The sequence below is a fragment of the Streptomyces sp. NPDC048473 genome, from assembly GCF_043200155.1.
Classification (GTDB): domain Bacteria; phylum Actinomycetota; class Actinomycetes; order Streptomycetales; family Streptomycetaceae; genus Streptomyces.
The window spans coordinates 55,605-169,370 of record NZ_JBICXE010000017.1 but is presented as its reverse complement, the minus strand read 5'-3'; the positions used below and the strand labels follow the sequence as shown (position 1 = coordinate 169,370).

98 protein-coding genes, 5 pseudogenes and 1 riboswitch (2 of these 104 running past the window's edge) are annotated in these 113,766 nt (G+C 69.7%); of the genes and pseudogenes, 32 read left to right on the top strand and 71 right to left on the bottom strand.

Going from position 1 to position 113,766, the window contains the following annotated elements:
* The 4 genes from ACGFU7_RS26005 to ACGFU7_RS25990 form a co-directional block, all read right to left on the bottom strand.
* Window positions 1–1,162: the 5' portion of an MMPL family transporter gene (locus tag ACGFU7_RS26005; protein ID WP_393698700.1), read on the bottom strand. 1,055 nt of this gene lie to the left of the window's left edge; only the first 1,162 of its 2,217 coding nucleotides appear in the window; it begins with the start codon at window positions 1,160–1,162; the stop codon falls past the left edge of the window.
* Between the two features lie 89 nt (window positions 1,163–1,251).
* Window positions 1,252–1,461, bottom strand: a complete 210-nt coding sequence (locus ACGFU7_RS26000) for a hypothetical protein (RefSeq protein ID WP_393698698.1) — start codon at window positions 1,459–1,461, stop codon at window positions 1,252–1,254.
* 197 nt (window positions 1,462–1,658) lie between these two features.
* Window positions 1,659–2,492 (bottom strand): class A beta-lactamase, encoded by an 834-nt coding sequence (gene bla, locus ACGFU7_RS25995; protein WP_393698696.1) that lies wholly within the window; start codon window positions 2,490–2,492, stop codon window positions 1,659–1,661.
* A 373-nt stretch (window positions 2,493–2,865) separates the two neighbouring features.
* The gene (locus ACGFU7_RS25990; RefSeq protein ID WP_393698695.1) at window positions 2,866–3,627 is read right to left on the bottom strand and encodes an SMI1/KNR4 family protein; all 762 of its coding nucleotides are present in this window, start codon (window positions 3,625–3,627) and stop codon (window positions 2,866–2,868) included.
* 472 nt (window positions 3,628–4,099) lie between these two features.
* Here ACGFU7_RS25990 and ACGFU7_RS25985 point away from each other — a divergent pair, with 472 nt between their 5' ends.
* Window positions 4,100–4,705: a chorismate mutase gene (locus ACGFU7_RS25985; RefSeq protein WP_393698717.1), complete on the top strand. Its 606-nt coding sequence runs from the start codon at window positions 4,100–4,102 to the stop codon at window positions 4,703–4,705.
* 119 nt (window positions 4,706–4,824) lie between these two features.
* Window positions 4,825–5,160, top strand: a pseudogene (locus tag ACGFU7_RS25980) (Tn3 family transposase); the annotation flags it as partial.
* Between the two features lie 59 nt (window positions 5,161–5,219).
* Here the strand turns inward: ACGFU7_RS25980 and ACGFU7_RS25975 are convergent.
* On the bottom strand, window positions 5,220–6,161 hold the full coding sequence (locus ACGFU7_RS25975; protein ID WP_393698694.1) for a LysR family transcriptional regulator: 942 nt from the start codon (window positions 6,159–6,161) through the stop codon (window positions 5,220–5,222).
* A gap of 302 nt (window positions 6,162–6,463) precedes the next feature.
* Between ACGFU7_RS25975 and dnaE the strand changes: the two genes are divergently transcribed.
* From dnaE to ACGFU7_RS25955, 4 genes are all read left to right on the top strand, one after another.
* Window positions 6,464–10,060: a DNA polymerase III subunit alpha gene (dnaE, locus tag ACGFU7_RS25970; RefSeq protein ID WP_393698692.1), complete on the top strand. Its 3,597-nt coding sequence runs from the start codon at window positions 6,464–6,466 to the stop codon at window positions 10,058–10,060.
* Window positions 10,061–10,359: 299 nt separating this feature from the next.
* Window positions 10,360–11,370: a recombinase family protein gene (locus ACGFU7_RS25965; protein ID WP_393698690.1), complete on the top strand. Its 1,011-nt coding sequence runs from the start codon at window positions 10,360–10,362 to the stop codon at window positions 11,368–11,370.
* 75 nt (window positions 11,371–11,445) lie between these two features.
* A complete protein-coding gene (gene mihF, locus ACGFU7_RS25960) occupies window positions 11,446–11,760 on the top strand; it encodes an integration host factor, actinobacterial type (RefSeq protein ID WP_393698688.1) in 315 nt (104 codons plus the stop codon).
* A 121-nt stretch (window positions 11,761–11,881) separates the two neighbouring features.
* Complete coding sequence (locus tag ACGFU7_RS25955) at window positions 11,882–12,229, top strand: substrate-binding domain-containing protein (RefSeq protein WP_393698686.1); 348 nt, start codon at window positions 11,882–11,884, stop codon at window positions 12,227–12,229.
* A gap of 24 nt (window positions 12,230–12,253) precedes the next feature.
* Here ACGFU7_RS25955 and ACGFU7_RS25950 read toward each other — a convergent pair whose 3' ends face one another.
* From ACGFU7_RS25950 to ACGFU7_RS25940, 3 genes are all read right to left on the bottom strand, one after another.
* Window positions 12,254–13,126: a DMT family transporter gene (locus tag ACGFU7_RS25950; RefSeq protein ID WP_393698684.1), complete on the bottom strand. Its 873-nt coding sequence runs from the start codon at window positions 13,124–13,126 to the stop codon at window positions 12,254–12,256.
* Window positions 13,127–13,322: 196 nt separating this feature from the next.
* A complete protein-coding gene (locus ACGFU7_RS25945) occupies window positions 13,323–13,976 on the bottom strand; it encodes an HD domain-containing protein (RefSeq protein ID WP_393698682.1) in 654 nt (217 codons plus the stop codon).
* 73 nt (window positions 13,977–14,049) lie between these two features.
* Window positions 14,050–15,129, bottom strand: coding sequence for an NAD(+)/NADH kinase (locus tag ACGFU7_RS25940; RefSeq protein ID WP_393698681.1), 1,080 nt, complete (start codon window positions 15,127–15,129; stop codon window positions 14,050–14,052).
* Between the two features lie 277 nt (window positions 15,130–15,406).
* Between ACGFU7_RS25940 and ACGFU7_RS25935 the strand changes: the two genes are divergently transcribed.
* The 3 genes from ACGFU7_RS25935 to ACGFU7_RS25925 are packed head-to-tail and all read left to right on the top strand — an operon-like array spanning window position 15,407 to window position 18,629.
* Complete coding sequence (locus ACGFU7_RS25935) at window positions 15,407–16,297, top strand: alkaline phosphatase family protein (protein WP_393698679.1); 891 nt, start codon at window positions 15,407–15,409, stop codon at window positions 16,295–16,297.
* Between the two features lie 5 nt (window positions 16,298–16,302).
* A complete protein-coding gene (locus tag ACGFU7_RS25930) occupies window positions 16,303–17,610 on the top strand; it encodes an MFS transporter (protein WP_393698677.1) in 1,308 nt (435 codons plus the stop codon).
* Complete coding sequence (locus ACGFU7_RS25925; RefSeq protein ID WP_393698676.1) at window positions 17,607–18,629, top strand: TolB family protein; 1,023 nt, start codon at window positions 17,607–17,609, stop codon at window positions 18,627–18,629. Before ACGFU7_RS25930 ends, ACGFU7_RS25925 begins: the two co-directional genes overlap by 4 nt.
* A 59-nt stretch (window positions 18,630–18,688) precedes the next feature.
* Here the strand turns inward: ACGFU7_RS25925 and ACGFU7_RS25920 are convergent, their stop codons facing one another.
* Window positions 18,689–20,086 (bottom strand): APC family permease, encoded by a 1,398-nt coding sequence (locus ACGFU7_RS25920; RefSeq protein WP_393698674.1) that lies wholly within the window; start codon window positions 20,084–20,086, stop codon window positions 18,689–18,691.
* A gap of 348 nt (window positions 20,087–20,434) precedes the next feature.
* On the opposite strand from ACGFU7_RS25920, the gene ACGFU7_RS25915 reads away from it, so the two are divergent.
* Together ACGFU7_RS25915 and ACGFU7_RS25910 are read left to right on the top strand one after the other, a co-directional pair.
* Window positions 20,435–20,752 (top strand): hypothetical protein, encoded by a 318-nt coding sequence (locus tag ACGFU7_RS25915; protein WP_393698672.1) that lies wholly within the window; start codon window positions 20,435–20,437, stop codon window positions 20,750–20,752.
* A 109-nt stretch (window positions 20,753–20,861) separates the two neighbouring features.
* Complete coding sequence (locus ACGFU7_RS25910; RefSeq protein ID WP_393698670.1) at window positions 20,862–21,512, top strand: DUF2461 family protein; 651 nt, start codon at window positions 20,862–20,864, stop codon at window positions 21,510–21,512.
* Window positions 21,513–21,648: 136 nt separating this feature from the next.
* Here ACGFU7_RS25910 and ACGFU7_RS25905 read toward each other — a convergent pair whose 3' ends face one another.
* Window positions 21,649–22,401, bottom strand: coding sequence for a transglycosylase SLT domain-containing protein (locus ACGFU7_RS25905; protein WP_393698668.1), 753 nt, complete (start codon window positions 22,399–22,401; stop codon window positions 21,649–21,651).
* Between the two features lie 4 nt (window positions 22,402–22,405).
* Window positions 22,406–22,591, bottom strand: a riboswitch (cyclic di-AMP (ydaO/yuaA leader).
* Between the two features lie 710 nt (window positions 22,592–23,301).
* Here ACGFU7_RS25905 and ACGFU7_RS25900 point away from each other — a divergent pair.
* Window positions 23,302–23,916: pseudogene (locus ACGFU7_RS25900) on the top strand (ATP-binding cassette domain-containing protein); the annotation flags it as partial.
* 120 nt (window positions 23,917–24,036) lie between these two features.
* Window positions 24,037–24,778 (top strand): annotated as a pseudogene (locus tag ACGFU7_RS25895) (ATP-binding cassette domain-containing protein); the annotation flags it as partial.
* A gap of 268 nt (window positions 24,779–25,046) precedes the next feature.
* Here ACGFU7_RS25895 and ACGFU7_RS25890 read toward each other — a convergent pair.
* Both ACGFU7_RS25890 and ACGFU7_RS25885 read right to left on the bottom strand, forming a co-directional pair.
* The gene (locus ACGFU7_RS25890) at window positions 25,047–25,721 is read right to left on the bottom strand and encodes a DUF305 domain-containing protein (protein WP_393698666.1); all 675 of its coding nucleotides are present in this window, start codon (window positions 25,719–25,721) and stop codon (window positions 25,047–25,049) included.
* A 101-nt stretch (window positions 25,722–25,822) separates the two neighbouring features.
* A complete protein-coding gene (locus tag ACGFU7_RS25885; protein ID WP_393698665.1) occupies window positions 25,823–26,242 on the bottom strand; it encodes a hypothetical protein in 420 nt (139 codons plus the stop codon).
* A gap of 202 nt (window positions 26,243–26,444) precedes the next feature.
* Between ACGFU7_RS25885 and ACGFU7_RS25880 the strand changes: the two genes are divergently transcribed.
* From ACGFU7_RS25880 to glpK, 4 genes are all read left to right on the top strand, one after another.
* Window positions 26,445–27,737, top strand: coding sequence for an APC family permease (locus ACGFU7_RS25880; RefSeq protein ID WP_393698663.1), 1,293 nt, complete (start codon window positions 26,445–26,447; stop codon window positions 27,735–27,737).
* Window positions 27,738–28,033: 296 nt separating this feature from the next.
* Complete coding sequence (locus ACGFU7_RS25875) at window positions 28,034–29,200, top strand: FAD-dependent monooxygenase (protein WP_393698661.1); 1,167 nt, start codon at window positions 28,034–28,036, stop codon at window positions 29,198–29,200.
* A 344-nt stretch (window positions 29,201–29,544) separates the two neighbouring features.
* The gene (locus ACGFU7_RS25870) at window positions 29,545–30,390 is read left to right on the top strand and encodes an MIP/aquaporin family protein (RefSeq protein ID WP_393698660.1); all 846 of its coding nucleotides are present in this window, start codon (window positions 29,545–29,547) and stop codon (window positions 30,388–30,390) included.
* 46 nt (window positions 30,391–30,436) lie between these two features.
* Complete coding sequence (glpK, locus tag ACGFU7_RS25865; RefSeq protein ID WP_393698658.1) at window positions 30,437–31,954, top strand: glycerol kinase GlpK; 1,518 nt, start codon at window positions 30,437–30,439, stop codon at window positions 31,952–31,954.
* 69 nt (window positions 31,955–32,023) lie between these two features.
* Here the strand turns inward: glpK and ACGFU7_RS25860 are convergent, their stop codons facing one another.
* The 22 genes from ACGFU7_RS25860 to ACGFU7_RS25755 form a co-directional block, all read right to left on the bottom strand.
* Window positions 32,024–34,297: a M20/M25/M40 family metallo-hydrolase gene (locus ACGFU7_RS25860; RefSeq protein ID WP_393698656.1), complete on the bottom strand. Its 2,274-nt coding sequence runs from the start codon at window positions 34,295–34,297 to the stop codon at window positions 32,024–32,026.
* A complete protein-coding gene (locus ACGFU7_RS25855) occupies window positions 34,294–36,048 on the bottom strand; it encodes an AMP-binding protein (RefSeq protein WP_393698654.1) in 1,755 nt (584 codons plus the stop codon). Before ACGFU7_RS25855 ends, ACGFU7_RS25860 begins: the two co-directional genes overlap by 4 nt.
* Window positions 36,045–39,341, bottom strand: a complete 3,297-nt coding sequence (locus ACGFU7_RS25850; RefSeq protein ID WP_393698652.1) for an amino acid adenylation domain-containing protein — start codon at window positions 39,339–39,341, stop codon at window positions 36,045–36,047. Before ACGFU7_RS25850 ends, ACGFU7_RS25855 begins: the two co-directional genes overlap by 4 nt.
* The gene (locus ACGFU7_RS25845) at window positions 39,338–40,153 is read right to left on the bottom strand and encodes a class I SAM-dependent methyltransferase (protein WP_393698650.1); all 816 of its coding nucleotides are present in this window, start codon (window positions 40,151–40,153) and stop codon (window positions 39,338–39,340) included. The genes ACGFU7_RS25850 and ACGFU7_RS25845 overlap by 4 nt, the downstream gene beginning before the upstream one ends.
* An 11-nt stretch (window positions 40,154–40,164) precedes the next feature.
* Complete coding sequence (locus ACGFU7_RS25840) at window positions 40,165–41,238, bottom strand: ornithine cyclodeaminase family protein (protein ID WP_393698648.1); 1,074 nt, start codon at window positions 41,236–41,238, stop codon at window positions 40,165–40,167.
* Between the two features lie 61 nt (window positions 41,239–41,299).
* Entirely contained in the window at window positions 41,300–42,526 is a 1,227-nt protein-coding gene (locus ACGFU7_RS25835; RefSeq protein WP_393698646.1) for an MFS transporter, read from the bottom strand.
* A gap of 2 nt (window positions 42,527–42,528) precedes the next feature.
* Entirely contained in the window at window positions 42,529–43,566 is a 1,038-nt protein-coding gene (locus ACGFU7_RS25830) for a pyridoxal-phosphate dependent enzyme (protein WP_393698644.1), read from the bottom strand.
* Between the two features lie 398 nt (window positions 43,567–43,964).
* Entirely contained in the window at window positions 43,965–45,020 is a 1,056-nt protein-coding gene (gene hypE / locus ACGFU7_RS25825; RefSeq protein ID WP_393698715.1) for a hydrogenase expression/formation protein HypE, read from the bottom strand.
* A 58-nt stretch (window positions 45,021–45,078) separates the two neighbouring features.
* The gene (gene hypD / locus ACGFU7_RS25820; protein WP_393698642.1) at window positions 45,079–46,206 is read right to left on the bottom strand and encodes a hydrogenase formation protein HypD; all 1,128 of its coding nucleotides are present in this window, start codon (window positions 46,204–46,206) and stop codon (window positions 45,079–45,081) included.
* The gene (locus ACGFU7_RS25815) at window positions 46,203–46,523 is read right to left on the bottom strand and encodes a HypC/HybG/HupF family hydrogenase formation chaperone (RefSeq protein ID WP_393698640.1); all 321 of its coding nucleotides are present in this window, start codon (window positions 46,521–46,523) and stop codon (window positions 46,203–46,205) included. The genes hypD and ACGFU7_RS25815 overlap by 4 nt, the downstream gene beginning before the upstream one ends.
* Before the next feature lie 52 nt (window positions 46,524–46,575).
* Window positions 46,576–48,999 (bottom strand): carbamoyltransferase HypF, encoded by a 2,424-nt coding sequence (hypF, locus tag ACGFU7_RS25810; protein ID WP_393698638.1) that lies wholly within the window; start codon window positions 48,997–48,999, stop codon window positions 46,576–46,578.
* Window positions 48,996–49,817: a hydrogenase nickel incorporation protein HypB gene (gene hypB, locus ACGFU7_RS25805; protein ID WP_393698636.1), complete on the bottom strand. Its 822-nt coding sequence runs from the start codon at window positions 49,815–49,817 to the stop codon at window positions 48,996–48,998. The genes hypF and hypB overlap by 4 nt, the downstream gene beginning before the upstream one ends.
* A 3-nt stretch (window positions 49,818–49,820) precedes the next feature.
* Window positions 49,821–50,213 (bottom strand): hydrogenase maturation nickel metallochaperone HypA, encoded by a 393-nt coding sequence (hypA, locus tag ACGFU7_RS25800; RefSeq protein ID WP_393698634.1) that lies wholly within the window; start codon window positions 50,211–50,213, stop codon window positions 49,821–49,823.
* 122 nt (window positions 50,214–50,335) lie between these two features.
* Window positions 50,336–50,440 carry a DUF6893 family small protein gene (locus tag ACGFU7_RS25795; RefSeq protein ID WP_393698632.1) on the bottom strand — a complete coding sequence of 35 codons (105 nt, stop codon included), beginning with the start codon at window positions 50,438–50,440 and terminating at the stop codon, window positions 50,336–50,338.
* 16 nt (window positions 50,441–50,456) lie between these two features.
* Complete coding sequence (locus tag ACGFU7_RS25790) at window positions 50,457–50,990, bottom strand: hydrogenase maturation protease (protein WP_393698630.1); 534 nt, start codon at window positions 50,988–50,990, stop codon at window positions 50,457–50,459.
* Window positions 50,987–52,435 carry a hypothetical protein gene (locus ACGFU7_RS25785; RefSeq protein WP_393698628.1) on the bottom strand — a complete coding sequence of 483 codons (1,449 nt, stop codon included), beginning with the start codon at window positions 52,433–52,435 and terminating at the stop codon, window positions 50,987–50,989. The genes ACGFU7_RS25790 and ACGFU7_RS25785 overlap by 4 nt, the downstream gene beginning before the upstream one ends.
* The gene (locus ACGFU7_RS25780) at window positions 52,432–53,133 is read right to left on the bottom strand and encodes a DUF6084 family protein (RefSeq protein ID WP_393698626.1); all 702 of its coding nucleotides are present in this window, start codon (window positions 53,131–53,133) and stop codon (window positions 52,432–52,434) included. The genes ACGFU7_RS25785 and ACGFU7_RS25780 overlap by 4 nt, the downstream gene beginning before the upstream one ends.
* On the bottom strand, window positions 53,130–53,798 hold the full coding sequence (locus tag ACGFU7_RS25775) for a DUF5947 family protein (RefSeq protein WP_393698624.1): 669 nt from the start codon (window positions 53,796–53,798) through the stop codon (window positions 53,130–53,132). The genes ACGFU7_RS25780 and ACGFU7_RS25775 overlap by 4 nt, the downstream gene beginning before the upstream one ends.
* Window positions 53,795–54,370 carry a hypothetical protein gene (locus ACGFU7_RS25770; RefSeq protein ID WP_393698622.1) on the bottom strand — a complete coding sequence of 192 codons (576 nt, stop codon included), beginning with the start codon at window positions 54,368–54,370 and terminating at the stop codon, window positions 53,795–53,797. Before ACGFU7_RS25770 ends, ACGFU7_RS25775 begins: the two co-directional genes overlap by 4 nt.
* Window positions 54,367–56,151, bottom strand: coding sequence for a nickel-dependent hydrogenase large subunit (locus tag ACGFU7_RS25765; protein WP_393698620.1), 1,785 nt, complete (start codon window positions 56,149–56,151; stop codon window positions 54,367–54,369). The genes ACGFU7_RS25770 and ACGFU7_RS25765 overlap by 4 nt, the downstream gene beginning before the upstream one ends.
* A gap of 83 nt (window positions 56,152–56,234) precedes the next feature.
* Window positions 56,235–57,314 (bottom strand): hydrogenase expression protein HypE, encoded by a 1,080-nt coding sequence (locus tag ACGFU7_RS25760; protein ID WP_393698618.1) that lies wholly within the window; start codon window positions 57,312–57,314, stop codon window positions 56,235–56,237.
* Window positions 57,315–57,362: 48 nt separating this feature from the next.
* Window positions 57,363–59,177: an enoyl-CoA hydratase-related protein gene (locus tag ACGFU7_RS25755; RefSeq protein WP_393698616.1), complete on the bottom strand. Its 1,815-nt coding sequence runs from the start codon at window positions 59,175–59,177 to the stop codon at window positions 57,363–57,365.
* A 591-nt stretch (window positions 59,178–59,768) separates the two neighbouring features.
* Between ACGFU7_RS25755 and ACGFU7_RS25750 the strand changes: the two genes are divergently transcribed.
* Both ACGFU7_RS25750 and ACGFU7_RS25745 read left to right on the top strand, forming a co-directional pair.
* Window positions 59,769–61,799 carry a transglycosylase domain-containing protein gene (locus tag ACGFU7_RS25750; RefSeq protein ID WP_393698614.1) on the top strand — a complete coding sequence of 677 codons (2,031 nt, stop codon included), beginning with the start codon at window positions 59,769–59,771 and terminating at the stop codon, window positions 61,797–61,799.
* 44 nt (window positions 61,800–61,843) lie between these two features.
* Entirely contained in the window at window positions 61,844–63,100 is a 1,257-nt protein-coding gene (locus ACGFU7_RS25745; RefSeq protein ID WP_393698612.1) for a hypothetical protein, read from the top strand.
* Between the two features lie 55 nt (window positions 63,101–63,155).
* Here the strand turns inward: ACGFU7_RS25745 and ACGFU7_RS25740 are convergent, their stop codons facing one another.
* Genes ACGFU7_RS25740 through ACGFU7_RS25730 form a run of 3 tightly spaced genes read right to left on the bottom strand, consistent with a single transcriptional unit; the run spans window position 63,156 to window position 65,914 of the window.
* Complete coding sequence (locus ACGFU7_RS25740) at window positions 63,156–64,193, bottom strand: ABC transporter substrate-binding protein (RefSeq protein WP_393698610.1); 1,038 nt, start codon at window positions 64,191–64,193, stop codon at window positions 63,156–63,158.
* A gap of 52 nt (window positions 64,194–64,245) precedes the next feature.
* Window positions 64,246–65,109: an ABC transporter permease gene (locus ACGFU7_RS25735; protein WP_393698608.1), complete on the bottom strand. Its 864-nt coding sequence runs from the start codon at window positions 65,107–65,109 to the stop codon at window positions 64,246–64,248.
* Complete coding sequence (locus ACGFU7_RS25730; protein WP_393698607.1) at window positions 65,099–65,914, bottom strand: ABC transporter ATP-binding protein; 816 nt, start codon at window positions 65,912–65,914, stop codon at window positions 65,099–65,101. Before ACGFU7_RS25730 ends, ACGFU7_RS25735 begins: the two co-directional genes overlap by 11 nt.
* Window positions 65,915–66,133: 219 nt before the next feature.
* Between ACGFU7_RS25730 and ACGFU7_RS25725 the strand changes: the two genes are divergently transcribed.
* The 4 genes from ACGFU7_RS25725 to ACGFU7_RS25710 all read left to right on the top strand — a co-directional run bounded on the left by ACGFU7_RS25725 (window position 66,134) and on the right by ACGFU7_RS25710 (window position 70,136).
* Window positions 66,134–67,732: an ATP-binding protein gene (locus ACGFU7_RS25725; RefSeq protein ID WP_393698605.1), complete on the top strand. Its 1,599-nt coding sequence runs from the start codon at window positions 66,134–66,136 to the stop codon at window positions 67,730–67,732.
* The gene (locus ACGFU7_RS25720; protein WP_393698603.1) at window positions 67,729–68,427 is read left to right on the top strand and encodes a response regulator; all 699 of its coding nucleotides are present in this window, start codon (window positions 67,729–67,731) and stop codon (window positions 68,425–68,427) included. Before ACGFU7_RS25725 ends, ACGFU7_RS25720 begins: the two co-directional genes overlap by 4 nt.
* Before the next feature lie 164 nt (window positions 68,428–68,591).
* The gene (locus ACGFU7_RS25715) at window positions 68,592–68,954 is read left to right on the top strand and encodes a DUF779 domain-containing protein (protein ID WP_393698713.1); all 363 of its coding nucleotides are present in this window, start codon (window positions 68,592–68,594) and stop codon (window positions 68,952–68,954) included.
* 171 nt (window positions 68,955–69,125) lie between these two features.
* Entirely contained in the window at window positions 69,126–70,136 is a 1,011-nt protein-coding gene (locus ACGFU7_RS25710; protein ID WP_393698711.1) for an alpha/beta fold hydrolase, read from the top strand.
* A gap of 21 nt (window positions 70,137–70,157) precedes the next feature.
* Here the strand turns inward: ACGFU7_RS25710 and ACGFU7_RS25705 are convergent, their stop codons facing one another.
* Both ACGFU7_RS25705 and ACGFU7_RS25700 read right to left on the bottom strand, forming a co-directional pair.
* Entirely contained in the window at window positions 70,158–71,747 is a 1,590-nt protein-coding gene (locus ACGFU7_RS25705) for a hypothetical protein (RefSeq protein WP_393698602.1), read from the bottom strand.
* A gap of 141 nt (window positions 71,748–71,888) precedes the next feature.
* Complete coding sequence (locus tag ACGFU7_RS25700) at window positions 71,889–72,650, bottom strand: hypothetical protein (RefSeq protein ID WP_393698600.1); 762 nt, start codon at window positions 72,648–72,650, stop codon at window positions 71,889–71,891.
* A gap of 308 nt (window positions 72,651–72,958) precedes the next feature.
* Between ACGFU7_RS25700 and ACGFU7_RS25695 the strand changes: the two genes are divergently transcribed.
* Both ACGFU7_RS25695 and ACGFU7_RS25690 read left to right on the top strand, forming a co-directional pair.
* Window positions 72,959–73,729, top strand: coding sequence for an SDR family NAD(P)-dependent oxidoreductase (locus ACGFU7_RS25695; RefSeq protein WP_393698598.1), 771 nt, complete (start codon window positions 72,959–72,961; stop codon window positions 73,727–73,729).
* 26 nt (window positions 73,730–73,755) lie between these two features.
* Complete coding sequence (locus ACGFU7_RS25690) at window positions 73,756–74,157, top strand: MerR family transcriptional regulator (RefSeq protein WP_393698709.1); 402 nt, start codon at window positions 73,756–73,758, stop codon at window positions 74,155–74,157.
* Here ACGFU7_RS25690 and ACGFU7_RS25685 read toward each other — a convergent pair.
* Together ACGFU7_RS25685 and ACGFU7_RS25680 are read right to left on the bottom strand one after the other, a co-directional pair.
* Complete coding sequence (locus ACGFU7_RS25685; RefSeq protein ID WP_393698596.1) at window positions 74,147–74,341, bottom strand: hypothetical protein; 195 nt, start codon at window positions 74,339–74,341, stop codon at window positions 74,147–74,149. The two genes, ACGFU7_RS25690 and ACGFU7_RS25685, sit on opposite strands and share 11 nt — an antisense overlap.
* 139 nt (window positions 74,342–74,480) lie before the next feature.
* On the bottom strand, window positions 74,481–75,398 hold the full coding sequence (locus ACGFU7_RS25680) for a phosphatidylinositol-specific phospholipase C/glycerophosphodiester phosphodiesterase family protein (RefSeq protein ID WP_393698594.1): 918 nt from the start codon (window positions 75,396–75,398) through the stop codon (window positions 74,481–74,483).
* A 351-nt stretch (window positions 75,399–75,749) separates the two neighbouring features.
* Here ACGFU7_RS25680 and ACGFU7_RS25675 point away from each other — a divergent pair, with 351 nt between their 5' ends.
* Window positions 75,750–76,181 (top strand): helix-turn-helix domain-containing protein, encoded by a 432-nt coding sequence (locus ACGFU7_RS25675; protein ID WP_393698592.1) that lies wholly within the window; start codon window positions 75,750–75,752, stop codon window positions 76,179–76,181.
* A 32-nt stretch (window positions 76,182–76,213) separates the two neighbouring features.
* Window positions 76,214–76,582, top strand: coding sequence for a DUF4180 domain-containing protein (locus tag ACGFU7_RS25670; protein ID WP_393698591.1), 369 nt, complete (start codon window positions 76,214–76,216; stop codon window positions 76,580–76,582).
* 155 nt (window positions 76,583–76,737) lie between these two features.
* Here ACGFU7_RS25670 and ACGFU7_RS25665 read toward each other — a convergent pair whose 3' ends face one another.
* From ACGFU7_RS25665 to ACGFU7_RS25615, 11 genes are all read right to left on the bottom strand, one after another.
* The gene (locus ACGFU7_RS25665) at window positions 76,738–77,250 is read right to left on the bottom strand and encodes a GNAT family N-acetyltransferase (protein ID WP_393698589.1); all 513 of its coding nucleotides are present in this window, start codon (window positions 77,248–77,250) and stop codon (window positions 76,738–76,740) included.
* Window positions 77,251–77,327: 77 nt separating this feature from the next.
* Window positions 77,328–78,020, bottom strand: coding sequence for an ABC transporter ATP-binding protein (locus ACGFU7_RS25660; protein ID WP_393698587.1), 693 nt, complete (start codon window positions 78,018–78,020; stop codon window positions 77,328–77,330).
* A complete protein-coding gene (locus ACGFU7_RS25655) occupies window positions 78,013–78,930 on the bottom strand; it encodes an ABC transporter ATP-binding protein (protein WP_393698707.1) in 918 nt (305 codons plus the stop codon). Before ACGFU7_RS25655 ends, ACGFU7_RS25660 begins: the two co-directional genes overlap by 8 nt.
* A 77-nt stretch (window positions 78,931–79,007) precedes the next feature.
* Window positions 79,008–79,865, bottom strand: a complete 858-nt coding sequence (locus tag ACGFU7_RS25650) for an ABC transporter permease (protein WP_393698586.1) — start codon at window positions 79,863–79,865, stop codon at window positions 79,008–79,010.
* On the bottom strand, window positions 79,858–80,823 hold the full coding sequence (locus tag ACGFU7_RS25645) for an ABC transporter permease (RefSeq protein WP_393698705.1): 966 nt from the start codon (window positions 80,821–80,823) through the stop codon (window positions 79,858–79,860). Before ACGFU7_RS25645 ends, ACGFU7_RS25650 begins: the two co-directional genes overlap by 8 nt.
* Before the next feature lie 23 nt (window positions 80,824–80,846).
* On the bottom strand, window positions 80,847–82,451 hold the full coding sequence (locus ACGFU7_RS25640; RefSeq protein WP_393698585.1) for an ABC transporter substrate-binding protein: 1,605 nt from the start codon (window positions 82,449–82,451) through the stop codon (window positions 80,847–80,849).
* A gap of 174 nt (window positions 82,452–82,625) precedes the next feature.
* The gene (locus tag ACGFU7_RS25635) at window positions 82,626–83,756 is read right to left on the bottom strand and encodes an acyl-CoA dehydrogenase family protein (RefSeq protein WP_393698583.1); all 1,131 of its coding nucleotides are present in this window, start codon (window positions 83,754–83,756) and stop codon (window positions 82,626–82,628) included.
* Window positions 83,753–84,940 (bottom strand): acyl-CoA dehydrogenase family protein, encoded by a 1,188-nt coding sequence (locus ACGFU7_RS25630; protein WP_393698581.1) that lies wholly within the window; start codon window positions 84,938–84,940, stop codon window positions 83,753–83,755. The genes ACGFU7_RS25635 and ACGFU7_RS25630 overlap by 4 nt, the downstream gene beginning before the upstream one ends.
* Window positions 84,937–85,905, bottom strand: coding sequence for an NADPH:quinone oxidoreductase family protein (locus tag ACGFU7_RS25625; RefSeq protein ID WP_393698579.1), 969 nt, complete (start codon window positions 85,903–85,905; stop codon window positions 84,937–84,939). Before ACGFU7_RS25625 ends, ACGFU7_RS25630 begins: the two co-directional genes overlap by 4 nt.
* Before the next feature lie 207 nt (window positions 85,906–86,112).
* Window positions 86,113–88,794 carry a beta-N-acetylglucosaminidase domain-containing protein gene (locus ACGFU7_RS25620; protein WP_393698577.1) on the bottom strand — a complete coding sequence of 894 codons (2,682 nt, stop codon included), beginning with the start codon at window positions 88,792–88,794 and terminating at the stop codon, window positions 86,113–86,115.
* 388 nt (window positions 88,795–89,182) lie between these two features.
* A complete protein-coding gene (locus ACGFU7_RS25615) occupies window positions 89,183–89,461 on the bottom strand; it encodes a metal-sensitive transcriptional regulator (protein WP_393698575.1) in 279 nt (92 codons plus the stop codon).
* A 100-nt stretch (window positions 89,462–89,561) separates the two neighbouring features.
* Between ACGFU7_RS25615 and ACGFU7_RS25610 the strand changes: the two genes are divergently transcribed.
* On the top strand, window positions 89,562–90,134 hold the full coding sequence (locus ACGFU7_RS25610) for a rhodanese-like domain-containing protein (protein ID WP_393698573.1): 573 nt from the start codon (window positions 89,562–89,564) through the stop codon (window positions 90,132–90,134).
* Between the two features lie 85 nt (window positions 90,135–90,219).
* Here ACGFU7_RS25610 and ACGFU7_RS25605 read toward each other — a convergent pair whose 3' ends face one another.
* Complete coding sequence (locus ACGFU7_RS25605; RefSeq protein WP_393698571.1) at window positions 90,220–91,515, bottom strand: alpha/beta fold hydrolase; 1,296 nt, start codon at window positions 91,513–91,515, stop codon at window positions 90,220–90,222.
* A gap of 106 nt (window positions 91,516–91,621) precedes the next feature.
* Here ACGFU7_RS25605 and ACGFU7_RS25600 point away from each other — a divergent pair, with 106 nt between their 5' ends.
* Window positions 91,622–92,785 carry an ABC transporter ATP-binding protein gene (locus ACGFU7_RS25600; protein ID WP_393698570.1) on the top strand — a complete coding sequence of 388 codons (1,164 nt, stop codon included), beginning with the start codon at window positions 91,622–91,624 and terminating at the stop codon, window positions 92,783–92,785.
* 46 nt (window positions 92,786–92,831) lie between these two features.
* On the opposite strand, the gene ACGFU7_RS25595 is transcribed toward ACGFU7_RS25600, so the two are convergent.
* The 7 genes and pseudogenes from ACGFU7_RS25595 to ACGFU7_RS25565 all read right to left on the bottom strand — a co-directional run bounded on the left by ACGFU7_RS25595 (window position 92,832) and on the right by ACGFU7_RS25565 (window position 101,133).
* Entirely contained in the window at window positions 92,832–93,107 is a 276-nt protein-coding gene (locus ACGFU7_RS25595; protein WP_393698568.1) for a DUF2087 domain-containing protein, read from the bottom strand.
* A gap of 97 nt (window positions 93,108–93,204) precedes the next feature.
* Window positions 93,205–94,230, bottom strand: coding sequence for a hypothetical protein (locus ACGFU7_RS25590; RefSeq protein WP_393698566.1), 1,026 nt, complete (start codon window positions 94,228–94,230; stop codon window positions 93,205–93,207).
* A 32-nt stretch (window positions 94,231–94,262) separates the two neighbouring features.
* Window positions 94,263–95,546 (bottom strand): transporter, encoded by a 1,284-nt coding sequence (locus ACGFU7_RS25585; protein ID WP_393698564.1) that lies wholly within the window; start codon window positions 95,544–95,546, stop codon window positions 94,263–94,265.
* A gap of 4 nt (window positions 95,547–95,550) precedes the next feature.
* The gene (locus ACGFU7_RS25580) at window positions 95,551–96,138 is read right to left on the bottom strand and encodes a hypothetical protein (protein ID WP_393698562.1); all 588 of its coding nucleotides are present in this window, start codon (window positions 96,136–96,138) and stop codon (window positions 95,551–95,553) included.
* Window positions 96,135–98,265 (bottom strand): annotated as a pseudogene (locus tag ACGFU7_RS25575) (hydantoinase/oxoprolinase family protein). The gene ACGFU7_RS25580 and the pseudogene ACGFU7_RS25575 overlap by 4 nt, the downstream one beginning before the upstream one ends.
* Before the next feature lie 109 nt (window positions 98,266–98,374).
* A complete protein-coding gene (locus ACGFU7_RS25570; protein ID WP_393698560.1) occupies window positions 98,375–99,985 on the bottom strand; it encodes an FAD-dependent oxidoreductase in 1,611 nt (536 codons plus the stop codon).
* On the bottom strand, window positions 99,982–101,133 hold the full coding sequence (locus ACGFU7_RS25565) for a LacI family DNA-binding transcriptional regulator (RefSeq protein ID WP_393698558.1): 1,152 nt from the start codon (window positions 101,131–101,133) through the stop codon (window positions 99,982–99,984). Before ACGFU7_RS25565 ends, ACGFU7_RS25570 begins: the two co-directional genes overlap by 4 nt.
* A gap of 200 nt (window positions 101,134–101,333) precedes the next feature.
* On the opposite strand from ACGFU7_RS25565, the gene ACGFU7_RS25560 reads away from it, so the two are divergent.
* Window positions 101,334–102,308 (top strand): acetylxylan esterase, encoded by a 975-nt coding sequence (locus ACGFU7_RS25560; RefSeq protein WP_393698556.1) that lies wholly within the window; start codon window positions 101,334–101,336, stop codon window positions 102,306–102,308.
* A 15-nt stretch (window positions 102,309–102,323) separates the two neighbouring features.
* Here ACGFU7_RS25560 and ACGFU7_RS25555 read toward each other — a convergent pair whose 3' ends face one another.
* The 4 genes from ACGFU7_RS25555 to ACGFU7_RS25540 all read right to left on the bottom strand — a co-directional run bounded on the left by ACGFU7_RS25555 (window position 102,324) and on the right by ACGFU7_RS25540 (window position 105,235).
* On the bottom strand, window positions 102,324–103,277 hold the full coding sequence (locus ACGFU7_RS25555; RefSeq protein ID WP_393698555.1) for an ABC transporter substrate-binding protein: 954 nt from the start codon (window positions 103,275–103,277) through the stop codon (window positions 102,324–102,326).
* Window positions 103,274–103,951 carry an ABC transporter permease gene (locus ACGFU7_RS25550; RefSeq protein ID WP_393698554.1) on the bottom strand — a complete coding sequence of 226 codons (678 nt, stop codon included), beginning with the start codon at window positions 103,949–103,951 and terminating at the stop codon, window positions 103,274–103,276. The genes ACGFU7_RS25555 and ACGFU7_RS25550 overlap by 4 nt, the downstream gene beginning before the upstream one ends.
* Window positions 103,948–104,625, bottom strand: a complete 678-nt coding sequence (locus ACGFU7_RS25545) for an ABC transporter permease (protein WP_393698552.1) — start codon at window positions 104,623–104,625, stop codon at window positions 103,948–103,950. Before ACGFU7_RS25545 ends, ACGFU7_RS25550 begins: the two co-directional genes overlap by 4 nt.
* 133 nt (window positions 104,626–104,758) lie before the next feature.
* The gene (locus tag ACGFU7_RS25540) at window positions 104,759–105,235 is read right to left on the bottom strand and encodes a winged helix-turn-helix transcriptional regulator (RefSeq protein ID WP_393698550.1); all 477 of its coding nucleotides are present in this window, start codon (window positions 105,233–105,235) and stop codon (window positions 104,759–104,761) included.
* Between the two features lie 97 nt (window positions 105,236–105,332).
* On the opposite strand from ACGFU7_RS25540, the gene ACGFU7_RS25535 reads away from it, so the two are divergent.
* Both ACGFU7_RS25535 and ACGFU7_RS25530 read left to right on the top strand, forming a co-directional pair.
* The gene (locus ACGFU7_RS25535; protein WP_393698548.1) at window positions 105,333–106,592 is read left to right on the top strand and encodes an MFS transporter; all 1,260 of its coding nucleotides are present in this window, start codon (window positions 105,333–105,335) and stop codon (window positions 106,590–106,592) included.
* 153 nt (window positions 106,593–106,745) lie between these two features.
* Window positions 106,746–107,475, top strand: a pseudogene (locus tag ACGFU7_RS25530) (flavodoxin family protein); the annotation flags it as partial.
* A 78-nt stretch (window positions 107,476–107,553) separates the two neighbouring features.
* Here the strand turns inward: ACGFU7_RS25530 and ACGFU7_RS25525 are convergent.
* The 7 genes from ACGFU7_RS25525 to ACGFU7_RS25495 all read right to left on the bottom strand — a co-directional run.
* On the bottom strand, window positions 107,554–108,000 hold the full coding sequence (locus ACGFU7_RS25525; protein ID WP_393698547.1) for a nitroreductase family deazaflavin-dependent oxidoreductase: 447 nt from the start codon (window positions 107,998–108,000) through the stop codon (window positions 107,554–107,556).
* Window positions 108,001–108,146: 146 nt separating this feature from the next.
* Window positions 108,147–109,745, bottom strand: a complete 1,599-nt coding sequence (locus ACGFU7_RS25520) for a PucR family transcriptional regulator (protein WP_393698546.1) — start codon at window positions 109,743–109,745, stop codon at window positions 108,147–108,149.
* 2 nt (window positions 109,746–109,747) lie between these two features.
* Complete coding sequence (locus tag ACGFU7_RS25515) at window positions 109,748–110,662, bottom strand: serine hydrolase (RefSeq protein WP_393698544.1); 915 nt, start codon at window positions 110,660–110,662, stop codon at window positions 109,748–109,750.
* Complete coding sequence (menC, locus tag ACGFU7_RS25510; protein WP_393698543.1) at window positions 110,659–111,765, bottom strand: o-succinylbenzoate synthase; 1,107 nt, start codon at window positions 111,763–111,765, stop codon at window positions 110,659–110,661. Before menC ends, ACGFU7_RS25515 begins: the two co-directional genes overlap by 4 nt.
* On the bottom strand, window positions 111,762–112,619 hold the full coding sequence (locus tag ACGFU7_RS25505; protein ID WP_393698541.1) for a GNAT family N-acetyltransferase: 858 nt from the start codon (window positions 112,617–112,619) through the stop codon (window positions 111,762–111,764). The genes menC and ACGFU7_RS25505 overlap by 4 nt, the downstream gene beginning before the upstream one ends.
* Entirely contained in the window at window positions 112,616–113,761 is a 1,146-nt protein-coding gene (locus tag ACGFU7_RS25500; RefSeq protein WP_393698540.1) for a M20 family metallopeptidase, read from the bottom strand. The genes ACGFU7_RS25505 and ACGFU7_RS25500 overlap by 4 nt, the downstream gene beginning before the upstream one ends.
* Window position 113,762: 1 nt before the next feature.
* Window positions 113,763–113,766, bottom strand: the 3' end of a protein-coding gene (locus tag ACGFU7_RS25495; RefSeq protein WP_393698538.1) for a serine hydrolase domain-containing protein. Its footprint extends 1,367 nt past the window's final position; the window shows 4 of its 1,371 coding nt (coding positions 1,368–1,371); its start codon lies beyond the right edge, outside the window — the gene reads right to left on this strand; the stop codon is at window positions 113,763–113,765.

Sequence of the window (113,766 nt, the reverse complement as noted above, 5' to 3'; positions counted from 1 at the left end):
CGGATACGCACAGGGTGATCGCGGGACAGCGCTGTGCGGGCCGCATCAGGGCGCCGAACACCCGCCCGTTCTCGGGCTTCGCCGGCTTCGTGACCACCGGTTTGCCCCGGCGCGCCAGCCGGGCGGCCTTCTTGGCGGCTCGGCGTTCCGTACGATGACCGATCTTCACCAGCAACGCGGGAAGCACGGTGAGAGAACTGACCATGGCGACCGCCACGACCAGGATGGTGCCCGTCGCCAGGGACGAGAAGATGACGTCGGTGGCGAGATAGAGGGTGGCGGTGGAGACGATCACCGCAAGACCGGAAACCACGATGGCGCGGCCCGCCGTTGCCGCCGCGAGCTCCACCAGTGCCTCGGAACCGAGCCGGCCGTCGGCGCGAGCCCGTTCCTCGCGCTCGCGCTTGAGGTAGAAGAGCGTGTAGTCGACGCCCACCGCCAGACCGATGAGCAGGATCATGTTGGTCCCGACCCCGGGGTCCGGGAGGAAGTGGGAGGCCAGCATGGCCAGGCCAAGGGTGGCGGCGATCGAGGAGAGCGCAAGCAGCAGCGGCACACCGGCCATGACCACCGAGCCGAAGACGAGCAGCAGGATGACGAGCGTGACCGGCAGGGTGATGCGTTCCGACAGGGCGAGGTCTTCACCACGCTGGTCGTTGACGCCGTTGCTGATGGCGGGCGATCCGGTCTCCTCCACGACGAGGCCGGGGTGGCCGGCGGCCACCTTCGCCGTCTGGCCGAGGAGCGGAACGACATTCTTCCTGCCGTCCAGCTCAGGGCCCTTCAGGACCACCGTGACGCGCAGAGTCGTGCCGTCCTTGGAACGGACCGGGGCCGCCACGCTGTCCACCTCGGGCAATTCGGCCATCCGGCCTGTGAGGTCACGGACCGCGGAAGCGGCCGCCGCCGTGTCCAGTGGGCCTGACCGGGAGGAGATCATCACGTGTTCGGTGGGACGGCGCTGCAGCCCGCCTTCGGTCGCCATCGATTCGGCGTGCCCCGCCTCCCCCACCCAGAAGTCCTCGGTGGTGGCCGCGTTGCTGCCGGCGGCGATGCCGGCGCCGAGGCACAGAATGACGAAGACGAACCAACCGGTGATCGCGCGCCACGGATGCCGGGCGCTCCAACGAGCCATACGTACTGGGCGATTGAGGTTTCTCATGCCTCACATGCTGGTCCGCGGGACCAATCCCCCGGCAGCCTCTACCGGTTGAACCGGACGTCCACCAGTCGGTGGACACAGGGAGCTCGTCAGACGTCCCTGCGTACGCACGGCAGCAGGCCGGTGGGCTCGTCGAGGACCTTTTCTATCCCTCCGGTGGACGCCAGCGTGTCGTTGCGCCGACTGTGCCCGCCGCTGAGAGCCACGACGCGGGCGTCGCCGCCCGCCTCGTGGACGTTGAGGTGGCCGACGATGTGGTCGACATGGGTGTTCTCGGTGCCAACGATCCCGATACGCATCAGGAGAGGCCACCTTCACGGTGGCAGGCTGGTTGAGCGCTCTCTCCCGGCCACTGGGCGGGCGCCCCTGGTGCTGTCGCTACGGCTGACGACGGCACGGCGGCTGCCGACGGGGGCACCGAACCAGAGCACCCATGCTGCGCCGGCAGAGCGCGGCCACCGGCTCGACGGTCCCGACCGCACAGCCGCGCCGGACGTCAGTCGAGGGCAGTTGCCAGGATGTCAGCGGCCTTGGCGATCAAAGGGTCGTCCGCCTCGGCATCGACGTCGTGCTTGGTAGACAGGACAGCCATCACGATCGGCCCCTGACCGGAGGGCCAGGCGATGCCCACGTCGTTCGCGGTCCCGTAGCTGCCGGTGCCGGTCTTGTCGCCGACCGTCCAGCCCCCAGGAAGGCCGGCGCGCAGGCGTGTGCCGCCAGTCTTGTTGGCCAGCAGCCACCCGGTCAGTCGCCGCCGGTCCCCCGCCTCCAGGGAGCGCCCGAGGGCGAGCCGCGCGTAGGTCCTGCCAATGGCGCGGGGGCTGGTGGTGTCGGTCGCACGCCCTGGTTCCGCCGAGTTCAACTCCGGCTCCCAGCGGTCGAGCCGGGTGACCGAGTCTCCGATGGACCGGCAGAAACGGGTGACGGACGTCGGTCCGCCGAGCTCATCCAGCAGGAGGTTCGCCGCGGTGTTGTCGCTGTGCGAGATGGCCGCGCCGCAAAGACCCTCAACTGTCATCCCATGCGCGAGGTTCTCGGGCAGACCGGTCACGGGCGCGCCTCCCGACCTCTTGGTGTCCTGCTCCGTGTAGTGAATGACCTTCGAAAGGAACGTCCCGTCACGGTCGAGGTCTCTCAGGACGGCCCCGACGGCCAACGTCTTGAACGTCGAACACATGGGGAAGCGCTCATCCCCCCGGTGGAGGACGCTCCTGCCCGTCACTGTGTTCCACCCGAACACCCCCAGCCGAGCGGCATGCTCCCGTTCCAGGTCTTGTAACCTCCGCACCGCCTCGTTCCCCGGGCTGTGGGCGTACGCGGCCGATGTCATGGGAACAGCGCTCAGCGCCGCCCCCAGGCCACCGGCGAGCACTACACGGCGTGACGCACCCCTGCTTGACTTCAAGATCTCCTGCCTCCCTGCCCGTGTGGTCGTACTGCCTGCACACGACGCTTCCGGCAGCCCAGCGGTTGCACCCGGCAGCAAGTTGGCCCCGTCCAGGCCCTGTTCCTGTACGGCTGCGACCACCCGACACATCACTATCCGTAGCGGATCAGAGGTATGCCTGCCCGGTTCCTCTGTGGGTGTCGTTCCGACGTCACGATGTCACCTGCGGGACGGGCGACTCCTGGGAGACGACGGACCCCTGTCTGTGTGGCCCACCGCGCCCGGCTCCGGCGACCCCGCGGAGGCCGGGGCCCCGTCAGGCCCGGTCCGCACTCAGCCAGCCGAGCAGATCGTCCGTCAGCAGGTCGCCGTCCGCTTCGATGTCCTCGTCGATCGCGCCTAGATCCAGGTGGTACACACGGGTGCGGTCGCGGCCGTGGCGGCGCATGAACAGTCCGCCGCCCCCGCTGTCGTCGCCGACCAGCACCCACTCGGGCGCGTACCGGGGCACCTCGAAGGTCTCGTTGCGTTCCTCGATGCAGTGCGGCCCGTAAACCAGAACGCCGTTGTCGAGCAGCACGCCCGGCGTCGACCGCCACAGACGGGCGACCGCGGGATTGGGGCCGTCCCCGAGCCCGCGCAACAGCGACACCTGAACGGCCAGAAACCCGGCGAAGGACTCCGCCACCGGATACTCACCGCCGTCCAGACCGTCACGACGTACGACCGGATGCTCCCCGTCCCCGGCTTCCCCTGTCCGATCGAGGGCGAAGTAGTAGCTGTCACCGCAGTCGGATTCGATACCGAAGCACAGCCTGGTGCCACTCAGCCGCCACCGGGCGGTGACGGCGTCGTATGCGTTGTCGGCGAACCCGGCCGGCGCGACCGTCGCGATGTCCACGTCCCCAACCCGGCCTTGGCCGTATCCGGCCAGCCACCACCGGTACGACGGCGGCAGCGGGCCGACGCGCGCTTCGGCATCGCGGATCATCGCCTCCGACACAGCGACGGCCGGCCTGCGGCCGAACTCCGGTGGTCCTTCGACCAGGTCTCGTAGTTGTGTCAGGTCAGGTCTCACAGCTCAGAGTCTGCCAAAGTATGCCGCCGGGCGACGCCCGGCACGGCGGATCGAGCGTTGAGGCGTGGGGCCCCTGGGAGTGCGCAGGCCGGAGGGACTGCGATGACGTGCTCGATGAGGCGGGGCACCGACCTGTACGGTCCACGGCATGGTTGAGGAACTCGACGCCGGTCAGGTTCCGCGTGGCGGGAAGCCGGACCGGGGACGGGCATGGGCCTTCATCCATGATTTTGCCGCAGCGTGGGTCGGACCCACTTGCCGATGTCAACGGCACAGGGGCCGAGGCGCTGGAGCGTGCCGAGGAGTGTCTTTTCCACGGCCGCACCGCAGGATGCAGTGTTCGTTACCTCGGCCCACGCCCCGGCGTTCTCCCTGTCCATGGCCTGTGCGTGACGCGCCCACTGTGCTCCTCGCACCATCGACCGATCGGCAGGGAACTCCCGTGCAACAGACGTCAAAATCAGGCCACTTGCTGACTGCAGCCGCAGCTGTCGCCGCAACGGTGCTGTTCGCCGGAGTGGCCGCTGCGACCCCGGCGTCCGTGGCCACGACGCACACCGCCACGACCACCGCGAGTGGTGCCGGTCCGCACTCGCCGCTGTTCTCCATCACCGGCCTCTCCGCCCGGCGCCTCGCCACCGGCGACCTGGTCGCCGCAGCCAAGTGGGGTACCGGCAGCCCCATCGACGACCCCGCCAGGGAGCAGCAGGTACTGGACGCCGTGGCCGATCAGGCGCGGCAGTTGGACGCGGATCCTGAGGTGACCCGGCGGATCTTCCGGGACCAGATCGAGGCGAACAAGGTGGTGCAGCGTGGGCTGCACCGGCGGTGGCAGGACGATCCGTCCAAGGCACCCACGGTGCGCCCCGACCTGAGTGAGGTGCGCAAGGAGGTCAACCGCATCAACGAGGCACTCGTTCGAGCCATCGCTGCCTCGGCAGTGCACCGCTCAGCGCCGCTGTGCGGCGTCGCGCTGGCCGCCGCTGCGGTACGCGTGCGCCACGAAAGGCACCTCGATGGACTCCACACGGCGGCGCTGGGCGGCTCCCTGAAGTCCGTCTGTGGTAGCCGCATCTGACGTGGCGGTGCCGGCGGCGCCCCGGCCGCCATCACCCCGAAGGCGCAATGAGATGCTGCCTCGGATCCTGCCGCGTCGAAGACGGTCACCGCTGCCTGCCGGACCGGCGAGCCAGTCACCTCCAGGAGTCCCGCCACAACCTCGCCCGGAACATCTGCCACGGCAAGAAGGGCACCATCCACCAGGCGTACCGGGACGGGATGGAGGATCAGTTGGGCTCGCTGGGTCTCGTCTTGAACGCCGTGGTGCTCTGGACGACCAGGTACATCGACGCCGCTGTCGCCCAGCTCCGCGCGGAGGGGCATGAGATCCGCGACGAGGACGTGGCCCGGCTGTCCCCGCTCAAGCACAAGAATCTGAACGTTCTGGGCCGCTACAGCTTCACCGCCTCCCAGCCGGGCGACGGGCTGCGGCCGCTGCGCGACCCGGACGCCGTCGGCCTGGACGAGGAGTAGGGAAGCGAGGCGCCCAACATCTCCTCCGGCCGTCGGCTCGTGGCGTTGCTGTCGCCAGCCTAACTCGGAGGGTGCTGAGCCCACTTCGGTGTCCAGATATCCCCTTCGGGGCGTCCGGGGTATGCGGAGCTGAGGTGGGTGCGGAGCGCGGTGAGGGCAGGGTGCGGGTTGTCGGTGCGCCAGAGCAGTGAGTGCGGGTAGACCGGGATCGGGCTGTGTAGGGGGATGCGCCTCAGGTCATGGCCGGCGGGCCAGACGAGAGGGGTCTGCTCGCTGACGAAGGTCGCCAGCGTCGAGGAGCTCGCGATCGTGTCGAGGAGGGGCTCAATGCCGAAGTCGGGGCCGATCGAGTCGATGGTGAGCCCGAACGCGGTGGCGAGTTCGTCGTAGTAGGCGGCCCACTCGGTTCCGGGGACGTTGCCGGGCATCCAGATCCGACGCCCGGCGAGCTGGGCGGGAGTGACCTTGCGAGCGGCAGCGAACTCGTGGGCTGGTCCGGTGAACAGATGGAGGGGCTCGTCGAAGACCGGGGTGGCCTCGATGCCGTCGGGGAGTTGGCGCCCGGGCATGGTGACGGCGCGGAAGGTCGCGTCGATCGTTCCGGACCGGATGGCGGCGATGGCCGCCGCGGAGTCCAAGAGGGTCACCACATCGAGGTCGACGTCGGGGTGCGCGCGATGGAAGTCACGCAGCAGTCCTGCCAGAGAGAGCTGTCGGCCGATCACGTCGACGCGTAGCGGGCGGGTGCCTGGCTGTACGGAAGCGGCTGCCCGCTCCTCGGCTTGAAGGAGAGCCCGGGCGTGGGGCAGGAACGCCTGGCCGTCGATCGTCAGCCGGGCCCCGCGAGCTGTGCGGCTGAACAATTGCACGCCGAGGTCCTTCTCCAGCACGGCGATGCGCTTGGAGACGGCCTGCGGGGTGATCGACAGGCTGGTGGCGGCTTCTTGGAACTGTCCCTCGTCTACGGCGGTGACGAAGGTGTACACGGCAGTGAGATCCACGCCGACCATCCTAGGCGATCAACCAATGGTTGAGTTGTAGGGGTGAAATAGTTGTTTGATTCCCTTGCGCACTGGCCGCTTTGATGTCTCTGGTCAACGTGTGGTGTTGCAGGGCGGTGCGACAGGGGAGCGATTGCCCAGGCAGGTTCGATCCTGCTGGTCACCCCGTCCACGCGATCACACCGCGACGGACCGAGCAGCCCGCCCATCTGCCGATGCCGGTGCGGTCGGTCGCTGGCAAGGTCACCATCGCGGCTCTGGTCGGGGTGGGGCTTCCTACTCGCCGCGGAGGCAACAAACCCGTGCCGGATTCTTTCGTTCACCTGCACAATCACACCGAATATTCGATGCTGGACGGTGCGCAGAAGCTGAAGCCGATGTTCGGCGAGGTGGCCCGGCAGCAGATGCCTGCGATTGCCATGAGCGATCACGGCAACATGTTCGGCGCCTATGAATTCGCTCAGGTCGCGAAGGGCTTCGAGGGCATCACGCCGATCATCGGTATCGAGGCGTACGTAGCGCCTTCCTCCCGTTTCGGCCGGAAGCAGGAGTTCTGGGGGCCGGGAGGCCGCCGCGCCGTGAGTGATGACGGTGAGGGATCGAAAGACGTCTCGGGTGGCGGCCGTTTCACCCATATGACCATGTGGGCGCGGAACGTTCAGGGCCTGCGGAACCTGTTCTGGCTCAGCACGCAGGCCAGCTATGAGGGACAGTTCCCGGTCGGTAAGCCGCGCATGGACCGCGAGCTGATCGCTGAGCGGCCGGAGGGCATCATCGCCACCACCGGTTGCCCCTCCGGCGAGATCCAGACCCGGCTGCGGCTGAACCAGTACGGCGAGGCGAAGGCCGCCGCTGCGGCTTACCAGGAGGTCTTCGGCCGCGAGAACTACTTCCTGGAACTGATGGACCACGGCCTGGACATCGAACGCAACGTTCGCGACGGCCTGTTGCGGCTGGCCAAGGAGCTGAGCATCCCTCTCCTGGCCACCAATGACGCGCACTACGTCACCGAGGACCAGGCCGACGCCCACGACAGCCTGCTGTGCATCGGTGTCGGCAAGAACAAAGATGACCCGAAGCGCTTCCGCTTCAACGGCTCCGGCTACTACCTCAAGACCGCCGCCGAGATGCGCAGGCTCTTCTCGGATCTTCCCGAAGCCTGCGACAACACCCTGCTGATCGCCGAGCGCATCGAGTCCTATGACGAGGTCTTCGACTACGTCGACGAGATGCCGCAGTTCCCGGACGTTCCCGAGGGTGAAACTCAGGAGTCGTGGCTGCGGAAGGAAGTCCTCGCGGGCCTGGCGATGCGCTACGGGAACCCGGTTCCCCAGCACGTCCTGGACCGCTTCGAGACCGAGATGACGGTCATCGGCCCCATGGGCTTCAGCTCCTACTTCCTCGTCGTGGCGGACATTTGCCGCCACGCCCGGGAGAACAAGATCCCCCTCGGCCCGGGCCGTGGCTCTGCCACCGGCTCCATCGTGGCCTACGCCACTCGCATCACCGAACTGTGCCCTCTGGAGCACGGCCTCCTGTTCGAACGATTCCTCAACCCCGAGCGCATCAACCCTCCGGATGTGGACCTCGACTTCGACGACCGCCAGCGCGACAGAATGGTCCGCTACGTCACCGAGAAGTACGGCGACGAGTACACCGCCATGGTGAACACGTTCGGCAAGATCAAGGCCAAGAACGCGACCAAGGACTCCTCGCGCATCCTGGGCTACCCCTACTCCCACGGTGAGCGGATCACCAAGGCACTCCCGCCGGACCAGAACGGCAAGTCAGCCCCGCTGGCGGCCGTCTTCGACCCCTCTCACGAGCGGTATGGCGAGGCCGGCGAGCTCCGGCAGATGTACGACAACGAGCCGGACGTGAAGCGGGTCATGGACACGGCGCGCGGGGTGGAGGGCCTGACCCGCGGTACCGGTGTACACGCCGCTGCGGTGATCCTTTCCAAGACGAAGCTGACTGACCGCATCCCGCTGCACATGCGTGCCTCGGACGGCGTGAAGATCACCGGGTTCGACTACCCGTCGTGCGAGGCGATGGGCTTGATCAAGATGGATTTCCTGGGGCTGAGGAACCTGGGCGTCATCGATCAGGCCATCGAGAACATCCGCGAAAACCGTGGCATCAACCTGGCCACCGTGGACCCCCTGGACGGCGACCCCTCCACCGTCGTGATCCCGTTGGACGACGCCAAGACGTACCAGCTGCTGGCCGAAGGCAATACGTTCGGTGTGTTCCAGCTCGACGGCGGCGGCATGCGGGTCCTGCTGAAACAGATGGAACCCACCCGGTTCGAAGACATCGCCGCCGTTAACGCCCTCTACCGCCCCGGCCCCATGGCGGCGAACGCACACACCAACTACGCGCACCGTAAGACCGGCCGCCAGGAGATCACCCCGATCCACCCCGAGCTGCGCGACGCCTTGGAGCCGATCCTCGGCAACACCTTTCATCTGCTCGTCTACCAGGAGCAGATCATGGCCATCGCCCGGGAACTGGCCGGGTACACCCTCGGCGGCGCCGACCTGCTGCGCCGTGCGATGGGTAAGAAGAAACCGGAGGTGCTGGCCGCCGAGTGGGACAAGTTCCACGACGGCATGCAGGGCAACGGATTCAGCGAGGAAGCCATCAAGGCGCTGTGGGACGTCATGCTCCCGTTCTCCGGCTACGCGTTCAACAAGTCCCACACCGCCGGCTACGGCCTCGTCTCCTGCTGGACCGCCTACCTCAAGGCCAACTACCCGGCCGAATACATGGCCGCCCTGCTCACCTCGGTGGGCGACGACAAGGACAAGGCCGCGATCTACCTCGCCGACGCCCGCAAGAACGGCGTCCGAGTCCTCCAGCCCGACGTGAACGAGTCCGTCGCAGAGTTCACCGCCGTCGGCGACGACGTGCGGTTCGGACTGCGGTCCGTACGCAACGTCGGCGACAATGTCATCGAGGCCATCGTCGGTGCCCGCCGCAGTAAGGGGAAGTTCACTTCCTTCCCCGACTTCCTGGACAAGGCCGACCTGCCCGCACTGAACAAGAAGGCCGTCGAATCCCTGATCAAAGCCGGCACCTTCGACTCCCTGGGACATGCGCGTAAGGGCCTGACCGCCATCCACGACGACGCCATCGACGCCATCATTTCCGTGAAGAAAGCGGCAAGCTTCGGACAAGACGACCTCTTCGCCGAGCTCAGCGGAGACGGCAGCGACGGACCGACCTTCGGCCTGGACTTCCCCATCGACGACGCCGAGTGGCCCCGCCGCCAACTCCTGGCAACCGAACGCGAGATGCTGGGCCTGTACGTCTCCGCCCACCCACTGGACGGCGCCGAGCACATCCTCTCCGGAGCCCGGGACTGCTCCATCGCCGAACTTCTCACCTCCGGCCGCACCACCGGAGACATCCAGCTCTCCGGGCTGATCACTAGCATCCAGCTCAAGATGACCAAACAGGGCAACGCGTGGGCCATCGTGAACCTCGCAGACCGCGACGCCAGCATCGAGGTCCTTTTCTTCCCTGCCTCCTACCAGCTCGTGCAGCACGCGCTGGCCGAGGACAACGTCATCTCCGTTAAAGGCAAGATCGAAGACCGCGACGGTACGGTGAACATCTTCGGCAGAGAGATGACGATGCTGGACGTGTCCTCGGCCGAGCACGGCGGGAAACCTCCCGTACGACTTGAACTCCCCGCACACCGTGTCACGGAGCGGTCTGTGAGCGAACTGAAGAGGATCCTCGCGGCTCACCCGGGCGACAGTCCAGTCCATCTCAGCGTCCGTGGCACACGGAAAACCACCGTCTACGCCCTGCAAGCCAGGGTGAACGCCACCACCATCGCCTCCGACGTGAAAGGCACGTTCGGAGCTGAAGCATGGGCAGGCATCGCATGATGCCAAGGACCGCCAGGTGGGATGCCATCGAGCTGCGGACATCCAAGACGACGGGCAAATCTGGCCAGATCGCCAGAAATTATGACCAGGTCCACCGAGACGGGACACCCCGGGGCGGGAGTTCGACGGGCGGAGCATCAAGGCCAGGGAGCCATTCCCAGAAACGGTCCTTTCCCGGAGCAAGATCAAGAACAGGCCGCGAAAGCGGTACGGAGCGCCGATTCACTGTCACAACCCGTTCTCACTCAAAAGTGAGTTGGGGTCCATTCTGGGAAATGTTTGTGACAGCATGCGGGGTCATGACGGACCTTCAAACCGCACTCGTGTCCGACGCCGATGATGTCGAGCGGCACCGCTGCCCCCGCTGTGACGTTCAGTCAGGGTCACCCTGCCGCTCGCGCTCCGGCGCGGTCGCCGGCACCTATCACACCGGTCGGTTCACGAAGGTTCCCCGGCTCGCGAAACTCCTGCGTGTCCCGACGCCCGCCGACCGTGGTCCGGGTCAGCCGTGGAGGCCGGGGATTCCCGTTCCGGCGGCGATCGATCCGGACACCCCGACCGCGGACATCCGGATCGGATACGCACGTTGCTCCAGTCTCACCCAGGAACTCCAGTCGCAGCTCGATGCGCTCGCCGCCAAGAGCATCCCCCGGGACAAGATCTTCGCCGAGAAGATCAGCACCCGGGTGCGGGTCCGCCCGCAGTTCGAGGCCGCCCTTGCCGCCGCACGCGAGATCAAAGCTCACGCCCCGCACTGCCGGGTGATCTTCACGGTGAACGAGATGAAAAGGCTGGGCCGGGACGCAGCCGAGCTGACCGCGCTCGCGGACCATCTCACCGCGCACGGCCTGGTACTGGAGATGCTCGCCGGGCCGCTGGCGGGAATCTACGACCCCACCGGTCCGGGCCGGCTGCTGTTCGGCTTCTTCGCGGCGATGGCGGAGACCGAGCGGGAGAACATCCGCGAGGCCACCCTCGAAGGGCTCGATGCCGCCTCCCGCAAGGGCAGGCACGGCGGCCGGCCGCCGGTCATCACCGACGACATGCTGCACACCGTGCTCCGCCGCCGGGGAAGCGGTGAGACCGTCGAGCAGGTCCAGCCGGACCTGATCATCCCCACGGGTCGGCGCAAGGGGCAGAATCCCAGCCTGTCGAGCATTTACCGGGCGCTGGCCGAGCACGAGAAGGCCCAGGCATACCCCGAGGCCATTGAGGCGGCGCACGCCGACTTCGCCATCCTCCAGGCCGCCGACGACATCCCTGGGCCCCGCCCGGCCCGCGTCGCCGAGGAGACCGCGCAAACCCCGTAAACCTGCTGGTCAATGCCCTCACGGCGGGGACATCATGGTCCTCTTCCGTGTCGTACGACGAGAGGACCACGCCTCATGGCTCTGCCCCCACTCAGTCCTGAACAGCGCCGGGCCGCGCTCAACAAGGCCGCCGCAGCGCGTAAGGAACGAGCCGCGGTGAAAGACGCCCTCAAGCAGGGAAAGCTGCCGCTGCAAGAGGTACTGGCCAGCGACTCCGAGGCCATCCGCAAGATGCCGGTCCTGTCGCTCCTCGCAGCGCTCCCCGGCATCGGCAAGGTCCGGGCCCGGAAGACCCTCACCGAACTGGAGATCTCCGAAAGTCGCCGGGTGCGCGGCCTCGGCAGCAACCAGAGGGAATGCCTCCTCGCGCACTTCGCACCGCAAGGCTGACCTGCGACTACCCCGCCACGACAGAGGACCCCGGCGATGCCGCCGAGGTCCTCTCACTGTTCAAGATCAATCTCACCGATACTGACTGTTCCGTTGGTCCCCAAGGCCGGGAAACGACCAGATGGCGCTCGGCGCGGGGTCCGCCCTGCAGGAGTCCGGCAGGCGCGTTCCGGACGACGTCGCGCTGGTCGGTGTGGACAACTGGGAGACCGTGATCAGCGGTCGGCGCACCCGCCATCTCACCGCCCTCGACACGGGGTTGGCCGCGCTGGCCGCCGCTGCGGCCCAGGTGGCCGACGGACGCGACGCCCCGGGGTGCACGCCCACCCGTGCACGCTGGTGGTCGGCGCGACGACGGCCGGGCGGCAGTCGGGCGGCTGAGCCGCCCCGGGGCGCGGGGGTCCCGGTGGTGGCCGGGTCGGCTGTGCTCACCCGGCCGAAGACCGGGTCGGAACGAATCTGCGGTTGAAGGGTGTTGAGTAGCGCTTCGCGATCACTCAGCAGTGGCGAGCCGACCGTGTGGCTGGACGGTGACGAGGGCGATCCCCGCGCAGCACACCGCGAGGAGCAGCAGTTCGGCGGCCGAAGGTGCGGGCGCGGTGTTCAGCGCCCAGTCGCCGAGGCGCACGGTGAACGGAACGGCCAGCTGCACAGCTGCCGTGAAGACGGGCCCGCGGAGCAGGATGAGCCGGTGTTGTACGAGGTAGGCGGGCGCGTAGACGGCCGCGCCCAGCACCACGATACCGCCGGTCGCGGCGAGTGTCGGCGGGTGGGCGATCAGAGTGGGCAGAGCCATCGGGAGCAGCAGACAGGTGGCGGCCGCGAGCAGCACGGGCAGAACGGCGAGGGGTGGCAGCCCCGACAGCCGATCCCGGTACAGGAACCCGTACACCGCGAACGCCATGGTTGCGGCCGCCACCAGCAGCAGCCCCGCCCCGTCCACGTCCCCCGCGTCCGCGCCGAGCGCCGCGTATCCGGTCGCCGCCGCGCAGGCCAGGACCGCCCCCGCCGCCTTGCGCGGCCCGGACCGCTCGCCGAAGAACACCGCACCCACCGCCACCGAGGCGCATGGCATCAGCGCGACGACGACGTTGGTGAGCGAGGTGCCGATGCGCGGGATGGCGAGGAGGGTGCCGGCCGCGTAACCGGCGAAGCCGAGCAGCCCCAGCAGCCATACGGTACCCGGGCGGGCAGCGGCCCGGCGCAGATCGGCCCGGCCACCCGCGGTGGAGGCAGCGACGGCGGTGAGCACCGCGCAGCACACCGCGGTGCGGCCCACGGCGACGATCAGCGGATCGGTCCCGGTGACCAGGGCCCCGGAGAGCAGCCATGTCCCGGCGAGCAGCAGCACGAGGACGACCGGCACAGCATGGCCTTTCCCTAGGGCGGCGGGAGGACGGGCAGCGGGGCTCGGAGCCGTACGATCTGCCCGGTCACCCATGAACGCCACCCCACCCGGTGGCTGTCACGGCTCTCGTTCATCACGACGAGCCGCAGCTCGGACCGCCCATCATGGTGCGCCCGGACGAAAGCGTCCACCGGCTTGCGTGCCCTGCGGGAGCTCAGTCCGGCCAGGGGGAATCCAGGATGGTGTCCACGAAGTTGCCGCGCTTGAATCCGGGTACGTAACGCTCCAGTACATCGGCTTTCACATTGCCGAACGTGGAGTCCGGCTTGGCTTCGATGCCTTCGGTGAACGCCCGGAGAATGCTCTGCTTGAAGTCGGAGCGGGGATGGAGGGCAACGATCGACGCACGGTCCGCGTCGCTGATGTCGGCGTACCCGATGCCGAGCACGTCGTACTCGACCCCCGCAGTCACCAGCGCGACCTCGGGCTCCATGAACTGTGGAATCCCCGGCGTCGTGTGGAGCGCGATCGCCGTCCAGACACGGCGGATGCTGTCCTCCGGCACGCCGTGGCTCTGCAGAAACCTCCGCGCCTCGTCGGCGCTGTCCACCTCGAACCGGCGCCCGCTGCCGCGGAACTCCTCGTTGAGCCCCAGGTCATGGAACATGGCTCCGACGTAGAGAAGCTCCGGATCGAAGCTCAGCCCCTTGTTGTGCCCCTGCAGGCCGCCGAAGAAGTAGACCCGGCGGGAGTGGTGGTAGATCAGGTCGTCGGTCGCGTCGCGCACCAGCTCGGTGGCCTCGGCGGCCAGCTTGGTGTCGGGCACCGTCACTCCGGTGGCGGCTGGGAGATCGGCGCTGCTGGGCATGTGAACTCCTTTGTCGAACGACATGTCGGTTCTGCCGTTCCGGTTCTTCGGCCTGCGGCTCTCCCCTGCTTGGTCAGCCATCGGCTGCCTCGCCCCTGTCCGCCGGGGACAGATGGAGATGGGCCAGGTCGTGCGGAACCGGGTCGTCGGGGCGGAACAGGGGCGCGCTCTCCCCGTCGGCGGCCGTGGCCGGAGCGTCCGTGAGGCGCAGACGCGTGCGCAGCCGCCCGTAGAAGTTGTGTGGCCCGAGCCTGATGACCCGCAGACGATGCGGGGCCGCGTACACCCCGATCCAGTCTCCGGCATCCAGTACGCCACGCAGTTGGCCGTCGATCGTGACCGCGCCCTGCCCCGAGTGGGGCAGGACCCGCACCGCGATCGGTTCGTCCGGTGCGGCGACCACTGTGCGGTTGAAGGTCATGTGTGCTGCGACGGGGGTGAAGATGACGGCGTCCATGCGTGGTGAGACCACCGGACCGCCTGCGGCGAAACTGTAGGCGGTCGACCCGGTGGGGGTGGCCATGATGACCGCATCGGCCGAATACGAGGCGAGGAGCCGGCCGCCGATATAGACGCCGAGACTCACCTGCCGGTCGCGTGCGAGCTTCTCCACGACGACGTCATTGAGGGCCGTGACATCCAGCGCCACGCCCCAGCCCTCCGCCGCGGCCTCCGCCTCCAGGTCGACATGGGGAGGCGGCAGCATCGGGCGTCGTCCGTAGCCCATCAGGGCATCGATGTCCTTGGGCACTTCGAGTACGCGGGAGGCCCTCATCGTCAGCGTCATGCGCTCCTCGACGTCCGCCCGCCCGCGGTGAACGGCGTCGAGCGCCCGGACGACGTCCTCGGCTGGCACCTCGGTCAGGAAACCGACCCGGCCCAGGTCGATCCCGAGGACGGCAGCGTGGTTCTTGGCCGCGATCCTGGCGCCGCGCAGAAATGTGCCGTCGCCTCCGAGCGTCACGATGAGATCGGGGTTGCCCGCGACATCGGCCTCCTCCCGTCCGCCGCGACGACGCGCGTCGTCGCGCCACACGTCGATGTCCGTGCACGGAACGGCTTCGCCCGCACACCAGTCGCGTACGACTCGCGCCGCGACAGCGGCCTCGGGACGGCCCTGGTGGACAACGACTCCCACCCGCTCGACGCTCATCTCGCTCCGACTCCCGTGTTCCGACGATGTGGCGATGTCCTGATCCCACCTTGAAGGTCCATGGGTGTGCCGGCCCCGTCGCCGGGCCGACAGAGCGTCCCCGGTCAGGCGATCGGGCCCCTGGGAAGCGCAGCATGGTCCGCCCTCTGTGCCGCAGACCGGTGGGCAAAGGTTCGCCTGCTCTTCATGCACGGGACGCGGCCGAGTCCACCCGGTGGCTCCTAGGGTTACCGCGCCCCACACCCGTGTGCTCGTCACTTCTGTCCGGAGGACAGTCATGACCGCAGTCCAGGCGTCCAGCCGCAACCGACGCTCCCTCACCGCGCTGGCCGGGGCCGTGGCTCTCGCCGCCGCCTCGATCGGCCTCTGGGCCACCACCGGCTCCACCGCACAGGCCGCCGGCCTCCCGACCCCCGATCATGTGGTGGTCGTGGTGATGGAGAATCATGCCTACACCCAGGTGATCGGCAGCTCCGGCGCCCCGTACATCAACAACACGCTCAAGGCGGGTGGCGCCGACCTCACCCAGTCCTTCGGGCTCACCCACCCCAGCGAGCCGAACTACTACATGCTGTTCTCGGGCTCCAACCAGGGCCGCACCGACGACAGTTGCGTGGGCGTCGGTTCCCTGTCCGCGCCCAATCTCGCCTCCGAGCTGATCGCCGCCGGAAAGACCTGGGCCAGCTACAACGAGACGCTGCCCAGCCAGGGTTCGACCGTCTGCAGCAGCGGTGACTACGCCCAGAAGCACAACCCCTGGTTCGGTTTCTCCAATGTGCCGACCAGCACAGCGAAGACCATGACGCAGTTCCCGACCGACTTCACCACTCTGCCCAAGGTCTCGTTCGTCGTGCCGAACCTGTGCAGCGACATGCATGACTGCTCGGTCTCCACCGGTGACACCTGGATCAAGAACAAGCTGGGTGCCTATGCCGACTGGGCCAAGACCCACAACAGCGTCCTGGTCGTCACGTTCGACGAGGACAACAAGCTGTCGGGCAACCGCATCCCCACCGTCCTCTACGGTCAGCACGTAACTCCCGGCAGCTCCAGCGGTGCCACCTACAACCACTACAACGTGCTCCGCACCCTGGAGGACCTGGCCGGCCTGACGACACACGCCGGCAACGCCGCCTCGGCGTCCGACATCACCGGCGTCTGGAACTGACACCCGTGTATCTCGCGGACTCCCGCAGCACCGAAGCCGCCGCCCCGGGCACCCGTCCGGGGCGGCGGCCGGCCGCGGTGCCCGGCACCGTCCTGGCTCTCGGCGCGGTCAGCCTGATCACGGACATCTCCTCGGAGATGGTCACCGCGGTCCTGCCGCTGTACGTGGTCACCATTCTCGGCCTGTCGCCGCTCGGCTTCGGTGTGCTGGACGGCATCAACAACGGCGTCGGCGCCCTGGTACGGCTGTCCGGCGGCCACTTCGCCGACCGGGGTGGCCGCCGGTACAAGACGGTGGCAGGGATCGGTTACGGCCTGTCCGCGCTCTGCAAGCCTCTGCTGCTGTTCGCCCACAGCCTTCCCGTGATCAGCGCTGTGCTCGCGGTCGACCGCACCGGCAAGGGGCTGCGCACCGCGCCCCGGGACGCGATGATCTCGCTGGCCAGCCGGCCCGAGCACCGGGGGCGGGCGTTCGGTGTGCACCGCGCCATGGACACCACGGGCGCCCTGCTCGGACCGCTGGCGGCCTTCGCGATTCTCCGGGCCGCCGTCGACGGTTTCGACGCGGTCTTCGCGGTCAGCGGCTGCGTCGCCGCGCTCGGGGTCCTTGTGCTGGTGCTCTTCGTGCCCGGACGGACCGCGCCGGGGGACACCCTGCCGTCCAGGGACCGCCCCGCGTTGCGCGACTCGATCGCCCTGCTGCGCCGCCCCGGACTGCGCAGGCTCACCCTGTGCGCCACCCTGCTCGGCCTCACCACGGTCAGCGACTCGTTCCTCTATCTGCTGCTCCAGCGCGAACTGCGGCTGCCCGCCCAGCTCTTCCCGCTGCTCCCGCTCGGCACGGCCGCCGCCTTCCTGCTGCTCGCCGTACCCATGGGCGCGCTCGCCGACCGCACCGGCCGCCGTCGGCTGTTCCTGGCGGGCCACGGCAGCCTGCTGCTCGGGTACGGCCTGGTGCTGGCCCCGCTGCGGGGTACCCCGGTGCTGATCGCCGTGCTGGTGTTGCACGGCGCCTTCTACGCCGCCACCGACGGGGTGCTCGCCGCCGCCACTGCCGGGGCCGTCCCGGCGGAGCACCAGGGAGCCGGGCAGGCACTGGTGGGCACCGGCCAGGCCCTGGGAAGGTTCGCCTGCTCACTGGCGTTCGGCTCCGCCTGGAGCCTCTGGGGCGGGCGGACGAGTCTCGCAGTCATCGCCGCCGCGCTGGCCGTGAGTGCTTTGACGGCCTCGATCGTCCTCCGCGGCACAGATCGTGACGCGAAATGTGCCGCAGACCGTGATGCAGACCAAGACGCAGACGAGGTGTCCACATGACCCGGACCAGCCGCCTGGTGATCCTGCTCCTCGCCGTCCTGCTGCTCGGGACAGCCGGGACCGCGGCGGTGCTGCATGCCGCGGACCGGTCCGACAGACGCGACCGGGAGCAGGCGGGTGGTCCACCCGTCCGGAGCGGTACCGTCTCGCTCCAAACGGACGGAGAGCGTCAGTTGCTGGTACGCAACCTGGCCTGGGGCCCGCACCGCGACGAGATCGCCACCGTGCCTGCCGACCGGCCGGACGGTGCGCGGACCGTGTCCGGCGTCAAGTGCCTGCGCTTCCACGCGGCCGCCGGTACCGGCATCTGCCTGCAGGCCCGGCACGGCGCGCTTCAGGACACCTACCGGGCCGTCGTACTCGACTCGCACCTCCACGCGCTGCACCGCTTCCCGGCCGCCGGCATTCCCACCCGCGCCCGGGTCGCACCGTCCGGCCATCTGGTCGCCTGGACGGTCTTCGTCAGCGGGGACTCCTACGCGGGCACCGACTTCTCCACCCGCACCGCCATCGTCGACACCCGCACCTGGGCGATCGACGACAACCTGGAGACGTACACCGTCACCAAGGACGGCAGGCCCTACCGCGCCTCGGACATCAACATCTGGGGTGTCACCTTCGCCGACGACACCCGCTTCTACGCCACGCTGGCGACCCACGGCCGGACCTACCTCGTCCGGGGCGACGTCACCGCCCGCACCCTCACCACCCTGCACGGGAACGTCGAATGCCCTTCGCTGTCGCCGGACGGTACCCGCATCGCCTACAAGAAGCGCGTCCCGGGAGCCTCGCCCGACGCCCCGTGGCGGCTGTACGTGCTCGACCTGCGACGCATGTCGCAGACCGCGACCGCCGAGCAGCGCAACATCGACGACCAGGCGGTGTGGGCGGATGACTCCACTCTCGTCTACGCCCTCCCCGGCGACTACGGCTCGGACCTGTGGACCGTCCCGGCCGACGGCACCGGTAAGGCCCGCCGGCTGATGACCTCCGCCGTCGCCCCGGCCTATCCGGGGTGACGGCGGGGCGGTCCGGACAGAGTGCGGGACGCGGGTCGCCGTCCCTGGTCATCCAGCGGTCAGGACTGCACGTCCTCCGGAATGCTGACCAGCCAGCGGGTCTCGCGGCGGGGCCGCAGATACAGCGCCCAGTAGAGCGTGGCGACCGCTGTGATCCCGCCGGTCCACAGCAGGTACTCGGTCTCCTGCTGGGTCAGGATGTACGCGAGCACGGCGATGAGCAGCACGGGGATCGCAGGCCACAGCGGCATGCGCCAGGCCGGTGCCTCGCGGTGCGTGCCGCGGCGGCAGAGCAGGGCGGCGACCGCGACCAGCAGGTACATGCCGGTGACGGAGACGCCGGTGACGCCGTACAGGGTGTCGAGGTTGACGAAGCAGAGCGCCGCGCCGGGGATGCCGACGACCAGGGTCGCCACCCACGGGGAGCCGAACCGGCCGAGTCGGGACAGGGCGTTGTTGATCGGCTCGGGCCACGCCTTGTCACGGGCGGAGGCGAACAGGACCCGTGAGTTCTGGATGACCATGACGATGCCCGCGTTGATGATCGCGAGGGCGACGCAGAGGCTGACGAACGTGCCGACGGCCGAGTTGGACCAGGCGGCGACCATGGTGTTGAGATCGCCCGAGGTCAGGGCCGCGAGGTCCGGGGCGCCCAGCGTGATGGCGATGACCGGGACGAGGATGACCGCCGTGGAGATGGCGAGGGTGGCGAGCACGGTGCGGGCCACGTTGCGCCGCGGGTTCTCCAGCTCCTCCGAGAGGTAGACGGCCGTGGAGAAGCCCTGGGTGATGAAGAGCGCGATCGCCAGCCCGGAGACCACCATCATCGCGGTGACCGTGGAGGTCGTGCCGCCCGACGAGGCGACCGATCCGTGCACCAGCGCGGAGGCCCCGCGCTCGGAGTGCGCGAACCCGAGAACGGCGACGACGCCCGCCGCGATCACTTCGAGGACGAGGAAGATCCCGGTGATCCACGCGTTGGCACGCAGGTCCAGGAGACCGGCGAGGGTGGCGAGGACCATGACACCGGCGCCCGCGACGGGAGCCGGAATGTGCACGACGGGAGCGAGGTAGTCGGCCGTCCCCATGGCGATGACCGGCGGCACGATCATCACGACCAGCAGGGAGAGCACGAAGACGAGCCACCCGGCCAGCCGTCCCGCCATGGTCGACACCATGGCGTACTCACCTCCCGCGCTCGGTATGAGGGTGCCCAGCTCCGAGTAACAGAAGGCGACCCCGATACAGAGCAGCGAGCCGATGGCGATGGTGAGGGCGGTGTACGTGCCGAGGCTGGAGAACAGGTCCGGTACGACGACGAAGAGTGTCGAAGCGGGCGTCACGCAGGAGAGCGTGAGCAGTGTTCCGCCCACGACGCCGATGGAACGCTTGAGCTTCTGTGGAGTGGGGCCGGTCGCTGGGGCGAGCGCCTGGGGAGCGCTGAGCGTTTCGGTCATCGTGCGATTCCGATCAACAGGTGCGGTATCTGAGCGCGGGAGCGGTATCGCCTCCAGACGAGGACGTGGTGAGTGGTTTCGTCGCTCCCAGCGCGACATGCAATCCTGACGAGTTCCGCAGGTCAAGAGCTGTTAACCTTCGGAATTCGTTGTTTCGGCGAGCAGATCTGACGATTTGGCGTTAAGAGTGCGTCATTCTCTGGGGATCGGCGGGTGCGGGAACCGCAGCAGGATCCGATGCAAAGTTTCGCCCATTCCAGATTCCGGAAGGGTGCGGGCGTTTCGAGCGCCGCGATGCGCGGATCGCCGCGGGTCGCGCATCCACGGTCTTGATGCCAGCCTGGAGACATGGCTTGGGCGTCATGGACGACTCGCGGTGTGTTCTCCGGGCACGGTGGCGTGCTCACGGACGAGGTCGGCGTCCTGTCCGGAGACCTGACCGTTCACACGACCTGGGCCGATGACACGGCCCAGATCACTGTGCAGTACACGGGTGCGATCGACTGGTTCACCATGTCGGGCAGTCCTGTGCCGTGCTGCTCGGAGGACGACAGCCGGCGCCTTCACGAGGCGGTGGTGGAGTCCGTCCGGGAGGGAGCAGCGGCCACGGTTCCGAGGCCTCCGCTCCAGAAGCCGGAGCAGCCGACGGAGAGCGCCCAGGAGTAAGGGTTACGTCGACGGGGGCGCGCCGGGCACTGCGGTCCGGCGAGCAGGGAACGGCTTCGGAAACGGTGCGCGCCCGCCCTCAATGTCCCGGATCACTAGGATCCCTTGCGTGAGCAGAGCGTTCAGTGGCTGGACAGAGCAAGCATTCGAGCTGCTTCTGCAGTTGGAGGGCATACCTTCGCAAGAAGCGCGTGAGAAGCGCCGAAGGGACCGGGAGCGCCTCGTCCGGCAGCCCATGATCGCGTTGCTGAACGATGTGGCGGACGCGGACCAGGCGTACGAGGACTTCTCCGTCTGGGGGTTCCGCAAGGACCCGTGGTGGTGGCAGCACCAAGTGGCGGTGATCAGGATCGCGCGCAATGTCGAGATCGGTCTGCGCTTCGACCTCGACGGGCTCCGGATCAAGGGGGGCTGGACGTACCCGGACCCCGGGCAGGTCCCGTTGTTCCGTACGGCCGTCGCCGCGCAGGACAGTGGACCCGAGCTGGTGTGTGCCATCGAGGCGTTGGGGGCGCAGGGGTATGAGATCACCGGGGACACCATGAAGCGCATGCCACGCGGTCATGACGCCGGTCATCCCCGTGCCGACCTGCTCCGGTACCGCTCGGTCTCGGCTGCCCGTCCCCTCGGCGGGGACTGCGCACAGCACACGTCGGCGCTGGTCGATGCCGTAGTCGCAGCGGCGGAGGAGCTGGAGCCCTTGCTCTCCTGGCTCGCCGGCCATGTGACCGTTCCCGGCTCCCGCCGACGCGCCACGTAGCGTCGCCTCCGTGTGCCGCCCACGCGGGTGAGCAGCCGAAAGGCGGTCCCGGACCGGCGGGTGTGGTCCCTTCCGAGGGGCCTGTTCGGCCCCTCGCCACCCATCGGTTCTGAACCGCCATCGGCGCTGCTGCGGATCAGTAGGCCCCGAACACGTTGTCGATGGAGCCGTACTTGTCGGCGGCGTAGTTGCACGATGCGGTGATGTTGGCGACCGGGTCGTAGCTGTCCATCGACGTACCGGGCACGTGGTAGGCAAGGAACGTCGGGTCGATGATCTGGAGGAGGCCCTTGGACGGCGTGCCCTTGGCGGCGTTCGAGTCCCAGTTGTTGATGGCCCGGGGGTTGCCGGAGGACTCGCGCATGATGTTGCGGTGGATGCCGTCGTAGCTGCCGGGGATGCCGTTCTGGGCCATGACGGCCAGCGACTCCTTGATCCAGCCGTCCAGGTCGTTCGTGTACGTCGCGGGCTGCGCGGCCGGTGCGGCAGCAGCAGTTGCGGCAGTGGCAGTTGCGGCAGTCTTGGCCTCGGCCTGGGCGCCGATTGTCAGCTTCGTGCCCGGGCGAATCAGTGCGGGGTTGGCGCCGATGGTCTCTCGATTGTCCTCGTACAGCTTCTGCCAGCCACCGCTGAGGGAATATCCCTTTGCGATCTTGGAAAGGGTGTCGCCCGCGATCACGGAATAGATGGTGGGCGCGGCCTTTTCCTTGACGGTGGCGACGGTTGACGCCGCAGCCTTTTCGGCGGTGACAGTCTGTGCCGGTGCGGCCGAGGCAAAGCCGGCGCCGATCAGCGGAAGCACGAGAGCGGCTCCACCCGTGGTCGCGGCTATGAGACCGCGGGTCAGCGAAGTGGACTTACGACGACGGTGGTTACCCGTTGTGGACATAGCGAATTCCTCTCCGTCGCCTACGAGGTGAGCTGTCGGGTTCAGACTGGAGATGTCTGGCCGCAAGCGAATGCGGCTTCACCCCGAGCCGTTCCGGATACCGGACCGGCGGCTTACCTGGGTTCCCCGCTCCTGCCGTACATGAGTGGTCGGATTGCCGGACGGCGGCAGGATTCGGCGTTCCGTCCGGATTGACGGTGACCGTAGGCGAGAAACACCAAAAGGAACAAGCCCCCATTTTTGGATCACAATTCATTTGCAAGATCGAATCATGGAATCGGCAGTAATCCACCTCACACCGTGAAGCCAAATTTCCTTACGCAGAAGGGAACCGGGCCGCGCGTCACGGCATCTTGAGCTCTGAACGTGACTCACGCCACGGAGCGAACAAACGGTGCAATTCGGTCAGCACTCGAAGGTCACAACTCTCCTTAAATGCCTCTTTATTAACCAAGAGATCACTTCTAAATAAATCGCCCATACTGGGACATACCCGTGGGGATCTGGGTGCTTCTCGGGCCGGCCGCACCCGACAGGGCTCCATGACCTCCGGTGTCCGGCGTCCCGGCACGCGGGCCGCTCGTCCCACTCCCCCGCACGGCACCGAGGCTTTGCCTTTCGCCCTCCGGGTCGTTATCGTTTTGAACGGTTCTGTTGTCTCCGATAGAGGTGGACGTTGCGCATCTGAGGTTCGCGATCATCGCGCCGTACGGCTTCAGCCGTACGCCCGTCACGCAGTAGCAGTGTTCTGTCCTGCCCGTGACCCCGCGTGGATGCGACCTCGGTGCATGAGCCGTCCCTCGATCTTCCGGACCGCCGCACCTCCCTTTCGGTTCGGTCGCTGCGTGGTGCTCGCATACGAAGCCCCCATTCACCGCGCTTGCGACTGCGAGGATCACCATGGCGACACCCACCGCCCCCAGCGCCTCTCTCACCTGCTCCGCCCTGTCCTTCCAATGGCCGGACGGCACCACCGTCTTCGACGGACTCTCTCTCAGCATCGGCCGGGGCCGCACCGGGCTCGTCGGCACCAACGGCGCGGGCAAGTCCACACTGCTGCGACTGCTGGCCGGCCAACTGCGCCCCTCCCAGGGCTCGGTGGCCGTCGCCGGCAGCCTCGCCCACCTCCCTCAGAACATCACCCTCGACACGTCACTGCGTGTGGACGAGGCCCTGGGCATCGCCGAGCGGCGCGACGCGCTGCGCGCCATCGAAGCCGGGGATGTGGACGAGAAGCACTTCGAGACGATCGGTGACGACTGGGACGTCGAGGAACGTGCCCTTGCGACACTGGGCTCACTCGGACTCGACAGCGTCGAACTGGACCGCACCATTGGCCAGTTGTCCGGAGGGGAGACGGTCCTGCTGCGCCTGGCCGCACTGCTGCTGGAGCGTCCCGACGTCCTCCTTCTGGACGAGCCGACCAACAACCTCGATGTGTTCGCGCGCCGAAGGCTCTACGAAGCCGTCGACTCCTGGCGCTCGGGTGTCCTGGTCGTGGTCAGCCACGACCTCGAACTGCTGGAGCGCGTGGACCGCATCGCCGAACTGCGCTCCGGATCCGTGAGCTGGTACGGGGGCGGCTGGTCCGCCTACGAAGAAGCCCTGGCCACCGAACAGGAGGCCGCCGGACGGATGTTGCGGGCAGCCGAGGCGGACGTACGCCGGCAGAAACGCGAACTGGAGGAGACCCACGTGAAGCTGGCCCGCCGTCAGCGCCACGGCAGGAAGATGGAGGCCGAGGGCGGGCTCCCGAAAATCCTTGCCGGCCGCCGGAAGCGGTCCGCGCAGGAGTCGGCGGGCAAGCTTCGCGGCGTCCATGAGGAGCGTCTCAATGAGGCGCGCGAACGCCGCGAGGAGGCCGCGGACGCGATCCGTGACGATGCCGAGATCCGCGTGAGCCTTCCCCACACCGCCGTTCCCACCGGCCGCACCGTACTGAGCCTGCACGAGCTGCGCCCCCGGTTCGGCAGGCTGCACGAGGGCAACCTCCATGTGCACGGGCCCGAACGGATCGCGCTCGTCGGACGCAACGGCGCGGGCAAGACGACGCTGCTGCGCACCCTCACCGGCGAGTTGGCTCCGCTGTCCGGCGAGGCCAGGACGTTCGTACCGCTGCGGTTCCTTCCGCAGCGGCTGGATGTGCTGGACGAGGAGCTGAGCGTCGCGGCGAACGTGGCCCGTATGGCTCCCGGGGTCACCGACAACCACATCCGCTCCCAGCTCGCGCGCTTCCTGTTCCAGGGGAAACGCGCGGAGCAGCCGGCGGGCACGCTCTCGGGCGGAGAGCGCTTCCGTGCCGCGCTCGCGGCGACGATGCTCGCCGCACCGGCCCCGCAGCTGCTGATGCTGGACGAGCCGACCAACAACCTCGACATCGCCAGCGTGCGACAGCTGACCAGCGCACTTGAGTCCTACGAAGGTGCGCTGCTGATCGCCAGCCACGACCTGCCGTTCCTCGAGTCGGTCGGCATCACCCGCTGGCTGCTCCTCGCGGAGGAGCTCCGGGACACCACCGCGGAGGAGGTGGGCGACCTGCTCGCAGCACCGGAAGCCGGCTGAGCGGCCGCGTAAGGCCGACCGGATAGACCACGAGAGGGGGTGCGGGCCTTCGGCATGACGAAGGCCCGCACCCCCTGCCAGGGTCAGAGCCTGGAGATGATCTTGTTCATCTGCTCGATCTCGGCGGTCTGAGCCGTGATGACGGCGTCGGCGAGCTTCTTCGCGTCGGCGTTGCTGCCGTTCTTCTGCTCATCCTCGGCCATCGTGACCGCGCCCTCGTGGTGGCCGATCATGAGCTGGGCGAACTTCTTGTCGAAGTCCTTGCCCTTGGCGGCCTCAAGGTCGCTCATGTCCTTGTCGGACATCATCCCGGGCATTCCCGAACCGTCCGATCCATGGTCCATGCCGGGCATGTCACCCATCGAGGGCGAGGCCGAGGGAAGCGGCTTGCCCCACGAAGTCAGCCAGCCCTTCATGGTGTTGATTTCGGGGTCCTGGGCCTTCTCGATCGCGGCGGCCAGCTCCTTGATCTCGGGGTCGGCGGCGCGGCCGTCGGCCAGCTCCGCCATCTCGACGGCCTGCTGGTGGTGCGGGATCATCTGCTGCGCGAACTTCACGTCCGCGTCGTTGAACGCACTGCCGGGAGTGGCCGGCGCGGAGGAGCTACCGGATCCGTGGTCCATGCCGGGCATGGACGAGCCGTCGCCCTTGGATCCGTCGGAGGAGCCGCAGGCCGCCAGCGTCAGAGCGAGTGCGGCGACGGTGCCGACGGCTGCGAGTGTGCGGCGGCGGACAGGGGAAGACAGGGAAGCGGACATCACACGTTCTTTCCAGGTGGATGCGCCACATCGGTGGCGCGCGAAAGGGGCAGGATCATCCGGCCGGTCCGGCGGAATGGCCGGGAACCGGCGGACACCTGTCACGTCCGCGCGATGCACACCTGGAGCAGTAGATCTCTGCCGGCGAACGGCGGACCTCGCCGTGCCGGTCCGCGCACCGCCGTGCGTCTCCGCCCGAGCACCCATACAGCCAGGACCACGAGGCCCAGCGCGATGAGCAGCGGCAGCAGCCGGTCGCGGGCGTGGGTGGATACGCACGACTCGCCGTTCATCCCGGGCATGGCGGCGGCCGCACGGGCGGTGCCGTGCTCCTCCGCCATGGCCGTGTGACCGGCCCCCGTCGTCATGGACATGGGCGGGTCCGAGGTCACGGCCACTCCGCCGTGGCAGCCCTCGGCAGCGCTCGCCGGGGCACCGTGCATGAGGAACAGCCCGCACAGGACGGCACACAGCACGAGCAGCCGGGACACTCCCGGTGTGCGCGTCCGCCTGCGATCCACGGCTGCCTCGAATTCTCGGTCGTACGAGTCCTGCGGTACGAGCCCGACGATACCCCCACAGGGTTTCCCGTCCTGTCGCGCCCCGACCCGTCACACCCAAACACCGTCCGGACACCTTGCTCGGCTACCGTGCCCCCGAATCTCTGCGTACGTACGGACTTCGGGGCCTGCTCGTGCGGGGCGCCCCGGCTGGGAGTGTGCGATGAACACGTCGGCGGCGTCGGCGGGAACGGGCGAGTTGAAGCGCCGCCTGAGCGTGTTCGACGCCGTGATGATCGGCCTGGGTTCGATGATCGGGGCGGGCGTCTTCGTCGCACCCGCGCCCGCCGCCGCGGCCGCCGGGTCCGGGCTGCTGCTCGGCCTGGGGCTGGCAGCGGTGGTCGCGTACTGCAACGCGACGTCCTCCGCCCGGCTGGCCGGCCGCTACCCGGAGTCCGGTGGCACCTATGTGTACGGCCGTGAACGCCTCGGCGACTTCTGGGGCTATCTCGCGGGCTGGGGCTTCGTCGTCGGCAAGACGGCCTCCTGCGCGGCGATGGCGCTGACCGTGGGCTCCTATGTGTGGCCCGGTCAGACGCACGCGGTGGCCGTCGCGGCGGTGGTAGCGCTGACCGCGCTCGACTACACCGGTCTGCACAAGTCCGCCTGGCTGACCCGAGTGATCGTCGCATTCGTCCTGGCGGTCCTCGCGGCGGTGGTCACCGCGTGCCTCAGCGGCGGCACCGCCGATGCCGGGCGTCTGGCCATCGGCGCGGACGCCACCGCCGGCGGAGTGCTGCAGGCGGCCGGTCTGCTGTTCTTCGCGTTCGCCGGATACGCGCGGATCGCCACCCTGGGCGAAGAGGTCCGCGACCCGCGGCGCACCATCCCCCGGGCGATCCCGCTCGCGCTGGGCATCACACTGCTCGTCTACGCGGCCGTCGCCGTCACGGTGCTGGCCGTCCTGGGCCCCGACCGCCTCGCCCATGCCGCGGCCCCACTGGCCGAGGCCGCACGCGCGGCGGGCGTCCCCGGCTTGGCGCCGGTGGTGCGGGCCGGCGCGGCCGTCGCCGCGCTCGGCTCCCTGCTCGCACTCATCATCGGTGTCTCACGCACCACCCTGGCCATGGCCCGCGACCACCACCTGCCGCATGTCCTGGCCGCGGTGCACCCGCGCTTCAAAGTCCCTCACCGTGCGGAGCTCGCCGTCGGCGCCGTGGTCGTCGTCCTTGCCGCCACGACCGACGTCCGAGGGGCGATCGGCTTCTCCTCCTTCGGCGTCCTCGCCTACTACGCCATCGCCAACGCCGCCGCCTGGACGCTCACCCCGGACGAAGGCCGCCCGCCCCGCATCGTGCCCGTCATCGGCCTGGCGGGCTGTCTGCTCCTCGCCTTCGCCCTCCCGTCGGCATCGGTCGTCTTTGGCACCGCGGTGATCGCGGCCGGTGCAGCGGCCTATGGCGTACGCAGGGTTCTCGGCCGCGCGCGCCGCCAGTGGCTCGGCTCGGATGGTTGACCCGGGAATTCATTGGTTGCCGTTTGCCCGTCAGTCCGTCTCCGGAGTCTGATTTCGGAGGTGGTGGTGGGGCGTCGTCCGGGAGTGTTCGTCCGGCCCGTGAGCATGGAGGAGGGCTGGCGGCTGCAGCGGATCAGCCGGACCGCGAAGGACCCGGTCAGGCTGCGGCGGGCGATCGTGGTGACGATGTCCGCCCAGGGGCAGTCACGGGCAGAGCGCCCGGACGAGCGAGTGCGGGTGCCGTCCTCGCTCGTCCGGGCGAGCATGGGAGGGTCCGACAGCAGGGAAGTCATCCGATGCACCCGAGGAACACGTTCAAGGCTCTGATCGTCGGCGGGTCTCTCGGGGGCATGGCAGCGGCCCACGAGTTGCGAGCCGTCGGTGCCGAAACCGCTGTGTACGAGCGGTCGGCGGGCAGGATGCAGGCCCGTGGCGCCGGAATCGTCATGCAGCCCCCGGTGGAGGCGCTGCTGGTCCGACTGGGTATGTCCGCGCAATCGGTGAGCGTCGAACTGCATGAACGCCAGCAGCTCCACATCCACGGCGGAGCCGCCAGGTACGGGGCCCCACAGCTGATGACCGCCTGGGACACCCTTTACCGGGTGCTGCGGGAACCCCTCGCCGGAGTCTGCTACCGCCTGGACAGTGCCCTCAGGCGAGCCCGGGTGGAAGGCTCCGGCATCACGGTCGAGTTTGCTGACGGCTACACGGCACAGGGCGATTTCCTGGTGGGCGCGGACGGAATCGGCTCGGCCGTACGGCTGCTGCTCGATCCCGCCACGCGGCCGGCGTACGCCGGGTATGTGGCGTGGCGAGGGCTGGAACCGGAATCGGCCCTGCCCGGCGGTCTGCTGGATCTGCTGGCGGGCCGGTTCACATTCTTCGGCTCGGACGGCCAGCAGATGCTGTGCTACCTGGTCCCGGGCCCCGAAGGCGAGCTGGTCGAGGGCGCCAGACGCGTCAACTGGGTTTGGTACACCAACGTGTCCGAGCGCGACCTGCCGAGACTGCTCGCGAGCCGGTCCGGAAAGCGGTTCACGACCTTCCTGCCGCCCCGTGAGATGTTGCCGGACACCGCGGCGGCGCTGGCCGCCACGGCGGACGCATCGCTTCCGCCGCAGTTCGCGGAGCTCGTACGGCGCTCTGAAGTCTTCATGCAGCCGGTCTTCGACCTTCCGCCTCACCGGATGGTTGCCGACCACGCGGCCCTGATCGGCGACGCCGCCGGAGCGGTCCGGCCGCACACCGCATCCGGGACCTCCAAGGCGTTCGGTGACGCGGCCGGCCTCGCCGCGGCCATGCGCGGATGGACACCCACACAGGACCTTCCGGCCCGGCGGCTGGCGGACTGGGAACGACAGCGGCTCTCCCACCTGGCCACGCTGTCGGAGATCGGGATCGATCTGGCCACACGGTCATCACTCGGTACGGCCACCGGACGCCGCTTCTTCGCCTCCGTCTGAGGCGTCTCCGTGGGTGGGGCGGGGCGGCAGGCCGAGGAAGGCCCGCCCATTGGCCTCCAGCGACAAAGGCGTCGACGCCTCTGTCGAGCAGGAACTGGGCAGGGTCGGGCTGCGCCATGTCAAACGGGTAATCGCTACCGCAGAGGATGCGGGCGGGCGAGGCTCGCGCCCGCAGCAGGAAGAAGTTGTCCAGCACCAGGCCCTGGTTCAGGCCCCTTCACCGGGCGAGCCCGGCGCCGGCCGCAGGGCTTCCGCCACCAAGTGCGGAACCAATTCTCTGCGTCTACGCTCATATGTGGATCTATGCCGCCAACGGTTGTGACTCGACAGGAAGCGAGATCCGCATGGAGCGGCTCAAGATGTCGGGACTCGTCGGGGAACTCTCGGCGGAGTTCCTGGGCACGATGATTCTCATCCTTTTCGGCTGTGGTGTGGTGGCCCAGGTCGTAGCCGGAGGAGCGCTCACCGACCCGGCGGGGGGCCTCGGGAATCACGACAGCATCGCCTGGGCATGGGGTCTCGGAGTCACTCTGGGTGTCTATGTGGCGGGCAGGCTGAGCGGCGCGCACCTCAATCCCGCCGTGACGCTTTCGCTTGCCGCTTTCAAGGATTTCCCCTGGAAGAAAGTGGCACCCTACGCACTCGCACAGCTCGCAGGAGCTTTCGTCGGGGCGCTGGTGGTTCGGTGGAATTACACCGAGGCCCTGGCGAAGGCGGACCCGGGGCACACGATCAAGACGCAAACTGTTTTCTCGACGCTGCCCGCAAACGGGAACCCCGCGCTTCCGGTTCACGAATGGGGGGCATTGCGGGACCAGGTCATCGGCACCGCCATCCTTGTGCTGCTGATCTTCGCGGTCACGGATCTTCTCAATACGCCACCGGGCGCCAATCTCGGCCCGTTCATCGTGGGCCTCATCGTGGTGGGCATCGGTATGGCGTGGGGCACCAATGCCGGGTACGCGATCAATCCGGCCCGTGACTTCGGACCCCGGCTCGCGAGTTTCCTCACCGGCTACGGAGGGGCGTGGCGGGACCAGTACGGAAATTTCTACTACTGGGTGCCGATCGTGGGCCCACTCGTGGGTGGACTCGTCGGTGCGTTCCTCTACAAGACTTTCGTCGGCCGTTTCCTGCCCACCGCGGAAGCGGAGCCGGAGGGCAGCATCCCCATGCCACCGGAGGAGTGACGCCCGGTTCCATCATCGGGCGCGGACTCAGGAGAGGCAGCATGCCATGGCGGACTTCATCGGCGCGGTGGATCAAGGCACCACCAGCAGCCGCTTCATGATCTTCGATCACGACGGAAACGAAGTGGCCAAGCACCAGTTGGAGCACGAGCAGATCCTGCCCCGCCCCGGCTGGGTGGAGCACGACCCGGTGGAGATCTGGGAGCGCACCAACTCGGTGATGCAGAACGCTCTGCGCACCGGAGGTCTGAGCGCCACCGATCTCGATGCCATCGGAATCACGAACCAGCGCGAGACCACCGTCGTCTGGGACCCCCGCACCGGTCGTCCGTACTACAACGCCATCGTGTGGCAGGACACCCGGACCGACTCGATCGCCAAGGCCCTGGAGAACGCGGGGCATGGCGAGGTCATCCGGCGCAAGGCGGGGCTGCCTCCGGCCACCTACTTCTCCGGCGGGAAGATCAAGTGGATCCTCGACAATGTCGAGGGGGTCCGCGAGGCCGCGGAACAGGGCCATGCGCTGTTCGGGAACACGGACTGCTGGGTGTTGTGGAATCTCACCGGCGGCCCCGACGGCGGCATCCACGCCACCGACGTGACCAATGCCAGCCGCACGATGCTGATGCACCTGGAGACGCTCGACTGGGACGACGAACTGCTGGGCATCTTCGGCATCCCCAGGGCGATGCTGCCGTCCATCCACCCGTCCTCCGATGCGGAGGCGTACGGCCGCACGCGCACATCCCGGCCTCTGCGGGCCGCGATCCCGATCACCGGGGTACTCGGCGACCAGCACGCGGCTACCGTGGGGCAGGTGTGCTTCGAGCCGGGCGAGGCGAAGAACACGTACGGCACCGGAAACTTCCTCGTGCTCAACACCGGTACGAAGCTGATCCGGTCGCAGCACGGCCTGCTCACCACCGTTGCCTACCAGTTCGGCACGAGCCCTGCGGTCTACGCCCTGGAGGGCTCCATCGCGGTCACGGGATCCGCCGTACAGTGGCTGCGGGACCAGATGAAGATCATCACCGAAGCTGCCGAGAGCGAACGGCTCGCCAAGACCGTCGAGGACAACGGCGGGATGTACTTCGTGCCGGCGTTCTCGGGCCTCTTCGCGCCCTACTGGCGCTCGGACGCCCGCGGCGCCATCGTCGGTCTCGCCCGCTACAACACCAACGCCCATCTGGCACGGGCCACTCTGGAGGCCATCTGCTACCAGAGCCGGGATGTGGTGGAGGCGATGGAACAGGACTCCGGAGTCCATCTCGATGTGCTCAAGGTCGACGGCGGGGTCACGGCCAATGACCTGTGCATGCAGATCCAGGCAGATGTCCTCGGGGTGCACGTCAGCCGCCCGGTCGTCGCCGAGACCACCGCGCTCGGCGCCGCCTATGCGGCGGGTCTGGCCACCGGATTCTGGCGCGACGAGGGCGAGTTGCGGGATCAGTGGCAGGAGTCGAAGCGCTGGGATCCTCAGTGGAGCGACGAGCGGCGCGCCGAGGGTTACGCCGACTGGAAGAGGGCGGTCGAGCGCACTCTCGACTGGGTGAGGGTGGGTTGAGGTCAGGGAACCGGCGACCGCACCGTACGGGCGTGCCCGCGCCGGGCACGCCCGTACGGTGCGATCGGCTCAGGCCTCGGTCCGCAGTCCGGCCAGCAACCGGTAGACGGTTTCGGTGCCTTGCCGCAGGGCCTCGACGCCGATGTGCTCGTCGGTGCCGTGCATGCGCTTGAGCATGTCCCGGTTCACAGTGAACGGGTACATGCCGTAGACGGGCACGTTCTGTTCCCGGAACGGTACGGCGCTGGTGACCGCCTCGAACTGGCAGGCGGTGGCCCGTACTCCGGGGTGTGTACGGCGTACGGCCGTCTGCCAGGCGCGGAAGACGTCCGTGTCGTAACTGGAGTCGGGCGTGGCCAGATAGCCGCGCAGCCGGTCCAGGACCTGCTGCTCGCTCTCGCCGGTGTTGCCGACCACGGTCAGCGTCGCCCGGTTGCCGATCAGTGAGCGCAGTTCGGCGACGGTGCGGCCCGGGTCGTCGGCGCCCGGCAGGAAGGCGGCCCGGAACTCCGCCGTCGCCGTGCCCGGCACGATGCTCGGGTAGTAGCCGGACTGTGCGGAGGTGAAGGCGAGCGTGGTGCGCAGCATCGCGTTGTGCAGCTCCGGGGTCTCACTGAGCCGTACCACCGCTTCGCCGGCCCTGTCCCGCTGCTGTTCCGTACGGGCGTCGAGCATCTCCCGGACGGCCTCGGCGAGCGGCCGGTCGGTGGTGGCCTCGGCCAGCTCGGCGAAGTACTGCCGGGACAGCGCGTTGGGACGGATGTGTGCACGCCAGTCCCCGAGTTGTTCGAGCACCTCCCCCAGCCGGATCACGGCCTGTCCGGTGAACGGCTTGGACGTGTGGGTGGCGTACGAGGAGGTCTCCAGGCGCAGCAGCAGGGAGCGCTTGTCGTTGCAGGTGAGCGAGGCGATCATGGGTGTCCTGCCGTCGCGCTGGTTGAGCACCCAGCCTCCTTCGGTGATGACCGCGCCCGCCTCGACCTTGCCGGGGTGTTCCGTGAGGAACCAGCGCACCCCGTAGGGCCCCTGCTCCTCGTCGCAGTCGGACCAGAAGACGATGTCGCGGTCGAAGGCCGCGCCCTCGCGGACATGGCGCAGCAGAGCGGCGACAAATGCGGCGTTGACGCCCTTCATGTCGAGCGAGCCGCGGCCATACAGCATGCCGTCCTTGATGTCTCCGGCGAAGGGGTCCGTCGTCCACTTGTCACCGATGGCGGGGACGACGTCGGAGTGGCCGAGCAGGACCAGTGGTTTCTTCCGGTCCGGCCCGCTGCCGGGGACGCGGGCGAAGAAGTGGACGTTGCCTTCCTTGGGGGTGGCCACGATCTCGGTGCCGACCCCGGCCGCGCGGAAGATGCCCTGGAGCATCTGGGCGAACGGCTGGGTGAGAGCGCCGTCGCCGGGGTTACTGGTGTTCTGGCGGATCATGGCCACGGCGAGGCCCACGGGATCGGTGGGATCGCCGTCGAAGGAGACGCTGCCCGCCGCGGTCGGCGCGGCGGCGGATGCTCTGGATGACGCGGCCGCCACCGCGCCGAGGCCCAGCACCGTGCCCGCGACGGCCGTGGCACCGGCGCCGAGCACGGAACGCCGTGACGGCCGGGTTCCGGGAAGGCCGTCCAGACAGGCGGTGATGACCGCTTCCGGGTTCTCCTGGTGGGCGTAGTGACCACCCTCGACGGACCGCAGAGTGCATTCGTCACGGGTCCAGTCGGCCCAGCGGCGCACGGTCACTTCGGGCACGTGCGGATCGTCGGTGGCCCACACCGCGCGCAACTCGACGTGCGGTACGGAAGTCCGGCGGCCGTCGTAGCCCGCGGCCAGTTGCAGATCGGCGATGACGGGAGGCAGCAGCACCTCCTCGAACTCGGGGTCCGTCAGCAGCTCCGGGTCGGTCAGTCCGGTCCCGGTGACGAAGGCACGGGCGTCCTCGACGGTCACATCGCCGCCGTCGCCGTGGAAGTCACCGGGGCACTGTCCGGCCACCACGCACAGCCGCGCGACCGGCACCCCGGCGTCGAGCAGCCGGCAGCACGTCTCGTACGCGAGCAGCGCACCGAGGCTGACGCCGATCAGCACCAGTCGCCGCCCGCCCCGCAGTGCGCGTACCTCGGCCGCCACGGCATCCGCGTAGGCGGCCATGCCGGTGACGGGCTCCTCGTCGACGCGGGTGCCGCGGCCCGGAGGTGTGATCAGCGCGAGTGCGGTGTCCTCGGGCAGCCGGCCCCGCCAGTTCGCGAAGGTCGAACCGTGGGCACCGGTGGGTGCGAAGCAGACGGCGAGGGTGCCCGCCGCGCTGCCCTGTGGGTATTCGCCCGGCACGCTCAACCATGGGACGTTCATGCCTGTTCCTCCTGCTGGGTCTCGCGGCACAGTGCGGCGATCGCGGTGACGGTGGGTGCGCCGAGGATGCGGCGCAGCGGTATGCGTCTCCCTGCCGTCTTCGCCAGCCGGTTGGCGAGCCGCACAGCGAGCAGGGAGTGGCCTCCGGCGTCGAAGAAGTTCTGGTCCGCAGAGGCCGGTGGGGCGCCGAGCAGTTCCTGCCAGAGGGCGGCGACAGCGGCCTCGGTGGCGTCGGACGGGGTGAATCCGGCCGTCTGTTCCTGCCCGATGCTCTCCACGAGCGTGCGCAGGGCCCTGCGGTCGAGCTTGCCGTTGGTACTCAGCGGGAGCTGTGGAACCTGCTGGATACGGGCGGGCAGCATGTAATCGGGCAGCCGGTCGCGCAGATAGCCGCGCAGTGCGGCGGGGCCGGTCTCCTCATCGGCGGTGACACAGGCGACGATGCGTGCTTCGCCGCCCTCGCTGTCCGCGTACGCCCCGGCGTCGGTGATGTCCGGCGCCTTGCGCAGCGTGGCCTCGATCTCCTCCAGCTCGACGCGGTAGCCGCGTACCTTGATCTGGTTGTCGGCGCGTCCGGTGATCTCCAGTCCCGTGTCCGGGAGTTGGCGGCCGCGGTCTCCGGTCCGGTAGTGGAGGACTCCGGCGTCGTCCGTGGTGAAGCGGTCCTCGCCGTCGCCGCCGAGATAGCCGAGGGCGAGCGGCGGCCCGGAGACCCACACCTCGCCCGTCACACCGGGTGGCAGGCGTCGGCCGAGCCGGTCGCGGACCGAGAGCGCGGCACTCGCCACGGGGCTGCCGACGGGGACGCGCTCGGCGTCCGCGGGCAGTCGTGCGGTGTCGTACGCGGCGACGTTGGAGGCGGTCTCCGTCATGCCGTACAGGTTCAGCAGTGTGGCGTCGGGCCAGACCTCACGGAAGCGCAGGACCGTGTCCACCGGCAGCGTGTCGGCGCCGCTGGTGACCAGTAGGGGCTGGTGTCCGCCGGAGTGTTTCGCGCTCTCCTCCAGCAGCCCGGCGATCAGCTGCGGGGTCAGGAAGAGATGCGTGATCCGCTCCTGCTCGACGGCGGCGGCTAAGAGCACCGGGTCGAGGAGCTCGTCGGTGCCGAGCACGACGGACGGGATGCCCTTCAGCAGTCCGCCCAGCAGCTCCCAGGGCGAGGCGACCAGCGCCAGGGACTTCTGGACGGCCAGCACCGCGTTCTCGGGGAAGGGGTGGTCCTGCCACATCCATTCCAGCCGGCCGCGGACCGAACGCCGGCTGATACGTACGCCCTTGGGGTTTCCGGTCGTCCCCGAGGTGTAGACGATGTGGAACAGCGCGTCCTCGTCCGGTTCCTGCTCGGGGGCCTGGTGCAGTGGGCCCTCGGCGAGGGGCACGAGCGTGACGCGGGGGGCGTCCAGCGTGGGGAACTGGTCGAGTCCGGGCTCGGCCAGGACGCAGTGCGGTCCGGTCTCCTCCACCATCCGGCGCTGTCGTCGCACGGGTATCGCGGGGTCGAGCCCGAGGTAGGCGGCGCCCGTCTTCAGTACGGCGAGGACTCCGGCGACGGCGGCGGGGCCGCGCTGGGCGGCGAGTGCCACCAGTGTGCCGGGGCCGGTGCCCTTGGCGGCGAGCCGGGCGGCCAGCCGGCCGCTCCATTCGTCGAGTTCGCGGTAGGTGAGGCTGGTGCCGGTGTGGCGCAGGGCGACGGCCCGGGGGTGGGCCGCCACCTGCTCGGCGAAGCGTTCCAGCAGGGTCGGCGTGGTCATCGGTGATCGTCTCCGGGCAGCAGATCGAGGGAACGGATGGTGGTGTGCTCCGCACGCTCCTGGTCGGTCAGGGCCCGCAGCGCGATCAGCGTGGATTGCAGTACGTTGCGGGCGGCCGGGGCGTCGAGCAGCTCCTGCTGGTAGGCGTATTGCAACAGCAGTTGGCCGGGGCCGTGCGGCTGGACGTACAGGGCGCAGTCGTACTTGGTGTAGCCGGTGTCCAGTTCGACGAAGCGGAACCCGACGTCCGAGGCGGTGGTGGCGCGCGCCGGGTACGGCAGCATATTGAGCATGGTCTGGAAGACCGGTGTCGCCGAGGAGCTCCGTGACGCGGCTGGAAGCCGACGCAGTGTCCAGCCGAAGGGGTGCTCGGCTGCTGCGTACGCGTCGTACACCGTCTCCCGCACCTGTGCGGTGAACTCCGCGAGGGTCGCGGCCGGGTCGATGTTCAGGCGCAGTGGCAGCATGGCGAGCATGAAGGCCGGCACCTCGGCGGTCTCCGGCCGTTCCCGGCCCGCCATCGGAGCGCCGACGATCACCTCGTCGGCGTCGCTGTAGTAGCTGAGAGCCAGCGCGTATGCGGCCAGCAGCGGCACGAACGCGGTGGCGGAGGCGGACAGCGCGGTCTGGCGCAGCCGCTGGGACAGTCGCTCGTCGAGGACCGTCTCGGTGATCTCGCCCCGGTAGGTGGGTGCGGCGGGCCGCTGCTTCTGCGCGATCTGAAGTGCCGGGAGATCGCCCGCGAGCCTGCGCAGCCAGTACTCCCCCGCCTCGGCGACCTCCTCGGTGGCAAGGCGCGCCTCCAAGTGGTCCAGATAGCGGTCGTACCGGGTGGCGCGCTCGGGGTCGGGCTGTGCCGGCTGCTGTTCGTACAGCTCGGCGAGCCGCTGGAACAGCACGGTGGCGCCCCAGCCGTCGAGGAGCAGTTCATGCATGGTGACCAGCAGCCGGTGCTGACCGCCGGGCAGTCGGAACAGCTCGGTCCGCAGGGCGGGTTCGGCGAGGAGGTCGAAGGGCCTGGCGGCCTCCTCGGCGGCCACTGCGCGGAACTCGTCCGCGGTGATGTCCCGCGCCCGTCCGGGCAGCGGCACTTCCCAGTGCGGATAGTGGTGCACCACTTCCTGCCCGTCCGGCTCGTCGGTCTCGGCGAACCGGGCGAGGAGCAGCGGGTTCTCGGAGAGCAGCAGCTGCCAGGCCCGCGCCAGCCGTGCCACGTCCAGGGGCCCGTCCAGCTCCAGGGAGCCCTGGTAGCTGTAGTAGGGGCTGAGCGGGTCGAGTCTCCAGTGGAAGTAGACACCGGCCTGCTGCGGGGTGAGCGGCCGGGTCCGCGGGGCGTCCCAGGCATGTTCCGTACAGGTGCCGGCCGCCTGCTGCCGGTGGCGGCCGAGCGCGGCGAGTGCGGCGGGGCTGCCATCGCGCAGCACGTCGCGCAGGCCCGCGGCCGTTCCTGCCTCGCGCAGCGCCGCGACCAGCCGCATGGCCAGCAGCGAGTCGCCGCCCAGCTCCAGGAACGAGTCGTCCCGGCCGACCCGCCCGGTGCCGAGGAGTTCGGCGACCAGGGCCGCGATCGTGGTCTCCGCATCGCCGCGCGGTGGCGTGTACGGGCGGGTGTCGGGGCGGCTGCGGCGCGGTGGTGCGGGGAGCGCCTTGTAGTCCGTCTTGCCGTTCCGGGTGAGCGGGAGGTGCGGCAGGACGACGAAGGTGTGCGGCACCATCGGCGCGGGGAGCCGTTCGGCCAGGTGGGCACGGAGTGATTCCTCCGCCACCTCGCCGCCGGAGGCGGTGACATGTGCGACGAGCCGTGGCGGCTGTGCGGCCACGGGGGTGTGGGCGCTCTCGCGGGCCACCAGGGCGCCGCCGTCGTCGGGGGTGTGGACGGTGACGGCGCAGGCCGCGATCGCGGGGTGGCCGCCGAGGACCGCTTCGATCTCGGCGAGCTCCATGCGTACGCCGCCGAGCTTCACCTGCCGGTCGACCCGTCCCTGATACTCCAACTGGCCGTCCGGCAGTACGCGTACGGCGTCCCCGGTGCGGTAGAGGCGCCCGCCGCTGCCGCCGAAGGGGTCGGTGAAGAAGGCGCGAGCGGTACGGTCCGGGTCCCCGAGGTAGCCGCGGCCCACGACGAGTCCCCCGACGAACAGCTCCCCCGTCTCCCCGTGCGCGCAGGCGTGCCACTCCCCCTCCTCGGCACGCAGCACATACAGTTCGGCGTTTCCGATGGGCGAACCGATCGGCAGATGGCGTACCCCGGCGGCCGGTGAGCCGAGTACGGCATGGGTGACATCGTCCGAACACTCGGTGGGGCCATAGGCGTTGAGCAGTCCGATGCCCGGCATGCTGTCGTGCCACCGCCCGGCCAGAGCGGGTGGCAGCTCCTCGCCGGTGGCGATCATCCAGCGCAGCGCGCCGGGCCCGGCCCCCCCGCTCTCGTGGGCGTCGAGCAGGAAGCGGATCAGTGTGGGTACGGTCTCCAGCACCGTGGTTCCGCGGCGGCGCAGTTCCTCCAGCAGCAGGGCGCCGTCCTGCGCCCGCTCGTCGCTGAAGATCTGTACGCGGCCGCCGACGAGCAGCGGAGCGAGCATCTGCCAGACGGAGATGTCGAAGCCCAGCGGCGCGGTCTGCGCCAGCCGGTCGTCGGAGGTCAGTGCGAGGTCGTCGGCCTTTGCCCACAGATGATTGAGCATCCCCTGGTGCTCGACGATCGCGGCCTTGGGGCGGCCGGTCGATCCGGAGGTGTAGAGGACGTAGCGCACCTCGTCGGGGGCGGGCCGGGCGGTCCGGGTGTACGGAGGGTCCGCCTGTTCCGGTGTCGCGGTGGGGATCCCGGCCGCCCGGGCTCCCTTGACCAGTTCGCCGGTGTCCGCCGGCCCGCCGGTGGTCAGCATGAGCACAGCGCCGCTGTCGGTGAGGAGGGACTCGACGCGGGCGGCGGGCCATCCCGCGTCCACCGGCAGATAGACGGCGCCCAGCAGCTCCAGTGCGAGAAAGGCCGTGATGACGTCACTGCCGCGCCGGCCGCCCACCGCGACGATCTGCCCCTGTGAGACTCCGGCAGCCGCCAGCCGTGCGGCGGTGCGACGCGTACGGTCCGCCAACTGGGCGTAGTCGATGGATATTTCGCCGTCGTCGATCGCTGTACGGTCCGGGTGCGTGGCTGCGTACCGCTCGACGTACGCGTGGACTCCCTCGCCCAGCTCGTACGGCTCGCTGCGGGTCAGCGCCGCGGCGGCGGCCCGCTCCCGTGCCCCTTCGGCCAGCGGGAGCGTGGGGTAGTGCTCGGGAAGGCCGGTCACCGGGCACCCTTCTTTTCCGCGATGACGAGCAGATACTCGACGGGTACGCCCACGCCCCGCTCGTCCGTGGTGTGGAAGCCCTCGGTCATCTCGACCATTTCCGCCCGCAGCTCCTTCCAGCGCGAGGGCGGCGAGATGGTGTTCTTCGCCGCGATGCAGGGGCCGAAGCAGTTCTCGAAGAAGGCGACCAGGTCCTCGGCCGTGCCGAACGGGTAGAAGAGTTCCCGGCGTTCGGAAGTGACCGTGAATCCGGGGCCGAACAGCTCGGCCAGATAATCCGGGGAGCCCCACAGCATGGGCTGCCCCTGATGGCCGTTGGGCGAGGGGAAGTAGGCGGAGAGGATCTCCTGGAAGTGGGCGGTCCAGCTGCGTGCCGTCCAGTTGCACATGCCGATCCGTCCGCCGGGCCGCAGCACCCGGGCCATCTCACCGGACGACGCCGCATGGTCGGGCGCGAACTGGATCCCATAGGTGGAGGTCACCAGGTCGAACGAAGCTTCGGTGAAGGGGAGTTCCTGTGCGTCGCCGCGGTGCAGCTCCACCTCGACACCGGCCTTCGAGAACCGTTCGCGCGCGTCGGAGAAGAACTCGTCGGTGAGATCCAGCCCGGTGACGTCGCAGCCGCGCAGGGCGGACAACAGCGCGACGTTGCCGTTCCCCGTGGCGACGTCGAGATGACAGGTGTCCGGCTCCGGGGCAAGGCGGTCGACGAGCTCGACGGCGCCGGGCCGCAGCAGATCGGCGACGTGCCGGTACTCGCCGTACGACCACATGGTGCGGTTGATCTCCTGGACGAATCGATCGATCGTCATGCGGATCCCCCTCAGAGTGTGAGCCGGGCGCCCAGACCGGCGGCTTCGGCGCGGGCGTGGATGCGGTCGGCGACGGCGACATCGAGTATCGACATACCGAACGGGTTGCTGATCACGATCTCGTCCCGGTCGCGGCGGCCGGGGTGGCGGCCGGCGAGCACATCGCCGAGCGTGCCGTCGACGCGGCGGGCACCGGGCCGTGCGGTGACTCCGTCCCGTGAGGTGCCATCGGGGCCGAGCAGGGTGCCCGCCCGGTGCATCCGGCCCAGCAGCCGGCGCGGGTCGTCACGGACCAGGCTCCAGTCGTCGACGATCACTGTGCCGGCCGAGAGCACCGCCGCCTCGGTGAGGTCGTCCAGCGAGACATGGCAGACGAGTGCGCCCGGCCGCAGCCAGTCCGGCTCGATGTAGCCCTGGGTCACCGTCGTGACGGGCACGACGAGTTCGGCGTCCCGCACCGCCTCGTGCGCACCCTGGGCGAGCACCGTCTCGACGTCCGCGGCCCCGGGGATCGACGCGATGTACCGGGCGACGGATTTCGCGCGGTCGGGCGCCACGTCGTACAGCGATATTCGGCGCAGGGTGGGCACGCTGCGCAGCAGCAGCGCCACATGCGCCTGTGCGAGCGCTCCGCAGCCGAGGAGCGCCAGCTGTCGTGGTTCCTGGACCGCCAGATGGCGAACGGCGAGTGCGGTCACCGCCGCGGTGCGCATCGCGCTGATGTACGCGGCCTCCATCAGGGCGAGGGGGCGGGCGGTCTCCGGGTCGAGGAGCAGGGTGAAGCCCTGGGAGCGCGGTATGCCGCGTCCCGGGTTGCCGATCGAGGCGTTGATGGTCTTCATGCCGATGACCGGTGGCCGTCCGTCCTGGACCAGTGCGCCGGGCATGGCCAGCAGCCGGGCCGAGTCGCCCTGCGGCGTGGTCCAGCCGAGGTACGCCTCCTCGGGGAGGACCGACTGTCCGGCGGAGTGCAGCGTGAGCGCCTCGGCCACCGCCGCCACGATGTCCACGTCGCGGGCCGCCTCGATGACGTCCGCACGGGTCAGATAGCGGAAGTGGCTGTCGGGGTATTGCTCGAAGTCCATTGCGGGCGGGGCTCCTTGGCGAGAGGGTCGGTGGTGGTACCGGGTGGATTCCAGGGGCGGTTCAGTCGCCGGTGCCGCGCGGTCCGCGCAGCATCGCGAAGGGGACGAGCGCGCCGAGCAGCAGCACGCAGGCGAGCGCGATCCAGCCGGCCGTGCCGAGGGCGAGGACGACGCCGGTCATCAGCACCGGGCCCGCGACCCGGTTGGCGACGGTGCGGCTGGTGTTGAACAGCACCAGGTAGGCGCTGCGCGCCCGCTCAGGTGCCAGGTCGAAGGAGAGGGTCCACGAGGCGCCGACCTGGAGCAGTTCGGCGAACGTCAGCAGGACGACGGCCGCGCCGAGCACCAGCAGTGCTTCCCGCGCTCCGAAGCCGGGCGCGGCGGCGAAGGCCAGGGTGCCGCAGCTGAGCAGCAGTGCCGCGGTCGCGTACGAGTACCACGCCCGGCGCGTGGTGCTGTAGCAGCGGTTGAGGGGGTACTGAAGGGCGATGCACAGCACGGTGTTGACTGCGTACAGGATGCCGACATAGCGCTCCGGTACGTCGGTCGCGGTGACGAGCCACAGCGGGAAGGCCACGTTGAGCACCGGCATCCAGAGCGACACCAGTGCGTTGTACGCGGTGAAGCCCAGCAGCCGTCGGTCCTTGAGCAGATCCGCTGTACGGACGCTCTCGACGGCGGTCGCCGCTTCCTCTCCCTGCGCGGTGGCGTACACCACGGCCACCACCACATAGGCGAGCGCGCCACCGATCAGCAGCGGCCGGAACGCCCCGGGGGCTCCGGAACCCAGGGCGACTCCGGCGATCAGCCCGCCCAGACTGATGCCGAGGTTGACGACGGTGCGCTGCACGGCCATGACCTTCGCACGCAGGCTCTCGGGGGCTCGCGCACCGACGTACGACTGCACCAGTGGGGGCGAGGACTGCTCGGTGACGGCGATGACGGCGACCACGAGGAGAAAGCTCCACCAGCCGTCGACCCAGAGATAACCGACGGTGGCCAGGGCGCGCAGCAGCATCACACCGATCAGCACGGGCTTCGGTCCGAAGCGTCCGGCCAGCCGTGCGATGGGCACGGCGGCGGCGATGGCGATGGCTCCGCCGATCGTCAGGCCGGTGCCGACGGATGAGGTGCTGAGATGAGCGACCTTGACGAAGTAGATGGTCGAGACGGCGAGGAACAGTCCCGTGCCGGTCCACTCGATCAGCGTGGCGCCCTGGACCAGCGGCAGGAACTGCCGGTAGTCGGGGCCCGTCCGCCGCCGGTCAAGGGTGGTGCTCGTGCCCATGGTCAGTGCTCCTGGTGCCTTCGGTCGAAGAAGAGGCCTTCGCGGCGCAGTTGTTCCACGGCGGCGGTGATCTCCTTGATGACGCCCTGCTCGGTCGCCCAGTCGTCGCAGTAGAGGGTGTCGTGGTATTTGCCGCCGCCGTCGGCGGCCAGGCAGACCGCGATCCGGTCGTCGTCCATGGGGCCGTTCTCCTGGTCGGTGAGCAGCGCGCGTACGGCGCAGCCGCTGGATCCCCCGAGTACGAGTCCCGCGTCCTCGGCGAGGATCCGGCAGACGGCGATCGCCTCGATGTCGTCGACGTGCACGGCGCGGTCGTAGCTGTGCGGCCCTTTCAGGAAGGCCGACGGCCGGCTGGCTCCGATGCCCGGTAACAGCCGGCGTCCGGCGCTGCCGGCGACGGCCAGCGAGCCGCGTACGTCCACGGCGACCGCGGCGACGTCGGGTCGGTGCCGGCGCAGATGTGCGCTGATGCCGGCGAGGGTGCCGCCGGTGGAGACAGGTACGTACACCGCGCCGAGCTCCGGTCCCGCCTGCTCGGTGATCTCGGGTCCGGTGGTGCGGCGGTGGATGTCGGGCGAGGCCCAGCTCTCGTACTGGTTGGGCCAGCGGTATCCGGGGTTCCGGTCGCACAGCTCGCGCACCATGCGCAGCCGGCTCAGCAGGTAGCCGCCCTGGCCGTCCGGTTCGTCGACGACGATCACCCGGGCGCCGCAGTCGGTGAGCATGCTGCGGGTGGCGTGCGGGGTCTTGAGATCGACCACCGCGATGAAGACGCAGTCGATGGAGGGAAGCAGCCGTGCCAGGGCCAGGCCGAGATTGCCGGAGGTGGATTCCACCACCACCGTGCCCGGGGTGAGCGGCCGTTCGTCGTGCAGCGCCTGTAACAGCCCCACGGCGCTGCGGTCCTTCACCGATCCGGTGGGGCCGTGCTCTTCGAGTTTCAGCCCCAGACGCCGCGTCCGACCCCGGTGGGCGACGTCCAGGTGGAGTAAGGGGGTTCTACGGAGGGCCCGTGCCAGGACGGGTTTGACACGCGGCACTGCTTCCCCCTGTGCGATGCGTCGTTGGCCTTTTCCGTGGTTCGACCGGTCTGTCCCGCTGCGCGCACTCAGACCTTAGGCATGCACCCCCCCGGTGTCACCACGCCACTGCCCGGCGCGCGTGTCGCTCTTGGCCAGAACAGCGCTTGACGCCTCCTCGCACCCCTCGGCATCCCTGCTGAGGTTCCCAGCGTCGGCGGGGGGTTCGGCTCAGCGGTCCGCCGCGCGCAGGGTGTGGCGGACGAATCGAAATGGCCGGTTCGGTGCAGCGGGATCCACATGACGGAACCGTCCCGATGGCGTCGGAACGGTTCCTTGTGCCTCTCGTGCCCTGCAATCGAATCCGGCGTGCCCGCGGGCCGGGCATGCTGTGGGATCCGGTGCAGGGCGGCGGGCCGTCAGCAGATCCGCGGCAGCTGCTCCCCGACCGGCAGGTCGACCACCCGTGTGCCGCCGAGCCCGGTGCGGGCCACCACCATGCCCGGGTGGGCGACCACCACCTCACCGATCACTGCCGCGTCCCGGCCCAGCGGGTGGGAACGCATCGCGTCCAGGACCGCGTCGGCGTGTTCACGCGGTACGAATGCCACCAGCTTCCCTTCGTTGGCGACGTACATCGGGTCGAGCCCCAGGATGGCGCAGGCATTGGCCACCGGCGGAGGGACCGGGACGTGTCGCTCCTGGATCACGACGCCGGTGCCCGACGCCGCCGCGATCTCGTTGAGGGATGCGGCGAGCCCCCCACGGGTGGGGTCGCGCAGTACGTGCAGGTCCGGGGTGACCGCGAGCATGGCCTCCACGAGTCCTCCCAGGGCCGCGCAGTCGCTCTCGATCTCGACCCCGAACTCCAGGCCCTCGCGCACGCTCATGATCGCCACGCCGTGGACACCGATCGCCCCGCTGACGATCACGACGTCACCCGGGACGACACGCTGCGGACGCAGGTCGACGCCGGCCGGGATGAGCCCGATACCGGCAGTGTTGATGAAGATGCCGTCTCCGTGACCGGCTTCGACCACCTTGGTGTCCCCCGTCGCCACCTCGACGCCCGCGTTGCGCGCGGCGGCGCCGAAGGCGCCGGCCACGCGCGCGACGACGGAGAGCTCGACGCCCTCCTCCAGGATGAATCCGCAGGACAGATAGGCGGCGCGCGCACCGCTCATGGCCAGGTCGTTGACGGTGCCGTTGACCGCGAGGTCGCCGATACTGCCACCGGGGAAGAACAGCGGCCGCACCACGAAGGAGTCGGTGGAGAAGGCCAGGCGGGCACCGCCCAGCGACACGGATGCCGAATCGCCCAGCTGCGCCAGCGCCTCACCTCCGAAGGCGGGGGCGAAGATGTGCTGGACGAGTTCGGCGGAGAGCGCGCCGCCACCGCCGTGGCCCATCACGATGCGCGGGTGATCGCGCAGCGGGGCCGGGCACGTCCATGCCGTGGGATCGAGCGGCGGGATACCGGAGAGAGGCGTTGCACAAGCGGTTGCGTCACCGCGCGTGGGGGTCTCGACGGTCTCAGCCAACGGGGCTCGCCTCCAGGGGTGCGGTCTTCTTGATGTCCAGCCGCCGGTAGAGGTAGTACGCGGCGCAGGCGCCCTCGCTGGAGACCATGGTGGCTCCGAGTGGGGAGCGAGGAGTGCAGGTGGTGCCGAATGCCTCACATTCGTGGGGCTTCAGCAGGCCCTGCAGGACCTCTCCGCTGCGGCACTCAGCAGGTTCACGGGTATCAATATCGGTCACCGAGAAGCGGTATTCGGCGTCGTAGTCCCGATAGCGCGGGGAAAGCCGCCAGCCGCTGCCGGGAATGACGCCGATGCCGCGCCAGGCGCGGTCGGTCACCTCGAAGACGTCCTCCAGCATGGCCAGAGCGGCGGGGTTCCCCTCGGGGCGCACCGCGCGCGGGTAGGCATTGTCCACCGTGTGTTCACCGCGTTCCAGCTGGGCCACGGTCCGGCGCACGCCTTCCAGGATGTCCAGCGGTTCGAATCCTGTCACCACGATCGGGACGCCGAACCGTTCGGCCAGCTCGGGATACTCGCCCACACCCATGACGCTGCACACATGTCCTGCGGCGAGGAATGCCTGCACACGGCAGTCCGGCGACTGCATGATCGCCTCGATCGCCGGTGGCACCCGGACATGGGACACCAGCAGACTGAAGTTGCGGATACCGAGCCTGCGCGCCTGATAGACCGTCATCGCGTTGGGAGGTGCGGTGGTTTCGAAGCCGATTCCGAAGAACACGACCTCCCTGTCCGGGTTCTGCTGGGCGATCTTCAGCGCGTCGAGCGGGGAGTAGACGACCCGTACGTCGCCGCCCTCGCTGCGGACCCGGAACAGGTCCCGGCCGGTGCCGGGGACGCGGAGCATGTCGCCGAAGGAACAGAAGATCACTTCGGGGCGGGAGGCGATCTCCAGCGCCTTGTCGATGACTTCCAGAGGGGTGACGCACACCGGGCAGCCCGGTCCATGGATCAGTTCCACCTGGTCCGGAAGCAGTTGATCGATGCCGTGCCGGATGATGGTGTGGGTCTGCCCGCCGCAGACCTCCATCAGCGCCCACGGTCTGGTCACGGTGGAGCGGATCTCGTCGAGCAGCCGCCGGGCCAGTTCGGGGTCCTGGAATTCGTCGATGTACTTCACTGCTGCGCCTCCTGCGGTGCCTCACCGGCGCCGGGCAGCGGCAGTCCGCCCGCCTCTGCCGCCATTTCCCACGGGTCGCCGAACTCTTCCTGAAGCATGCCGAGTTGGGCGAACAGTTCCAGCGTCTGCCGGGCCGACTCCTCGTCCAGTTTCTGCAGGGCGAACCCCACGTGGACGATGGCGTACTCGCCGACCTGAAGGTCCGGCAGATACTCCAGACATGCTTCCTTGACCACTCCGCCGAAATCGACGGTGGCCATGCGGGTGCCGTCCCGTTCCTCGATTTCCAGTACTCTGCCGGGCACCGCCAGGCACATGGCTTCTCCTCGCTGTGGTTGATCGCCTGCCCGGCCCTGCCGGGACACGCCGTCAGTGGGTTGCTGTGCTCCCCCGCGCCGCGCCGATGCGGCCCGTGAGTGTCCGGGCGGCCACCATCACTTGCCCCAGTGCCAGCCCTCCGTCGTTCGGGGGGACCCGGTGGTGTCGCAGGACGGTGAAGTCGTGTCCGCGGAGCGTCCGGGCGCAGGCCGAGGAGAGCCGGGTGTTGGCAAACACTCCGCCGGTCAGGGCCACGGTGTTCAGGCCGTGCTGCTCACGCGCCAGGACGCAGGTACTGCGGACAAGGGCGGCGACCGCCTCGTGGAAGCGTGCCGCGACGACTCCCGGCGCAGTACCCGCGCGCACGTCCTCGACCACCGCCGACAGTACGGGCGCAGGATCGGCGATCAGTGCGCTCCCGCTGTCCGGTGCGGGAGAGCGCAGCGCAAAGCCGTATCCCGCGCAGTCCTCCTCAGCCGTCCCGAGTGCGGCGGCTTCGAGTTCGACGGCGGCCTGGGCCTCGTATCCGGCCCGGTGACAGATGCCGGTGAGGGAGGAGACGGCGTCGAACAGCCGGCCCATGCTGGAGGTGGGTACGCAGTTGAGATTCCGCCCCAACTGCCGTGCCAGAGGGCCCAGTTCGTCAGGCGGGCAGGCAGCCGTGCACGACAGGTCCTGCGCCCAGCCGATTCCTGCCGCGTGCAGATGCGCCAGGGCCATGCGGTAGGGACGGTGCACGGCGGCGTCGCCGCCCGGCAGTGGGACGTACGCGAGATGCCCGAACCGGTGGTATCCGTCGTAGTCCGCCAGCAGGAACTCACCGCCCCACACAGCCCCGTCGTCGCCGTAGCCGGTGCCGTCGAACGCGACTCCGATCACCCGCCGGCTGCCGTCCAGGCCATGTTCGGCCATTGCGGAGGCGATGTGCGCGTGATGGTGCTGCACCCGTACGACGTGCCGTTCACCGGCCAGACGGCGGGTCAACTGTCCCGAGCGGTATCCGGGGTGCCTGTCGACGGCCAGGACCTCGGGTCGCACCCCGGTGATGGTCGCCAACTGCTGTCCGGCGTGCTCGAAGGCGTGTTGTGTGGCGAGGTCGTCCATGTCACCGATGTGGGCGGACAGCCAGGCCCGGCGCCCCTCCGCCAGGCACAGGGTGTTCTTGAGGTCACCCCCCGCAGCAAGGATCGCCGGTACCGGCAAGGGCAGTTCGATGGGCCGGGGGGCGTAACCGCGTGAGCGGCGTACCGTCAGCAGTTCCCCGTCACAGACGCGTACGACGGAGTCGTCGCACGGTACATGGATCGGGCGGTCATGGGTGAGCCAGGCGTCGGCCAGGCGGGCGAGCCGGTCCAGTGCCTCGGCGTCGTCGGTGACGATCGGCTCCCCGGCCACGTTGCCGCTGGTCATGACGAGCAGACTCGGCCCGGCCGGGTCGCCGGGCAGGCCGAGGAGCAGGTGGTGCAAGGGAGTATAGGCAAGCATGAAGCCGAGGTCGGGGCTGTCCGGGGCGACGTCGTTTGACGGTGCCGGGGCGCCCGGCCCGGGGACGGCGTGGCTGCGGCGCCTCAGCAGCACGATCGGCCGGACGACGCCGGTGAGCAGGGCCCGCTCCTCGGCGCCGACCTGGACGAGGTGTTCGATGTCGCCGATGTCGCGGGCCATCAGGGCGAACGGCTTGTCACCACGGGCCTTGCGGCGGCGGAGTGCGGCCACGGCCCGGGCGTTCGTCGCATCGCACACGAGGTGGTACCCGCCGAGCCCCTTGACGGCGAGGATCGCGCCGCCGGCCAGGAGTCCGCGGGCCCCGGCGACCGGGTCCGTCGTGGTTACGTGTCGTGGGGGCGTGTCCGGATCCGGGTGCGCCACCAGCAGATCGAGTCGGGGCCCGCATCGATGGCAGGCGACCGGCTGGGCGTGGAAGCGGCGGTCTGCGGGATCTGCGTACTCGCGGGCGCAGTCGGGGCACATGGGGAAGCGGGTCATGGTGGTGTGCGCACGGTCGTACGGCAGATCCGTGACGATGGTGAACCGCGGCCCGCAGTTGGTGCAGGTGATGAAGGGGTGCCGGTGGCGCCGGTCCGCGGGGTCGGCCAGCTCGGCGAGGCAGTCGGCGCAGGTGGCCACGTCCGGGGGGACCAGCGTGCGGGAAGGTCCGCCGGACCGGGAGGCGACGATGGCGAAACCGGCACCTCCCGCGGCGGGGACTTCCTGGTGCTCGACGGAATCGAGGACGGCCATGGGCGGCGCGTCCGCGGCGATCCCTTCGCAGAACAGGGCCACGGCGGCCGGTGAGCCCTCGACTTCCGCGATGACGCCCTCGGGAGTGTTGGTGACATGTCCCGCCAGGCCCATCGCGAGGGCGCGCGTGTACAGGTAGGGCCGGAATCCGACGCCTTGGACGACGCCCCGGACGGTGACCCGGCGACGCTGCGTCGGCTCGGCCATGGCCGGGCCGGACCGTGGCGTCGTCACGCGCGGGTCTGTGCCATGGCTCCGGGCTCATCCGTCGCAGCGCCCGGCTCACCCCGGCCGGCATGCGTGTGGGGCCGGCCGGGAGAAGCCTCGCCATGCTCGTCGTGCGTATGGGCGTGCGTGGACTGGTGCTGCTGGGCCATGACGGGCCGGTGGACCGGGCCGCCGTTCGCTGCGTCCAGCGCCCGGTCGAGGAGCACCCCGATGCCGTCACCGCGCCGGGCAGAGGTGAGGAGCACCTCCACACCGGGATTGACCTGCTCGACATGGGCGCGGAACGCGTCCTCGTCGAATTCCACTGCCTCGGCGATGTCCGTCTTGGTGACGAGCACCAGGTGCGCCAGCCCGAAAGCGGTGGGGTACTTCAGCGGCTTGTCCTCACCCTCGGTGACCGAGGCGAGGACGACCCTCAGCGTTTCGCCGAGATCGTACGAGGCAGGGCAGACCAGGTTGCCGACGTTCTCCACGAAGAGGAGACGGGTGTCCTCGGGCAGCCACCCGTCGAGGTGCCCGCCCAGCATCCGGGCCTCCAGGTGACAGAGTCCGTCGGTGAGCACCTGCTTGACCGGGACACCGGAGCGGGCCAGGCGCATGGCGTCGTTCTCGGTGGCCAGGTCGGCGGTCAGCGCCGCGACGGGGACGCCCGTCTCACGGGCCAGGACCAGTTCGCGTTCGAGCAGTGCCGTCTTCCCGCTGCCCGGGCTGGAGAGCAGATTGACGACCGCGGTGCCGCGGGCGGCGAGTTCGGTGCGCAGGCGGTGCGCTGTCGTGTCGTTCTTCGCGAGTACCGCCTGCTGCAGATCGACCACACGGCACATGGTTCAGCGCTCCTCGGAAATCGGTTCACGGGTACGTCTCTGCACAGGTCCTTCGTCCCAGTGGACGTCTGCGATCTGCAGCTCGCGGCCCGAGAGCAGCTCCGCCGTTGCCTCGCCGCACAAGGGGCAGCACAGCTGCGGTGGCATTCCGACCGCCCATTCGTCCGCGCAGGGCGCGCAGCGTGCTCTCGCCCGTACGGAGTCGACCACGAGGTCTGCGCCTTCCAGCACGGTCCCGGCGCAGGCCAGTTCGAAGCAGAAGGACAGTGCGTCGGGGACCACTCCGGCCAGCTCGCCGACCTGGAGCCGGACGGAAGTCACGGCGACGGCGCCGCCGGCTCGGGCTGCTTCTTCCACCTGGCCGACGACGGCCATGGCGATGGACATCTCGTGCATGGGTCTCCGTCCTGCCCGCGTCATTACACCGGGGGGTCGCGGCCGCTGCCGGGCTGGCTCGCCGACGCCGGACGGTACGTACGTCATTCGGTGCAACCCGGGACCTGGCGGATCCGGTGCCGTCACATGCTCCGGATCCGCAGGTAGCGCTTGAGATCGGGCATGACCTGTGCCACGAGTGCGGCAACGGCGGCGGCGACCGCGCCGCCGATGATGATCTTCTTCATGACGGTGTTCGTCTCCTCAGTTGTTGGCCGGGCCGGCCGCCGACTGTGCGGTGGGCGCGGTCCGTTCGTCGTCCCGCACAAGGCGCAGGACCATGTTCACGGCCTCCGGTACGACAGCGGCCACGGGATCGCTCAGGCCGATGCCCTCTTCGACGCAGGCAGGTTCGCATCCGACGACCAGGATGCGTCTCGGGGGAATGCAGCCCGTCCCGGCACACAGGGTTTCCAGCAGGGTCAGGACCGTGTCGGGGGACATGCGGTGGCCGTCGAGCAGAGCTTCCTGCGGCTCGATACGGCCGGGCCGGTCGGCCTCGATCAGATACAGCGTTCCGGGATCGCCGCCGCGTCGGGTGGCATCGATCAGGAACAGCGTGTCGTACCCGTCGAGGAGCTGGTATGCGAGGTGGACTCCGCGGACCCCGATGTCCACCGCTTCGACGTGGCCGGGAAGGGGTCCTGACGCCAGTCGCCGTACGGTCTCGACACCGAAGCCGTCGTCGCCGAGGAAGATGTTCCCGACGCCCGCGACCAGAGTCGTCGCTCGTGTCATGCGTCCTCCAGCGGTGCGACTTCGTCGGGCTGGAAGTACAGGAACCGGCCCTGCTCCCGCCGGATGTCCGCACCCGGATCGCCTTCCACGGTGACCGCGAGGTGCACTCCCCCGTCCACGTCGTGAAGTACTGCTTCGACCAGTGCGCTGCAACCCTGCAGAAAGAGGTCCTGGGCGTCGGTGCGGCGCAGGCCCGGCCGCAGGAGTACGCGGCTGCCCGCGCCCACCGACCGGCCGTCCACCAGGATCCGGTCCCGCGCCGGGTCCGCGCCGCCGTCGCTTGCCGGGTCCCACCACGGCTGGTCCGGCCGGATCAGGTCGTATTCGTCGGCTCCTTCCGGCAGTTGCGGAAATCCGTCCGGCACAACGGCCGCGGGCGCACCCGGCTCGGTGACTTCCCGCAGGGCCCGTACCGCGCCGTGCAGCCGCTCCAGGACCTCGGGGGGCATCGAGTCGGCCAGGTCGATCACGGCGGCCGCCCGGTCGTCCGTCCCCCGGGCCTCGCGCTTCTCCTGGTCCGTCAGGGCCGCCGTGCGCAGCGCGAGGATCTCGTCGATCTCTGTGGAGTCGTACAGCGCTCCGGGGCTCTCCGGGGCGATGGCCGGGTGGTCCTCAAGGATGATCGGGGACGAGAGCACCAGGTCCGTGCGGCCGGGCTCACCGGCCAGTACGGGCCAGGTGTGCAGATTCCGGCAGCCCGCGACCGCCCCCTTGGCCCATTCGGGAGGGTCCGTCATCGACAGGAACGAGCCTGCGCTGAGGCCCAGGAGAAGGTGGGCGGCCACCAGCGACCTGGGCAGAGCGGCGTCGCGGCCGGCGTCACCGGCATCCGGCGTCCATGTGCTGGTGTTCTCCACGACGGCGGTGAGCCGCATCGCCCGGTACGGGCCGTCGAGTTCGGCAGCCGACAGCCGTACCGCGCCGCTGATCTCCTCGCAGCGGCGCACCAGGCGGCCCACGGTCCGGCCGTCCTCGTCGTGGACGGTTTCGTTCGCCTCGCCTGCCGGGCGCGTGAAGGGGACGACAACCCCGTCGCCGGTGAGTTCGGCCATGGTGGCGAGCACTTCGACGCGTTCCTCCGCACCCTCGTCCCAGGGAACCAGGACCCGGTCGGTGAGGTGGAGTTCGGGGACGGTCTCGAAGGTGCCGTCGTCGCGGAGCTGCTGCACGGTGCGCCGTTGGGCGTGCAGGAACCGCACCTCGACCGCCAGAGCCGCGTCGGTCTTCGGTTCCATCAGACACTCGGTGTGCTGGAAGTCGTGCTCGTCGGCGGCTGCCGCCCAGGCCGGTGGTACGAGTACCCCGAACTGCCAGCGGAGCCGGTTCTTGGCCGCCGACGCGCGGTACGGGTACAGGACATAGCCCTCGAAGAGGACGGCGTCGGCCACGCCCCGGGCGGCGGCGAAACGGGCTTCCAGCGCGGGGGTGAGCGCGGATGTGGTCATTGCGCCGTCCTCTCGGCGAGTCCGGCGAGCCCGGCGTCGGCGAATCCTCGGTCCGGCCGCTGGAGGGCCGTGGTCCCGGCCGCGTCGAGAAGCGCCCGGACGGTCGCCTCCCAGGAGGGCAGTGCGTGCCGGGAGCGGAATTCGAGCAGCGCGTTCATGGTGTCGCGAGGAAGGCGGATCCAGCCGCATCCGGGGAAGTGCTGATCGACCATCTCCCGCCACACCGCCACTGGCATCCGGAAGGGCGCCTCCAGATCCCAGGGAACCGGCTCGACCCGGAAGCCGCCGGAACCGGTGAAGGCGGTGCCGGAGAAGAGCATGAGGAGCGGCACCTCACCATCCGTCAGCGCGTTCACATACCGTGTCGCGGCGATCTCCAGGTCATAGGTGCAGGGCACGACGACGTCCGTCTCGGTCGCCCCGGTGAACGCGGGAACCATGACCGGGACCTGGGCGAACTGCACGGGCTGGAGTGTGCTGCCCCAGCGTGAGCGCTCTCCGAACAGGTCCGTCAGGCCCTCGGCCTCGGTCGTTCCGTAGCCGCGCCGGGCCGGCTCGATGCGGATCTGGCAGCGCAGCGCGAGTGCGTGCACCCGCGTCTCTGCGGACGCGGTGATGCGCAGCCGGAAGACGAGGGTGGGGCCGGCGGCATACGGGTCGGCGCGTACGCCGGTGCAGGTGAAGGTGAAGTCCGTCATGGTCGTCGCTTCCCTTCCGCTGCCCCGGCCCGGTGTTCGATGTGTTCGAAGAAGGCCTGCAGATCGGCGCGGGCCTCGGCTCCGCCGTCGAAGCCCTGCCACAGCAGGCGCATGCGTCCCACCAGCTCGTAGCAGATGTCGATCGGTACGAGGTAGCACTCGGCCCGGCCCTCGGACCGGTGCAACAGCAGTGCTTCCACGTCGGGTTCGAGCAGCTCGGAGAGGCGGCTGCCGCCGAGCACCGTCTGCCAGGTCGACGGATCGAGTTCGCTCTCGGTGGCTCCGGCAGGGCTCGGGTAGAGCGCCACCAGCCGGTCCAGCGCGGCGTTGCGGAAGAAGAACGCGACACTGACCGGGATCTGCAGGAGTTCCCACGCGTTGTCGTCGAGACGGTGGTCGTGGTCGGCCAGGTAGCGGTCCGGGACGCTCAGGAACCGGCCGTGGGCGGCGCCGGGCCGCTCGAACAGCAGGGCACACGGGGTGCAGGCGCACGCCAGCGAACGTTGCTCGGTGTCCACCAGATGCCGGTGGTTCCCCTCGGCCACCGTCACTCCGCAGAGTTCGCACCGCTCCTGCCGGGGTTCACGCGGCGCCGCGAACCGCCGCAGCGTGTGCACGCCCGAGGCGGGCGCGGGCCGCCCGGCCGTCGTCCGGGGCGCGCTCATGGCGTCCTGGCCGGGACCGGCCTGACGGTTGCCGCGCCCTGCGGCGGGCGGGTTCCGATCTGAAGGAGTGCCGGTTCCTGAGTGGCGGAGACCGGCTCCATCTCGACCGTGGTCACTTCCGGTGCGAAGCAGGCCAGGGAGTTCTCGACGGACTGCTGCGCCGACGACGCGCCGGTGCAGCCGCAGCCGCCGGTGCCAGCGGTCCGCAGGCGCAGGGTGCCCGTGCTCTCGTCGAAGGTCACCACCTCGACGGGATCACGGACGGCCGAGAGTGCCCGCCCGATGCGCGTTCCGGTGTCCTCGGGGTGCAGGTCGTGCAGGACCAGCAGGCTCGACACGAGGTCGTCGCCCAGGAGTTCGTCCAGGGTGTCGCCGGTTTCGCGGCCCGGTGCGGCCCGGAGCCCGTCGAGGATCCGGGCCAGTCCGGCACCGTAGAAGTCCATCAGGACCCGCACCAGCTCCTCGGCCGCCGCGGAGGCCTTGCGGTCACCGGCCGCCGTCAGTTGCTCAAGCACCTCGTCGACACGCTGTCCGGCCCGCTCCGCGCCGGAAGTACCCGTGGTTGCGCTCATCCGCCCAGTCCGCTCAGCCCGGTGGGCACGTGCATCTTCTGCACGGTCCTGCCCCCGCCGACGTACATGTGGACGCCGCACGGGAGACAGGGGTCGAAGCTGCGTACGGCGCGCATGATGTCGATGCCCTTGAAGTTCTCCGGCGGGTTCTCCTCGAAGATCGGCGTGTTCTGCACGGCGTCCTCGTAGGGCCCGGGAGTTCCGTAGGTGTCCCTGGTGCTGGCGTTCCACGGCGTCGGAGGGTAGGGGTGGTAGTTGGCGATCTTGCCGTCCCTGATCACCATGTGGTGCGACAGCACGCCGCGCACGGCCTCGGTGAATCCGACGCCGATGCTCTCGTCGGGGACCTCGAATTTCTCCCAGGTCTGTGTACGTCCGGCGCGGACCTCAGCGAGCCCCTTCTCGGCACAGTGCAGCGCGATCGCGGCCGCGTACGCCTGGAAGTAGGTGCGGGCGCGGTTGCGCTCCAGCGCGTTGCTCCACTTCGGGATCTTCCACTCGAAGGTGGTCTCGGGCTTGGTCATGGTGCGCGGCAGATTGATGACGACGCTGTGGCCGGTGGCCTTGACGTAGCCGACGTCGACGAGTCCGGAGAGCGCGGTGGACCACAGCCGCGCGATGGGGCCGCCGCCGGTGTCCAGGGCCAGGTGGTCCTTGCCGTCGAACCAGCGCGGCGACATCACCCAGCTGTACTTGTCGTCGAAGTTCCGCTTCTGCGGCGCGGGGATCGTGTGCTGGTTCCACGGGTGGCGGGGGTCGACCGGGTTGCCGAGCGGGTCATGGGTGACGAACTGCTCCTTGCCCTCCCAGTCGTCGTAGTACGAACTGCCCAGCAGGATCCGGATGCCGAGGTTGATCTCGGTGAGGTCGTTGGTGACCAGCTTGCCGTCCACGATCACACCGGGGGTGACGAACATCTTCCGTCCCCAGTCGCTCATGTTGGCGTACGTGAAGTCGCAGTGCTCTGGGTCGTTGAGCGCTCCCCAGCAGCCGAGCAGCACCCGTCGGCGACCGACCTCTTCGTACCCGGGCAGGGCCTCGTAGAAGAAGTCGAACAGGTCGTCGTGCAGGGGCACGACCCGCTTCATGAACTCCACATAGCGCATGAGGCGGCTGAGGTAGTCCGTGAAGAGCTGGACGGAGGCAATCGTGCCCACTCCGCCCGGGTAGAGCGTGGAGGGGTGCACATGGCGCCCCTCCATCAGGCAGAACATCTCCCGCGTGTAGCGGCTCACCTGGAGGGCCTCGCGGTAGAACTCGCCCTCGATGGGGTTGAGCGAGCGCATGATGTCGGCGATCGTGCGGTATCCGTGCTCCCCGGCATGCGGCGCTTCGGTGCGCTCGGCGAGTTCCAGGACGCCGGGATTGGTCTCGCGGACCATCTTTTCGCAGTAGTCGACCCCGACCAGGTTCTCCTGGAAAATGTTGTGGTCGAACATGTACTCCGCGGACTCGCCGAGGTTGATGATCCACTCACCGAGGTGCGGCGGCTTCACTCCGTACGCCATGTTCTGCGCGTACACGGAGCACGTGGCGTGGTTGTCGCCGCAGATTCCGCAGATGCGGCTGGTGATGAAGTGCGCGTCCCGGGGGTCCTTGCCCCGCATGAAGACGCTGTAGCCGCGGAAGACCGACGAGGTGCTGTAGCACTCCGCGACACGCTTCTGCTTGAAGTCGATCTTCGTATGGATACCGAGACTGCCCACGATCCGGGTGATCGGATCCCAGGCCATCTCCACCAGGCCGCTGCCGTCGCCGGCCGCCTTAGTTTTCGGTGCCATCGTGTGTGCCGTAGCCCTTCTGAGAAGCGGGAGGTGGGGTCGTCACCGGAAGGTGTGGAGTGCGGTCGCTGTCCTGGGCGTGTTCACCACGGGGGCCGGTAGCCGGTGGTCAGCCGGTCCCCCTTGTGCCGCCACTTCGGCTCCTTGTCCACGGTCTTCGCCGTGATCGCCCGGAGCCTGCGGATCACCGCCCCGTACGCACCGCTGGCAGTGCTGGAGACCTTGGCGCCCGGTGGTTCGTCCATGAACGGCATGAACTTGTCGGGGAAACCCGGCATGGTGCAGGCGATACAGATACCGCCGACGTTCGGGCAGCCTCCGATGCCGTTCATCCAGCCGCGTTTGGGTACGTTGCACTTGACGACAGGGCCCCAGCAGCCGAGCTTGACCAGGCACTTGGGCGAGTCGTAGGTCTGGGCGAACTCGCCCTGTTCGTAGTAGCCGGCCCGGTCGCACCCCTCGTGCACGGTGGCGCCGAACAGCCAGGTCGGACGGAGCTTGTCGTCCAGTGGAATCATCGGAGCGGATCCCGCCGCCTGGTACAGCAGATACGTCAGGGTCTCCGAGAAGTTGTCCGGCTGGATCGGACAGCCCGGCACGCACACGATCGGGATTCCGGCCTTCGACTTCCAGTCCCAGCCGAGGTAGTCGGGCAGGCCCATGGCACCGGTCGGGTTGCCGGCCATCGCGTGAATGCCGCCGTACGTGGCGCAGGTCCCGATGGCGACGACCGCCAGGGCCTTGGGCGCCAGCCGGTCGATCCACTCGCTGGTGGTCATCGGCTGGCCGGTCTCCGGGTTGTCACCGAAGCCGCACCAGTAGCCCTCCGGCTTGATCGTCTCGTTCGGGATGGAACCCTCGACGACCAGGACGAAGGGGTCGATCTCGCCCCGCTCACCCTTGAAGAACCATTCGATGAACGTGTCCGCACCGCCCACGGGGCCACATTCGAAGTCGATCAGCGGCCAGTGGACCTCGATCTTGGGCAGACCGGGCAGCGCACCGGTCACGATCTCTTCGATGCTCGGCTGCATCGCGGCGGTCAGGGCCACCGAGTCGCCGTCACAGCTCAACCCCGCGTTGATCCAGAGGATATGGATCGGGGGCTCTTCTCCGGTGGCCGCAGCGGGTGCGTCCACGGTGTTCGACGTTGCTGCATCCATGAGGATGCCTCCCTGGAAAGAGACACACGAAGGCCGACATATCGACCTTCACTGTTCTTCGTAGCAAGCGCTGGGTGCGGGTGCGGCATGGTGCACCGCCAGTGCGGTGACGGCGGGCTCCCGGGCGGGCCGGTCCCCTGCGGATCTGCCGGTCGTGGCCGGGACGAGGTGTGACGGCCGGCCGGACGGGGGATCCTTGAGCACGAATGCACGCCGCAGTGCGTGGTAGGACGACCGTGGATCGAAGAAGGTCCGCCGCATCGCGGTCAGCTCCTCCTCCCGGTAGTCGGCCAGGGGCCTGTGGGCCTCGTCCCGCTCCCGTTCGGCCTTCTTCGCAGCGATCCGCGACAGTGCCACGGGCGACGCGGCAAGACGGGCGGCCGGCGAGACGACCTCGCCCGCGAACGACTGCGCATCGCAGTCGACCGTCCGGTCGGCGAGACCGAGCCGCACAGCGGCCTCGGCGCTCACCGGCAGCGCCTTGCCGGTGAGGTGCTCCGCGGCGGCGGCCCCCACCCTGCGCGGCAGCGTGTACGTCCAGTACTCGGAGCCGTACAGCCCCATCAGGCGGTAGTGCGGGTTCAGCACCGCCCCCGACCTGCACCAGACCTCGTCCGCGGCCAGGGCGAGCATCGCCCCGCCCGCGGCCGCGTTCCCGCCCACGGCGGAGACCACCAGCCGGTCGGTGGTGGTCAGCACGGCCTCCACGAGGTCGTCCATGGCGTTGATGTTGGCCCAGGACTCCTGGCCGGGGTCAGCAGCGGCCTCAATGACATTGAGGTGGATGCCATTGGAGAAGAAGTCCCGGCCTCCTCCCAGTACGAGCACCGACGTGGGCCGTCGACAGGCCAGCCGGTAGGCGTCGTGCAGGCGTCGGCACTGCGTCGTGCTCATCGCACCGCCGGGGAAGGAGAACGAGAGGAATCCGGCCTGACCCTCCTCGCGATAGCTGATGTCGCTCCAGTCACGCCTTCGCCCCTCCTCGTACAGCGGCGAAGGGTGCTCAGGCAGCGCGGGCAGACGCCCGGCGAGCGCCGTCACAGCGGGCAGCTTGAATGTGGCGGGTCCTCCCGGCCTGCGGCGGGGACGGAGCTCAGGGATCCATACCGCGCCGTCGGTCGTCGCCCGGCAGACGGCGCCTGCCCGTACGGCCACCAGCTCGCCCGGTCCGCCGCGCAGTTCGTATTCCGGGTGCCCCCCGTGCAGAAACCATTCGCCCCCGAGCAGTTCGTCGAGCACGCCGGGCCAGGAGTCGGCGGCGCGCAGCTTGCGGAGGACCGCTTGCGTGGAGTCCGACTCCCAGTCGATGCGACGGTGCTCCTGACGGAGGTACGGCCGCGTACGGATGCGCGACTCCTCATCTCCGCCGGTCTGCGGACGAGGTACGTACGTACCGGACGAGAAGCGCCCGACGGCGAGGTGCACGGCCTGCAACGCGGCGTCGGAAACTTCATTGCGGTACAGGTCGCTCTTGCCCACCGGAGGCACCGGAAAGGTGACCGACGCCCAGATGTCCCCGGCATCCATCTCCTCGTCGGCCTGAAGGACGGTCACACCCCAGGTGTCCGCACCCTCGTGGATGGCCCAGTCGAGGGAGGAAGGTCCGCGGTCGCCCGGCGGGCCGGGGTGGACGACGAGGCAGGTGTGCGCCGTCCACACGTCCCGGGGGATGGCAGTCTTCAGCAACGGGGCCAGAATGAGGTCGGGCGCGAACTCGCGCACGGCGCGCCGCAGCGACGCGTCGCGCGCGGACGCCTCCGGAGTCGCGAGTTCCACCGCTACGGCGTGGCCGCGGTCCCTCAGCTCAGCATGAACACGCTGAGTGAGGCTGTTGAACGCGCTCGCCACGAGCAGGATGTGCACGACGATCTCCCAACGCCGGGCAGATCCGGCTGGTTGCGATGGTGGGGCACTGCGGGCGGGGGTCCGCCGGCAACCGGCCGCGAAGTCACCCGAAAGCGAACGCATCGGCGACCACTCAGTGGAACCCCGGCACCGAGCCCCGTGCTCAGCGGATCGGAATGAACCAAGCAGCGACATGACGCAGAGCCGAGCTTTCGGTACGAGCCCAACTACGCCCCCGTACGGCCGGGCAGGGCCGGGAGGCATGCCCCGCCCCGGCGGCCTGTTATCTTTACGTGACTTCGCGACGCAACTCTCGGTCATGCTTTGGCCTTTGCTGCGGCGGAGTCGGCGAGGGGGGAGCTCGTGGCCACCCTCTGGGCGTTTCAGTCCGATCAGCAGCCGCACGGCCTGAACTGAACCTGGGGATGCACATGCCATACACCGGCCGAGACGAATGACTCTGCCGCCCGCCGAGCGCGGGCAGGCGTCCGCAGGGCCCTGGACAGGGCCGGCCGAGATGGCGCATGGCGGCGGACGAGCAATGACCACTACACGTGTACGGGCACGGTCGTAGTTCGCGGCCGGCCCGGCCTGTCATGGCTGGACGGAATGACACAGCACAACATATTCAGCAGAACGGCGCATGCCGCCCGGGCCGTGTTGGTCCCCGGGACGGGACGCCGGAAACAGGCGAAGCGGCCGCGCCTGCACCTGCCGCGCAAACCGGACTATCCACGCACAGGCCGGCGCGGCTGGCGAAGATGGGTGCCCTCGTGGCGCCTGGTCGTGGGCTCGTTCCTGATGTTCACCGCGACGCTCACGACCGTGGTGGGCATCGCCTATGCGCGTACGGACATCCCCAAGGACCTCAATGCGTTCGCCACCCAGCAGGACACCGTCTACTACTGGGCCGACGGCACTCCCATGGCCCGTACCGGCTGGGTGAGACGCCAGGAGATGCCCCTGTCGAAGATTCCCGACGATGTCCGATGGGCCGTACTGGCGGCCGAGAATGCCGACTTCTACTCGGACCACGGCATATCGACGCAGGGAATCACCCGTGCCCTGTGGCGCACGGTCGGCGAGGGAGACACCCAGGGCGGATCGACCATCACCCAGCAGTACGTCAAGAACGTCTACCTCTCGCAGGACCAGTCCTTCTCCCGCAAGTTCACCGAAATGCTGCTCGCGGTCAAACTCGACCGCCATGTGAGCAAGGACAAGATCCTTGAGGAATATCTGAACACCAGCTGGTTCGGCCGTGGCACCTACGGCCTCCAGCGCGCGGCCCAGGCCTACTACGGCAAAGAGGTCACCCAACTCAACGCAAGCGAGGGTGCGTTCCTCGCCTCCCTGCTCAAGGGGGCCTCGCTCTACGATCCCGCCATCAACCCGCACAACCGTGAGCGCGCCGTCGAACGATGGCAGTGGACGCTGGACCGCATGGTGAAGATCGGCAAGCTGAGCCCGGCCGAGCGTGCCCGGTACACCACCTTTCCCGAGCCGAAGCCCCCTCACAAGCCGAACAGCACGGCCGGGCAGGACGGTTACCTCGTCCAGCTCGCCGAGTCGTACGCCAAGCGTGCCGGGCACATCTCCGACGCACGCTTCGACCTCGGCGGCTACCAGATCTACACGACGTTCGAGAAGCCGCGGATGACCGCCCTCACCCGGGCCGTGAAGGATGCGCGCGACACACTCGATCCCGAGCAGCGCAAGGCCGACCGCCATGTCCGGTTCGGGGCCTCGTCCGTTGCCCCGGACGGCCGGATCCTCGCCGTGTACGGCGGACCGGACTTCGAGCGGCAGGCCTTCAATGAATCCAACGCGAGCACCGTCCCGGCCGGTTCGGCGTTCACGCCGTTCGTCTACGCCGCCGGCCTGGAGCACGGCGTCTCACGCAAGCGCAACGGCCCCCGGACCACCGTCACTCCCTCGACCGTGTACGACGGTGACGACGACATTCCGGTTATTACGCCCGAAGGCCCCTATTGGGACCGCAGCGGCAAGATGGTCAAGGGCCAGAACGACGGCGACCACTCCTACGGCCGCATCAGCCTGCACGACGCCATGGCGAAGGCCGTGAACTCCCCGTTCCTCCAACTCGGTATGGATGCGGGACTGAAGCAGGTCCGCAGTACGGCCGAGGCATCCGGGCTGCTCCCGTCCAGCTTCGGTCCACCCGTTCCCGCGTTCTTGATGGGCAACTCCACGCCGAGCGCCATCCGCATGGCCGACGCGTACGGCATGTTCGCGGCCCACGGCATGCACACCGATCCGTACTCGGTACGAAAGGTCACGCGCAACGGCGAGCCGGTCCGCCTGGATCTGCCGCAGGCGAAGCGCGCCGTGCGGCCCGCCGTCGCCGACGAGGTCACTGCATCGCTCGTACGGCCCGGCGGGGAGAGCGGCTCCGCCTTCGCCTCGCCGGTCGCCGCCAAGGCCGGAACCACCGAGGACGACACCGCGCGCTGGTACATCGGTTACAACCGGGCCGCGTCCACGGCCGTTGTCGTGTACCGCATGGACCTGACGAAGAGTCTGGCGCCACTGCCTCTGAAGGGGCTCGGCGGCTCGGCGGCCGGCAAGAAGCTCTCGTCCCAGATCTGGAACACATACACGGAAGCCATGACGAAGTGACAGATACCAGAGCAAAATTTGCCGTTCGCCGAATACGGGCCCGCTTGACGCCCCGTATCGTCCTGGGGCTCGCCGCATGTCTTGTGGCGTCGGGTTCCGCGGCGCTGATCCCGCTGGCGTCCGGCGATTCCTCTGACAGCCGGACCCCGCAGCAGGGCACGAGCACCGTCGCCGCGCCGACGCCCACCGCCCGGGAGCATCGCGGGGGCGACGGGAAGAAGACGGAAGAGGAGAAGTGGGACGGGAAGGTCAAGATTCTGGGGGACGGTTCCACGTCCTACACCGGGCCGCAGCCCGGCCAGTTGAAGGCCGAGCGACTCAAGCCGGGTGAGAAGCCGCCCCAGTTCGTGGTGTTCTCGTGGGACGGTGCGCTGGAGGGCGACGATCGCATGTTCTCACGCTTCCGCCGTGCGGCGAAGGAGAGCAATGCGCACATGACGTTCTTCCTCACCGGTATCTACCTGCTCCCGAAGGAGAAGAGGAACCTCTACGAGCCGCCCCAGCACAAGCCCGGAGCGGCTGCGATCTCGTACCCGACGCGCGAACACATCCGCATGACGCTGGAACAGCTCGGCGACGCCTGGCGGGAGGGCAACGAGATCGGGTCCCACTTCAACGGCCACTTCTGCGAGAAGAAGGGCGGCGGGGACTGGAGTACGGACGAGTGGATCAGCGAGATCAACCAGTTCTACTCCTTCGTGCAGAACTGGAAGACGAACACAGGCTTCAAGGATCTCGATCCGCTGCCTTTCGACCCCACCCGCGAGGTCGTCGGCGGGCGGGCCCCCTGTCTCGAAGGCCAGAAGACCCTTCTGCCGGCGACCAAGCCCTTCGGCTGGCGCTACGACGCGAGCTCCCCGGGCGACTTCCAGATCTGGCCGTCCAAGAAGAACGGCATCTGGGACCTTCCGCTGCAGATGCTTCCGTTCCCGGGCAAGGACTTCCAGGTGCTGTCCATGGACTTCAACTTCCTCTACAACCAGTCGGAAGGCAGCACCGAGGGCGACCCCGCGCAGTACCGGACGTGGCGCAAGGAGGCACGGGATTCCTACGTCGCCGGATTCGAGCGGGTGTTCAATGGCAGCCGGGCACCGCTGTTCATCGGAAATCACTTCGAGGACTGGAACGGCGGGATCTACATGGATGCCGCCGAGGAAACCATGCGAGAGGTCTGCCCACGCAAGGAGGTGCGCTGTGTGTCCTTCCGTGAACTGACCGACTGGCTCGACGCACAGGACCCCAAGGTCCTCGCCCAGTGGCGGACACTCGACCCCGCCCAGCCCCCGAACTGGAGGCAGTAGGCGGGGCATCGAGACGGGCGGGTCCGGTGTGCGCGGGCGCCGACGGCGCCCGCGGTCAGCTCGCCTTCTTGACGAACTCCGTGGTGTACGTCTTGGCGAGGTCCACCTTCGCGTCCTTCAGGTTCGGGTTGAAGGCCTTCAGGACCCGCTCGACGGTGGCGGGGCCGTCCGCGGGCATGACGCCGTCCGTGGTGAACATGGGCAGCGTGCTCTTGATCGCCTCCGCGTAGAGAGCCTTGCCGCCGCCCTGGGCGTAGTCGGCGGGCATCTTCGCGGCGATCTCGTCGGCGCTGTGCGTGGACATCCACTTCAGCGTCTTGACGAAGGCGTTGGCCAGCTTCTGGACGGTGGCCTTGTGGCTGTTGACCCACTCGGTCTGCATATAGAGGCTGGACGACGGGTAGAGCCCGCCGAGCGCCTGCTTGGAGCCCTCGGGCGTCCGCATGTCGATGAGGATCTTGCCGAGCTTCTTGTCCAGGATGGTGGCGACCGTCGGATCGGTGGTCATTCCGCCCTGGATGGAACCCTGCTGAAGGGCGGAGATGAACGTCTGCCCCGCTCCGACCGCCACGGGCGTGAATTCGCTGGTCTTCACATCGTTGCTCACCGCAAGATACTTCGTCAGGAAGTCGGTCGAGGAGCCGAGGCCCGTCACACCGAGCTTCTTGCCCTTGAAGTCCTTCGCCGACTTGACGTCCCCCGCCGCCTTGTTGGAGACGATCTCGACCTCGCCGGGAGCCTGGGAGAACTGGACGACCGACTCGACCTGCTTGCCCTTCACCTGAAGGTCGAGGGTGTGGTCGTAGAAGCCCACTGTGCCCTGGACGTCGCCGGAGACCAGGGCCGTCTCGGCCTGGACGCCCGCGGGCTCGGTCAGGAGCTGGACCGACACCCCCTCCTCCTTGAAGTAGCCGAGCCGTTCGGTCAGCATCGCGGGCAGGTAGATGACCTTGTCCAGGCCCCCGACCATGATCTTGACCTTGTCGTTCTTGTCACCGGAGGCCGAGGTGGAGTCGCCGCCACAGGCGGTGAGGGTGGTCAGGGCGAGTGCGCCGGCGACGGCGACGGCCGAGATCCGGGTAGATGTACGCATGTGATTCACGTCCTTGTGAAGAAACAGTCGGGTGTGCGGATGGCGGTGGGCGTCAGCGGGCGGTGTCGGCCTCGGCCGGCTTCCAGCGGAAGAGCCGCTTTTCGAGGAAGGTCAGCAGGCCTTCGGCCAGCAGCGCGACGACCGCGAGGATGACCATCGCGGCGTAGACACCGGCGGCGTTGAACGTGCCCTGAGAGGCGGCGACCAGCAGCCCGAGTCCCTTGGTGGCACCGATGTACTCACCGACGATGGCGCCGATGAGCGCGAAGCCGAAGCTCACATGCAGGCTGGTGAAGATCCACGACGTGGCCGAGGGGATGACCACCTGAAGGGTGACCTGGCGGTTGCTGGCGCCCAGGATGCGGGAGTTGGCGACGAGATTGCGGTCGACCTCCCTTGCGCCCTGGAAGGCGTTGAAGAAGACGGGGAAGAACACGAGGACGACCGCGGAGGCGACCTTCGAGGCCGGGCCGAGGCCGAACCAGATGAGGAAGATCGGGGCGAGCACGATACGCGGCAGGGCGTTGAGCACCTTGATGTACGGGCCGAGGACATCGGCGGCGAAGCGGACGCGGCCCAGCGCGATTCCGAGCAGCACACCGGCGATCACACCGATGACCCAGCCGAGCAGCGCTTCGTAGAGCGTGTACCAGATCTGCTCCCACAGGGAGCCCTGGGCGGTGCCGTCGACGACCCAGGTGCGGATCTGGTCCCAGATCTTCGACGGCATGGAGAAGTTGAACGGATCGATGACTGCGGTCCGGGCCAGCCACTCCCACAGCCCGATGACCACGAAGAGCAGTGCGATCCGGCTTCCGAGCACGAGGAACCTGCGGTTGCGGGTGGCGCGCGCTCTGGCCTGGGTCCGCTCGGTCTTGGTGACGGCGGCGCTCGCGGTGATGGAGTCAGGCGACATTGAGCGCACCCCTCTCGCGGGTGATGCGGACCTCTTCGCCGAGCGAGGACCAGATCTCCCGGTAGATCTCAAGGAACCGGGGCTCCAGACGCACCTGTTCGACCTTGCGCGGGCGGGGCAGATCGATCTCGAAGACCTCCTTGACGGTGGCCGGTCCCGCGGTCATGACCACGACTTTGTCGGCCAGCGCGATGGACTCCTCCAGGTCATGGGTGACGAAGACGACGGAGGCGCCGGTCCCGGCCCACAACTCCAGCAGTTCGTCCGACATCAGGGCCCGGGTCTGCACATCAAGTGCGGAGAAGGGCTCGTCCATGAGCAGGATCTCGGGATCGTTGACGAACGTGGCCGCGAGTGCGACACGCTTGCGCTGACCGCCGGACAGTTGGTGGGGATAGCGGTCCTCGAAAGAGGACAGGCCGACCCGGGCGAGCCACTCCCGGGCGCGTTCCTTCGCCTCGGGCTTCGCCACGCCCCGGAAGCGGGGGCCTGCCATCACGTTGGACAGCACGGTGCGCCAGGGGAAGACCGCATCCTGCTGGAAGACGAAGCCGACCTTGTCGCCGATGCCTCGCACCGGCTCACCGGCGACCAGCACCTCGCCCTCGGTGGGCTCCTCCAGGCCGCTGACCAGTGTCAGTGTTGTCGATTTGCCGCATCCGGTAGGTCCCACCACGGCAACGAACTCGCCGCGCCCGATCGTGAGGTCCAGATCCCGTACGGCGGTGTGGAGCGCCCCCGACGGAGTCCGGAACGCTTTGCTCGCCCCCCGCAGCTCGATGGCGGGGCTCGTTTCGCTGTTCATGGAGCGGGACGCTAAGTGCGGCCCGGGGACGTGGGCACCCTTGCGCTCACAACTCCTGCTTCTGCTCATAACCCGCGGTTCTGCTCGTTCTGCTCACGCTGCGGCAACGAATGCGCCACGAGGACTGGTCATTGGCGACGGTGACGTTTACGTTGCGTTCACACACGCACGAAGCGGAGCATCAGGTTCCTGGCTGGCGGAAGGCAGAGGTCGAAGCACATGCGGATTCACTGGCCCCGCCGTGTCTTCGCCCAGGTGCTCCTCACTCAGGTGGCCATCACCACCGGCGTGATCATGCTGGTCACCGGGCTCTTCCTCGCGCCCCTCAGCCACCAGCTCGACGACCAGGCGATGCATCAGGCGTTGTCCATCGCCCAGACCGCCGCCGCCGAACCCGGCCTGGTGCACAACCTGACAAGCACCGACCCCAGCCCCACCGGACCGGTGCAGGCCGAGGCGGAGCGGATCCGGCGGGCGACCGGAGCGCTCTACATCGTGGTCATGGACACCCGCGGGGTGCGCTGGTCGCACACCGACACCGCACAGATCAGCAGACACGTCTCGACCGATCCCAGCACCGCTCTGGGCGGCCGGGAGATCATGCAGATCGACAACGGAACCCTGGGCCGCTCGGCACGCGCGAAGGTCCCCCTGCGCGACAGGGACGGGACCATCGTGGGTGCCGTCTCGGTGGGCATCGCCTACGACAGCGTCCATGAGCGGCTGCTCGGCGCCATTCCCGGTCTGCTGCTCTACTCCGGAGCGGCGCTCGCCGCGGGCGTGCTGGCCGCCCTGGCCGTCTCGCGGCGGCTGCAGCGCAGCACCCATGGACTTGCCTTCGCGGACATCTCCGCCCTGCTGGACGAGCGCGAGGCCATGCTGCACAGCATTCGCGAGGCCGTTCTCGCCCTCGACGCCCGGGGCCGGATCCGGTTGCTCAACGACGAGGCGCAGCGTCTGCTGGAGCTGGACCAGAACGCCGTCGGACGGGCGCTGGGCGAGGTGCTGCCGCCGGGCCGTACGACGGAGGTGCTGGCGGGACGGGTCGACGGCGACAACCTGATCACCGTCTGCAATGGACGCGTGCTGATCGCCAACCGCATGCCCACCGGCGACGGCGGAGCCGTCGTCACCCTGCGCGACCGTACCGAGCTGGAGCTGCTCGGACGTGAACTGGACTCCACGCACGGACTGCTGGACGCGCTGCGCGCCCAGGACCACGAGCACGCCAACCGGCTGCACACCCTGCTCGGGCTGCTGGAACTCGGAAGGCACGATGCCGCGGTGGAGTTCGTCGCGGAGGTGGCCAACGGTCACCGGGCATCGGCGGAGCAGGTCGCGGAGCGCGTCAACGATCCGCTGCTGTCGGCGCTGTTGGTGGGCAAGTCTGCCATCGCGGCGGAGCGGGGCGCGTCCTTGCGCATCTCTGCGGCCACCCGGCTCCCGGACGTGGTGGTGGACCCGCGCGATCTGGTGACAGTCCTCGGCAACCTCATCGACAACGCGCTGGACGTCGCCTCGTTCATCGAGGTCGAGCTTCTCGCCGAGGGCACCACCGCGGTCCTGCGGGTCAGCGACAACGGTCCCGGGGTGCCTCCCGGCATGCGCGAGCAGATCTTCACCGAGGGCTGGTCCACCAAGGAGTCCCCCGCGCATCGCGGACGCGGTCTGGGTCTGGCGCTGGTGCGCCGACTGGCCGAGCGCTACGGTGGCGCGGCCCGCGTCACGGCCCGGGCCGGCGGTGGCGCGGTCTTCACCGTCGTCCTGCCCGAGGCACTCAGCATCCGGCCGCTGTCCGAAGTGGGAGAGTTGCGATGATCGATGTCCTGGTGGTGGACGACGACTTCCGCGTTGCCGAGATCAACGCCGCTTATGTGGCCAAGGTCCCCGGCTTCCGTGTCATCTCCCGTGCGCACACTGCCGCGCAGGCGCTCGCCTTCCTGGAGCGCGAACATGTCGATCTCGTTCTTCTCGATCACTATCTTCCGGACGAGACGGGGCTGACACTGGTACGGCGGCTGCGCCAGCTCGGCCACCCGGCCGATGTGATCATGGTGACCGCGGCCCGTGATGTGTCGACCGTCCAGACCGCCATGCGGTACGGCGCCCTGCAGTACCTGGTCAAGCCGTTCAGCTTCGCCGGTCTGCGGTCCAAGCTGGAGAGTTACGCGGTCCTGCGCCGCACCCTCGAAGGCGTGGGCGGCGGCCACGGCGAGGCGGGGCAGGAGCAGGTCGACCAGATCTTCGGCGCCCTTCGCACCGCGGACTCCGGCCCCGCGGCGGCCCTGCCCAAGGGCCACTCCGCGCCCACGGCCGACGTCATCCGCCATGTCCTGTCGGCCGCCGACGAACCACTGTCCGCCCATGAGGTCGCCACCCGGGCCGGCCTGAGCCGCTCCACCGCCCAGCGATATCTCAAGTACCTGGAGGGCGCGGGCCGCATCAGCCTCAGCCTCAAGTACGGCGACACCGGCCGGCCCGAGCACCGTTACGCATGGGCGAAGGCGAGCTGAGCCCCTTGCTGAACGGAGCCGGACTGGTAGCGTTCGTCCATATCGTCCCAGCCGACCGGTGCGCCATCCGATGCGACAAGGGCTGATGCATGAACCGAGACGAGACGAAGAATCCGCATCCCGGCCAACTGCGTGCCGGAAAGCCTCCGTTCGAGCCGTCCGCGATGAGCCCGCCGGACGCGCCGCTCGTGGAGCTGACCCCCGCGGCCGCCGATCTGGTGCGCCTGTTGCGTGAGGCCCACGGTCCGCTGATGTTTCATCAGTCGGGCGGCTGCTGCGACGGCAGTGCGCCCATGTGTTACCAGGACGGAGAGTTCCGTACCGGCGGCTCCGACGTGCTACTGGCCTCGCTCGATGTCGACGGGGTGGCGGAGAGTGTTCCGTTCTGGATGTCGAAGAGTCAGTTCGAACTGTGGGCGCACACCCGGCTGATCGTCGATGTGGTGGAGGGGCGGGGCAGTGGATTCTCTCTGGAGGCTCCGGAGGGCGTGCGTTTCCTGATCCGGTCCCGGCTCGTCGGCCCATGAGGCGACGCCGCACAGCGGTGGTTTGCCGTAACGGCAAGAATGCTTGTGGCGTGGTGGCGGTGGCCGAATGATCGTGGCACAGGTGGTACCGACGGTCGAGGCGCTCCCGGCCCGGTGACCCGCGTCGCCGGCCACCGCACCGCAGCCGGTCACGTCCGCGAGGAGAACCACATGCCGCCCACCGACTTTTCCGCCGCTCCGCCGCCGGACGCCGTCCACCGGGTGGTGAAGGTACCCGGAGGCCGTATCCACCTGGTGGAGCAGGGCACCGGCCCGCTGGTCCTGCTGGTCCACGGCTTCCCCGAGTCGTGGTACTCGTGGCGCCACCAGCTTCCGGCCCTGGCCGCGGCAGGCTTTCGCGCAGTCGCCATCGATGTGCGCGGCTACGGGCGCTCGTCGAAACCCGGCGATGTGGAGGCGTACCGGATGCCGGACCATGTCGCGGACAACGTCGGGGTCGTACACGCACTCGGTGAACGGACCGCGACGGTTGTGGGCCATGACTGGGGTTCGACCATCGCCGCCGGCAGTGCGCTGCTCATGCCCGATGTCTTCACCTCCGTGGCACTGCTCAGCGTTGCGTACGCGCCGCGGAACGGTCACCGGCCGACCGACGCCTTCGGCCGCATCGGCGGTGCCGAGGAGTTCTACATCAGCTACTTCCAGTCCCCGGGACGGGCCGAGGCGGAGATCGAACCCGATGTGCGCGGCTGGCTGGCCGGGTTCTACGCCGGGCTCTCCGCCGACACGATGCCCTCGGACGGCGAAGGCAGTCTCTTCTTCGTCCCGCCGGGGGCACGGCTCCGCGACCGGTTCGCCGCCGACACCCTCCCTTCCTGGCTGAGCGAGGCCGATCTCGATTTCTACGCGGCGGAGTTCGAGCGGACCGGGCTGACGGGGGCGCTCAACAGGTATCGCAATGTCGACCGGGACTGGGAAGACCTCGCCGCCTGGGACGGTGCGCCGATCACCCAGCCCTCGCTGTTCATCGGCGGGGAACTCGACGCGTCGACCACCTGGATGGCCGACGCCATCGAGAGCTTCCCCAAGACGCTTCCCGGCCTGGTCTCCTCCCACATCCTGCAGGGGTGCGGGCACTGGATCCAGCAGGAGCGCGCCGCCGACGTCAACCGCCTGCTCACCGAATGGCTGCGCTCCCCGCAGGTCCGCGCCACCCGGTGAGCCGCAGCGCGCCTGCCGCGGTCACGCCGTGTCCCGTACCGCCACGATGCCGTTGAACACACCCACGTACGCCGTTCCGTCGGGACCGATCGTGACCGGTGCCCAGTTGTTGTCGTACGAGGGGCCGGTGCCGGTGAGCTTCTTCCAACGGCGTTCGCCGGTGCGGAAGTCCACGGCGGTGAGGTACCAGGCGTCGATGCCGAGGCTGTTGGGTTCCTTCTCGTAGAAGTACAGCAGACCGTTGGCGGTGGAGAGTTTGGGGACGGTCGAGGGTGAACGGACGGCGCTCTGCCACACGGTGTCGCAGCCGCTGCCGTCGGCCCGTACGTCGATCCGGGCGACACCGCCGACGACGCTCTTCCCGAGCAGCAGTGACGTCACGTTCTCGTAGCCGTAGTTGTTCTCGACGACGAGGCTGTTGCCCCGACTGATCATGGAGTTGTCGGTGGTCGAGGCGCCGGAGCCGAAGACCGGGACCTTGCAGACGAGGCGCCGGTCCGCGGGGACGCCGACGGCGCGGCGGTAGACCAGGACGTTCATCCGGTCGTCGGCGTTGTCGGTGATCGCGACATAGTCGTCGCCGTCACCGAAGAGGTCCGGCGTGGTGCCGGAGCCCTGGTTGACCGAGCCGGGTTTGGTGCCGGTTCCCCGGTCGTACGTCTGCCGCCACTGCACCTGCGGGGTTCCGTCCGACGATGCCGCGAAACTGTACAGGGCGTGGTCGGAGACGATCGAGACTCCGTCCTCGGCGACGGAGAACGAGTTCTGGATCTCCTCCCCCATGAGTTGCACGGAGCGGATGACGGAGGTCCCGGGGTCGACCGTGCCGACGCGGCCGAGCCGGGTCACCCACCAGACGCGACCCTGCCAGTCGGGCATCACGGAGGTGACGGGGTCGCAGATGCCGCTGGGGAAGAGGTTGGTCCAGCTGACGCAGTCGTGCGGCACCTGGCCGGTGAGGTCCCAGTCGTTGTCGACGGCAAAGTGCCAGCTGCCGTCCGCCGCCTGCTCATGGGCGATCCGCAGGATGTGCTGACGAGAGTCGGCGAGAACCACCCGGTCCCGGTTGTCGAGGTAGAAGTAGGCGCCGCCCGAGGTGTCCTTGAAGATCTTCGAGAAGTCGAGGCGGGTGATGGCCTCGACGGTCGAGGAGCGCTGCGGGAGCTTGTACTCGGCCAGGGTGTCGAGGGTGCGCGGATCGAGGAGCTTGAGCAGGAACCCGGTGAACGTGCCGCACACAGTGATCAGCCGGCCCGCCGAGTCGAAGGTGGCGGTGGCGCACTCCCCGCCGAGCGGGGCGATCTGTTCGCTGCGGACTTCGGGGCCGCGGCCGAGGGGCCCGGAGTACGGATAGGTGGCGCTGCCCGCCGCATCGGCGTGCATGGTGCTGCGCCCGTTGGGGGCAAGGAAGGGGTGCTGCGGCGGTGCCTGTCCGGGGACGGGCGAAGCCGTGGCGGGCGCCCCTTCGTAGTCGCCGACCAGACGGTGTCCTGGCGCCTTGGGGATCTCGCCCGCCGAGGCCGCGGCGCCCGGCGTCAGGAGCGCGGTGCCGCAGAGGGTGAGCGCCAGGGTCAGTGCGCGGGCACGCGCTCTTCGGGACGACGGAAACATCGGACTCCTCGGTCGGGTACGGGGGTCGCGCCGCCGCCCGACGCTAGAGCGACCGTCTTGAGGTGTCCATGGAAGTGCGCGGTGTTTCATGCCCGCTTCACGGCCTCGCAACAAGGCGCATCGCGATACGGCCGGCCGGAATCAGCCGTGTACGGGACCGGACCGTCCGCCGTGGCGTCGCCCGCGGTCGCGGTGGTCGAGCATCGCCCGTCGGATCTCGGCGGCCGTGGCCCGTGCGTGGTCCGATGTGGCAGCCCGGTCGGCAACCGAGGGAACGAAGCGGTGCTCGGGCCTTCGGCAGTGTGTACACGCGGTGTCGGTGGTGACGAGACAGCCGTCCTCGCACTGCGGGTTGGAGCAGGACCCCGGACGCAGCAGCTGCTCAGCGATCTCCTGAGCACTCCAGCGATGCCTGCCGTCCTCGCCCTTCTCGTGGAGCGCATGGGCCCAGCGGAGATTCCATCGGCGTTCGAGCCGGTCCAGGAGCTGGTCGGCGCTTCGCCGGGTCAGCTCCTGATGGATCAGTTCGGGAAGAGCGGGCGGAAGGCGGTGACCGAGCGCCTGCATCAGCGGCTGGGGAAACGCCTGAAGGACGTAACCGACCGGGTCGTTCCCCGCCCTCTCCCGCCATTTCCGGCACGGACACCCGCCCTCGGGCGGCAGCGGTGAACGGCAACGGCCGCACAGGCCGCGGCAGTCGAGGCAGAGGCCGCCGTCGAGCCCGTCCAGATGCGGTGCCGGGGCACGGCCGCATTCACGGCAACAGGCGGCACACGGACCGCAGAGCCGTTCATCGTCCATCCTGGTCGTCCAGGGTCGTTGCTGGCAGCGGCAGCAGCGGCCAGTGGTGCAGTAGTCGTGGTGAGCGGCGCCCGAATCGCGTCCGAGGGGCGGGAAAGACATGGCGGCGTTCTCCAGGTCCTTGGGGAGGTACGGGGTCCGGTGCCAGGCCCTGTTCGGGCCGTCGGCCGGTCCGTCTGTGTCGCCTCGGACCGTTTCATCCCCGCATACCGGCCGTCCCCGGATGACGGCATCGTGATGCCGACTGCTCAGGACGATCATCTTCTGTTCGTGAAGTCGGCCCGTATCCGCCCTGTTCCGGATCGCCTCCGATCACCTCCGATCGATTCAGGCGGGCACGGAAGCCCGCGCCTGGCCTCCGGGTACTCCCCTCAGCGGCTTGACCTTGTCACTGACGGCAGGGTTGAACGATGACGGGCATGGACAGCAACCCCACACCACAGACCCGCCGGATCGTCGTCGTCACCGGAGCCGGAACCGGCATCGGCCGAGCCACCGCACGCGCCTTCGCCGACGAGGGCGCCGTCGTTCTCGCCGTGGGGCGGCGGGCCGAGCCTCTCAGGGAGACCGCGACCGCACATGACCTGATCGAGCCGTTGGTGGCCGACATCACCGCCGGGGGCGGGCCCGACCGCATCATCGAGATGGCGGTGGAGCGTCACGGCCGAGTGGACGTGCTGGTCAACAACGCCGGAATCGTTCGCAGTGGTGCTCTCGGCACGTACACGACCGGGATGATCGCGCCTCAGATCGCAACGAATCTGATCGCTCCCATCCTGCTGTCCCAAGCCGCTCTGCCGCTGCTGGCGGCATCCGGCGGGGTGATCGTCAATGTCAGTACGTCGGTCGGGCAGCGGGCCTGGCCGGGCAATTCCGTGTACGCGGCGTCCAAGGCGGCCCTGGAGACGCTCACCCGCAGCTGGGCGGTCGAGCTGGCGCCGCGCGGAATCCGGGTGGTGGCGGTCGCGCCGGGTGCGATCGACACCCCGATCGGTGAGCATCAGGGCCTGACTCCCGCGCAGATGACGGCCGTCCGCGCATGGCAGTTGGCGCACACCCCGCTCGGGCGTGTGGGCAGGGCGCAGGAGGTGGCCCGGGCGATCACTCATCTCGCCGCACCGGCCTCGTCGTTCATCACCGGGGTCGTCCTGCCCGTCGACGGCGGGGCGGTCGTGGCGTGATAGGAGTGACCCGGGGGGTGGTGGGTGTGCGGATCGGCGAACTGGCCGAGGCGACGGGGACGACCGCTCGTGCGGTGCGCCACTACGAGCAGGCCGGGCTGATCTCCTCCGAGCGGGCCCCCAACGGCTATCGCGTCTACGACGAGCGGGCCGTGACGAGAGTCCGCAACATCCGTCATCTGCTGGCTGTCGGGCTCACCTTGGAGGACGTACGGGTGTTCCTGCCCTGCCTGGACGGCGATGTGGCGGCGGCGCCGCCCTCCGCCAGGGGTCTGCAGATCGCTTGGGAACGGCTCGCGGTCCTCGACGGGCGGATCGCGGCCCAGACCGAGGCCCGGGACCGGCTGGCGGCGGCACTGCATACGATGTCCGGTGACCGCGCCCTCGGGGCCCCGGTCACCGAACGGGCCTCCGAAGTCAGGGCTTGAGGCTGCTGACGACGTCGGCCGTGGCCGTCAGGCCGTTCTGAATGGTCGGCGCCATGCTCGTGCCCGCGAGGAAGAAGCCGAGCATGGCGCAGACCAGCGCATGCGAGATCTTCAGCCCCCCGTTGCGAAGGAAGATCACCGCAAGGATCAGCAGAAGCACCACCAGTGAGATCGAAATGGCCATGGCCAACCTCCTCCGCCGCGCCGGAATGCGGCATTCGGCCGCCAGTGTGGCGTAGCGGAGAGGCCATCCGGCGGACTGGCATGTCCGCCATATGGGTGTTGACTGGCTGTCACGCTCCGGACGATGCGTCCGCGTCCCGTCAGCCGCCGAGGCGAGCGGCCTCGGTCCTGGCGTCGCTGTCATGTGTACGCAGGAAGTGTTCGAGCCCTGCCAGGTCGTCGGTGTTGAGGTGGTCGACCCCGGCGGCCAGCAGCTCGGTCCATACGGCGTCCCGCTCCGGCCCCGCGACGTCGGGCGTGGCCCAGAAACGGACGCGTTGGCCGCTTCGGTGGGCCGAGGCGACGAGCGAGCGCAGTCTGGCCCGTTCGGCCGCAGGGAACGGGCCCGCGCCCAGCCAGCTGAAGTCGTCGCTCCAGCTGCTGCTGATGAGCGGGATGAACGAGGCGGTGGCCGCGGTCCCGAGGTCGTCCGGCCGGCCGTCGTAGAAGGCGTACCGCGTACGCTGCGCCTCCATCGGGACGCGGGCGGCGCGGTCGCCCGAGATGACGGGTGTGATCGCGCCGGGCCGCACCCGGCCGTTGTGGTACGCCGTCAGCATCCGCCGGTAGCGCCGGAGCTGCCGGTCGAGTTCGAGGTAGGCGGCCGCCCCGTCGGTCTTGATGTCGATCAGTAGCTGGACGGGTTCGCGGTAGCCGGGGTGGACCATGCCGTGGTTGGCCCGGACCCTGGCCAGCAGCGGGTCGAGGTAGAGCGCGGCAAGGGTTCGGGTGGGGTCGAGGTCGGTGGCCTCGTGGGCGACCAGCAGCTCCCCGTCCACGAGGAAGATGTCTGCCTCGACGCTGGTGAAGCCGTGGGCGAGCGCGTCGTGGAGGGGGTGCGTGTGCAGGTAGTCGTTGTGCGCGTGGGCCCGGCGCAGCGGACGCGGACGGTGGCGGCCTGCGGCCGACGGCGCGGCGGACGCCTCGGACGCGACGGCCGTCTGCAGGGACAGCACCGTGCCTGCGGCGACGGTGGCGAGCGCGGTGGTGACGACGCTTCGGCGGGTCGGGAACGCCATGGATTCTCCCGGGAGCGAGGGGCGGATCGGACGGTCGGACGGGACCGAGTATGCGACCGTGATCCCTGCAACGGGCAGTCACTTCACAAGAGTTGATCGGGTCGTCGTCCGCTCGTCGACTGCCGTTCCCCTGCTCTGACCGGGGCCGTCCAGCGGTGGTGGGCCCTGTCGCCGCAGGGCGAGGGACCAGCCCGCACACTCGCCTCCCCCGTTCCGGCTCGCGGAACTCGGCCTGCACGCCGCCCCTCTGCCGTATCGCTCCCTAAAATTACCTCAACTTCCTCTTCTCATGTACTTTAGAGGAAATCAGGTGTCCGCAGGACGGGCGAAAGCGCAGGTTGGGACGAAGTGGTGCGGCAGCTCTATTACTCGGTGGATCAAGTGGCGGGCCTGCTGGGGCTGCATGTCAGGACCGTGCGGGGCTATGTGCGGGACGGGCGGCTGAAAGCGACCCGGGTCGGCAGGCAGTACCGGATCACCCGCGAGGACCTGGAGGCGTTCACCGGCATCCCCGCCCCCGCTCCCGCTCGTCGTACGCGCCACGCCGAGGTGTCCGGCATCGTGCAGATCGACGCGATCAGCCCTGAGGCGACCATCCGCCTGACCAACCTGGTCATGGCGGCCGCCCAGGGCCGACACCGCGGTCAAGGCGGTGACCGGCTGCGCGTGGAGACCATCTACGACGAGGAACGAGCCGCACTCAAGATCATCATTGTGGGCGGCCTGGACACTGCGGCGGACCTGCTGAAGATCATCGACACCCTGATCGAGGAACCGGAATGAGCAGCACCTACACCTCTGAGGAACACTGCCCCATGCCTGACACACTCCAGCACCTCGCGGGCACACCCGTCCTCGTCCGCGCACTGGACGGCGCACCGCTGCGCGACGAGCAGGACGCGCTCGACCTGATCGGCGAAGGGTTCCGGCACGACGCCACCTGGGTCGCGGTTCCGGCCGGTCGGCTGACGGACGACTTCTTCCGGCTGCGGACCCGCGTCGCGGGCGACATCGTCCAGAAGTTCGTCAACTACCGCCTGAAGCTGGCCATCGTGGGGGACATCTCCCGGCATACCGATGTCAGCAACGCCCTGCGGGGCTTCGTCCGCGAGAGCAACCGGGGCACGCAGCTCTGGTTCCTGCCCGACATGGACGCCCTGCGCACACGGCTGGCACAGGACTGACGGGGAGGAAAGGAAGACGCCGGGCAAGCATATGAATCCTCGTCCTGAACCGGCACTCCTGCACCCTCCGGAACGTGCAATGAATCTCACCCATCACGCTTGTCGTCCAGTCACGGCGACCACCCCCGAGTCCACGGCTCCGGTCAGCGATCAGGTCACTCGGCGTCGACGAAGCCCATCGTTCGGTTCATGGCGATGGCGCTCGCGTTCGCCGGATGGTGGAAGGTGCGGATCTTGCGCGCCCCACACATTCCGGCGAAGGCCATCCCGAACGTCTTCATGGCGATGGAGACGCCGCGCCCCCGGTACTCGGCCCTCACCCCGGTCATCTCGTTGAAGACGAAGTCCCCATGGTCGGAGGTCGCCGCCATGCCGATCCAGGCTTCGCCGTCCAGTGCGATCACGACGCCGCGCGGATCGTATGAAGGGACTTCCAGCCGTTGCTCGGAGTATTCGTCGAACGAGTAGAACTCGCCCCGCTCCGGGATGTCGGCGGCGCACTCCTTGTTCAACTCGTACAAGGCGCGGCGATGTTCCGGTGTGTTTCCCAGTTTGGCAAGAGTGGTCAGCCGGATGCCGTCGGCGCGACACCTCGTCACGTACGCCTCGAATCGGTCCGCGTCGAACGCGCTGACATCGAGTTCCAGCTTTACCCACTGACCAGCCATGCTTCCCCTCCACCTGGATCCGCCGGACGCGGGCTTGCCCCAGCGCCCCCATTATCGATTGCGCGAAGGGCATGGGTTCATCCGGTCGGGCTCATGGACTCCTGCGCCGCGACACGCCCGGAGATTCCCTGCCAGCCGACCGTACGGTCGCACCAGCGTTCCAGCAGCACCCGGTCGTGGCCGACGGCCAGCAGCCCGGCCCCGGAATCGCGTCGGTATGCCTCGACCACCGCGACCAGCGCGGCGGTCGTCGACGCGTCGAGCATCGCGGTCATCTCGTCGCAGATCAGCCAGCGCGGCCGCAGGACCAGAGCCCTGGCCAGGCAGCCGCGCTGCAGCTGGCCGTCGCTCACCTCGTGCGGACGCCGGTTCAGCAGCTCGGCCGTGAGACCGACGGCCGGTGCCAGCTCGGCCACCCGGTCCGTCACCTCCGAGCGCCGACCGGTCGCCCGCAGCGGCTGGGCGATGAGTTCGCGCAGGCTGAGCCGGGGGTCGGCCGAGAGCCGGGGCTGCTGGAAGACGACACCGACTGCCGTGCGCTGCGCCCGCGGGGCGCGGTGCCGCCATCCCCGTACCTGTTGGCCGTCGAGTACGACCGTGCCCGCGTCCGGGCGGTGCAGCAGGGCGGCGACCTTGGCCAGGGTGGATTTGCCGCAGCCGCTCGGGCCGAGCAGTCCGACGGATTCCCCCGGCGCGATCATCAGGGATACATCGCGGACGACGGGGACGCGGGGGTCGTATCCGGCGGTGATACGGGTGAGCTCAAGCATGGGCGGACTCCTCCGCGCCTGCCCGCACAGCGTGGTGGCAGGCGAGTTGGCCGTCGAACGGGGGTGGTACGGAGCACCGGTCGTCGGCGCGGCCGCAGCGGGCCGCGAACGCGCACCCGTCGGGGAGCGCTCCGAGCTCCGGTGGCATTCCGGGGATGGGGGCGAAGGCGCGCTCCGGCAGGGCGTCGAGGAGGCCGCGGGCGTACGGGTGGCGTGGTCCCGGCTTCCCGAAGAAGCGCTTGGCGTCGGCGAGCTCGACGATGCGGCCCGCGTACATCACGGCGACCCGGTCGGCGATCCGTTCTGCCGCCGCGAGGTCGTGGGTGATGATCAGCAGCGCCCTGCCTCCGTCGGTGTGGCGGCGCAGTTCGTCGACGGTCCGCTCGACCAGGTCGCGGTCGAGTCCGGTGGTCGGTTCGTCGGCCAGGAGCAGGGGTGCGTCGCCGATCAGGGCGAGAGCGGTCGCGGCGCGCTGGGCGAGACCGCCGGAGAGTTCGTGCGGATACCGGTCCAGATGGCCGGCCGGGAACGCGGCGCGCGCGGCTGCCTGTTCAGCCGCCGCGCGCAGTGCGGGCTTTCGGGTGCCGGTCAGTTCACGGAGGGTCTCCTCCAGTTGGGCGCGCACCGTTCGGACCGGGGTGAGGTGGGCTGCGGGGCTCTGCGGTACGAGTCCGATGCGGCGGCCTCGTACCGTACGGGCGAGGGTCCGTTCATCGGCGGTGAGGAGTTCGGTGCCGTCACCGAGCACTGCCGAGCCCTCGGTCTGCGCATTGCCGGGGAGCAGTCCCAGCAGCGCGGAGGCGAGTACGGATTTGCCGCAGCCGCTCTCGCCGACCAGGGCCAGGCACTCCCCCGCCGCGAGGTCGAAGTGTGCGTCGCTGACGGCCGCGATGTGCCGCCCGCCACGCATCCGGAAGCGGACGGAGAGCCCGCGGACGGAAAGGACCGGAGTCTGCAGGTCCGGAGTCTGCGGGTCCGGGGTGGTCTTCACAGCATCAGCTCCGATCGGCGGCGCGGGTTGACCCGTTCCCGCCAGGCGCCGGCGAGGCCCGCCAGAGCCAGGGTCGGAATGATCAGGAACAGGCCGGGGAAGAGCGTCGGCCACCAGTCCCCGGCGAGCAGCGAACCGCGCGCCGTCTGCACGAGGTTGCCGAGGCTCGCCTGGTGGGTGGGGAGCCCGAGCCCCAGGAAGGAGAGCGCGGACTCGTGCCACATGGCGTGCGGCACCATGAGCACCGCGGCGAGGCCGGCCTGCGGAAGCACTGCGGGCAGCAGATGCCGGACGATGACCCGCCCGCGCGAGGCGCCGCCGGAGATCGCCGCGTCGATGAACGGGCGCGAGCGCAGCGACAGCACTTCGGAGCGGACGATCCGGGCCGTCGAGAGCCAGTGGGTGAGGGCGACGGACACGATCACGGGGCCGACGCCGGGCCGGAACATGGCGACGATGAAGATGCCGAGCAGCAGATGCGGTACGGACGAGAAGGTGTCCACGAGCCGCATGACGATCCGGTCGGTCCAGCCCCCGAACGCCGCTGCGAGCGCACCGACGGCGGTCCCGATGACGGTGGCGGTGAGTCCGGCGACGATACCGACGAGCAGCGAGACGCGGAGCCCGTAGATGCAGCGCAGCAGCAGGTCGCGGCCGACGTCGTCGGTGCCGAACGGGTGCTCCCAGGACGGTGGTTGAAGCTTGGCAGCGAGGTCGACGGCCTGCTGGTCGAGCTGGACCAGCGGAGGTACGAGGAGCACCGCGAGCAGCACCGCGGCGACGATCCCGGCGGAGCTGACCACGCGGATGCGTCGGGTGGTGCGGCGGGCGGGTCCGAGGACGAGTTCAGCCATCGAAGCCCACTCTCGGGTCGGCGATCGCGTACAGCAGATCGGAGAGGAGGTTGCCGAGGACGACCGCCCCGGTGGCGAGCACCGTGAGCGCCGCGAGCAGCGGGAAGTCGACGGAGGTCGCGGCCTGGACGGTGGCGGCGGCGATGCCGGGCCAGCTGAAGACCGTCTCGACGAGCAGGGCGCCGGTGATGAGCTCGGGGACGCGGGAGCCGATGAGGGTGAGCATCGGCAGCATCCCGGAGCGCAGTGCGTGGCCGAGCAGCACGGTGCGTTCGCTCAGTCCGCGGGCGCGGGCGCCGCGTACGGGGTCCTCGTCGAGTGCGTCGGCGACGCCCTGGCGTACGTAGAGGAAGAACCACGGCAGCTGGGAGATCCCGAGCACGGCCGCTGGGAGCACCAGATGGGTGGCGACCTGGCCGAAGGTGACCGTGTCGCTGGCCGCGTCGGTCAGGCCGCCGGCCGGGAGCACATCGAGCTTCAGGGCGAAGAACCAGATGGCGAGCAGTCCGAGCCAGAAGGCCGGGGCGGCTTCCAGCGTGTACGCGGCGGAGCTGACGCACCGGTCGAGCAGGCCGCCGGGCCTGCGTGCGGCCAGCACGCCGAGGCCCGTGCCGAGGACGACGGCAACGACGAAGGCGCTCGCGGCGAGCAGCACGGACCAGCCCAGGCGTTCGCCGATGACATCGGCAACCGGCTGGCGCATGACGCTGGAGTCGCCGAGGTCGCCGCTCAGGGCGGAGGTCAGCCAGTTCCACCAGCGGGTCACCAGGGGCTGGTCGACGCCGAGATTGGCCCGCAGCTGATCGAGGTTCTCCTGCGAGGCGGTGAGACCTGCGGTGCCCGCGTACGCCTTGACCGGGTCGAAGGGGGAGGCCGCGGCGACGGCGAATACGCCGAACGTCACGGCGGCCAGGACGGGGACGGCGAGCAGCGCCCGCCGTCCCGCCATCCTGCCCATCGGCCCCCAGGGGAGGCTGTGGTTCACTTCTTCGGCGTCCAGTCCTCGACGTTCCACCACGGGCCGGATGCCAGGCCGTGGTCGTGCGGTTCGACCTGGGTGGTGAGTGCGCCGAAACGGTCCTTCACGACGTAGAGATGGTCGATGTGGGTGAGGAAGGTGTAGCCGGGGTTCTTCACCAGTTCGCGCTGGACGGTGTCGTACGCGGCCTTCCGTTCGGCCTTGTCACCGCTCCTGCGGCCCGCTTCGAGGGCTTGGTCCACGGCCTTGTTGTCGTACCACGCCATGTTGTTGAAGCCGTCGCCCGCGAGCGAGGACTTCAGCAGGGTGTACTGGTCGAAGTCGGGATCGGCGGGCGATCCGCCGCCCGCGAGGACCGCGTCCTGCTTCATCCGGGGCTCGATGACCTCCCAGGTCCCGGCCTCGGTGGTGATGTCGATGCCGGCCTTCTTCGCGTCGGAGGCGTAGGCGAGTGCATGGTCCTGGCGGAGCTTGTCGCCGGTGAGGTACCAGAGCGGGAACGCGGCGCGTACGCCGTCCTTGGCGCGGATGCCGTCCTTGCCGGGCTTCCACCCGGCGTCGTCGAGGATCTTCTTCGCGGCGGCCAGGTCGTGGGTGCGTTCGGTGCCCTTGGCGAACCACTCGCTGTCGGTGGGGACGGGACCGTAGGCGGGCCTGCCCTCGCCGTTGAGGATGGAGTCGACCATGGCCCGGCGGTCGACGGCGACATCGAGGGCGCGCCGGATCGCGGTGTCGCCCGCGACCTTGTTGTGGGTGGGCAGCGTCACGGTGCGGTAGTCGTACGTCGTGGCGGCGTACGTCCGCGTGCCGCTGCCGCTGGCGAAACCCTTGGCCAGGTTGGGCGGCAGGATCGCGCCGTCGAGCTCGCCGGCGCGCAGCCGGGTGGCACGTACGTCGTCGTCCTTGATGATCGCCATGGTGAACTTCTTCACCTTCGGTGCGCCGCCCCAGTAGTCGGGGTTGGCCTTGAAGCTCAGCTTCTCGCCCTTGGACCACTTGGTGAGAACGTACGGTCCGGTGCCGATGGGGTGGGTGGTGAAGGCTCCGGTGTTGACGTCCTGCCCGCCCGCGACGTGTTCGGGGGCGATGGGCAGGACGGTGCGCTGAGCGAAGGGCGCGTACGGGTACTTGAGCGTGAAGACGACGGTGTCGTCGCCGGTCGCCTCGACACTCTTCACCGCGTCGAGTTCGGTCCGGGACGCGTTGTTGGTCTTCTCGTCCAGGATGGTCCGGTAGGTGAAGACGACGTCCTTGGCGCCGAACGGCTTCCCGTCGCTGAACTTCACGCCCCGGCGGAGCTTGTACGTATACGTGAGTCCGTCGTCGCTCACCTCGGGAAGGGCGGTGGCGAGCGCGGGCCGCAGCTTCATGTTCCCGTCGAGGGCGAGCAGCCCGTCGAAGATCTTGGAGTTGCCGTCCTTGCCGTAGCCGAGGAGCGGGCTGAGGGTGTCGGGCTCGTAGGCGATTCCGACCACCGCCGAGTCCGCCGCGCCCGAGCGGGAGTTGCTGCCGTCCGAGCCTCCCGGTTGTGAGCAGGCTGCCGCGGTCAACGACAGCACGGTCGCCAGTGTCGCGGCGACCGCTCCCCGTATCGATCGGGCCGTCATACTCTGCACATCCCTTATTGAAGATCGACTGTTATTGCGAGCCAGTCGCAATTAAACAGCAGGTAAAGGGATGCCCGGTACCCCGCCGGACGGCGGAACGACGGAGCGGAGGTGCGTGAACACGCACCTCCGCTCCCAAGTCCCGCCGCGCCGCGGGCTGTTTCTTCTGTCCGCTTACGGCGCGGGCAGCTCCACGATTTCGGCAATGGCCTCGCGATGATGTCCAGCCGTGCCGTACGCGATCGAGTCGGCCTTGGCGCGCTTGAGATACAGGTGCGCCGGGTGCTCCCATGTCATGCCGATGCCACCGTGCAGCTGAATGCACTCCTCCGCCGCGTGCACCGCGACCTTGGAGCAGTACGCCTGTGCGACGGCTACCGCCAACGGCCTGTCGGGGCTTCCGGTCGCGAGGGCGTCCGCGGCGTTTCGCGCGGCGGCGCGGGCCGACACGACCTCCAGCCAGAGCTGCGCCATGCGGTGCTTGAGGGACTGGAACGAGCCGACGGGCCGGTTGAACTGGTGCCGTTCACGGGTGTACCGGACGGTCTCGGTCAGGCACCACTCGGCGAGTCCGAGCTGTTCGGAGGCGAGCAGTCCGGCGCCTGCCAGCAGCCCTCGACGCACGGCAAAGACTGCGGACGCACCGTCGGCCAGGCGGGTTCCGGCGGCTCCGGTGAGGGTGACGGTGGCGAGCGGGCGGGTCAGATCGAGCGGGACGAGCGGCTCGACGACGACACCTTCGGAGCCGGTCTCCACCGCGTACAGACCATCGGTCGTGGGCACCAGCAGCACATCGGCCGCGGGCGCGTCGGCCACGCCGGTCACCGTCCCCTCCACCGCGCCGGCCACGACGCCGGCCGGCTGCGCGGCGCCGGGCACCGGAGCGGAGAACGGCACAGCGAGGACCGCGACCTTGCGGCCGGTGGCGAGGTCTCCGAGGAGTTCGGCGACCGGTCCGTCCTGCGTCCCCAGCGCGAGGAGCGTCTCGGTGGCGACGACCGCGCTGGTCAGATACGGCGTGGGGGCGACGCTGCGGCCCAGCTCCTCCAGCACCACCGCGGCCTCGCGGTGGCCGGCGCCCTGGCCGCCCAGCTTCTCCGGCACCAGCAGCCCGGCGGTGCCGATGTCGGCGGCGAGGGCCTTCCAGAGCTGCGGGTCGTACGGCGTGTCGGACTCGACGCGGGCGAGCACCGTCGGCGCGTCGCACCGGTCGGCGAGCAGCGAACGCACCGCTGCCCGCAGATCGTCCTCGGCCTCCGAATACAGCAGATCGGGTGCCTGGGTCTCTTCGGTCGGTGCCGTCATCGGGCCAGGTCCTTCCAGGCGACGTCCTTGTCGTTGCGCGGCTCGACGGGCAGGCCGAGGACGCGCTCGGCAACGATGTTGAGCAGCACCTCGCTGGTGCCGCCCTCGATGGAGTTGCCCTTGGAGCGGAGATAGCGGTAGCCGGCGTCACGTCCGGTGAAGTCGACGAACTCCGGGCGGCGCATGGTCCAGTCGCTGTACAGCAGACCCTCCTCGCCGAGGAGTTCGACTTCCAGGCCGCTGATCTCCTGGTTGAGCCGGGCGAAGGCGAGCTTCATGCCGGAGCCCTCGGGGCCGGGCTGTCCGGCAACGAGCTGCTGGCGCAGCCGGGTGCCGGTGAGCCTGGCGACCTCGGCCTCGACCCAGAGGGTCAACAGGCGCTGATGGAGGTCGTGGGTGCGCAGTTCGGGACGTTCGCGCCAGGTGCGGGCGACCGGGCCGATCATGCCACCCTCGCGCGGGATACGTGCCCCGCCGATGGAGACCCGCTCGTTCATCAAGGTGGTCTGGGCGACCTTCCAGCCTTCGCCGACCGGGCCGAGGCGCCTGCTGTCCGGGATGCGTACGCCGGTCAGGAAGACCTCGTTGAACTCGGCCTCGCCGGTGATCTGGCGCAGTGGCCGTACCTCGACGCCCGGGTCGGTCATGTCGCAGATCAAGTAGCTGATGCCGCGGTGCTTGGGCTGGTCCGGGTCGGTGCGGGCGATGAGGATCGCCCAGCGGGCCAGATGGGCGCTGGATGTCCAGACCTTCTGTCCGTCGACCACCCAGTCCTCGCCGTCGCGGACGGCGCGGGTGCCGAGGGCGGCGAGGTCGGAGCCGGCGCCCGGTTCGCTGAAGAGCTGGCACCAGACCTCCTCACCGACCCACAGCGGCCGCAGGAAGCGCTGCTTCTGCTCGTCCGTGCCGTAGCCGAGGATCGTGGGGGCGGCCATGCCGAGGCCGATGCCGATCCGGCGCGGATCGTTCTCGGGGGCGCCCGCGGCGGCGAGTTCGGCGTCCACGACGGGCTGCAGGGAGCGCGGTGCGTCGAGTCCGCCGAGGCCGGCCGGATAGTGGACCCAGGCGAGTCCCGCGTCGAAGCGGGCCTTGAGGAAGTCCGTGCGGTCGGTGGTGGCCGGCGGGTGTGCGGCCAGCAGTTCCTGGGTGCGGCGGCGGAGTTCGGCCGCGTCAGGGGTTGTCATCGGGCGGCTCCTGTCGGGAGGACGACGATCCGGCCGGTGCTGGTGCCGTCGGCAACCCGCTGGACGGCAGCAGCGGCCCCGCCCATCTCGACCCGCTCGCTGATCAGCGGCTTGATGGCGCCCTGCGCCGCGAGTCGGGTGAGTTCGTCGTGGCAGGCGCGGACCGCGGCCGGGTCCTTGGTGTTGTACAGGCCCCAGTGGAGTCCGAGGATCGAGTAGTTCTTGACGAGGGCGTGGTTCAGCGCCGGGGTGGGGATGACACCGCTCGCGAAGCCGACGACGACGACCCTGCCCTCGAAGGCGATGCACTTCACGGACTTGGCGTACGCGTCGCCGCCGACCGGGTCGTACACCACATCGGCGCCGCGTCCGCCGGTGGCCTCCTTGACCGCGGCGACGATGTCCTCGCCGCGGCGGTCGATGACCAGGTCGCAGCCGAGCTCACTGGCAATCTTCGCCTTCTCCGCGCCTCCGACGACACCGATGACGGTGGCTCCGGCGGCCTTGCCGAGCTGGACGGCCGCGCTGCCGACGCCGCCGGCCGCGGCGTGGACCAGGAGGGTCTCGCCCGCCTGGAGGTGCGCCCTGCGGTGCAGGCCGAACCAGCCGGTCTGGTAGCCGATGTGCAGGGCGGCGGCCTCGGCGTCGTCGAGAGCTTCCGGGGCGGGCAGGAGGGCCGCCTCGTCCGCGACGACGTACTCGGCGAATCCGCCGTTCGGCAGGGCGGGGGTGGCGAGCACCCGCCGCCCGTCCGCCGTCTTGCCGCAGATCTCCACGCCGGGTGTGAACGGCAGCGGCGGCCGCACCTGGTACTGGCCGCGGCAGAGCAGCGCGTCGGGGAAGTTGATGTTCGCCGCGAGCACCTCGATGAGCACCTGCCCGTCGCCGGGCGTGGGCCGGTCGGTCTCTTCGAGCCGCATCACCTCGCTCGGCTCGCCGTTCCGGTGCACTCGCCATGCCTGCATGAGGGGCCTCCACAACACTGTCGGCATTACCACTGCTCCGGCGCATACTAAGCGGTCGCTTGCCCCTCTGGGAACAACTTACCGGTGCCGGTTTCGGCCGGAGGCGGACATGGATGCGCCCGGTCCGGCCCGAAGCGCTTCGGGCCGGACCGGGTGTGGGACGGGTCCATGGGGGACAGCCGGACGTCTGTACGTACCGGACAGGCCCTAGTCCTGGCCGACCACCACCTCGGCGATCTGCGGCGCCGCCGAACCCGCGTTCCAGACGAGGCGTACCGCGTCGGCCGTACGGCCCGCCGTGCTCACCTCGGTGTACGGGCCGTCGAGGGCGCCGACGGTCTGCCACGTTCCGTCGGTGCCCCGCAGCTGGATGTCGGCGCGGCCGCCGGACCCGGCCGGCTGCAGGACAGTGACGGACCGCACGGAACGCGCGGCGGCGAGTCCCACCTCCAGCGCCTCCCCGGCCTCTGGTGCGCGTGCCGCCCGGTAGACGGTGCCCGGGTCCCCGTCGGACGCCGCCCGCAGCGAGGATCCGGTCGCGGCGGGCGGCCCTCCGGTCACCGCCCCGTCCTCCGTCGCGACGCTGAACTCCCGTACGACGAGCCAGTTGTCCTGGCCCGCGGTCGCCCGTGCCCGCACATAGCGGGCCTTCGTCCCGGCGGGCACGGTCGCGGTGACGTCCGGCTTTCCGGAGAAGGCGGTGAGCTGCTGCCAGCTCTGCCCGTCGGCCGAGTACTCAAGCACCCCTTCGTGGAGGTAGTCGCCGGTGCTGCCCGGCTTGGCCATGGCGAGGGTGATGTCGCCGATGTCCCGCGCCCGGCCCAGGTCCACGGTGATCCGGTCACCGGCGGCGGGCGCGCCGTCGCTCCAGAAGTAGGTGGAGTCGTCGCCGTCCAGCATCCGCGCGACCGTGTTGCTCTGGTAGGTGCCCAGGCTGGTCGATGCCGAGGGCCGCCCGCTCACCCCGAGTATCCGGTCGTGCTCGGCGTTCGCCGCGTCGATGAACCGGTCCAGCACCCCGTCGCCGACGACGACCGGCACCTTGCGGCCGTCGAGACCGGTGTACGTGAAGGCCTTCGCCGCGGTGACCTGTGCGGGCAGCTGCTGCCGGAGCTCCCATGCCTGCGCACCCTTTCCGGCACGGGCCGCCTCGACCATACGCAGAGCAGTACGGGCGGCGGTCGCCCAGGACTTGGTCGCATCCAGCCAGGGGCCGGAGTCGGCGATGAAGCCGCGGTCCGGGAGGCTGCTGCGCAACCGGTCGGGGGCGGAGCCGAGCGCGCCGAGCACCGAGGTGAGCCGGGTGGCGTCACCGGAGTTCCAGTAGCGGGCGAACTCCGCCGCCAGTTCGGGGGCCTGGTCCTTGTTGAGAGCCGAGCTGTAGTTGACGTCGGCGAAGGCCCGCAGCGCCTTCTCGGTGCGGGGGTCGCCGCCCGCGTACTCCTTCAGCCCCTCACCCCACGAGGTGCGGGGGTCGTACGCGGCGTCGTTCCAGGCGTAGTCGGCAACGGTATGCAGCGCGATCTTCGAGGCGTACGGCTGGATCATCGGGTTGGCGGTGATCCCGGCCAGCTTGCCGGGCAGACCCTTCTCCCGTCCGTTGAACGGGCCGAGCAGCAGCCGGTTGGTCGCGTAGTCGTTGACCGGGTAGTTGTCCCACGTCAGGATCGGGTGGTTGAAGACCGTGCGGGCGGCCTCGGCCTGCGCGACGGTCATGGTCGGCGCGACGACGCCGACGCCGGTCCATTCGACGAGGACATCGGGGTCGAGCTGCTCGGACAGCGCCTTCTTGTAAGGCGACACGGACACGTCGTAGTACTCGGTGGGGACCATCTGGAGCGGCTGGGCGCCGGGGTGCGTGGCGATGAACTCCTTGTTGACCCGGTTGAGCAGATAGGCCTGCGCCGCGCCCGCCGCACCGCCGCCGGTCCCCCACTTCGCCTTGTCCTCGGCGCAGTTCCAGTCGGTGTAGCTGATGTCGTCGAGCGGCACGGCGAAGGTCCGTACGCCGATGTCCCAGATCGTCTGGAACTTGTCGACCAGCGCCTTGGCGTCGGCGTCCGAGCTGTAACAGACGGAGAGGCCGGGCGAGAGCGCATACGTGAACTCCACATGCCGTCGGACGGCCCGGTCGGTCAGTTCCTTGATCTGGGCCAACCGGTCGGCGGGGTAGTCGTCGCGCCACTTCGCGCGGAGATACGGGTCGTCCTTCGGCGAGTACACATAGATGTTCATCTTGTGCTCGCCGTAGTAGTCGAGCTGGTCGAGCCGGGCCTCGTGCGACCACGGCGTGCCGTAGAAGCCCTCGATGACGCCGCGCAGTGCGGTACCGGGCCAGTCGCGTACGGAGAGTCCGGCGACCTCGGCACCCGGATGTTTCGCCTGCGGCAGGACCTGACGCAGGGTCTGCGCGGCGTAGTACGTGCCGGTGGTGTCCTTGCCCGCGAGGACGATGCGACCGGCGCCGATGCCGAGGACATAGCCCTCGGCGGGCAGCGCGGACGGGCCGTCGAGGTGCTGGGCGGCGAGCGCGGCCGAGTCACCGACATGGACGGTGAGCCCGCTCCTGCCGGGTCTGTCGCTGCGTACGACGCGCTGTGCACCGGCCCGGCGCAGCGCGGTCTCCGCCACCTCGATGGAGGGCTCGTCGGAGGTTGCGCCCGCCACCAAGGTGACGGTGGGGCTGATGGCGATCCGGTCGGATCGGCTCTTCACGGACTGCGGGGTGGGCGTGATGGCGGGGGTCCGCCGGTGGGCGGTGGCCTTCACCGGGGTGACGGTCCGGGTGCTGTCGGCTGCCCGGGCGGGCGGCACGGCGGTCAGCAGAGCGCCGGCGAGCAGGGTCGCCGCCGTGCCGAGCACGGTGAGACGGGGTGGGCGAGGCGTCACTGGTCCTCCATGATCACTCAAGTCACCGGAGTCGCACAACACAACAACACCGAATTCAACATCATGTCGCTTACATGTCAATGGTCTGGACAACATCAACACGTGGACCTGGAGTTTTGTACTCAGAAGCGGTACCCATGCATACGTGACGGAGCGGCTTTCGGTGGCCCGGGAGGAACTCGCGGGGCTCGGCACCGGCCGCGTGCCGACCGCGGTGGGCGACATCCACGCCCCCGACGCGCGGCGGTCGGTACCAGCCTGCTGGTCATCAGGGTGAACTCCACAGCCGCGCTGCAGCGGATCTTCGGTGCACTACCGCCGGACCCGGCCGTGTTCATGCCTCGTCGACGCCGCGGTGTGAGCCCCGGCGTCATCCCCGGCTCCTGGCTCAGGCCAGCGAGAGAAAGAGCTTCTCCAGTCGCGCCCGCATCCGGTCGCGGTCCGCGGGCTCACTGGCGCCGTCGGCCATGCAGTGCTGCAGGCCCGTCGCGATGATCGCGAAACCGGCCCGGTCCAGCGCCCGGGACACGGCCGCCATCTGCGTGATGACGTCCTCGCAGTCCCGGCCCTCCTCGATCATCCTGATGATCCCGGCGAGCTGGCCCTGTGCGCGGCGAAGGCGGTTGAGGACCGACTTCAGTTCGTCGGCCGCCATGTCGAGCTCCACAACATCCTCCTCCTGATACCCCAAGGGGTATTCTAACCTGAATGGGGAAGGAGAGACCGAGTCCCTCCTCAGCCCCGGTGAACGAAAGGAAACACTTCTCGTGACCAGCCCCGTCTCCCTCTCCCCCGCCCAGGCCGCGGCCCGTCTCGCGGAGTTCACCGTCATCGATGTGCGGGCCCCCGGCGAGTACGCCTCCGGGCACGTTCCCGGTGCTCTGAACATCCCGCTGGACCGCCTCCACGAGGCCGTGCCCGCTCTGAAGTCCGCCGCGGCCCGCGGTTCGCTGCTCGTGGTGTGCGCGTCCGGCGTGCGCTCCACCCGGGCCTGCGACATTCTCTCAGCGGCCGACATCGACGCCGTGACACTGTCCGGAGGCACCTCGGCCTGGGAAGGCGAGGGCCGCGATCTCGACCGTCCCGCCGGGGCCCGCGCGACGTGGCCGATGGAGCGTCAGGTCCGGCTCGCCGCCGGTTCGCTCGTGGTGGCCGGCCTGCTCGCCGGGGTGCGCTTCCCGGCCGCGCGCTGGCTCTCCGCCGGCATCGGCTCCGGGCTCGTCTTCTCCGCCGTGACCAACACGTGCGGCATGGCGGCGGCCCTGTCGAAGCTTCCGTACAACCGGGCCCCGCGCTCGGCCGCGAACCTGGGCGCGACGCTGGACGCCCTCCAGAGCTGAGACGCCCCGCAGTGGGAGGAGCCGGTCACGCACCCCGCGCGACCGGCTCCTCCCGTTGCAGGAACGGATCACATCTCGTCCCGGATCAGACGTCGTCCCGGACCAGGGCGAGCAGCCGGTCCAGTACGCGCGGTCCGCCCGCGCGCAGGCCGTCATGCTCGAACTCGTTGGTCACCCAGGTACGCAGCCCGCGGATCGACTCCGCCGTGCGCAGCGCGTGCCCAGTGTCCACATACATGTCGTCGTGGTAGACGGCAGCGGCGACCGGCACCTCGTTGGCGGCCAGGCGCTCAAGGTCGTACAGCGGCGCCCAGTCGGTACGGGAGGCCAGCAGCTCGGCGGTCTCGCGCAGCGGGCGCAACGCCGGGTCCACCTCGAAGTGCCAGGGGTGGATGCTCTCACCGGTGAAGAGCACCGGGCCGTCGCCCTTGAGCGCCGTGACCGCGTCGAACTGGGGGAATTCGGCACGGACCCGCTCGGCGGCCCAGCCGGTGGGCTGCTCGCCCCGGCCGTAGATCGCCTCGTGCATCAGCGCGTACAACGGATGTCCGGCGAACGAGTTGGCTGTGCGCATGGCCTCCTGGAACGTGTCGGAGAGCTCGGTGCCGAGCGGCGTACGGACGAAGGCGTTCTCCAGCAGGTAGTGCAGCTGGTGGCTGCCGTTGCCGCCGCCCAGCATGATGCCGAGGGACTGGAATCCCTCGGGCGTCAGACGGTGTCCCGCGCTTTCCGGGCGGTGCTCCGCGAGGTGAGCGGTGATCTCCCGGGCGCGCCCGACATCCTGCGGGTAGCGGGCGTAGTGGGCGGCGACCTTGCGCTCGATGCGTGGGTAGGCGGCCCGGTAGACGTCGTCGGCGTGCGCATCGAGCGAGGGCAGTCCACCGGTGATGAGGACGGCTTTGAGCCCTTCGGGGGCGGCCGACAGATAGCGGACGGCGCAGAAGCCGCCGAAGGACTGGCCGAGCACCGTCCACGGTTCGCCGCCGGTCAGCTGCGGGCGGATCACCTCGCAGTCGCGCACGATGTTGTCGGAGCGGAAGTGGGCGAGGTAGTCGGCCTGCTCGCGCGGACCGCCGCGCAGCGGCAGGGTCTGCCGGTTGGCCGGGGTGGAGAGGCCGGTGCCGCGCTGGTCGAGGAGCAACACCCGGAACTCCTGCACGGCCCGCCCCAGCCATGCCTCCGTGCCGATGAAGCGCCGGGCGCCGAAGCCGGGGCCGCCCTCCAGATAGACCAGCCAGGGCAGCTCTTCGCCGGCCTTGCCGCTCGCCACGGCTTCCCTGCCGAAGACCTCGATCTGCTCACCGCCCGGATCGGTGTGGTCGAGCGGGACCGTGAAATAGCGGTCGGTGAAAACGATGCCGGGGTGCCGGTAACTGCTCACAAGGTGCTCCTGAATCAGATGTTCCACGGACAGTTCAGCACACGGCCGTGACACGGACAGTCGCGGCCCGTGTGCGGCACGCCCGGGGGCCTCCTACCGTGCAGGCATGATCCGGTTCGAGCAGGTCAGCAAGGTCTATCCGGACGGTACGAGCGCGGTCGACGGCCTCTCCTTCGAGGTCGCCGAGGGGGAACTGGTGACCCTGGTCGGACCGTCCGGCTGTGGCAAGACCACCACGATGATGATGGTGAACCGGCTGATCGAGCCGTCGTCGGGCCGGATCCTGGTCAACGGCGAGGACATCTCGGGCGTCGATCCGGTGAAGCTGCGCCGCCGAATCGGCTATGTCATCCAGCAGGTCGGTCTCTTCCCGCACCGCACGATCCTCGACAACACCGCGACGGTCCCCGCGCTGGTCGGCTGGAAGCGGGCGAGGGCCCGGGAGCGGGCGGCCGAGCTGCTGGATCTGGTGGGCCTCGACCCGACAACGTACGGCTCCCGCTACCCCGCCCAGCTCTCCGGGGGCCAGCGCCAACGGGTGGGCGTGGCGAGGGCGTTGGCCGCCGATCCGCCGGTGCTGCTGATGGACGAGCCGTTCGGCGCGGTCGACCCGGTGGTGCGCGAGCGGCTGCAGAACGAATTCCTGAGCCTTCAGGCGACGGTCAGGAAGACAGTCCTGATGGTCACCCATGACATCGAGGAAGCGGTCCGGATGGGTGACCGGATCGCGGTGTACGGCGCAGGGCGCATCGAGCAGTTCGACAGCCCGGGGGCGGTGCTCGGGTCTCCCACGACCTCGTATGTGGCACAGTTCGTCGGCGCCGACCGGGGGCTGAAGCGCCTTTCGGTCACCACGATCGAGCCGGACGATCTGGAGGAGCCGCCGGTCGCCCGGCTGAACGAGCCGGTCAGGTCGGCGGCGGCACGGCTGAGCAGTGCGGGTGCCCGCTGGGCGGTGGTGCTGAACGGCGAGGGCGACCTGCACGGCTGGGTGTCGGCGGATGCGCTGCGGATCGCCGGGGAACACGGCACGGTCGGCGAACTGGCCCGCCGGATGGACGCCTGGGTGCCGGTCGGTGCGCCACTGAAGCAGGCGTTCAGCGAGATGCTCCAGCACGACGCCGGGTGGGTAGCGGTGCTGGACGGGTCACGGTTCCTCGGCGTGCTGACGCCGGCCAAACTCCACGAGACGCTGCGCCGCTCGGTGGACGCGGACGCGCAGGGAGTGGGACGGGACGAGGTGCAGTTCGAATCGGTGGCGGACGCGTAGGGCGCGCGCTGTGTACGCGCGCCCCCACAGTCGGTCAGGGCCCGACCTACCGCCCGCGCCGGTAGCTGCTGCCGTCCTTGGGGCGGACCAGCAGACCGGCGACGACCAGGTAGCGGCGCAGTGCCGAGCAGTCCTCGTGCACCGTGAGCAGTGCGTCGTTGACCTCGCGCTCGGTATAGGCCCGGTCCCGCTCGAAGAGCGTCTCTGTGAGGTGGACCAGCAACTGTTCGCGACGGGCCGTCTTGCGGGGGATCGCCGTCAGACGGCCGTGTGAGAAGAGCGCCTCGACCTGGTGCGAACCGCTTGAATCATTGTCAGACATGGGAGGGAGCGTCGCAGGCCTCCGGCCTGCGGGCAACGTGTTTTCGCCGCGCCCGCGGGCCGGATGCCGCCTCCGATCCCGATCCGCCGGACAGGCCCTACACCGCTCGGGCCACCGCGATGGCCCCCTGGAGCCGCTCGCCCGCCTCGTAGACCATGTACGCCGTCCCGTCCTGGGTGCCGAAGCTCGGCGCGGCGCTTCGTCCGTTGTCCGGTGCGCCGGAGAGCGAGTCGTGGAAGAGGCCCAGGTGGTCGCGGCGGGAGAAGTCGTTGCCGACCTCGGTGATCAGGAGGTTGCCGCCGCTCTCCTTGTCGTTGTTGTAGACGACGTACGCGCTGCCGTTCCGGGTGAGAAGATGCGGGCCCCCGACATTCACGGCACCGACGTCGGCATGGCTGACCAGTGGTTTCTGGTCGAACGTCCAGTCACGGCCGTCGGCGGACCAGCCCCAGTGGATGTCACGGTGATTGGTGGTGTTGTTCAGCATGAACAGCATCACGTAGCGGGCGCCGCGCGAGGGCAGATCGTGCCGGAAGACCCGGGCATACGACGTCTCCGTCGTCCCGGCCGGGAGCATCGCCGTGGTCAGCACCACCTTGTCGTACGTGAAGTGGATGCCGTCCTTCGAGCGGGCGAGACGGGTCGTGGTGTTCTCGCCGTGGAAGTAGAGCCACATCTCGTGCGCGTCCTCGTTCCACAGGACGTGCGGCGACGAGACATGGCTGACCTTGTAGTGCGGCTGCCATTCGTTGGCCACGATCGGGTTGGCGGGGTATTCGGTGAAGGGGCCCTCGATGTTGTCGCCGTAGGCGAGGCAGATGCCGCCGGGGGCGTCGTGCGGTGCGTAGTAGAGGTAGTAACGGCCCAGCGGGGCCGGCACCCGGCCCGCCGCTCCCCTGATGCAGGGGAAGATGATCTCGCCGGTGGGGTTGTACTTCAGCTGCGAGGGCTGCAGCAGTGTCTTGACGTACCGGTAGTCGGGGAAGCCGGCGGGCGCGGCGGCCGCGGTGCCGGTCGTGGTGGCGCCGACAGCGAGGACCGTACCGGCGGCCGCGGCTGAGCGCAGGAAGAGGCGGCGGCCCATCCGCGGCTCGCTCTCGGGGTGGATCTGCGGCTCGTTCATGGGTGAACTCCGTCCCAGGAGTGGTGAACGTGTCAGAGGTAGGTGGCGGCGGTCACGCAGAAGCCGCCGAGGGCGACGGCCCAGACGTACGGCAGCGTGCGGACCATCACCTGCTGGGGCGTGACGCCCGCGTACTGCGCGCTCCACACCGTCTGGGTACTCGTGGGGTCGGCGACGCCGAACACCTGGTTGTACGAGGTGGCGAGACCCAGCACCGCGGTCGCGGGGTAGATGCCTGCGGCGATCAGGACGCCGGCGATGCCCGCGCCGAGGCCGAAGACGTTGAGCGGGCCGCGGTAGAGGCAGAGCGGTACGAGGACGGTGAAGACGAGCACGAACAGCACGGCGTTCTGCGGGCTGACCGCCTTGACGAGGGGTTCGAGCGCGTCGATCGCTCCGGGCAGTTTCACGGCTGCGAGCAGGATGCCGATGGCGATGAACAGGGCGATCGGTGCGGCGGCGACCTCGAAGCCTCCGTAGAGGGTGCGCAGCAGCCGCTTGTTCATCTCGCGCGGCCGGGTGGTGGTGACCAGGCAGTACAGCACGCCCGCGAGCAGCGACGGAATGATGGCCACTTCCAGACCGAGGGCCAGGACCAGGGGCACCACCGGGGTGAGCAGCGCGTACCAGGGGGCGTCGCCGAGCCGGGCGCGCCGGCCGGAACGCGGCTTGGCGGCGAGGGACTTGGCGGACCAGGCGTGTTCGACGCCGCGGCGGCGGGACTCGACGAGGACGAAGAGGACCGCTGCGGCCAGTGCGAACGGGAACAGTTTGATCATGAAGCCGCGGACGGTGGGGACGGGCAGTTCGAGCGCGGTGGAGAAGAACTGCCAGATGGGGAGCTCGAACGGCATTCCTGCCGCGATGCCCATGAGGATCGTGCCGGCCGCGGTGACCTTGGGGATGCCGACGGCGATCATCGCGGGGATGCCGATGATCCCGGCGAGCATCGCGGCGGGCGCGGAGCCCGTCACCGTACCGACGAGGGTGGAGACGGCGAGGACACCGAGGGCCACTACGACCGGGCGGTCACCGCCGAATTCGACGATCTTACGGACGAGGGTGCCCGCGATGCCCGTCTCGTCGAGCAGCTTGCCGAGCCAAGAGCCGAGCAGGATGGCGATCATGGTGGCGGCGAGGGCCGGTGCGCCTTCCTGGAGGACCGTGTCCAGGACGCTGTTCTTGCCGGTGAGCGGGGCGCCCGCGACGAAGGCGATGACGACGGCCAGGACGACGAGCGCGAAGGCCGTGGGGAGTTTGCGGGCCAGCATCGCGGCGACACCGGCCGCCATGACGAGGAGGATGACGACGCCCATGGCGTTACTTCTCTCTTCCGTGCGGGGCAGTGGTGGTGCGGTCGCCGGCTGCGGCGAGCGCGGCGGTCAGCAGCAGCGGACTGCGGCCGAGTCCACAGGCGGTACGGGCGTAGGCGTGGGCGGCGATCTCCTCGGCCCCGGCGACATGGCCGTACAGCCGCCTGCGTCCGGCGCTCAGCAGGACATGGCCGAGCGCGCATTTCAGCGCCGTCTTCGCCGGGCCGTGATGGAGCTGTTCATGGACGGCCTCGTGCGCGAGGGCTGCGGCGCGCACCGAGCCCGCCGGGTACCAGTGGCGCCAGCCGCGCTCGTCGATCAGGGCTTCGGCGCGGGCGAGAGTGTCGGTGTACAGCTCGACGGTCGCGGGGCGTGAGGTGTACCGGGCGAGGAGACCGTGCTCCAGTCCGCCGTCGCGTTCGACGATGCGGGCGCGGGAGGGGACAGGAGTGAGGTGGGCGCCGAACTCCGTCGCCACGGTTGCCCAGTGACGCAGCAGGTCGCGGTCGCGGCCTTCGTGCGTGGGTGTGCCGGCCAGAAGTTGTACGCCGAACTCGATGTCGTCCGTGGCGGACAGGTCGATGAGCGCGCTCATGTCCGTACCTCCACGACCGCGACCACGGACTCGTCCGCCGAACGGGTGCCGAGTTCGCTGCGGGCAAGGGCGAGCAGCGGCTGCGGGTCCAGGACGCCGGAGAGGTCGGCGATGCGGGAACCGAGCAGCAGTCGCAGAGCGGGAGCGCGGACACCGCCGTCGCCGTACGAGGTGGCGTCGGCGACGAGCCGGGCCAGGGTCTCGGGGGCGCTGCCCACGGTGGTGGTCTCCACCAGGGCGTCGGGGGCGTGCAGCCGGACGACACCGTCGGCGTCGACGACCCGCACCGGGTGCCGGGTGGTGCGCAACCGGCGGCGGATCTCGGTGCCGTAGACCGTGTGGACGGGGGTCCTGGCCAGGACGCTCACGGCCGACGGGTCGGCTTTCAGGCTGGCCGCCGCGGCGTGCAGCCGTTCGTTCTCGTCGGCGCGGTGTGCGCGGTCCTGGGTGCGCAGTTCGGTGGCGCCGGTCGCCACCGCCCGTACGGTGCTGGTCTGCGGGTCCACGGTCACCTCGACCTCCACCCCGTCCGCCGCGGCGCCCTGCGCCACGACGGCTGCCTCGGCCTCGGCGCGGACAGCGAGGATCTGTTCCTGGCCGGCGCCCGGGATGATCCGCTCGATCTGCTCACGGACCAGGGCGAGGGCGACCCCGATGGGACTGATGACCTCGCTGTGCTGGGCGATCCGGCCCTCCTGGCCGGTGACGGAGGCGAGATGGGGGGTGACGGATGCGGCGCCTCCGCCTCCTCCGACCAGTACCGCGGTGTCCTTGTCGAGCCGGTAGTCGCGGATCATCGCGTCGGTCACGGCCCTGACCTGTTCGGCACCTTTGTCGAGGAGCTGGGCGGCTGCCGTCGCGACATCGGTGGAGAGTGCGGCGGCCAGCGGGGCCAGTGCGGCACGGGCCACGTCCTGGTCGCAGCGGGCGAAGTCGCCCTCGGGTACCCGGCCCAGCGCGTTGGCCGCACAGGTCATCGTGATCGCGTACCTGCCGCCGGCCGCGTCGATGACGGCGTAGTCGTCGGGGTCGCCCTCCATCGGCCGGACGGTGGTGATGTGCGCGTCGCGCAGTTCGTCGAGGGTGGCGAAGCAGGCGTACGGCAGTCCGGCGATGTGCGCGCTGCGCGGCCCGGCACCGATCACCTTTCCGCCGTCGATCCGGACCATGGAGCCGCCGCCGACGCCCACGGTCCGCACATCGAGTGCGGAGAGGTACGACGCCTTGCCGAGGATGGTGGCGTGCCGGACGGCGACCTTGCCGCGGCGGACGACGCTGATGTCGGTGGAGGTGCCCCCGGTCTCCAGGAACAGGCCCTCGCTGATCCGTTCCTGCATCAGCGCACCCGCCACCCCCGCGGCAGGCCCGGAGAGTACGGTCAGCAGGGGGCGCCTGCGCATCTCGTCGAGCGACATCACACCGCCGTCGCAGCGCATCACCATCAGAGGTGCGCTCACCCCGGCCTTGGTGATGGAGGCGTCGACGAGGTCGGCGGTGGCGAGCATGCGGGGCAGGATGGCGGCATTGACCACGGCGGTACGGGTCCGTTTGGCGAGTCCGTACAGAGACGTGATCTCGTGCGCGGCCGTCATCGGGAGGCCGTGCGGGCGGGCCGTGTCGAGGACCGCCTGCTCCCCCTCCGGGCGGTCGACGCTGAACGGCTCGCTGGCGACGAGGACTTGGGCGCCGTCACGGGTGACCGCGTCGACGGCCCGCCGCACCTCGTCCGGGTCGTCGGGGTCGGCCACATGTGCGTAGGAGAGCGGGAGCCGTTTGCCCGGGGTGAGTTCGAGCCTGCCGAGCGAGGCGAGGCGGCGGGTGAGCGCACCGCCCGGCCCCGCTCCGATGGCCGATCAGTCCGACGGTGGCGACATCGCCCTCCAGCAGGGCGTTGGTAGCCTGTGTCGTGCCGTGTGCCAGGAAGGCGACGTCCTCGGCGGCACGGCCGGTCTGCTCCAGCAGCCGGTCGAGCGCTTGGACGATGCCGTGGGCGACCCCGTCCTCGTGGTGGTGGCTGGTGGGTACCTTCACCTGCCCCAGCAGGTCGAGGGTCGTGGCGTCGACGGCCACGGCGTCGGTGAAGGTTCCGCCCACGTCGATACCGACGCGGATGCGGTGGGTGGTCATGGCTGGGCACCTCCATGTGCGAGTGGGTTGATGCGCGGGCGGGCCGGGTGGGACAGGTGGAGCTGTCCCACCCGGCATTTCACTGGTTCGGGTCCGGCGGGGCCGGCAATCAGTAGCCGCGTACGTCGGGCCAGCGGCGCTGGACCCCGTCGCGGTCGAGCAGCCGCGCGAACGCCTCGTACCGCTTGTCCTCGGCCTGAACCTGGTGCGGTTCGACGCCTTCGGCGAGACAGTGGGCGGCCAGGGCACCGGCGACCTCGCCGATGTTCCACTCCACCGGGTGGAGCCGGTAGCAGCCGTTCGTGATGTGGGTGGTGCCGATGTTCTTGCCGGCCGGCAGCAGATTGCGGACGCGGCGCGGCACGAGGGCGCCGAGCGGGATCTCGAACGGCACCGAGCCGATGTCGATGTAGTTGTCGCCTCCGGTGGAGGGGTGCAGATCGATGCGGTAGCTGCCGACTCCGACCGCGTCCCGGTGGCGTGTCCCGCCGTGCGGACCGACGAGGTCGATCGCCACGTCGTGCTCGGTGACGGTGGTGACGGCCTTGATCCGGCGGGACTCGCGTACGTACGGGGCCTTGGCGAGGCCGTCGTCGGTACCGGTGATGTCGGGGCGGATCCGCAGTCCGGGGAAGCCGGTGCCACCGTCCTGACGCGGAGCCTCGGTCTGCAGCCAGTACAGGAGCGAGAGCGACAACTGCCGGGCCTCCGCGACCGCTTGGGCGGAGACCTCGTCACCGGCGCCGACCAGGGGCTTGAGCCAGTAGTCGTTCAGCGGCCAGTTGACGAGCGTGATGTCGGAGTCGAAGGCGCCGGGGCGGTGCATCCCGCGGGCGAGGATGCGGCGGAAGCCCCACAGTTCCTTGTCGCCCGCGTCCGCGCTCTGGTCGGCGCTGACGGCGAGCGGGTCGATGTCCGGGTTGGGGACGAAGGTACGCGGTACCGATTCCAGGGAGCGGGGGTCGGGCGCCTGGAAGCCGAGGAGCGGGCCGGGCCAGGAGTCGGGGCGGTAGGAGCGCCAGAACACGTAGTCGGCGGGGCGGTCGATGGTGTGGTTCTCGCCCTCGTGGTGGGAGAGCGCGAAGCAGACGGTGATGCCCTGCTGGTTGAGCGGCTGGGCCTGTTCGGGTGCGTGCGGTTCGTCGAACTCACTCTGCGCCTCGGCGCCGATGGCGTGCTCGACGCCGCCGAGTTCGAGGAGTTCGCCGGTCTCGGTGGCATCGATGACGTAGCGGGCGGTGACGGTGGTGCGGTCGCCGGTCCGGAGGTTCTCCAGGGTCACCGCCCGGATGACATCGTTTTCCGACTCCGCCGCCACGGCCCGGTGTTCGGTGAGCAACGTGAGCCGGCCCGCCGCCCGGTGCGGGGCGAGCATCGCCTCCAGCACGGTGAGCGCGATGCGTGGTTCATGGCAGAGCTTGCTGACCCGCCCGGCGCCCGGGTTGAGGTCGGTGAGGGCGAGGGCTTCGGAGCGCATCGGGTACCACTGGCGGTAGTACGCCCGGATGCCTTCGCGCAGTCGGCGGTACGAGGCGGTGGTGCCGAACTGCTCCACCCATGGGTGCTCGTCCGGTGGGACGGCCTGGGAGGTGAGCTGGCCGCCGATCCAGTCGGTCTCCTCGGTGAGGACGACGGTGCGTCCGGCGCGGCAGGCGGCGAGTGCGGCGGCGACGCCGCCGAGTCCGGCGCCCACGATGAGGATGTCCGGTTTGGGTATCACAGGTCTCCTTGTGCTGTACGTGCAGGTGGTGCGGTCGGTCGGCTTCGGTGGGCCGGGGGCGGTGGTCCGGAGGTTGCGCCGGGCCGGAACGCGCAGGCCACCAGGGGTTCGGTGGCCTCCTCCCCCGCGACCAGCGCGGCGAGCATCCGTACAGCCGCCGCGCCGAGTTGGGTGCGGGGGATGTCGAAGCCGGTGGGTTCGGGGCCGTCCGCGAGGTCGGCGGGCGGGCTGCCGAGGAGCGCCAGCGAGGCGTCGCGCGGGCAGTCGATCCCGGTTTCGGTGACGGCGCGGCGCAGGGCGCGCCAGGCAGCTCCGGTGTCGGTCTCCTCGGCGACGAGCGCGGTGACGCCCTCGGCGAGCCAGTCCCGCAGCCGTTCGGGGGTGAGGTCTCGTTCCGGGTCCGCGGAACGGAAGACTGTCTCGGGGCCGCCGGGAAGCCCGGCCGCCTCGAGCCCCTTGAGGAAGCCGTGTTCACGGTCGGTGGAGGCGGGTGCCTCGTCGTCCTCGCGGATCAGCAGCATCCGCCGGTGCCCCAGTGCGGCAAGGCGGGCGACGACCTCGCGGCCGGCGCTCACGTAATCGGCGCCGACCCAGGCCAGGCCCTCCAGTTCGTCCCGGCGGCCGAGATGCACCACCGGGAAGCCGTCGGCGACCAGCCTCTGCAGCTCCTGGGCCGGCGCGTGCCGGCCCAGGAACAGACAGCCGTCGGCGAGGCGGACCCGGCTCAGCGCGTCGGGCCCGGCGGCCCCCGCGCCGCCGGTGCTCGAACCGGTGAACAGCACCAGGTCGTAACCGCGTTCCGCGGCCTCGCGCTCCACGCCCACCAGGAACGGGTAGTACGAGTGCTGCACATCGGTCGGGAACGTCGCGGTGAAGCTGAAGACGCCCAGCAGGTTGTTGCGCGCCGCCGCGAGTCTGCGGGCCGCCGGGTCGGGGACGTAACCGAGGCTGCGTGCCGCCTCCAGAACCTTCTGCCGGGTCTCCTCCGAGATCGTGGCGCCTTGTTTCTTGTCCGCGAGCACGAGCGAGACCGTGGCCTGTGATACCCCGGCGAGCCGTGCGACCTCGGCCTGACGCGGGCGGGCCGTGCGGCCTGCCGGTGCGGGTGAACGGCCGGGCCTGGCCCGCTTCCTGGGTTCCTCCACCATGGCTCCTCAGATCAGGTAATGCGTATTAGTAATGCGCATTAACGAGTACTGTGAGGGTCGGTCCGGTGCCCGTCAAGAGTTCGGACAACACTTCTTCCCGGCGCACGGTCACCCGCGTCCGCGCCGCCGCCCGCACCCGTACGGTGTGATCGACCATCCCCACGAGTGATCACTCACCCCTGCGAAGAAGGCGGTTCCGCATGTCCCTGTTCGATCTGCCCCTCGACGAACTGCGCGACTATCGCAGCCGTTCGGTGGAGCCGGAGGACTTCGACGCGTTCTGGTCGAAGACCCTCGACGAGGCCAGGTCCCACGACCTCGACGCCCGGTTCGAGCTGCGTACTGGCACAGGGCTGGCGACCGTCGACGTGTACGACGTGACGTTCGCGGGCTTCGGCGGTCACCCGGTCAAGGGCTGGTTCGTCGTCCCGGCGGGCACTACCGAACCGCTGCCGGTGGTCGTGGAGTTCATCGGCTACGGCGGCGGGCGGGGCCTGGCCCACACCCATCTGCTCTGGGCATCGGCCGGTTTCGCCCACTTCGTCATGGACACCCGGGGCCAGGGCAGCGGCTGGCTCGTCGGCGACACCCCCGACCCGGTGGGCAGCGCGCCCTCGTACCCCGGTTTCATGACCCGTGGCATCGAGGACCCGCACGCGTTCTACTACCGGCGCGTGTTCACCGACGCGGTACGTGCGGTGGAGGCGGCGCGCTCGCATCCGCTGAGCGATGCGGCGCGCACCGCGGCCACCGGTGTGAGCCAGGGCGGCGGCCTCACGCTCGCCGTCGGCGGGCTGATACCCGACCTCGCGGCGATCGCGCCTGACGTCCCGTTCCTGTGCGACTTCCCCCGCGCGCTCACCGTCACCGACCGCAACCCGTACCGCGAGGTGGGCAGCTACCTCAAGACGCACCGGGGCAGGGCCGAACGGGCGAGGGCCACTCTGTCCTACTTCGACGGGGTGCACTTCGCCGCACGCGGGCGTGCACCGGCGCTGTTCTCGACGGCCCTGGAGGACATGACCTGCCCGCCGTCGACCGTCTTCGCCGCCTTCAACGCGTACGCACATCAGGACAAGACCATCGAGGTGTACGACTTCAACGATCACGAGGGCGGCGGTCCGTTCCAGGAGGCCGTGCAGCTGGGCTGGCTGCCCGGGAAACTGACGGCCTGATCCCAAGGAAAGGCCCTAGCCGCGCGGGATGAGGTTCCTGGACTCCAGGTAGGTGCGTGCCACGTCCTCGGGCAGCCGCCGCCAGCTGTCGACCTGCTCGTCGAGCCGGGCCAGGTCGGCGGTGGTCAGTACGGTGTTGAGCCTGCCCAGCGCCTTGCGTACGCCTTCGCTGCCCGCCCGGGACCGGTTGACGACGGGGACGAGGTAGTCGGCGTTCTGCAGGTGCTTGTCGTCGGCGAGCAGGACGAGGCCGAAGTTGTCGAGGGTCGCGTCGGTGGTGGTGGTCAGGACCATCTGGTCCCGACCGTTCTGGACGGCCTGTTTGGCCTGGGTGGTGCCGACGCCCTTGGGGTCCACGGCCGTGATGCGGATGCCGTATGTCTTTTTCAGCCCGGGTGCGCAGTAGGGGCGCTGTACGCATTCGTCGCCGGCGGCCAGACGCACGGGCAGCCCGGATCCGCCCAGGTCGCTGAGGTTCTTGAGGTGGTGCTTCGCCGCGTACGGGGCGGCTACCGCGAAGGCGTTCTGGTCGACGGCGCGCCCGGGGTCGAGGACGGTGAGGCCACGGGGTGCGGCGAGGGCGCGCAGGGCCTTCATGGTGGCGTCGAGGTCGGGCGAACCGACGGGGGCCGATCCGGCGCCGTTCTTCTTGGCGTTCAGCCAGTCGGCGAAGGTGGCGGCGTACTCCGGTACGACGTCGATCTGGCCGCTCTCCAGCGCCGGTTCGTAGATCTCGCGGTTGGTGACGGAGATGATCTTCGTGGAGTAGCCGGCCCGGTCGAGCAGAGCTGCGTACATCTGGGCGAGCAGATCGCTCTCGGTGAAGCCCGCGGAGCCGATGGTGAGGTGCTTGCTGTCGCCCGGCGGTGCGGTGACCTCGCCCTGGTTCTCCAGGGAGGGTCCGGTGGCGCAGGCGGTCGCCGGCAACAGAAACGCCAGGAGCACGGGGAGTGCCGTGCGCGGCCTCATCCGGATTCCTCGCCGCGGATCCAGTCGGGGGCGAGCCGTTGCGCCACTTCGAAGAGCCCTTCGACGATCAGGGCGAAGACGGCGACGAGAACGGCCCCGGCAACCACCTGCGCGGTGGAGGCGAGGTTGAAGCCCGCGGTGATGATGCGGCCGAGTCCCCCGCCGCCCGCCAGCGCCGCGAGGGTGGCGGTGGCGACGAGCTGGACGGCGGCGATCCGTACGCCGGTGAGGATCAGCGGCAGTGCGAGCGGCACCTCGACGCCCAGCATCAGCTGTCTGCCCGTCATGCCCATTCCCGTGGCCGCCCGTACGACATCGCGGTCGACCTCGCGCATGCCGACGTAGGCGTTGGTGAGCAGCGGCGGTACGGCGAAGAGGACGAGGGCGATGATGGTCGGCCACTCGCCGTGCCCGCCGATCGGGGTGAGGAGCAGCAGCACCAGCACGGCGAAGGTGGGGACGGCCCGGCCGATGTTGGAGATGTTGACGGCGAGCGCGCCGCCCTTGCCGAGATGGCCCAGGACCAGGGCGATGGGCAGCGCGATCAGGCAGCTGATCAGCAGGCAGACGACGGTGAGGAACAGATGCTGGCCGAGACGGTTCCGGATACCGCCGTCGCCGGACCAGTTCGCCGGGGTCGTGAGCCAGGACCAGGCGTCGGCAAGGGTGTTCACGACTGCCTCCGGGTCCACGGGGTCAGAAGTCGTTGCGCAAGCAGGAGCAGCAGGTCGGCGGCGACGGCGATGACGACGCAGAGGACGGAGGCGGTGAGCACCTGGGCCTTGAAGTACGTGTTCATCCCGGAGTAGATGAGGTTGCCGAGTCCGCCGTAGCCGACGATCGCGCCGACCGTGACCAGGGACACCGCGGAAACGGTCGCGATGCGCAGTCCGGCCATGGCGGCGGGCAGCGCAAGGGGAAGTTCCACGGCGACGAGCAGCCGGACGGGGCCGTACCCCATACCGCGTGCGGCCTGCCTGGTTTCCGCAGGCACGGCGCGCAGTCCGGCGAGAATGTTCCGTACGAGCAGGGTGAGCGAGTACAGGACGAGTCCGGCGACGACGAGCGAGGCGGAGAGTCCGTACACCGGCAGCAGCAGCGAGAACATGGCGAGCGACGGCACGGTGTAGAGGATGGTCGTCACACCGAGGACCGGACCTGCCGCCCACCGCCAGCGGCGCGCCGCGAGGGCGAGCGGAACGGCGAGGACCAGCCCGGCGAGTACGGAGACCGCGGTGAGCTGGAGGTGCTGGACGACGGCGTCCCAGAGAATCTCGCGACGGCTGGTCAGGTAGGCGCCGCAGAGCCACTCATTGCGCGCGAGGCAGTCGTCGGGAGGCGCGGTCACCCGTCCATTGGAGCGCGGGGAGACGGGCCGACGCGCGTCCTGATCGACTGTCCGGGGGCGGCGTGGGTTCGTACGCGTATGACGTGGGCAGCCGGGAAGGCGGCGGCATCTCCGGGACGCGCCGCCCGTCGGCCTATTCGGGCGCTGCTACCGGCGCCGCCGGCCGTTCGACCTTCTTCACCGTGATGTCGTCCGGTCCGAGCTGCCGCCCGTCGGCCGAGTGGATCTCCAGCGCCCGCGGCGGGCGGCCGTGCCGCAGGTCGACCATCTCCGAGTGCGCTTCCCCGGGATCGAAGAAGTGGCCCTCGCCCCACTGTCGCAGCGCCACGATCACCGGGAAGAGATCCCTGCCCTTGGCCGTCAGCACGTACTCGTGGTACGCGCTGCCGTCGGCCGCCGGAACCATGTCGAGGATGCCGCCCGCGACCAGGTCACGCAGGCGCGCCGCCAGGATGTTCTTCGCCACGCCCAGGCTGCGCTGGAACTCCCCGAAGCGGCGGCTTCCGTCGAACGCGTCGCGGACGATCAGGAGCGACCACCAGTCGCCGATCGCGTCGACCGAACGAGCCACCGGGCAGTCGCTCTCGTTGAAGCGTGTCCGCTTGACCATGCCGTCCTCCCTCGCACCTTCGGTTGCAACATGCTACCAGGTGAGGTTACCGTCCGATCGGTAGCAACTTGCAACCGATCCGATCGAGGGGTGCCACATGGCCGGCCGCGAGACAACGATGAGGACCGAGAGCACGAACGAGGGGACACCGGCGCGCACCCTGTCCGGACGCACGACGCTGCTGTTCGCGGTCGCGTCCGGCGTGGCGGTGGCCAATGTCTACTTCGCTCAACCCCTTCTGGTCACCCTGAGCCGGGACTTCGAGATCAGCGCGGCGACCGTCGGAATCGTCGTCGCCCTCACCCAGATCGGATACGGGCTCGGGCTGTTCCTGCTCGTGCCGCTCGGCGATCTGGTCGACCGGCGGAGCCTTGTCGTGACCCAGCTGGCGCTGCTGGCGGCGGCACTCGTCGCAACCGGCACCGCGGCCACCGCACCGATCCTGCTGACCGCCCTGGCCGCGGTGGGCTTTCTCGCCGTGGTGACCCAGACCCTCGTGGCCTTCGCCGCATCGCTGTCCTCTCCGCAACGGCGCGGCCGCGCGGTCGGCCTGGTCACCAGCGGAATCGTCATCGGAATCCTGCTCGCCCGCACGGTCTCCGGTGCGCTGGCCGACCTCGCGGGCTGGCGATCGGTCTACCTCGCCTCGGCGGCACTGACGCTCGTACTCACCCTGGCCCTGTACCGCGTGCTGCCGCGACGATCGACGCCGCCCACCTCCATGCGGTACGTGCAGCTCCTGCGCTCGACGCTCATGCTGTTCGTCGAGGAACGCGTACTGCGTGTCCGCGCTCTGCTCGCCCTGCTGGTCTTCGCCGCCTTCAGTACCCTGTGGAGCTGCGTTGCGCTCCCGCTGAGCGAACCCCCGCTTTCGCTGTCGCACACCGCGATCGGAGCGTTCGGGCTCGCGGGGGCGGCGGGCGCACTCGCGGCGGCTCCGGCCGGGCGCCTGCACGACCGCGGTCTCGCCGGGTGGACGACCGGCATCGCACTGGTCCTGCTCACCGTGTCGTGGCTCCCCCTCGCCTTCACCCGGCAGTCGCTGTGGGCGCTGGCGATCGGCGCGGTCCTCCTCGACCTCGCCGTGCAGGCCGTCCATGTCACCAACCAGAGCCTGATCTACACGGTCCGTCCCGACGCGGGCAGCCGTCTGATCGGCGGTTACATGGTCTTCTACTCGGTCGGCAGCGCCACGGGCGCCCTCGCCTCGACGACCGTCCACGCGATGGCCGGATGGGGTGCGGTGTGTGTCCTCGGCGCCGCGATCAGCGCACTCGCGCTCCTCGTGTGGGCAGCGACCCGCAAGGGCATGCCTGCGGCAGGCACGACGGGAGCGTCCACCGCGTCCGCCGGTTGACCGGGCGGGCTCTCACCGCACCGGCGCGGCAGGCCCGGCGGCCGTGCTTGCTGCGTATGGGGGCACCCGCGCGCTTACCGCCTCGGTACGGCCGCGTGTGACGGTACACCGGGGCGCACGCCCCCTTCCCCGTACGTACTGAGAAGCCCCCGCATGTCGTCGCCCGGCCGCACCGATGACACCTATCGCTTCGGCGATCTGCGCGCGGTCTACCTCAACTGCACGCTCAAGCGCTCCCCGGAGACCAGCAATACGCAGGGGCTGATCGACCACAGCCGCGCGATCATGGCGGAGCACGGCGTCACCACCGAGGTGGACCGGGCCGTCGACCACGACATCGCGACCGGCGTCTGGCCGGACATGAGGGAGCACGGGCTGGGAGACGGACGCCTGGCCCGAGCTGTACGAGAAGGTGATGGCCTCCTACATCCTGGTGCTGTGCGGGCCGATCTGGCCGGGGGACAACAGCTCGGTGATGAAACGGGTCGTCGAGCGCCTCCACGCCTGTTCCAGCCTCCTCAACGACAAGGACCAGTACGCGTATTACGGCCGGGTCGGCGGCTGTCCGATCACCAGGAAGGAGGACGGGGCCAAGCACTGCGCCATGAATCTGCTCCACAGCCTCCAGCACCTCGGCTACACGATCCCTCCGCAGGCCGACGCGGGCCGGATCGGGGAGGCGGGGCCCGGCCCGTCGTATCCGGACCCGGGGTCGGGCGGTCCGGAGAACGACTTCACCAACCGCAACACCTCATTCATGGCCTGGAACCTGATGCATCTCGCCGCAATGCTGAGGCGTGCGAACGGCATCCCGGCCCACGGCAACCAGCGCTCCGCGTGGGATGCGGGCTGCCGCTCGGACCATCTCAACCTGGAACACCGCCGACCGCGCCTTGGGCCTCACGCGGCCGCGTCCGGGGAGGCACGGCGGGCATCCGGCCCACGCCTCCCCGGGCGGTCGTCAGTGCTGCTCGGCTGCCGGCTCCAGGACGAAGACCGGAATCTGCCGGTCGGTCTTGAGCTGGTAGTCGGCGTAGTCGGGGAACGCATCGACTGCGCGCTGCCACCACACCGCCTTCTCCTCGCCGGTGACCTCACGGGCGTTCATGTCCTGCCGGACCGGGCCGTCCTGCAGCTCCACGCGGGGGTCGGCCACGATGTTGTGGTACCAGACGGGGTGCTTGGGAGCACCGCCCTGCGAGGCGACCACGGCGTACGCGCCGTCGTGCTCGACCCGCATGAGCGGGGTCTTGCGGATCTTGCCGCTCTTGGCCCCGCGGGTGGTCAGGACGATGACCGGCAGTTCCCGCATCGTGGTCCCCTCCGTCCCGCCGGAGCTCTCGAACAGCTCGACCTGATCGCGGACCCACTGCGCGGGGCTCGGCTCGTACTCACCCTTGAGAGGCATGGCATCTGTCCCATCGTCGACACTCGGTTACGCAGACACACGGACATGCGGGCATCGGTACGTCCCGCTGCTCCGAGAACTCTTTCATCATTCCGCCCGCCCGGGGCGGGGCGGATCCGCGTGTCATGGCGACAGCCGGGCCGGCGTCAGGGGTGCGGCGGGCTCAGCCGCAGTTGCAGCATCGCTTCGAATCTGGCCTCCGGGTCGTCGAGATCGATGCCTGCCACCACGGCCAGCCGCTTGAGCCGGTAGCGGAAGGTGTTGGGGTGGATGTGTACGGCGGCAGCGGCGGCGGCCACGTCGCCGAAGGTGCTCAGCCAGGCCTCCAGAGTGTCCGTCAGGGCGGTGTTGTGCTGGGCGTCGTAGGCGCGCAGCCGGACGACCGGGCCGTCGGGGAGATCGTCCTCGGCGGCGATCCGGTCCGTCAGCTCCTCCAGCAGCGAGGCCGCGTAGACGTCCGACAGCCGTGCAGCCCGTCGCTGCGAGCGGCCGGAGCCGAGGACGCGCAGCGCCCGGTCCGCGTCTGCGCGGGAGCGGCGCAGCTCGGCCGGGCGGGCGGCGAGCCTGCCGATGCCGAGGACGGCGGGCACCCGGTTGCTTATGCGTCCGAGGAACGCCTCCGCCACCCGTAGCGCATCCTCGTCCGAACTCGTGGGCAGCACCGCGTAGGTGACGCCCCCCAGTGAGGCCGCGGCCGTATGGGGATGGATCGCGGCCAGGTGCAGGGCGAGGGCTTCGGCGATGCGGTGGCCCGCAGCCACCCGGTCGGGCGCCGACGGCTCGCCGGTCACCGTGAGTGCCAGTACGCAGGCGGGCTGCACCGACAGGCCCAGCCTTACGGCGGCCTGCGGTGCGTGCGTGCCGCCCTCCAGGACCGTGGCGAGCAGATCCGCGCGCAACCGGCGTTCGACGTCCTCGCCCGTGCGGTGGCGCAGCAGATGCAGGGCGGCCACCTTCGCCGCCTCCTGCAGGGCCTGCGTACGGTCCTCGCTCAGCGGTCCGTCGACCACGACCCAGATCGATCCGAGGATCTCGCCGCCCGCGCGGACGGCGATCGCAACGCGGGGCTTGTCGGAGATGCCGGCCACATAGACGGGCTCCTCCTTGCGGTAGAGGGCCTGGAAGGCGCCGAGCTGCTCCAGGGCGCGCAGCTTCTCGGCGGGCACCTGACGGTCGAGGATGGTCGCGATCCTGGCGTCGTCGCCCTCGTCCTGCCGACTGGAGAAGGCCAGCACCCGCCCGCCGCGGTCCTCCACGGTGACCGGGCCGTCCAGCAGTCCGGCCGTCGCGTTGGCCAGCGCGAACAGATCACCGGCGAGCGGCTCGGCGCCGTCGGCCTCGTCGGGGCCGCCCACCGTCCCCAGTTCGTCGACCGCGAGCAGCGACCGCAGCAGCGCGGCCACCTGGGCCCAGGACGCGCCGGGGGTCAGGCCGAGCACGGTCAGGCCGGTGCGCGCGGCCGCCTCGGCCACCGGCCCGTCCACCGGGACCGGGGACCGGACGACCACGGCCGCCGCGCCGAGCCCGGCGGCCCGGTCGACCAGCGCGGCGACCGGCTCGGCGCCGTACACGCCGACGCCGAGCACCACCGCGCCGGGCAGCCTGGCCGGTTCGTCCAGCGGGTCCTGGATGAGCACTCCGCTGACGGCGCGGGACGGGTCGGCCTGCCCGGCCACCACCTCGATCAACGTCGATCCCAGATCGTTGAGGATCCGGCCGAGCACGGCTCGCGGCTGCTCCGTCATCCTCACAAGGTAGTTGATCGGAGTCCGTCGACGGCGAGTGCTGCCACCTGTCCGATCACCCGGTCCGCCCGGGAGTTGTGCAGGTCCGGCCGGTCGGACCGGGTGAAGACGGCCACCGCCCAGCGCCCGCCGTCGGGGTCCTCGATCACCCCGGCTTCGTTGCGCCAGCCAGGGAGCGTCCCGGTCTTGCCGGCGATGCGGTAGCTGTCGTCGAAGCCGGACCACAGTCGGTGCGGCCAGATCTGCTGGGACATCACGGCCCGTACCTCGGCGCAGGCTTCGGCGGGGCCGGCCTCGTCGCGCCAGATCCGGACCAGCAGTTCCGCGATGTCGCGGGCCGTTCCCCGGGTGGTGCGTTCGGGGACGCACACCGACAGCTCCAGGACCTTCTCCGGCCCCTGCGCGGCCAGCGCCGCCAGCTTCGCGTGGGCCTCGACCTCGGTGGTCGCGCCGAGTTCGTCGAGGATCGAGCCGGTCAGCGCCAGACAGCCGCCGATCAAGTGGGTCTGCTTCCGGCCCAGTTCGGCGAGCATGTTGTTGACCGTGTCGAGCCCGACGCGGGCCAGCACCACATCGGTGGCGGCGTTGTCGCTCATCGTCATCATCATGTGGACCAGATCGCGCAGACTCATCTCGATCGGGTCGGCGCAGCCGGAGGTGCCGACTCCGCCGTCGCGGTAGTGCGGGTCCACCGAGTGGCGCTCGGTCCTCTCCAGCCGTCCTGCGGCGGCCTCGCGTGCGTAGGCGAGCGCGACCGGGATCTTGAAGACGGAGGCGAGGCAGACCGGTTCGTCCGCTGCGACGTCGATCGTGCGTTCGCCGTCGATCTCGCGGGCGAAGAGGAACCCCTGGACCCCGGCCTCGGCGAACGCCGTCCGGATCAGGGTCTCTGCGGTGCCGGATCGGGTGGTGGTCATCGGCTGATCCATTCGGTCGATTCGGTCACGTCGGCCAACTGCTCGGGGATCGGGGAGAGTCCGAGCCCCGGTGCGCGGGGCACGTCGAGATGGCCGTCCTTCAGCACGAACGGTTCGGTGATATCGGTCCGGTAGTACCGGTCGGAGGCGGAGGTGTCGCCGGGGAGGGTGAAGCCGGGCAGTGCGGCGAGGGCGACATTGGCAGCCCGGCCGAGGCCGGTCTCCAGCATTCCGCCGCACCAGACCGGAACGCTGTGCGCGGCGCACACTTCGTGGATCCGCCGGGCCTCCAGATAGCCGCCGACCCGCCCCGGCTTGATGTTGACGACCGAGCAGGCACCCATCGCGATCGCGTCGGCCGCAGAGCGGGCGGAGACGATGGATTCGTCCAGACAGATGGGGGTGCTCACCCGCTCGGCCAGTGCCGCGTGGCCCCGGATGTCCTCCTCGTCCAGGGGCTGTTCGATCAGCAGCAGCCCGTACGGGTCGAGCCGGGCCAGCTGTGCGGCGTCGGCGAGGGTGTACGCGGTGTTGGCGTCCACCTGGAGCAGCACCCCGTCGCCGAAGCGCTCCCGGACCGCGCGCACGGGTTCCACGTCCCAGCCGGGCTCGATCTTCAGCTTGATCCGCAGATAGCCCTCGGCGAGGTAGCCGTCGACGGCGTCGAGCAGTGCGGGTATCGAGTCCATGATGCCGACCGACACCCCGGCCGGTACCCGTTCGGCCGTCGCCCCCAGCCACTGCCCCATCGACAGCTCATGGGCGCGCAGCCAGGCGTCCAGCACCGCGGTCTCCAGTGCGGCCTTGGCCATCCGGTGCCCCTTGAACGCGGCCAGGGCAGGGGTGACCGCCCACGGGTCGAGCGCCGGCAGGGCGGCGAGCGCGGGCACGAGATAGCTGCGCAGCATGTCCGCCGCGGCCGCGGTGTACTCCGAGGAGTACAGCGGATCGGCCATGGTGACGCATTCGCCGTAGCCCTCGTGGTGCTCGGTCTCGACCCTGACCAGCAGGATCTCCCGGGTGGTCATCGTGGCGAACGAGGTTCGGAAGGGTGCGACCAGCGGCATCGCGATCCGGCGCAGTTCCACACCGACGAGCTTCATGCCTGCCTCTCCTGACGTCTGTCGATCACGTACCAGCCGTCCCGGGTGAATCCGGTGACGGTGTGCCCCTCGGCCATCAGGCCGCCGAGTACCTCGCGCAGCGTGTACCGCCATTCGCGGGCCAGGGGCGGGTCGGTGCGGCGCAGTGTCTCGATCTCCGTGGGGATCCGGACCAGGACGGTGTCGCCGTCCCGGCGCCCGACGGCGGGGCCGCCGTCGGGCTTGGCGTCCAGGCCCACCACGGCGTGTGCGCCCGCGTCGTCGACCGTGACGATGTGCGGTGTGCCCGCAGCGGATCCGACGGCGCGCCCGCCGGTCAGTTCCCAGCGGACCATCAGCCGGTCCGTCTCTGTCCCGGCATTGACCTCGTCCTGCATCACGCCGTAGAAGTCGGCCAGGTACTCGCTCGGCGCCGCCCCCAGTTTGGCCAGGTTGAAGTAGGCGTTACGGCTGATCAGCGGGTCGAAGGTCCAGGTGACCGCGGTGATGCCACGGGCCAGGGCCCAGGCCCGCTGATGCAGTTTGACGGCGAAACCGACGTTGCGGCCGCGGACGCTGTCGTCCACCCCGGCGATGTGCGAGTGCAGTCCGGCAGTGGCCAGGAAGCCCAGGCAGAATCCGACCATCCGGCCGTCCTGGTGGACACCGACGACATAGCTGCCGGAGTGGGCGAAGACCCGCAGCAGCTCCGGGGTGATCAGCGGGTTGCCGGGATCGGGCCGCCAGACCCGGTCCAGCACCTGGCAGGCCTCCAGCATCTCGTCCAGCCCGTGCAGCTCCGTGACGGTCACGCCGGCACGGTGCGCGGCCAGGTCCGCGGCGGCCGCCGCGTCAGCCGCCGGGGTGCCGTTCACGATGTCACCCGGCCGGGTCCGGCCAGTGGCTCGCGTACGAGCGAGGCCACCAGGGAGGCCACCAGTGCCGCGCGGCGGGGCAGTTCGGCGACGATCACATGCTCGTCGTCCGCGTGCGCCCCGCCGCCCACGGCCCCGAGGCCGTCGAGCGTGGGTGTGCCCGCTCCGGCGGTGAGGTTGCCGTCGGATCCGCCGCCGACCGCCACGCCGCGCAGCGGGCCGAAGCCCAGTTCGGCGTAGTGGCTTCGGGCGAGTTCGAACAGTTGTGCCGACGCGCTCGTCTGCAGCGGCGGCCGGTCCGGGCCGCCCGAGAACGTGAGCGAGGCGCCCGCGAGCACCGGTGCGAGTCCGTGCACGGCACGGTCCACCCGGTCCTGTTCGGCGGCTGTCTCCACCCGTACGTCGACGAGCAGCCGGGCCGCGTCGGGCACCGTGTTGCGGGTGGTGCCGGAGGCTGCCACGGTCGGCGTGACCGTGGTGCCGGTCGCCGGATCGGCGAGTGCGGACAACGCGAGCACCTGGTGGGCCAGTTCGGTGGTCGTGTTGACGCCGCGCTGGGGTTCGAGTCCGGCGTGCGCCGCGCGTCCGGAGATGCTCAGTTCGTAGCCGGACACACCCTTGCGCGCGGTTTTCAGTGCGCCGCCCTCGCTCGCCTCCAGGACGAGTACGGCCCGTGTCCCGCGGGCCTCGGCCTCGATCAGGGTGCGCGAGGCCGGGGAGCCGATCTCCTCGTCGCCGGTGAGCAGGACCGACACCCCGTCCAGATCGTCGAGCACCGACAATGCGTGGAACAGCTGCACCACACCGGCCTTCATGTCGAAGCAGCCGGGGCCGGTCAGCCGGCCCCCGGCCACCTCGAAGGGGTGGCCGGCCAACGAGCCCACCGGCCACACCGTGTCGAAGTGGCCGAGCAGCAGCACCCGGTCGCCGGAGCCGAAGCGCCAGCGCAGTGCGGGCCGTCCCGAGCCGTCGAGCCACTCGGGCGCCGAACCGGTCAGCCGGGTGCCGAGCCCGGCGACGACCCGGGCGCAGTCGGTGACGGCGGCCAGGTCCTCGCTGGGCGACTCGGTGCGGACGAGTTCCTCGATGTCGGCCAGCAGGCCCGGCAGCCCCGCCTCCAGGGCGGTGGCGATTGCGCTCACGTCAG

Excerpts from the sequence above, each read along its gene's own strand:
- ACGFU7_RS25560 (WP_393698556.1), top strand. The coding sequence starts at position 101,334 with ATGTCCCTGTTCGATCTGCCCCTCGACGAACTGCGCGACTATCGCAGC.
- ACGFU7_RS25535 (WP_393698548.1), top strand. The coding sequence starts at position 105,333 with ATGGCCGGCCGCGAGACAACGATGAGGACCGAGAGCACGAACGAGGGG.
- ACGFU7_RS25870 (WP_393698660.1), top strand. The coding sequence starts at position 29,545 with ATGGAGCGGCTCAAGATGTCGGGACTCGTCGGGGAACTCTCGGCGGAG.
- ACGFU7_RS25860 (WP_393698656.1), bottom strand. The coding sequence starts at position 34,297 with ATGAACGTCCCATGGTTGAGCGTGCCGGGCGAATACCCACAGGGCAGC.
- ACGFU7_RS25875 (WP_393698661.1), top strand. The coding sequence starts at position 28,034 with ATGCACCCGAGGAACACGTTCAAGGCTCTGATCGTCGGCGGGTCTCTC.
- ACGFU7_RS25680 (WP_393698594.1), bottom strand. The coding sequence starts at position 75,398 with ATGGCGTTCCCGACCCGCCGAAGCGTCGTCACCACCGCGCTCGCCACC.
- ACGFU7_RS25595 (WP_393698568.1), bottom strand. The coding sequence starts at position 93,107 with ATGTCTGACAATGATTCAAGCGGTTCGCACCAGGTCGAGGCGCTCTTC.
- ACGFU7_RS25965 (WP_393698690.1), top strand. The coding sequence starts at position 10,360 with ATGACGGACCTTCAAACCGCACTCGTGTCCGACGCCGATGATGTCGAG.
- ACGFU7_RS25890 (WP_393698666.1), bottom strand. The coding sequence starts at position 25,721 with ATGTCCGCTTCCCTGTCTTCCCCTGTCCGCCGCCGCACACTCGCAGCC.
- ACGFU7_RS25920 (WP_393698674.1), bottom strand. The coding sequence starts at position 20,086 with ATGACCGAAACGCTCAGCGCTCCCCAGGCGCTCGCCCCAGCGACCGGC.
- ACGFU7_RS25775 (WP_393698624.1), bottom strand. The coding sequence starts at position 53,798 with ATGAGCGCGCCCCGGACGACGGCCGGGCGGCCCGCGCCCGCCTCGGGC.
- ACGFU7_RS25735 (WP_393698608.1), bottom strand. The coding sequence starts at position 65,109 with ATGTCGCCTGACTCCATCACCGCGAGCGCCGCCGTCACCAAGACCGAG.
- ACGFU7_RS25935 (WP_393698679.1), top strand. The coding sequence starts at position 15,407 with ATGACCGCAGTCCAGGCGTCCAGCCGCAACCGACGCTCCCTCACCGCG.
- ACGFU7_RS25915 (WP_393698672.1), top strand. The coding sequence starts at position 20,435 with ATGGCTTGGGCGTCATGGACGACTCGCGGTGTGTTCTCCGGGCACGGT.
- ACGFU7_RS25525 (WP_393698547.1), bottom strand. The coding sequence starts at position 108,000 with ATGCCTCTCAAGGGTGAGTACGAGCCGAGCCCCGCGCAGTGGGTCCGC.
- ACGFU7_RS25720 (WP_393698603.1), top strand. The coding sequence starts at position 67,729 with ATGATCGATGTCCTGGTGGTGGACGACGACTTCCGCGTTGCCGAGATC.
- ACGFU7_RS25650 (WP_393698586.1), bottom strand. The coding sequence starts at position 79,865 with ATGGCTGAACTCGTCCTCGGACCCGCCCGCCGCACCACCCGACGCATC.
- ACGFU7_RS25565 (WP_393698558.1), bottom strand. The coding sequence starts at position 101,133 with ATGGTGGAGGAACCCAGGAAGCGGGCCAGGCCCGGCCGTTCACCCGCA.
- ACGFU7_RS25780 (WP_393698626.1), bottom strand. The coding sequence starts at position 53,133 with ATGACGGACTTCACCTTCACCTGCACCGGCGTACGCGCCGACCCGTAT.
- ACGFU7_RS25700 (WP_393698600.1), bottom strand. The coding sequence starts at position 72,650 with ATGTCTTTCCCGCCCCTCGGACGCGATTCGGGCGCCGCTCACCACGAC.
- ACGFU7_RS25540 (WP_393698550.1), bottom strand. The coding sequence starts at position 105,235 with ATGGTCAAGCGGACACGCTTCAACGAGAGCGACTGCCCGGTGGCTCGT.
- ACGFU7_RS25655 (WP_393698707.1), bottom strand. The coding sequence starts at position 78,930 with ATGCGTGGCGGGCGGCACATCGCGGCCGTCAGCGACGCACACTTCGAC.
- ACGFU7_RS25725 (WP_393698605.1), top strand. The coding sequence starts at position 66,134 with ATGCGGATTCACTGGCCCCGCCGTGTCTTCGCCCAGGTGCTCCTCACT.
- ACGFU7_RS25660 (WP_393698587.1), bottom strand. The coding sequence starts at position 78,020 with ATGCTTGAGCTCACCCGTATCACCGCCGGATACGACCCCCGCGTCCCC.
- ACGFU7_RS25790 (WP_393698630.1), bottom strand. The coding sequence starts at position 50,990 with ATGACACGAGCGACGACTCTGGTCGCGGGCGTCGGGAACATCTTCCTC.
- bla (WP_393698696.1), bottom strand. The coding sequence starts at position 2,492 with ATGACATCGGCCGCGTACGCCCACAGCCCGGGGAACGAGGCGGTGCGG.
- ACGFU7_RS25945 (WP_393698682.1), bottom strand. The coding sequence starts at position 13,976 with ATGCCCAGCAGCGCCGATCTCCCAGCCGCCACCGGAGTGACGGTGCCC.
- ACGFU7_RS25515 (WP_393698544.1), bottom strand. The coding sequence starts at position 110,662 with ATGACCACCACCCGATCCGGCACCGCAGAGACCCTGATCCGGACGGCG.
- ACGFU7_RS25835 (WP_393698646.1), bottom strand. The coding sequence starts at position 42,526 with ATGGGCACGAGCACCACCCTTGACCGGCGGCGGACGGGCCCCGACTAC.
- ACGFU7_RS25695 (WP_393698598.1), top strand. The coding sequence starts at position 72,959 with ATGACGGGCATGGACAGCAACCCCACACCACAGACCCGCCGGATCGTC.
- ACGFU7_RS25730 (WP_393698607.1), bottom strand. The coding sequence starts at position 65,914 with ATGAACAGCGAAACGAGCCCCGCCATCGAGCTGCGGGGGGCGAGCAAA.
- ACGFU7_RS25750 (WP_393698614.1), top strand. The coding sequence starts at position 59,769 with ATGACACAGCACAACATATTCAGCAGAACGGCGCATGCCGCCCGGGCC.
- ACGFU7_RS25840 (WP_393698648.1), bottom strand. The coding sequence starts at position 41,238 with ATGGACTTCGAGCAATACCCCGACAGCCACTTCCGCTATCTGACCCGT.
- ACGFU7_RS25685 (WP_393698596.1), bottom strand. The coding sequence starts at position 74,341 with ATGGCCATTTCGATCTCACTGGTGGTGCTTCTGCTGATCCTTGCGGTG.
- ACGFU7_RS25740 (WP_393698610.1), bottom strand. The coding sequence starts at position 64,193 with ATGCGTACATCTACCCGGATCTCGGCCGTCGCCGTCGCCGGCGCACTC.
- ACGFU7_RS26000 (WP_393698698.1), bottom strand. The coding sequence starts at position 1,461 with ATGCGTATCGGGATCGTTGGCACCGAGAACACCCATGTCGACCACATC.
- ACGFU7_RS25625 (WP_393698579.1), bottom strand. The coding sequence starts at position 85,905 with ATGCAGGCATGGCGAGTGCACCGGAACGGCGAGCCGAGCGAGGTGATG.
- hypA (WP_393698634.1), bottom strand. The coding sequence starts at position 50,213 with ATGCACGAGATGTCCATCGCCATGGCCGTCGTCGGCCAGGTGGAAGAA.
- ACGFU7_RS25590 (WP_393698566.1), bottom strand. The coding sequence starts at position 94,230 with ATGAACGAGCCGCAGATCCACCCCGAGAGCGAGCCGCGGATGGGCCGC.
- ACGFU7_RS25765 (WP_393698620.1), bottom strand. The coding sequence starts at position 56,151 with ATGGCACCGAAAACTAAGGCGGCCGGCGACGGCAGCGGCCTGGTGGAG.
- ACGFU7_RS25555 (WP_393698555.1), bottom strand. The coding sequence starts at position 103,277 with ATGAGGCCGCGCACGGCACTCCCCGTGCTCCTGGCGTTTCTGTTGCCG.
- ACGFU7_RS25855 (WP_393698654.1), bottom strand. The coding sequence starts at position 36,048 with ATGACCACGCCGACCCTGCTGGAACGCTTCGCCGAGCAGGTGGCGGCC.
- ACGFU7_RS25925 (WP_393698676.1), top strand. The coding sequence starts at position 17,607 with ATGACCCGGACCAGCCGCCTGGTGATCCTGCTCCTCGCCGTCCTGCTG.
- ACGFU7_RS25710 (WP_393698711.1), top strand. The coding sequence starts at position 69,126 with ATGCCGCCCACCGACTTTTCCGCCGCTCCGCCGCCGGACGCCGTCCAC.
- ACGFU7_RS25640 (WP_393698585.1), bottom strand. The coding sequence starts at position 82,451 with ATGACGGCCCGATCGATACGGGGAGCGGTCGCCGCGACACTGGCGACC.
- ACGFU7_RS25955 (WP_393698686.1), top strand. The coding sequence starts at position 11,882 with ATGGCGCTCGGCGCGGGGTCCGCCCTGCAGGAGTCCGGCAGGCGCGTT.
- ACGFU7_RS25845 (WP_393698650.1), bottom strand. The coding sequence starts at position 40,153 with ATGACGATCGATCGATTCGTCCAGGAGATCAACCGCACCATGTGGTCG.
- ACGFU7_RS25705 (WP_393698602.1), bottom strand. The coding sequence starts at position 71,747 with ATGTTTCCGTCGTCCCGAAGAGCGCGTGCCCGCGCACTGACCCTGGCG.
- menC (WP_393698543.1), bottom strand. The coding sequence starts at position 111,765 with ATGAAGCTCGTCGGTGTGGAACTGCGCCGGATCGCGATGCCGCTGGTC.
- ACGFU7_RS25670 (WP_393698591.1), top strand. The coding sequence starts at position 76,214 with ATGCCTGACACACTCCAGCACCTCGCGGGCACACCCGTCCTCGTCCGC.
- ACGFU7_RS25905 (WP_393698668.1), bottom strand. The coding sequence starts at position 22,401 with ATGTCCACAACGGGTAACCACCGTCGTCGTAAGTCCACTTCGCTGACC.
- ACGFU7_RS25715 (WP_393698713.1), top strand. The coding sequence starts at position 68,592 with ATGAGCCCGCCGGACGCGCCGCTCGTGGAGCTGACCCCCGCGGCCGCC.
- ACGFU7_RS25665 (WP_393698589.1), bottom strand. The coding sequence starts at position 77,250 with ATGGCTGGTCAGTGGGTAAAGCTGGAACTCGATGTCAGCGCGTTCGAC.
- glpK (WP_393698658.1), top strand. The coding sequence starts at position 30,437 with ATGGCGGACTTCATCGGCGCGGTGGATCAAGGCACCACCAGCAGCCGC.
- ACGFU7_RS25940 (WP_393698681.1), bottom strand. The coding sequence starts at position 15,129 with ATGAGCGTCGAGCGGGTGGGAGTCGTTGTCCACCAGGGCCGTCCCGAG.
- ACGFU7_RS25785 (WP_393698628.1), bottom strand. The coding sequence starts at position 52,435 with ATGACCACATCCGCGCTCACCCCCGCGCTGGAAGCCCGTTTCGCCGCC.
- ACGFU7_RS25635 (WP_393698583.1), bottom strand. The coding sequence starts at position 83,756 with ATGACGGCACCGACCGAAGAGACCCAGGCACCCGATCTGCTGTATTCG.
- ACGFU7_RS25645 (WP_393698705.1), bottom strand. The coding sequence starts at position 80,823 with ATGGGCAGGATGGCGGGACGGCGGGCGCTGCTCGCCGTCCCCGTCCTG.
- ACGFU7_RS25580 (WP_393698562.1), bottom strand. The coding sequence starts at position 96,138 with ATGAGCGCGCTCATCGACCTGTCCGCCACGGACGACATCGAGTTCGGC.
- mihF (WP_393698688.1), top strand. The coding sequence starts at position 11,446 with ATGGCTCTGCCCCCACTCAGTCCTGAACAGCGCCGGGCCGCGCTCAAC.
- ACGFU7_RS25520 (WP_393698546.1), bottom strand. The coding sequence starts at position 109,745 with ATGACGGAGCAGCCGCGAGCCGTGCTCGGCCGGATCCTCAACGATCTG.
- ACGFU7_RS25760 (WP_393698618.1), bottom strand. The coding sequence starts at position 57,314 with ATGGATGCAGCAACGTCGAACACCGTGGACGCACCCGCTGCGGCCACC.
- ACGFU7_RS25770 (WP_393698622.1), bottom strand. The coding sequence starts at position 54,370 with ATGAGCGCAACCACGGGTACTTCCGGCGCGGAGCGGGCCGGACAGCGT.
- hypB (WP_393698636.1), bottom strand. The coding sequence starts at position 49,817 with ATGTGCCGTGTGGTCGATCTGCAGCAGGCGGTACTCGCGAAGAACGAC.
- ACGFU7_RS25815 (WP_393698640.1), bottom strand. The coding sequence starts at position 46,523 with ATGTGCCTGGCGGTGCCCGGCAGAGTACTGGAAATCGAGGAACGGGAC.
- ACGFU7_RS25600 (WP_393698570.1), top strand. The coding sequence starts at position 91,622 with ATGATCCGGTTCGAGCAGGTCAGCAAGGTCTATCCGGACGGTACGAGC.
- ACGFU7_RS25795 (WP_393698632.1), bottom strand. The coding sequence starts at position 50,440 with ATGAAGAAGATCATCATCGGCGGCGCGGTCGCCGCCGCCGTTGCCGCA.
- ACGFU7_RS25880 (WP_393698663.1), top strand. The coding sequence starts at position 26,445 with ATGAACACGTCGGCGGCGTCGGCGGGAACGGGCGAGTTGAAGCGCCGC.
- ACGFU7_RS25630 (WP_393698581.1), bottom strand. The coding sequence starts at position 84,940 with ATGACAACCCCTGACGCGGCCGAACTCCGCCGCCGCACCCAGGAACTG.
- ACGFU7_RS25585 (WP_393698564.1), bottom strand. The coding sequence starts at position 95,546 with ATGGGCGTCGTCATCCTCCTCGTCATGGCGGCCGGTGTCGCCGCGATG.